General features: G+C 64.7%; 101 protein-coding genes, 1 tRNA gene and 2 pseudogenes (1 of these 104 cut by a window edge). 59 read left to right on the forward strand and 45 right to left on the reverse strand.

Features of this window, described 5'->3' with window-relative positions; translation table 11 throughout:
- Positions 1-160: 160 nt before the first annotated feature.
- Together QDT69_RS06170 and QDT69_RS06175 are read left to right on the forward strand one after the other, a co-directional pair.
- The gene (locus tag QDT69_RS06170; RefSeq protein WP_279705747.1) at positions 161-907 is read left to right on the forward strand and encodes a DUF2497 domain-containing protein; all 747 of its coding nucleotides are present in this window, start codon (positions 161-163) and stop codon (positions 905-907) included.
- A 134-nt stretch (positions 908-1,041) separates the two neighbouring features.
- On the forward strand, positions 1,042-3,909 hold the full coding sequence (locus QDT69_RS06175) for a valine--tRNA ligase (RefSeq protein ID WP_279705748.1): 2,868 nt from the start codon (positions 1,042-1,044) through the stop codon (positions 3,907-3,909).
- A 30-nt stretch (positions 3,910-3,939) separates the two neighbouring features.
- Here QDT69_RS06175 and QDT69_RS06180 read toward each other — a convergent pair whose 3' ends face one another.
- A complete protein-coding gene (locus tag QDT69_RS06180; protein WP_279705749.1) occupies positions 3,940-4,545 on the reverse strand; it encodes a DNA-3-methyladenine glycosylase in 606 nt (201 codons plus the stop codon).
- Between the two features lie 132 nt (positions 4,546-4,677).
- On the opposite strand from QDT69_RS06180, the gene lipA reads away from it, so the two are divergent.
- From lipA to QDT69_RS06195, 3 genes are all read left to right on the forward strand, one after another.
- Positions 4,678-5,637, forward strand: coding sequence for a lipoyl synthase (gene lipA, locus QDT69_RS06185; protein ID WP_279705750.1), 960 nt, complete (start codon positions 4,678-4,680; stop codon positions 5,635-5,637).
- A 90-nt stretch (positions 5,638-5,727) separates the two neighbouring features.
- Entirely contained in the window at positions 5,728-6,267 is a 540-nt protein-coding gene (locus QDT69_RS06190) for a DNA topology modulation protein (RefSeq protein WP_279705751.1), read from the forward strand.
- Positions 6,267-6,734 (forward strand): type II toxin-antitoxin system RatA family toxin, encoded by a 468-nt coding sequence (locus QDT69_RS06195; RefSeq protein WP_279705752.1) that lies wholly within the window; start codon positions 6,267-6,269, stop codon positions 6,732-6,734. Before QDT69_RS06190 ends, QDT69_RS06195 begins: the two co-directional genes overlap by 1 nt.
- 86 nt (positions 6,735-6,820) lie before the next feature.
- Here QDT69_RS06195 and QDT69_RS06200 read toward each other — a convergent pair whose 3' ends face one another.
- From QDT69_RS06200 to QDT69_RS06210, 3 genes are all read right to left on the reverse strand, one after another.
- On the reverse strand, positions 6,821-7,225 hold the full coding sequence (locus tag QDT69_RS06200) for a BA14K family protein (protein WP_279705753.1): 405 nt from the start codon (positions 7,223-7,225) through the stop codon (positions 6,821-6,823).
- Between the two features lie 173 nt (positions 7,226-7,398).
- Complete coding sequence (locus QDT69_RS06205) at positions 7,399-7,998, reverse strand: CinA family protein (protein WP_029084148.1); 600 nt, start codon at positions 7,996-7,998, stop codon at positions 7,399-7,401.
- A gap of 1 nt (position 7,999) precedes the next feature.
- Positions 8,000-9,196 (reverse strand): bifunctional 2-C-methyl-D-erythritol 4-phosphate cytidylyltransferase/2-C-methyl-D-erythritol 2,4-cyclodiphosphate synthase, encoded by a 1,197-nt coding sequence (locus tag QDT69_RS06210; protein WP_279705754.1) that lies wholly within the window; start codon positions 9,194-9,196, stop codon positions 8,000-8,002.
- Between the two features lie 288 nt (positions 9,197-9,484).
- Here QDT69_RS06210 and dusB point away from each other — a divergent pair, with 288 nt between their 5' ends.
- From dusB to mgtE, 8 genes are all read left to right on the forward strand, one after another.
- Positions 9,485-10,486 carry a tRNA dihydrouridine synthase DusB gene (dusB, locus tag QDT69_RS06215; RefSeq protein WP_279706177.1) on the forward strand — a complete coding sequence of 334 codons (1,002 nt, stop codon included), beginning with the start codon at positions 9,485-9,487 and terminating at the stop codon, positions 10,484-10,486.
- Positions 10,483-11,658, forward strand: coding sequence for a nitrogen regulation protein NR(II) (locus tag QDT69_RS06220; protein ID WP_163151507.1), 1,176 nt, complete (start codon positions 10,483-10,485; stop codon positions 11,656-11,658). The genes dusB and QDT69_RS06220 overlap by 4 nt, the downstream gene beginning before the upstream one ends.
- A gap of 9 nt (positions 11,659-11,667) precedes the next feature.
- Positions 11,668-13,110, forward strand: coding sequence for a nitrogen regulation protein NR(I) (gene ntrC / locus QDT69_RS06225; RefSeq protein ID WP_050419700.1), 1,443 nt, complete (start codon positions 11,668-11,670; stop codon positions 13,108-13,110).
- A 269-nt stretch (positions 13,111-13,379) separates the two neighbouring features.
- A complete protein-coding gene (locus QDT69_RS06230; protein WP_279705755.1) occupies positions 13,380-15,815 on the forward strand; it encodes a PAS domain-containing sensor histidine kinase in 2,436 nt (811 codons plus the stop codon).
- 17 nt (positions 15,816-15,832) lie between these two features.
- A complete protein-coding gene (locus QDT69_RS06235) occupies positions 15,833-17,203 on the forward strand; it encodes a sigma-54 dependent transcriptional regulator (protein WP_050419702.1) in 1,371 nt (456 codons plus the stop codon).
- Between the two features lie 385 nt (positions 17,204-17,588).
- Positions 17,589-17,837 (forward strand): RNA chaperone Hfq, encoded by a 249-nt coding sequence (hfq, locus tag QDT69_RS06240; protein WP_006020546.1) that lies wholly within the window; start codon positions 17,589-17,591, stop codon positions 17,835-17,837.
- Positions 17,838-17,848: 11 nt separating this feature from the next.
- Complete coding sequence (hflX, locus tag QDT69_RS06245; RefSeq protein WP_279705757.1) at positions 17,849-19,243, forward strand: GTPase HflX; 1,395 nt, start codon at positions 17,849-17,851, stop codon at positions 19,241-19,243.
- A gap of 173 nt (positions 19,244-19,416) precedes the next feature.
- On the forward strand, positions 19,417-20,763 hold the full coding sequence (gene mgtE / locus QDT69_RS06250; RefSeq protein WP_279705758.1) for a magnesium transporter: 1,347 nt from the start codon (positions 19,417-19,419) through the stop codon (positions 20,761-20,763).
- A 181-nt stretch (positions 20,764-20,944) separates the two neighbouring features.
- Here the strand turns inward: mgtE and mazG are convergent, their stop codons facing one another.
- A complete protein-coding gene (gene mazG / locus QDT69_RS06255; protein WP_279705759.1) occupies positions 20,945-21,790 on the reverse strand; it encodes a nucleoside triphosphate pyrophosphohydrolase in 846 nt (281 codons plus the stop codon).
- A 129-nt stretch (positions 21,791-21,919) separates the two neighbouring features.
- Here mazG and queC point away from each other — a divergent pair, with 129 nt between their 5' ends.
- Entirely contained in the window at positions 21,920-22,636 is a 717-nt protein-coding gene (gene queC, locus QDT69_RS06260) for a 7-cyano-7-deazaguanine synthase QueC (RefSeq protein WP_279705760.1), read from the forward strand.
- 18 nt (positions 22,637-22,654) lie between these two features.
- Here the strand turns inward: queC and QDT69_RS06265 are convergent, their stop codons facing one another.
- Positions 22,655-23,872, reverse strand: a complete 1,218-nt coding sequence (locus QDT69_RS06265) for an MFS transporter (protein ID WP_279705761.1) — start codon at positions 23,870-23,872, stop codon at positions 22,655-22,657.
- A 125-nt stretch (positions 23,873-23,997) separates the two neighbouring features.
- Between QDT69_RS06265 and QDT69_RS06270 the strand changes: the two genes are divergently transcribed.
- The gene (locus tag QDT69_RS06270; protein WP_279706178.1) at positions 23,998-24,570 is read left to right on the forward strand and encodes an Ada metal-binding domain-containing protein; all 573 of its coding nucleotides are present in this window, start codon (positions 23,998-24,000) and stop codon (positions 24,568-24,570) included.
- Between the two features lie 318 nt (positions 24,571-24,888).
- Here the strand turns inward: QDT69_RS06270 and QDT69_RS06275 are convergent, their stop codons facing one another.
- From QDT69_RS06275 to nthA, 3 genes are read right to left on the reverse strand one after another with little or no spacing between them, the layout of a single operon-like run.
- Complete coding sequence (locus tag QDT69_RS06275; RefSeq protein ID WP_279705762.1) at positions 24,889-25,266, reverse strand: nitrile hydratase accessory protein; 378 nt, start codon at positions 25,264-25,266, stop codon at positions 24,889-24,891.
- Positions 25,266-25,925 (reverse strand): nitrile hydratase subunit beta, encoded by a 660-nt coding sequence (gene nthB / locus QDT69_RS06280; RefSeq protein WP_279705763.1) that lies wholly within the window; start codon positions 25,923-25,925, stop codon positions 25,266-25,268. Before nthB ends, QDT69_RS06275 begins: the two co-directional genes overlap by 1 nt.
- A complete protein-coding gene (gene nthA, locus QDT69_RS06285) occupies positions 25,922-26,551 on the reverse strand; it encodes a nitrile hydratase subunit alpha (RefSeq protein ID WP_279705764.1) in 630 nt (209 codons plus the stop codon). The genes nthB and nthA overlap by 4 nt, the downstream gene beginning before the upstream one ends.
- 74 nt (positions 26,552-26,625) lie before the next feature.
- Here nthA and QDT69_RS06290 point away from each other — a divergent pair.
- The 8 genes and pseudogenes from QDT69_RS06290 (at position 26,626) to QDT69_RS06325 (ending at position 37,768) form a co-directional block, all read left to right on the forward strand.
- Positions 26,626-27,431 (forward strand): annotated as a pseudogene (locus tag QDT69_RS06290) (enoyl-CoA hydratase/isomerase family protein).
- Between the two features lie 175 nt (positions 27,432-27,606).
- A complete protein-coding gene (locus QDT69_RS06295; RefSeq protein ID WP_279705765.1) occupies positions 27,607-28,398 on the forward strand; it encodes a 4'-phosphopantetheinyl transferase superfamily protein in 792 nt (263 codons plus the stop codon).
- Positions 28,399-28,500: 102 nt separating this feature from the next.
- Positions 28,501-29,499: a thioesterase domain-containing protein gene (locus tag QDT69_RS06300; protein WP_279705766.1), complete on the forward strand. Its 999-nt coding sequence runs from the start codon at positions 28,501-28,503 to the stop codon at positions 29,497-29,499.
- A gap of 52 nt (positions 29,500-29,551) precedes the next feature.
- Positions 29,552-31,519, forward strand: a complete 1,968-nt coding sequence (locus QDT69_RS06305; protein ID WP_279705767.1) for a non-ribosomal peptide synthetase — start codon at positions 29,552-29,554, stop codon at positions 31,517-31,519.
- A 47-nt stretch (positions 31,520-31,566) separates the two neighbouring features.
- On the forward strand, positions 31,567-32,757 hold the full coding sequence (locus tag QDT69_RS06310) for an acyl-CoA dehydrogenase family protein (protein ID WP_279705768.1): 1,191 nt from the start codon (positions 31,567-31,569) through the stop codon (positions 32,755-32,757).
- A gap of 392 nt (positions 32,758-33,149) precedes the next feature.
- On the forward strand, positions 33,150-34,169 hold the full coding sequence (locus QDT69_RS06315; RefSeq protein ID WP_146985874.1) for a TRAP transporter substrate-binding protein: 1,020 nt from the start codon (positions 33,150-33,152) through the stop codon (positions 34,167-34,169).
- 37 nt (positions 34,170-34,206) lie between these two features.
- Complete coding sequence (locus QDT69_RS06320) at positions 34,207-36,093, forward strand: TRAP transporter large permease subunit (RefSeq protein ID WP_279705769.1); 1,887 nt, start codon at positions 34,207-34,209, stop codon at positions 36,091-36,093.
- 25 nt (positions 36,094-36,118) lie between these two features.
- Entirely contained in the window at positions 36,119-37,768 is a 1,650-nt protein-coding gene (locus tag QDT69_RS06325; protein WP_279705770.1) for an acyl-CoA synthetase, read from the forward strand.
- A 10-nt stretch (positions 37,769-37,778) separates the two neighbouring features.
- On the opposite strand, the gene QDT69_RS06330 is transcribed toward QDT69_RS06325, so the two are convergent.
- From QDT69_RS06330 to QDT69_RS06365, 8 genes are all read right to left on the reverse strand, one after another.
- Complete coding sequence (locus QDT69_RS06330; RefSeq protein WP_279705771.1) at positions 37,779-38,246, reverse strand: MarR family transcriptional regulator; 468 nt, start codon at positions 38,244-38,246, stop codon at positions 37,779-37,781.
- Positions 38,227-38,985 (reverse strand): nitroreductase family protein, encoded by a 759-nt coding sequence (locus QDT69_RS06335; RefSeq protein WP_279705772.1) that lies wholly within the window; start codon positions 38,983-38,985, stop codon positions 38,227-38,229. The genes QDT69_RS06330 and QDT69_RS06335 overlap by 20 nt, the downstream gene beginning before the upstream one ends.
- Positions 38,986-39,139: 154 nt before the next feature.
- Positions 39,140-39,946, reverse strand: a complete 807-nt coding sequence (locus tag QDT69_RS06340; RefSeq protein WP_279705773.1) for an MBL fold metallo-hydrolase — start codon at positions 39,944-39,946, stop codon at positions 39,140-39,142.
- Complete coding sequence (locus QDT69_RS06345; RefSeq protein ID WP_279706179.1) at positions 39,943-40,734, reverse strand: TatD family hydrolase; 792 nt, start codon at positions 40,732-40,734, stop codon at positions 39,943-39,945. Before QDT69_RS06345 ends, QDT69_RS06340 begins: the two co-directional genes overlap by 4 nt.
- A 14-nt stretch (positions 40,735-40,748) precedes the next feature.
- Positions 40,749-42,731, reverse strand: coding sequence for a methionine--tRNA ligase (gene metG, locus QDT69_RS06350; protein WP_279705774.1), 1,983 nt, complete (start codon positions 42,729-42,731; stop codon positions 40,749-40,751).
- Between the two features lie 89 nt (positions 42,732-42,820).
- Positions 42,821-43,861 carry a DNA polymerase III subunit delta' gene (locus QDT69_RS06355; protein ID WP_279705775.1) on the reverse strand — a complete coding sequence of 347 codons (1,041 nt, stop codon included), beginning with the start codon at positions 43,859-43,861 and terminating at the stop codon, positions 42,821-42,823.
- Positions 43,858-44,544 carry a dTMP kinase gene (gene tmk / locus QDT69_RS06360; RefSeq protein ID WP_279705776.1) on the reverse strand — a complete coding sequence of 229 codons (687 nt, stop codon included), beginning with the start codon at positions 44,542-44,544 and terminating at the stop codon, positions 43,858-43,860. The genes QDT69_RS06355 and tmk overlap by 4 nt, the downstream gene beginning before the upstream one ends.
- A gap of 1 nt (position 44,545) precedes the next feature.
- The gene (locus QDT69_RS06365; RefSeq protein ID WP_279705777.1) at positions 44,546-45,805 is read right to left on the reverse strand and encodes a D-alanyl-D-alanine carboxypeptidase; all 1,260 of its coding nucleotides are present in this window, start codon (positions 45,803-45,805) and stop codon (positions 44,546-44,548) included.
- 175 nt (positions 45,806-45,980) lie between these two features.
- Between QDT69_RS06365 and QDT69_RS06370 the strand changes: the two genes are divergently transcribed.
- Positions 45,981-46,916: an alpha/beta hydrolase gene (locus tag QDT69_RS06370; protein WP_279705778.1), complete on the forward strand. Its 936-nt coding sequence runs from the start codon at positions 45,981-45,983 to the stop codon at positions 46,914-46,916.
- 34 nt (positions 46,917-46,950) lie between these two features.
- On the opposite strand, the gene QDT69_RS06375 is transcribed toward QDT69_RS06370, so the two are convergent.
- Positions 46,951-47,859 (reverse strand): septal ring lytic transglycosylase RlpA family protein, encoded by a 909-nt coding sequence (locus QDT69_RS06375; protein ID WP_279705779.1) that lies wholly within the window; start codon positions 47,857-47,859, stop codon positions 46,951-46,953.
- Positions 47,860-48,736: 877 nt separating this feature from the next.
- Between QDT69_RS06375 and QDT69_RS06380 the strand changes: the two genes are divergently transcribed.
- Positions 48,737-49,171, forward strand: coding sequence for an NUDIX domain-containing protein (locus tag QDT69_RS06380; RefSeq protein WP_279705780.1), 435 nt, complete (start codon positions 48,737-48,739; stop codon positions 49,169-49,171).
- Here QDT69_RS06380 and QDT69_RS06385 read toward each other — a convergent pair.
- On the reverse strand, positions 49,164-49,631 hold the full coding sequence (locus QDT69_RS06385; protein WP_279705781.1) for a low molecular weight phosphatase family protein: 468 nt from the start codon (positions 49,629-49,631) through the stop codon (positions 49,164-49,166). The two genes, QDT69_RS06380 and QDT69_RS06385, sit on opposite strands and share 8 nt — an antisense overlap.
- A gap of 194 nt (positions 49,632-49,825) precedes the next feature.
- Between QDT69_RS06385 and QDT69_RS06390 the strand changes: the two genes are divergently transcribed.
- Both QDT69_RS06390 and QDT69_RS06395 read left to right on the forward strand, forming a co-directional pair.
- Positions 49,826-49,915: transfer RNA gene (locus QDT69_RS06390), tRNA-Ser, on the forward strand.
- 113 nt (positions 49,916-50,028) lie between these two features.
- Positions 50,029-50,316 carry a DUF5658 family protein gene (locus QDT69_RS06395; RefSeq protein ID WP_244484942.1) on the forward strand — a complete coding sequence of 96 codons (288 nt, stop codon included), beginning with the start codon at positions 50,029-50,031 and terminating at the stop codon, positions 50,314-50,316.
- 126 nt (positions 50,317-50,442) lie between these two features.
- On the opposite strand, the gene QDT69_RS06400 is transcribed toward QDT69_RS06395, so the two are convergent.
- Entirely contained in the window at positions 50,443-51,363 is a 921-nt protein-coding gene (locus QDT69_RS06400; protein WP_279705782.1) for an alpha/beta fold hydrolase, read from the reverse strand.
- A gap of 163 nt (positions 51,364-51,526) precedes the next feature.
- Between QDT69_RS06400 and QDT69_RS06405 the strand changes: the two genes are divergently transcribed.
- Positions 51,527-51,967 carry a helix-turn-helix domain-containing protein gene (locus tag QDT69_RS06405; protein WP_279706180.1) on the forward strand — a complete coding sequence of 147 codons (441 nt, stop codon included), beginning with the start codon at positions 51,527-51,529 and terminating at the stop codon, positions 51,965-51,967.
- Between the two features lie 87 nt (positions 51,968-52,054).
- Positions 52,055-52,222 carry a hypothetical protein gene (locus QDT69_RS06410; RefSeq protein ID WP_167351835.1) on the forward strand — a complete coding sequence of 56 codons (168 nt, stop codon included), beginning with the start codon at positions 52,055-52,057 and terminating at the stop codon, positions 52,220-52,222.
- Positions 52,223-52,234: 12 nt separating this feature from the next.
- Here the strand turns inward: QDT69_RS06410 and QDT69_RS06415 are convergent.
- Positions 52,235-53,052: pseudogene (locus QDT69_RS06415) on the reverse strand (aminoglycoside phosphotransferase family protein).
- A 196-nt stretch (positions 53,053-53,248) separates the two neighbouring features.
- On the opposite strand from QDT69_RS06415, the gene QDT69_RS06420 reads away from it, so the two are divergent.
- Complete coding sequence (locus tag QDT69_RS06420; RefSeq protein WP_021081918.1) at positions 53,249-53,506, forward strand: hypothetical protein; 258 nt, start codon at positions 53,249-53,251, stop codon at positions 53,504-53,506.
- Between the two features lie 48 nt (positions 53,507-53,554).
- Here the strand turns inward: QDT69_RS06420 and QDT69_RS06425 are convergent, their stop codons facing one another.
- The 7 genes from QDT69_RS06425 to QDT69_RS06455 all read right to left on the reverse strand — a co-directional run bounded on the left by QDT69_RS06425 (position 53,555) and on the right by QDT69_RS06455 (position 66,461).
- Positions 53,555-54,898 (reverse strand): sorbosone dehydrogenase family protein, encoded by a 1,344-nt coding sequence (locus QDT69_RS06425; RefSeq protein WP_279705783.1) that lies wholly within the window; start codon positions 54,896-54,898, stop codon positions 53,555-53,557.
- A gap of 81 nt (positions 54,899-54,979) precedes the next feature.
- Positions 54,980-56,593: a DHA2 family efflux MFS transporter permease subunit gene (locus QDT69_RS06430; protein WP_279705784.1), complete on the reverse strand. Its 1,614-nt coding sequence runs from the start codon at positions 56,591-56,593 to the stop codon at positions 54,980-54,982.
- The gene (locus tag QDT69_RS06435) at positions 56,590-57,747 is read right to left on the reverse strand and encodes an HlyD family secretion protein (RefSeq protein ID WP_279705785.1); all 1,158 of its coding nucleotides are present in this window, start codon (positions 57,745-57,747) and stop codon (positions 56,590-56,592) included. The genes QDT69_RS06430 and QDT69_RS06435 overlap by 4 nt, the downstream gene beginning before the upstream one ends.
- 83 nt (positions 57,748-57,830) lie before the next feature.
- Complete coding sequence (locus tag QDT69_RS06440; RefSeq protein WP_279706181.1) at positions 57,831-59,327, reverse strand: HWE histidine kinase domain-containing protein; 1,497 nt, start codon at positions 59,325-59,327, stop codon at positions 57,831-57,833.
- A 16-nt stretch (positions 59,328-59,343) separates the two neighbouring features.
- Complete coding sequence (locus QDT69_RS06445; protein ID WP_279706182.1) at positions 59,344-65,523, reverse strand: HAMP domain-containing protein; 6,180 nt, start codon at positions 65,521-65,523, stop codon at positions 59,344-59,346.
- Positions 65,524-65,821: 298 nt separating this feature from the next.
- The gene (locus QDT69_RS06450; protein ID WP_279705786.1) at positions 65,822-66,004 is read right to left on the reverse strand and encodes a hypothetical protein; all 183 of its coding nucleotides are present in this window, start codon (positions 66,002-66,004) and stop codon (positions 65,822-65,824) included.
- Positions 66,005-66,170: 166 nt separating this feature from the next.
- Positions 66,171-66,461 carry a hypothetical protein gene (locus QDT69_RS06455; protein WP_279705787.1) on the reverse strand — a complete coding sequence of 97 codons (291 nt, stop codon included), beginning with the start codon at positions 66,459-66,461 and terminating at the stop codon, positions 66,171-66,173.
- A gap of 121 nt (positions 66,462-66,582) precedes the next feature.
- On the opposite strand from QDT69_RS06455, the gene QDT69_RS06460 reads away from it, so the two are divergent.
- A complete protein-coding gene (locus tag QDT69_RS06460; protein ID WP_279705788.1) occupies positions 66,583-66,777 on the forward strand; it encodes a DUF3072 domain-containing protein in 195 nt (64 codons plus the stop codon).
- A gap of 105 nt (positions 66,778-66,882) precedes the next feature.
- Positions 66,883-67,137 (forward strand): hypothetical protein, encoded by a 255-nt coding sequence (locus tag QDT69_RS06465; RefSeq protein ID WP_279705789.1) that lies wholly within the window; start codon positions 66,883-66,885, stop codon positions 67,135-67,137.
- 159 nt (positions 67,138-67,296) lie between these two features.
- On the opposite strand, the gene QDT69_RS06470 is transcribed toward QDT69_RS06465, so the two are convergent.
- Complete coding sequence (locus QDT69_RS06470) at positions 67,297-67,554, reverse strand: hypothetical protein (RefSeq protein WP_074127113.1); 258 nt, start codon at positions 67,552-67,554, stop codon at positions 67,297-67,299.
- Between the two features lie 112 nt (positions 67,555-67,666).
- Between QDT69_RS06470 and QDT69_RS06475 the strand changes: the two genes are divergently transcribed.
- Complete coding sequence (locus tag QDT69_RS06475) at positions 67,667-69,736, forward strand: ATP-dependent helicase (protein WP_279705790.1); 2,070 nt, start codon at positions 67,667-67,669, stop codon at positions 69,734-69,736.
- A 232-nt stretch (positions 69,737-69,968) separates the two neighbouring features.
- On the opposite strand, the gene QDT69_RS06480 is transcribed toward QDT69_RS06475, so the two are convergent.
- Positions 69,969-70,220: a PilZ domain-containing protein gene (locus tag QDT69_RS06480; RefSeq protein ID WP_279705791.1), complete on the reverse strand. Its 252-nt coding sequence runs from the start codon at positions 70,218-70,220 to the stop codon at positions 69,969-69,971.
- 267 nt (positions 70,221-70,487) lie between these two features.
- On the opposite strand from QDT69_RS06480, the gene QDT69_RS06485 reads away from it, so the two are divergent.
- The 3 genes from QDT69_RS06485 to QDT69_RS06495 are packed head-to-tail and all read left to right on the forward strand — an operon-like array spanning position 70,488 to position 73,519.
- Complete coding sequence (locus QDT69_RS06485) at positions 70,488-71,894, forward strand: MFS transporter (RefSeq protein WP_279705792.1); 1,407 nt, start codon at positions 70,488-70,490, stop codon at positions 71,892-71,894.
- An 11-nt stretch (positions 71,895-71,905) separates the two neighbouring features.
- Positions 71,906-73,093 (forward strand): acyl-CoA dehydrogenase family protein, encoded by a 1,188-nt coding sequence (locus QDT69_RS06490; RefSeq protein WP_279705793.1) that lies wholly within the window; start codon positions 71,906-71,908, stop codon positions 73,091-73,093.
- A 24-nt stretch (positions 73,094-73,117) separates the two neighbouring features.
- Positions 73,118-73,519, forward strand: a complete 402-nt coding sequence (locus QDT69_RS06495) for a VOC family protein (RefSeq protein ID WP_279705794.1) — start codon at positions 73,118-73,120, stop codon at positions 73,517-73,519.
- A gap of 290 nt (positions 73,520-73,809) precedes the next feature.
- Here QDT69_RS06495 and QDT69_RS06500 read toward each other — a convergent pair whose 3' ends face one another.
- Positions 73,810-74,469, reverse strand: a complete 660-nt coding sequence (locus QDT69_RS06500; RefSeq protein WP_279706183.1) for a Spy/CpxP family protein refolding chaperone — start codon at positions 74,467-74,469, stop codon at positions 73,810-73,812.
- Positions 74,470-75,011: 542 nt separating this feature from the next.
- On the opposite strand from QDT69_RS06500, the gene QDT69_RS06505 reads away from it, so the two are divergent.
- The 7 genes from QDT69_RS06505 to QDT69_RS06535 all read left to right on the forward strand — a co-directional run bounded on the left by QDT69_RS06505 (position 75,012) and on the right by QDT69_RS06535 (position 82,720).
- The gene (locus tag QDT69_RS06505) at positions 75,012-76,352 is read left to right on the forward strand and encodes an extracellular solute-binding protein (RefSeq protein ID WP_279705795.1); all 1,341 of its coding nucleotides are present in this window, start codon (positions 75,012-75,014) and stop codon (positions 76,350-76,352) included.
- A gap of 116 nt (positions 76,353-76,468) precedes the next feature.
- Positions 76,469-77,407 carry a sugar ABC transporter permease gene (locus QDT69_RS06510; protein ID WP_279705796.1) on the forward strand — a complete coding sequence of 313 codons (939 nt, stop codon included), beginning with the start codon at positions 76,469-76,471 and terminating at the stop codon, positions 77,405-77,407.
- Positions 77,407-78,318 carry a carbohydrate ABC transporter permease gene (locus tag QDT69_RS06515; RefSeq protein WP_279705797.1) on the forward strand — a complete coding sequence of 304 codons (912 nt, stop codon included), beginning with the start codon at positions 77,407-77,409 and terminating at the stop codon, positions 78,316-78,318. Before QDT69_RS06510 ends, QDT69_RS06515 begins: the two co-directional genes overlap by 1 nt.
- Positions 78,319-78,339: 21 nt before the next feature.
- A complete protein-coding gene (gene ugpC, locus QDT69_RS06520) occupies positions 78,340-79,440 on the forward strand; it encodes a sn-glycerol-3-phosphate ABC transporter ATP-binding protein UgpC (protein ID WP_050423684.1) in 1,101 nt (366 codons plus the stop codon).
- A gap of 29 nt (positions 79,441-79,469) precedes the next feature.
- A complete protein-coding gene (locus QDT69_RS06525) occupies positions 79,470-80,459 on the forward strand; it encodes a hydroxyacid dehydrogenase (protein ID WP_279705798.1) in 990 nt (329 codons plus the stop codon).
- Between the two features lie 68 nt (positions 80,460-80,527).
- A complete protein-coding gene (locus tag QDT69_RS06530) occupies positions 80,528-81,952 on the forward strand; it encodes an amidase (protein WP_279705799.1) in 1,425 nt (474 codons plus the stop codon).
- A 102-nt stretch (positions 81,953-82,054) separates the two neighbouring features.
- Entirely contained in the window at positions 82,055-82,720 is a 666-nt protein-coding gene (locus tag QDT69_RS06535) for a hypothetical protein (protein WP_279705800.1), read from the forward strand.
- Here the strand turns inward: QDT69_RS06535 and QDT69_RS06540 are convergent.
- On the reverse strand, positions 82,717-83,241 hold the full coding sequence (locus QDT69_RS06540) for a DUF1993 domain-containing protein (protein ID WP_279705801.1): 525 nt from the start codon (positions 83,239-83,241) through the stop codon (positions 82,717-82,719). The two genes, QDT69_RS06535 and QDT69_RS06540, sit on opposite strands and share 4 nt — an antisense overlap.
- 86 nt (positions 83,242-83,327) lie before the next feature.
- Here QDT69_RS06540 and QDT69_RS06545 point away from each other — a divergent pair, with 86 nt between their 5' ends.
- The gene (locus tag QDT69_RS06545; RefSeq protein ID WP_279705802.1) at positions 83,328-84,101 is read left to right on the forward strand and encodes a transporter substrate-binding domain-containing protein; all 774 of its coding nucleotides are present in this window, start codon (positions 83,328-83,330) and stop codon (positions 84,099-84,101) included.
- Positions 84,102-84,284: 183 nt separating this feature from the next.
- Positions 84,285-85,088, forward strand: coding sequence for a DUF2147 domain-containing protein (locus tag QDT69_RS06550; protein ID WP_279705803.1), 804 nt, complete (start codon positions 84,285-84,287; stop codon positions 85,086-85,088).
- 147 nt (positions 85,089-85,235) lie between these two features.
- On the opposite strand, the gene QDT69_RS06555 is transcribed toward QDT69_RS06550, so the two are convergent.
- Positions 85,236-85,640: a cupin domain-containing protein gene (locus QDT69_RS06555; RefSeq protein ID WP_146985948.1), complete on the reverse strand. Its 405-nt coding sequence runs from the start codon at positions 85,638-85,640 to the stop codon at positions 85,236-85,238.
- Between the two features lie 23 nt (positions 85,641-85,663).
- Positions 85,664-86,362: a ribonuclease activity regulator RraA gene (locus QDT69_RS06560; RefSeq protein ID WP_050406652.1), complete on the reverse strand. Its 699-nt coding sequence runs from the start codon at positions 86,360-86,362 to the stop codon at positions 85,664-85,666.
- Between the two features lie 214 nt (positions 86,363-86,576).
- Between QDT69_RS06560 and pxpB the strand changes: the two genes are divergently transcribed.
- From pxpB to QDT69_RS06580, 4 genes are all read left to right on the forward strand, one after another.
- The gene (gene pxpB / locus QDT69_RS06565) at positions 86,577-87,308 is read left to right on the forward strand and encodes a 5-oxoprolinase subunit PxpB (RefSeq protein ID WP_279706184.1); all 732 of its coding nucleotides are present in this window, start codon (positions 86,577-86,579) and stop codon (positions 87,306-87,308) included.
- A complete protein-coding gene (locus QDT69_RS06570; protein WP_279705804.1) occupies positions 87,305-88,339 on the forward strand; it encodes a biotin-dependent carboxyltransferase family protein in 1,035 nt (344 codons plus the stop codon). The genes pxpB and QDT69_RS06570 overlap by 4 nt, the downstream gene beginning before the upstream one ends.
- Before the next feature lie 85 nt (positions 88,340-88,424).
- Positions 88,425-89,198, forward strand: a complete 774-nt coding sequence (locus tag QDT69_RS06575; RefSeq protein WP_279705805.1) for a LamB/YcsF family protein — start codon at positions 88,425-88,427, stop codon at positions 89,196-89,198.
- A 149-nt stretch (positions 89,199-89,347) separates the two neighbouring features.
- The gene (locus QDT69_RS06580; RefSeq protein WP_279705806.1) at positions 89,348-89,758 is read left to right on the forward strand and encodes a hypothetical protein; all 411 of its coding nucleotides are present in this window, start codon (positions 89,348-89,350) and stop codon (positions 89,756-89,758) included.
- A gap of 74 nt (positions 89,759-89,832) precedes the next feature.
- Here QDT69_RS06580 and QDT69_RS06585 read toward each other — a convergent pair whose 3' ends face one another.
- From QDT69_RS06585 to QDT69_RS06595, 3 genes are all read right to left on the reverse strand, one after another.
- On the reverse strand, positions 89,833-89,985 hold the full coding sequence (locus QDT69_RS06585; RefSeq protein ID WP_229197411.1) for a hypothetical protein: 153 nt from the start codon (positions 89,983-89,985) through the stop codon (positions 89,833-89,835).
- A gap of 255 nt (positions 89,986-90,240) precedes the next feature.
- Entirely contained in the window at positions 90,241-91,398 is a 1,158-nt protein-coding gene (locus QDT69_RS06590) for a CmpA/NrtA family ABC transporter substrate-binding protein (RefSeq protein WP_279705809.1), read from the reverse strand.
- Entirely contained in the window at positions 91,395-91,985 is a 591-nt protein-coding gene (locus QDT69_RS06595; protein WP_028332037.1) for an ANTAR domain-containing protein, read from the reverse strand. Before QDT69_RS06595 ends, QDT69_RS06590 begins: the two co-directional genes overlap by 4 nt.
- A 262-nt stretch (positions 91,986-92,247) precedes the next feature.
- On the opposite strand from QDT69_RS06595, the gene QDT69_RS06600 reads away from it, so the two are divergent.
- From QDT69_RS06600 to QDT69_RS06610, 3 genes are all read left to right on the forward strand, one after another.
- Positions 92,248-92,484 (forward strand): hypothetical protein, encoded by a 237-nt coding sequence (locus tag QDT69_RS06600; protein WP_279705812.1) that lies wholly within the window; start codon positions 92,248-92,250, stop codon positions 92,482-92,484.
- Positions 92,485-92,745: 261 nt separating this feature from the next.
- Positions 92,746-94,065 carry a 30S ribosomal protein S12 methylthiotransferase RimO gene (gene rimO, locus QDT69_RS06605; RefSeq protein ID WP_279705813.1) on the forward strand — a complete coding sequence of 440 codons (1,320 nt, stop codon included), beginning with the start codon at positions 92,746-92,748 and terminating at the stop codon, positions 94,063-94,065.
- Between the two features lie 239 nt (positions 94,066-94,304).
- Positions 94,305-95,501, forward strand: coding sequence for an acetylornithine transaminase (locus QDT69_RS06610; protein WP_279705814.1), 1,197 nt, complete (start codon positions 94,305-94,307; stop codon positions 95,499-95,501).
- A gap of 115 nt (positions 95,502-95,616) precedes the next feature.
- Here the strand turns inward: QDT69_RS06610 and QDT69_RS06615 are convergent, their stop codons facing one another.
- From QDT69_RS06615 to pcsA, 3 genes are all read right to left on the reverse strand, one after another.
- On the reverse strand, positions 95,617-96,591 hold the full coding sequence (locus QDT69_RS06615; protein ID WP_279705815.1) for a quinone oxidoreductase: 975 nt from the start codon (positions 96,589-96,591) through the stop codon (positions 95,617-95,619).
- Positions 96,592-96,674: 83 nt separating this feature from the next.
- The gene (locus tag QDT69_RS06620; protein WP_279705816.1) at positions 96,675-97,400 is read right to left on the reverse strand and encodes a TerC family protein; all 726 of its coding nucleotides are present in this window, start codon (positions 97,398-97,400) and stop codon (positions 96,675-96,677) included.
- Complete coding sequence (gene pcsA / locus QDT69_RS06625; RefSeq protein WP_146983952.1) at positions 97,397-98,125, reverse strand: phosphatidylcholine synthase; 729 nt, start codon at positions 98,123-98,125, stop codon at positions 97,397-97,399. Before pcsA ends, QDT69_RS06620 begins: the two co-directional genes overlap by 4 nt.
- A 133-nt stretch (positions 98,126-98,258) precedes the next feature.
- On the opposite strand from pcsA, the gene QDT69_RS06630 reads away from it, so the two are divergent.
- On the forward strand, positions 98,259-99,443 hold the full coding sequence (locus QDT69_RS06630) for a UbiH/UbiF family hydroxylase (RefSeq protein ID WP_279705817.1): 1,185 nt from the start codon (positions 98,259-98,261) through the stop codon (positions 99,441-99,443).
- Between the two features lie 68 nt (positions 99,444-99,511).
- Here QDT69_RS06630 and QDT69_RS06635 read toward each other — a convergent pair whose 3' ends face one another.
- Positions 99,512-100,465, reverse strand: a complete 954-nt coding sequence (locus tag QDT69_RS06635; protein WP_279705818.1) for an AEC family transporter — start codon at positions 100,463-100,465, stop codon at positions 99,512-99,514.
- A gap of 121 nt (positions 100,466-100,586) precedes the next feature.
- Here QDT69_RS06635 and hspQ point away from each other — a divergent pair, with 121 nt between their 5' ends.
- The gene (hspQ, locus tag QDT69_RS06640) at positions 100,587-100,919 is read left to right on the forward strand and encodes a heat shock protein HspQ (RefSeq protein WP_050406639.1); all 333 of its coding nucleotides are present in this window, start codon (positions 100,587-100,589) and stop codon (positions 100,917-100,919) included.
- Positions 100,920-100,935: 16 nt separating this feature from the next.
- On the opposite strand, the gene QDT69_RS06645 is transcribed toward hspQ, so the two are convergent.
- Positions 100,936-102,222, reverse strand: coding sequence for an MFS transporter (locus QDT69_RS06645; RefSeq protein WP_279705819.1), 1,287 nt, complete (start codon positions 102,220-102,222; stop codon positions 100,936-100,938).
- Positions 102,223-102,555: 333 nt separating this feature from the next.
- The gene (locus tag QDT69_RS06650) at positions 102,556-103,392 is read right to left on the reverse strand and encodes an invasion associated locus B family protein (protein ID WP_279705820.1); all 837 of its coding nucleotides are present in this window, start codon (positions 103,390-103,392) and stop codon (positions 102,556-102,558) included.
- 383 nt (positions 103,393-103,775) lie between these two features.
- On the opposite strand from QDT69_RS06650, the gene QDT69_RS06655 reads away from it, so the two are divergent.
- From QDT69_RS06655 to QDT69_RS06675, 5 genes are all read left to right on the forward strand, one after another.
- On the forward strand, positions 103,776-105,512 hold the full coding sequence (locus QDT69_RS06655; RefSeq protein ID WP_279706185.1) for an extracellular solute-binding protein: 1,737 nt from the start codon (positions 103,776-103,778) through the stop codon (positions 105,510-105,512).
- A gap of 52 nt (positions 105,513-105,564) precedes the next feature.
- Positions 105,565-107,118: an AMP-binding protein gene (locus QDT69_RS06660; RefSeq protein WP_279705821.1), complete on the forward strand. Its 1,554-nt coding sequence runs from the start codon at positions 105,565-105,567 to the stop codon at positions 107,116-107,118.
- Between the two features lie 106 nt (positions 107,119-107,224).
- Positions 107,225-108,451 (forward strand): GGDEF domain-containing protein, encoded by a 1,227-nt coding sequence (locus QDT69_RS06665; protein ID WP_279705822.1) that lies wholly within the window; start codon positions 107,225-107,227, stop codon positions 108,449-108,451.
- Between the two features lie 880 nt (positions 108,452-109,331).
- Complete coding sequence (locus QDT69_RS06670; protein ID WP_279705823.1) at positions 109,332-109,550, forward strand: hypothetical protein; 219 nt, start codon at positions 109,332-109,334, stop codon at positions 109,548-109,550.
- Between the two features lie 224 nt (positions 109,551-109,774).
- Positions 109,775-110,602, forward strand: coding sequence for a hypothetical protein (locus QDT69_RS06675; RefSeq protein ID WP_279705824.1), 828 nt, complete (start codon positions 109,775-109,777; stop codon positions 110,600-110,602).
- Between the two features lie 244 nt (positions 110,603-110,846).
- Here QDT69_RS06675 and QDT69_RS06680 read toward each other — a convergent pair whose 3' ends face one another.
- The gene (locus QDT69_RS06680) at positions 110,847-112,511 is read right to left on the reverse strand and encodes a caspase family protein (RefSeq protein WP_279705825.1); all 1,665 of its coding nucleotides are present in this window, start codon (positions 112,509-112,511) and stop codon (positions 110,847-110,849) included.
- Positions 112,512-112,820: 309 nt separating this feature from the next.
- Positions 112,821-113,743 carry the end of a transcription-repair coupling factor gene (gene mfd, locus QDT69_RS06685; protein WP_279705826.1) on the reverse strand. It continues 2,596 nt past the right edge of the window, so the window shows 923 of its 3,519 coding nt (coding positions 2,597-3,519); its start codon lies off the right edge, out of view; it ends in the stop codon at positions 112,821-112,823.

Genomic DNA, 113,743 nt, shown 5'->3' on the forward strand with positions numbered 1-113,743 from the left:
GATCACGCTGCATTGGGCGACACGAGGCTTGCAGGATGGCCTCGGGCGGGCGTGATCTGGGGACAAGTCGGGCGAGAGCAATGAAAATCTCCGCCCGCATCATCGGAACCGGCGAATCCCCTCGGGCTTGATGTAAAATAGTTTCGATGTGGAGTCGGAGATGACGCAACCTGCGAAGGTCCAAGAACCCTCGATGGAGGAGATCCTGGCGTCGATCCGTCGCATCATTGCCGACGACGAAGCGAAGCCGGGTGCGGCCGAGAAGCCGGCGGCTGCTGCGCCACCGCCGCCTCCTAAGGCCGAGCCTGCGCCGCCACCTGCAGCGAAGCCGGCGATGAAGAGCCCGCCGCCTGCAGCGCCTCCGGCTGCAAAGGCCGCGGCGCCCGCGCCGAAATCACCGGCGCCGGCGCCAGCTGCCGCCGCCAGCAACAGCCAGGACGACATCGATTCACTCCTGGCCAGCCTGGACGAGGCGACGCCCGCGGCCGAGATCAGGCCGTCGCCGCAGCCCGAGGCCGACGTGTTCGAGCTCACCGACGACATGGCGCTGCCGGAGCCGGCCCCCGCGCCATCGTTCCGCAAGGTCGAGCCGCAGGACGACGTCGAATTCACGGAGGCCCGCACCCGCGTGCCTGCTCAGGAATCCGTTCGAGAGCCGGTCCGAGAACCGCCGGCGATCGAAACCGCGCCGATGCAGCAGATCATCTCGGGAACCACGATGCGGGCGGTCGAATCCGCCTTCAACTCGCTGGCCAACACCGTGCTGAGCAACAATGCTCGGACGCTGGAGGATCTGGTCAAGGAGATGCTGCGGCCGATGCTGAAGTCCTGGCTGGACGACAATCTGCCGGGCCTGGTCGAGCGGATCGTCAAGGCCGAGATCGAGCGGGTATCTCGCGGTCGATAGCCGGCCCCGCAAGGGCTTGGCAGCCCCCATTCCGTCCCCAAATGCCCAAAACGCCGTTTTGACGCGCCAGTCCGGTTGACTTGGTGCGCTCCGGCGGCTTTCTAACCTTTCCCCATGGTCCACAGCGCATTGTCATGATCGAGAAAAACTACCAGCCCGCCGATATCGAGCACCGCATGGCCCGGATCTGGGAGGAGAGCGGTGCGTTCAAGGCCGGCCGGCCCGAGCGCAAGGACGCCGCGCCCTTCACCATCGTGATCCCGCCGCCGAACGTGACCGGCTCGCTGCACATGGGCCACGCGCTCAACAACACGCTGCAGGACATCCTGTGCCGCTTCGAGCGGATGCGCGGCCGCGACGTGCTGTGGCAGCCTGGCACGGACCATGCCGGCATCGCCACCCAGATGGTGGTCGAGCGCCAGCTGATGGAACGGCAGGAGCCGGGCCGGCGCGATATCGGCCGCGCCAAGTTCCTCGAGCGGGTCTGGCAGTGGAAGGCCGAGAGCGGCGGCACCATCGTCAACCAGCTCAAGCGGCTCGGCGCGTCCTGCGACTGGTCGCGCGAGCGCTTCACCATGGACGAGGGCCCGTCGCGCGCCGTCGTCAAGGTGTTCGTCGAGCTGCATCGCGATGGCCTGATCTACAAGGACAAGCGCCTCGTCAATTGGGACCCGAAGCTGCTCACCGCGATCTCCGATCTCGAGGTGCAGCAGGTCGAGGTCAAAGGCCATCTCTGGTATCTGCGCTATCCGATCGAGGGCCGCAGCTTCAGCCCGGATGATCCGAAGTCGTTCATCGTGGTCGCGACGACGCGTCCCGAGACGATGCTGGGCGACACCGCGGTCGCGGTGCATCCGGACGACGAGCGCTACACCGACCTGGTCGGCCAGCACGTCATCCTGCCGCTGGTCGGGCGCAAGATTCCGATCGTCGCCGACGACTATTCCGATCCGGAGAAGGGCTCGGGCGCCGTCAAGGTGACGCCGGCGCACGACTTCAACGACTTCGAGATCGGCAAGCGCCACGGCCTGCCGCAGATCAGCGTGCTCGATCAGGAGGGCTGTCTCAGCCTCTCCGACAACGAGGACTATCTGCGCGGCCTGCCGATGGGCTCCGACGAGTTCGCCGCCGAGTTCGACAAGATCGAACGCTTCGCCGCGCGCAAGAAGATCGTCGCAAGGCTGGAGGAGTTCGGCTTCCTCGAGCGGATCGAGCCCAATACCCACATGGTGCCGCATGGCGACCGCTCCGGCGTCGTGATCGAGCCGTATTTGACCGACCAATGGTATGTCGACGCCAAGACGCTGGCGCAGCCGGCGATGGCGGCGGTGCGCTCGGGCGAAACCACGTTCGTGCCGAAGAACTGGGAAAAGACCTATTTCGAATGGATGGAGAACATCCAGCCTTGGTGCATCTCGCGCCAGCTCTGGTGGGGCCATCAAATTCCGGCCTGGTACGGCCCGGACGGCAAGGTGTTCGTCGCCGAGACTGAGGAAGAGGCGGTCGGCAACGCGCTCGGCTATTACGTCGAGCAGGAGGTCATCACGCCGGAGCAGGGCCATGACATGGCCACCGACCCCGCCAAGCGCGAGGGCTTCATCACGCGCGATGAGGACGTGCTCGACACTTGGTTCTCGTCGGCGCTGTGGCCGTTCTCGACGCTGGGCTGGCCGGACGACACGCCGGAGGTCGCGCGCTACTACCCGACCAACACGCTGGTCACCGGCTTCGACATCATCTTCTTCTGGGTCGCCCGCATGATGATGATGGGCCTGCATTTCATGAAGCAGGCGCCGTTCTCGACCGTCTACATCCACCGTCTCGTCCGCGACGAGAAGGGTGCCAAGATGTCGAAGTCGAAAGGCAACGTCATCGATCCGCTCGGCGTGATCGACGAATACGGCGCCGACGCGCTGCGCTTCGCGCTGACCCGCGAGGCGGCGCAGGGCCACGACATCCGCCTGTCGCCGCATCTGGTCGAGACCAACCGCAACTTCGCGACCAAGTTCTGGAACGCCTGCCGCTTCGCGGAGATGAACGAGTGCGCCAAGCCGGACGGTTTCGATCCGAAGGCCGCCAAGGAAACACTGAACCGCTGGATCGCGCACGAGACCTCGCGCGTCACCCGCGAGGTGACGGAGACGATCGAGGATCATCGCTTCAACGATGCAGCCGGCGCGATCTACCGTTTCGTCTGGAACGTGTTCTGCGACTGGTATCTCGAGCTCGCCAAGCCGGTGCTGATGGGCGAGGAGGGCGCGGCCAAGGCCGAGACCCGCGCCATGATCGCCTGGGCGCGTGACGAGATCCTCAAGCTGCTGCACCCGTTCATGCCCTTCATCACCGAGGAGCTGTGGGCCGTGACCGCAAAGCGCGACGGCCTGCTGGTGCTGGCCTCCTGGCCGCGCAAGTCGGGCGTCACTGGCGAGCAGCTGGCGGCGATCGCGACCGCAGGGCCAATGGTCGACCCGATCATTCCCCCGGTCATTGCCGCGCTCGACGCGGACGAGTTCAGCGATCCCGCCGCTGAGGCCGAGATCGGCTGGGTGGTCGATCTCGTCACTGCGATGCGGTCGGTGAAGGCGGAGATGAATATCCCGCCGTCGACGCTGACGCCGCTGGTGATCGTGACGACATCTGACGAGACGCGCGATCGCGCACAGCGCTGGAACGACACCATTAAGCGTCTCGCGCGCTTGTCGGAGATCTCGTTCGCGGACGCTGCGCCGGAAGGCGCCATGCAGCTTTTGGTGCGCGGCGAGGTCGTGGCACTTCCGCTGAAGGGCGTGATCGATCTCGCGGCCGAACGGGCGCGGCTGGAGAAGGAGCTCGGCAAGGCCGACGCCGACATCAAGCGGGTCGACGCCAAACTCTCCAACGAGAAGTTCGTCGCCAACGCGCCGGAAGAACTCGTCGAGGAAGAGAAGGAAAAGCGCGCGGCGGCTCAGGAGCGCCGGGCCAAGATCCTCGAGGCGATCGAGCGGCTGAAGAAGGCGTCGTAGCGGACGCCGCGATAGGAGACGTCTTGGCGCTCAGAACCGCTTGCTGAGGAATTTCGATCCTCTCAAGCCGTAGCGCCAGGGGAGCTCGACGGCCTTGGTGATGCCGATCCGGATTCCGGTGACGATGTCGGGTTTCTCCAGCCGAGCATGCAGCGCGATCGGCGGCCGGTCGAGCGGCAATTCGCTGTGCGCGATGGTGATGCCCATCGCCTCGCACAGCTTGCCCGGCCCAGAGCACAATGCGCGCTCGTCCTCCAGCCCGCGCCGCCGGCGCATCGCGGCGAGCCCATGGGTCGGCTCGATCGCACGGATCAGGACGGCGCTGGCCGAGCCCGCTTCCTCGCACACGAAGTTGACGCACCAGTGGATGCCGTAGGAGCGGTAGACATAGGAGAACCCCGGCGGGCCGAACATCACCTGATTGCGCGGGGTCGGGCCATTGAACGAGTGGGCCGCCGGCTCGGTGTGATGGTAGGCCTCGACCTCGGTGATGATGCCGCCGACGCCGCCGACCAGGAAGGTCGCACCGATCAGGTCGGGCGCGACCTCATGGACGCTGCGATCGAAGAATGCGCGTTTCAGGGCCTTGCCGAGGCGCGGCGCGGTCGCACGGGTGAAGCGAGGATTTTGAGCCATTTTGAGGTGGGAATCGGCATGGAACGGACCGCAACACTGCCAATATCTGGGCTGATCTGCTAGGGTCGCAGCGCGGGTTGCGAGCCGCGCCAACACCGATTAGCTATGGTTTCTCGCGACTTGCAGGCACCTATGGTCACCATCGTCGACACCATCTCCACCACTCAGCTCCGCCCCCGTCACCCCGAAAAGGTGAACCGGCCGGATGCCGTGTCGCCGCCGAAGCCGGACTGGATCCGGGTTCGCGCGCCGAACACGCGCGGCTATGCGGATACGCGCCGGATCGTGAAGGAGAACGGCCTCGTCACGGTGTGCGAGGAGGCAGGCTGCCCCAATATCGGTGAGTGCTGGGACAAGAAGCACGCCACCTTCATGATCATGGGCGACACCTGCACGCGCGCCTGCGCGTTCTGCAACGTCAAGACCGGCATGCCTGGCGCGCTTGAGGCGAGCGAGCCGGAATACGTCGCGGAGGCCACCGCCAAGCTCGGGCTCAACCATGTCGTTGTGACCTCGGTCGATCGCGACGATCTAGCCGACGGCGGCGCCGAGCATTTTGCCCAGACGATCCACGCCATCCGCGCGCGCTGCCCGAGCACCACGATCGAGATCTTGACGCCGGACTTCCTGCGCAAGGACGGCGCGCTCGAGCGCGTGGTCGCGGCGAAACCCGACGTCTTCAACCACAATCTGGAAACCGTGCCCTCGCGCTATCTGACGGTCCGTCCGGGCGCGCGCTATTTCCATTCGATCCGGCTGCTGCAGCGGGTCAAGGAGATGGACCCGACCATCTTCACCAAGTCGGGCATCATGGTCGGCCTCGGCGAGGAGCGGCACGAGGTGCTGCAGGTGATGGACGATCTGCGCTCGGCAGAAGTCGATTTCCTGACCATCGGCCAGTATCTGCAGCCGACGCGCAAGCATCACGCCGTGATGCGATACGTGACCCCTGACGAATTCGCGGGCTACGAGCGCGTTGCCTATACCAAGGGTTTTCTGATGGTGTCGGCGAGTCCGCTGACGCGCTCGTCGCATCATGCCGGCGAGGATTTTGCGAAACTGCAGGCGGCACGCACGGCACGTGGCCGCTAGATTTTGATTGAGAGCGGGAAGCCGGCGCCATCATGCGCCGTTGCCGGATCGAGCCCTGATCGAGCCTTGACCGAACCTTGGACGGGACCAATGCAGCGCGTTCTGGTGATGGGATCGTCGGGATCCGGCAAGTCGACCTTTGCGCGGCGGCTGTCCGCCCTGACAGGCATCCCGACCGTGTCGATCGACGCGCTGTTCTGGAAGCCGGGCTGGGTCGAGTCCGACAAGGACGAATTCAACCGCCGCATGACCGCAGCGGCGCGAGAGCCGCGCTGGATCATGGATGGGAACTACACCAAGAGTGGTGCGGGTGAGTTGCGCAAAGAACTCTCCGATACGATCATCTGGTTCGACCTGCCGCGATCGACCTGCATGCTCGGAATCCTCGGCCGCATTGCCGCGAGCTATGGCCAGGTGCGGCCGGAGATGGCGGAAGGCTGCCCGGAGAAGATCGATCTGGAATTCTTCCGCTACGTCTGGACCTATCGCAGGCAACAGCGGCCGAAGCTGATCGAATATTTTTCAGGACTGCGTGCCGATCAATCGCTGGTCTGCTTTACCAACCGAGGGCAGGCCGACGACTATCTGAACAACCTCGCACTCCCGCCAAACCGTGCGAGTATCCACTGATGCCACGATTCTCCAGCAAGCGGCGGGTCCGCCACACCGCACCTCAAATGTTCGATCTGGTCGCCGACGTCGAGCGCTATCCGGAATTCGTGCCGCTGTGCCAGGCGCTCAAGATCCGCCAGCGGACGCCGAAGGACGACGGCACCGAGGTCGTGGTCGCCGACATGACGGTCTCCTTCAAGCTGGTGCGGGAGACCTTCACCAGCAAGGTGACGCTCGACCGGCCCAACCTGAAGATCCTGGTCGAATATCTCCGCGGCCCGTTCAGCAATCTGGAGAACCGCTGGAGCTTCGAGCCGAAGTCGGAGACCGAATGCGATGTCGGCTTCTTCCTGAACTACGAATTCAAGAGCAGGATGCTCGCGATGCTGATGGGCTCGATGTTCGACGCCGCTTTCGGGCGGTTTGCCCACGCGTTCGAGAAGCGCGCCGACCAGGTCTACGGCAAGCCGGCGATCTCGACCTAGCGAAGCCGTCTCGTCTTCCTCCCGAAACGGAAATGCCCGGCACAGGGCCGGGCATGACGTATGACGTGTATGCGCGTTCGCCGCCGTTAAGGGCAGGAACGCCGCACGCCGCCGGAGGCGATGTAGGTGCCGGAAGCCGGGTCGTAGGAGCGGAAGCGCTGCGAGCAATAGGCGTCGTTGTTGGCCTTGGCCTGGCTCGCCGCGATGGCGCCGCCGATGATTGCGCCGGCCGCAAGCCCACCGATGACCGCAGCGCCGTTTCCGCCACCGTGGTGATGGTGGTGGTATCCGCCACGGTAGCCGTATCCACCCCGATGGCCGTAACGCGGGCCGCCGTGCCAGTGGCGATACTGCACGTGCTCGACGGAGGTAGGCTGGTCCTGCAAGCGGGCGGCGGGCGCGAGCGGCGCGGCAAACGAAGGGACAACAGTCGACAGCGTCATGGCGCCGGCGGTGATTGCGGCCACGACCAAAGTTCCCAACTTCATCATTTTCTCCTTGTTGTGGGATTTTGCTGTTCGAAGAACAGTTGAAACAGCAGAGTTGGATCAGGAGAAAACGGCGAGGTGACATCAACGTTCCACCTGAGGTGGGCGGCACTGGGTCGCAGTTGACTCGAAGGTATCGCCGAGGACGTCGCTTGTGCGAACAGACTTGGGTAGGCCTAACCGCGCGGCGGCCGCCGACGTTTCGCGGCGTGGCTCCGCGGCGAACGGGCCACCCTCGGCCGCAAGCGGCTGGCGGTCTCACGGCGCGGCTTGGCGGCCTGTGGCGGGCGCGCGAGTTCCATCAACATGCGCAGCGCTTCGACCACCGAACGTTGCCGCACCGTGCTGCGGCCGATCGCGCCGAAGCGCTGCTCGCGATGCAGGATGCGGCCGTCGCGCGCGGCAACGGCAAAATGCACGAGGCCCACCGGCTTGCCCGGGGTCGCACCGCCAGGGCCCGCGATCCCGGTGATCGAGACCGCAAGGTCGACACCGGCCTTTTCCAGCGCGCCGATCGCCATCGCGGTCGCGGTTTCTTTGCTCACGGCGCCGAACGTCTCCAGCGTTGCCGCCTTGACGCCGAGCATCACCCGCTTGGCCTCGTTCGAATAGGTGACGAAGCCGCGATCGATCACGTCGGACGAGCCGGGGATGTCGGTGAGCGCACCTGCGACCAGACCACCGGTGCAGGATTCGGCGGTCGCGATGGTCAGCTTGCGCATCCGGCACAGGTCGAGCAGCGAGCGGGAGAGGGCACGAGCGTCGCTGCCGCCCATGTCAGGCACTCCAGCTCTTGTCGTCCCAAGGAAGACGGATCGTCGCGCTCGCGGTTGCTGCGATGCCTTCCTCGCGGCCGGTGAAGCCGAGCCGCTCGCTGGTGGTCGCCTTGACCGCGACGCGCGAGATGTGGACGCCGGAGATCTCCGCGATCTTCGCGCGCATGGTGTCGCGCAGCGGACCGATCTTCGGCCGCTCGCAGATCATCGTCACCTCGAGATTGGCGATCCGTCCGCCGCGCGCGGTGACGCGCTCGACGGCATATTTGAGGAACTGGTCGGAGGAGGCGCCCTTCCACTTGGCATCGCTCGGCGGGAAATGCGAGCCGATGTCACCGTCGGCCAGCGCTCCGAGGATGGCGTCGACCAGCGCATGCAGCCCGACATCGCCGTCGGAATGGGCCAAAAATCCCTTGGTGTGCGGCACGCGCACGCCGCAGATCATGACATGGTCGCCGTCACCAAAGGCATGCACGTCGTAGCCGGTGCCGGTCCTGATGTCGCCGAGCTGGCTTGCGAGCCGCGCTTCCTCGCGCACGAAGTCTTCGGGTGTGGTGAGTTTCATGTTGGCAGCATCGCCTTCAAACGTCGCAACGGTCAATCCCGCCCATTCAGCAAGCGCGGCATCGTCGGTGAAATCGCTGCGGCCCTCGCGCGCAGCGCGACGATGCGCCTCCAATATTACGTCGAAACGAAACGCCTGTGGCGTCTGCGCGATCCGCAGGCGCGCGCGCTCCGGCGTCGCCTCGACGTCGCCGGTATCGCCGGTGAGCTTGATCGTATCGGTGACGGGAATCACGGGGATCGCTGCGCCGGTCCGTCCGGCCGCCGCGATCGCGCGTGAGATGACGGCTGCGGTGACGAAGGGGCGTGCGGCATCGTGGATCAGCACGATGTCCGGCTTCTCGCCGGCAAGCGCCTCGAGCCCGGCATGGACCGAGGCCTGCCGGGTTGCGCCGCCCGGCGTTGGCGGCTGATGGCGCAGGCCTGCGACTGCTTCGTCGAACAGCGCGGCATCGTCAGGATTGACCACCGGCTGCACCGCAAAGACATCCGGATGTCCGGAGAACGCCTCCATGGCGCGATAGATCACCGTCTGTCCGCCGATCGTTCGGTATTGCTTCGGACCGCCTGCGCCGGCGCGCAGTCCACGGCCGGCTGCGACAAGGATGGCTGCGGTACGCTCAGACTTCGGCATTTTGAACCAGTGACAGACGAATCGGGGATGAGGGGGATGGCGGGGATCGCCCGCCGCGCACAGCCCTTAGCATGACCGCTGCGCAAAAACAGAGCGTTTGCCGCTGACTGTGGGAAAAGCAGATTTTGTTGCAGTGCACTTGCGTCGGTGATAGAAATGTCTAAACCGTAGGCATGAACCTTGACTGCACAAGAATTGTGCGCAGAATAGACGATGTCAGCTGCAATGGCGTGGCTGCAAAACGACGAGACGGCTGTGACCGGCGTGCAAAGTACTTCTCGTAACCCATTGAAGATAGGCGATATTGCTGTCGCCAACCGGGTTCTCCTCGCGCCCATGTCCGGCATCACCGACGCGCCCTTCCGGCGACTCGCTGCCACTTTGGGCGCCGGCCTGGTGGTCTCCGAGATGACTGCCAGCGACGATCTGGTGAACGGCAAGCCGATGTCGAAGCTGCGTTGTGAGGCAGCCGGGATCGGGCCGCATGTGGTCCAGCTTGCCGGCTGCGAGACGCACTGGATGGCGGAGGGCGCGCGGATCGCCGAGGGCGCCGGCGCCGACATCATCGATATCAACATGGGCTGCCCGGCACGGCACGTCACCGGCGGCCAGTCCGGCTCGGCGCTTATGCGCGACCTCGACCATGCGGTCGCGCTGATCGATGCGACTATCGCCGCGGTCAAGGTTCCGGTGACGCTGAAGATGCGGCTCGGCTGGGACGATCGCTCGCTCAATTCGCCGGAACTGGCGCGCCGCGCCGAGGCATCAGGCGTCCAGATGATCACCGTGCATGGCCGCACCCGCTGCCAGTTCTACAAGGGCGAGGCGAACTGGAACGCGGTACGTCCGGTCAAGGATGCCGTCTCGATCCCGGTCGTGGTCAATGGCGACATTACGTCATTCGACAAGGCCGTCGGCGCGCTTGAGAAGTCGGGCGCCGACGCCGTCATGATCGGGCGCGGCGCCCAGGGGCAGCCCTGGCTGCCCGGCCAGATCGGCCGCCGGCTCGAGACTGGGGTCGCCGAGGCCGCGCCGTCGCTCGCCGAGCAGCTCAAGCATGTTCGCGCGCTCTATGACGAGGTGTGCAGCCACTATGGCCTGCGCATTGGGCTCAAGCATGCGCGCAAGCATCTCGGCTGGGCGCTGGAGACCGCCGCGGCCTACAGCTGCGCGCCGGTGGCAACCTTGAAGACCTGGCGGCAGGCGATCCTGACCTCGGAGGAGCCGTCCAGCGTGCATCGCGCGCTCGAGGACGCTTACGACGATTTTGCCTGGAGTGCTGCCGCATGACGTCAGCCATGGAATTCCGCCGGCCCGTGCCGACCGACGGTGAGGCCATCCTCAACGCGCTGCCCAATCCGGTGCTGCTGGTCGCACCCGACGGCCGGATCGTCGATGCCAACATCGCCGCCGAATCCTTCTTCGAGATCTCGACCCAGTTCCTGCGCCGGCAGTCGCTGAAGGAGCTGGTGCCGTTCGGCAGCCCGCTGCTGGCGCTGATCGAGCAGGTGCGCGCGAGCGGCTCGCCGGTCAACGAATACAAGGTTGATCTCGGCACGCCGCGGATCGGCGGCGATCGCCAGGTCGATCTGCACGTCGCGCCGCTGACCGAGCGGCCCGGCCACATCGTGGTGATGCTGCAGGAGCGCACCATCGCCGACAAGATGGACCGCCAGCTCACCCATCGCAGCGCGGCGCGCTCGGTGATCGCGCTGGCCGCAATGCTCGCCCATGAGATCAAGAACCCGCTGTCGGGCATCCGAGGTGCCGCGCAGCTGCTGGAGCAGCAGGCGTCCTCCGAGGACCGGCTGCTGACGCGGCTGATCTGCGACGAGGCGGACCGCATCGTGACGCTGGTCGACCGCATGGAGGTGTTCGGCGACGACCGCCCGGTGGCGCGCGGTCCGGTCAACATCCATTCCGTGCTCGACCACGTGAAGCGGCTCGCGCAATCCGGCTTCGCCCGCAACGTCCGCTTCATCGAGGACTACGATCCGTCGCTGCCGCCGGTGCTCGCCAACCAGGACCAGCTGATCCAGGTGTTCCTCAACCTCGTGAAGAACGCGGCCGAAGCGGTCGCCGATCTCGGCACCGATGCGGAGATCCACCTCACCACGGCGTTCCGGCCGGGCGTGCGGCTGTCGGTGCCCGGCAAGAAATCGCGGGTCTCGCTGCCGCTGGAATTCTGCGTCAAGGACAACGGCTCGGGCGTGCCGGAAGACCTGCTGCCGAACCTGTTCGATCCCTTCGTCACCACCAAGCAGACCGGAAGCGGGCTCGGCCTCGCCCTGGTCGCCAAGATCGTCGGCGATCACGGCGGCATCATCGAATGCGAGTCGCAGCCGCGCAAAACCACTTTCCGCGTGCTGATGCCGATGTACAGCGCCGCCAAGCAACACGACCATAGCAACCGCGATGACGTTCCGGGTACGTCCTCGCCTGCCTCTCAGGATGCACGATGAGGAACACCAATGCCTGCAGGTAGCATACTTGTCGCTGACGACGACACAGCCATCCGGACCGTCCTGAACCAGGCGCTCTCCCGCGCCGGCTACGAGGTGCGCTTGACCGGCAACGCCGCCACGCTGTGGCGCTGGGTCAGCCAGGGCGAGGGCGATCTCGTCATCACCGACGTGGTGATGCCGGACGAGAACGCGTTCGATCTGTTGCCGCGGATCAAGAAGATGCGGCCGAACCTGCCGGTCATCGTGATGAGCGCGCAGAACACGTTCATGACCGCGATTCGCGCCTCCGAGCGCGGCGCCTACGAATATCTGCCGAAGCCGTTCGACCTGAAGGAGCTGATCACCATCGTCGGCCGCGCGCTGGCCGAGCCGAAGGAGCGGGTCTCCAGTCCCGCCGACGACGGCGAGTTCGACTCGATCCCGCTGGTCGGCCGCTCGCCGGCGATGCAGGAAATCTACCGCGTGCTAGCGCGGCTGATGCAGACCGATCTCACCGTGATGATCTCCGGCGAGTCCGGCACCGGCAAGGAGCTCGTCGCCCGAGCGCTGCACGACTACGGCCGGCGCCGCAACGGCCCGTTCGTCGCGGTCAACATGGCGGCGATCCCGCGCGACTTGATCGAGTCGGAATTGTTCGGCCATGAGCGCGGCGCGTTCACCGGCGCCAACACCCGGGCCTCCGGCCGCTTCGAGCAGGCCGAGGGCGGCACGCTGTTCCTCGACGAAATCGGCGACATGCCGATGGAGGCGCAGACCCGTCTGCTCCGTGTGCTGCAGCAGGGCGAATACACCACCGTCGGCGGCCGCACCCCGATCAAGACCGACGTGCGCATCGTCGCGGCCTCCAACAAGGACCTGCGCATCCTGATCCAGCAGGGCCTGTTCCGCGAGGATCTGTTCTTCCGCCTCAACGTGGTGCCGCTGCGGCTGCCGCCGCTGCGCGAGCGCATCGAGGATCTGCCCGACCTGATCCGGCACTTCTTCTCGCTCGCCGAGAAAGACGGGCTGCCGCCGAAGAAGCTCGACGCCCAGGCGCTGGAGCGGCTCAAGCAGCACCGCTGGCCGGGCAACGTCCGCGAGCTGGAGAACCTCGCTCGGCGGCTCGCAGCGCTCTATCCGCAGGACGTCATCACGTCCTCGGTCATTGATGGCGAACTGGCGCCGCCCGCGGTCACCTCGGGCAGCACCGCGACCGTCGGCGTCGACAATCTCGGCGGCGCGGTCGAGGCCTATCTGTCCTCGCACTTCTCCGGCTTCCCGAACGGCGTGCCGCCGCCGGGCCTCTACCACCGCATCCTCAAGGAGATCGAGATCCCCTTGTTGACCGCCGCGCTGGCGGCGACCCGCGGCAACCAGATCCGGGCCGCCGATCTGCTCGGACTGAACCGCAATACGCTGCGCAAGAAGATCCGCGACCTCGATATCCAGGTCTACCGGAGCGGCGGGTAGGGCGTTTTCGAGCAAGGCGCACGCCGGTTCGTGTGAAGAAAAACGCGACGGAACAAAGGGCTCGAGCTTCGGTTCTGTCTTGATCAGACGCGAAGCTCCGGCGAATCCGGACGGCGCGGTTACCGTTATTGAGTAGTCACAAATGGTTTTGAGGACACGGCGCCGCACCGCGGTTTGCGCCGCGGAAATGTCGCAATTCGGCAACATTGTGATATGATTGCATCAGTTCGCAATTCCCGCGGGCGATCGCACTCAGCTCAATTGCCGGTATGACCAGCGCAGAGACAACCGCTTCAACGATCCACGCGCCGCCGGCCGAGCCCCATGCAGAGGCGCGGGGCTTTCCGCTGCGCCGCTGGCTGGCGCCGTTCGCCGTAGCCATCGCACTGCTGTCCGCCTTCCTGACCTTCGTGGTACTGACCGGCCTGACCCCGATCGAGCCGACGCCCGAGGTGGTCCGCTCCTTCCTGATGATCAATGCCGGCTCGATCCTGCTCTTGGTCGGCATCATCGTCCGCGAAGTCTGGCAGATGGTGCAGGCAAGGCGCCGCGGCCGGGCGGCGGCACGGCTGCATGTGCAGATCGTCGGCCTGTTCTCTGTCATCGCCGTGCTGCCCGCCGTGCTGGTGTCGATCGTCGCCAATGTCACCATCGAGCGCGGCCTCGACCGGCTGTTCTCGGGCCCCACCAAGCAGGTGATCCAGAACTCGCTGACCATCGCCAGCGCCTACATGCAAGAGCATGCGCAGCTCATCAACGGCGACACGCTGGCGATGGCCAACGACCTCGCCCATGCCCGGCCGCTCTATGACCAGGATCGCATGTCGTTCCTGCAGCTCCTGACCGCCGGCGCCGCGGCGCGCAATCTGCCGGTCGCGGTGCTGATGGACAAGGACGGCCACATCGTCGCGAGCGCAGAGACCGGCAGCCGCCTGAACTACGAACCGCCGCCGCCGGACATCCTCAAGGACGTCAACGAAACCGAGCCGAAGATCTCGGTCTTCCCGGAAAACTACGTCGCCTCCGTGGTCCGCCTGCGGGCCTATGACGACATGTTCCTGTACGTGGCGCGGCTGCTCGATCCGGCTGTTGTCGCCCAACTCAAGCAGACCCAGACCAGCGCCGCCGAATATGCCCAGGTCGAGACTCAGAGGCTCGGTGTCCAGGTGGCGTTCGCGCTGATGTTCGCGGTGATCGCTCTGACCATCCTGATGGCCTCGGTGCTGATCGGCCTCAACTTCGCCAACGGGCTGGTGTCGCCGATCCGCCACCTGATGGGCGCGGCGAGCGAGGTCTCGACCGGCAATCTCAATGTCCAGGTGCCGGTCAACAAGTCGGAGAGCGACCTCGCGCTGCTCGGCGAGATATTCAACAAGATGACCCGGGAGCTGCGCACCCAGCGCAACGAGCTGGTCGATGCCAGCGAGACCATCGACAGCCGCCGCCGCTTCATCGAAGCAGTACTGTCGTCGGCCAGCGCCGGCATCATCGGGGTCGACGCGTCGGGCACGGTCGGCGTCCTCAACCGCTCGGCGGAAAAGCTGATCGGGCACGCCGAGTCGGAGACATTAGGCCATCCGCTCTCGGACGTGCTGCCCGAGCTCGACGAGATGATGAAGACCGCGCGCGAGGGGACGCAGCGCCTGGTGCAGGGGCAGGTCACGATCCTGCGCGACGGCCATGAGCGCAATCTGTCGGTCCGCGTCTCGGCCGAGCAGACCAGCCAGTCCCGCGACAGCTACATCATCACGCTCGACGACATCACCGAATTGGTCTCCGCGCAGCGCACCTCGGCGTGGGGCGACGTCGCCCGCCGCATCGCGCACGAGATCAAGAACCCGCTGACCCCGATCCAGCTCTCGGCTGAGCGCATCCGCCGCAAGTTCGGCAAGACCATCACCGAGGAAAAGGACAAGTCGATCTTCGAGCAGTGCACCGACACCATCGTGCGCCAGGTCGATGACATCAGGCGCATGGTCGACGAGTTCTCGCGCTTTGCGCGGATGCCGAAGCCCGTGATGGAAGGCGAGGACGTCGCCGACGTGGTGCGCCAGGCGGTGTTCCTGATGAAGGTCGCGCATCCCGATCTCGCCATCGAGGCCGACATCAAGCAGTCGCCGCTGCCGGCGCAGTTCGACCGCCGGCTGATCTCGCAGGCGCTGACCAACATCATCAAGAATGCGACCGAGGCGATCGAGCAGGTGCCGCCCGAGGAACTCGGCAAGGGACGCATCGACGTCGTGGCCCAGCGCGAGGGTGACGACATCCTGATCGACGTCGTCGACAACGGTATCGGCCTGCCCAAGGTCGCACGCGCGCGGCTGCTCGAGCCCTATGTCACGACGCGGGCGAAGGGCACCGGCCTTGGACTTGCGATCGTCGGTCGCGTTCTGGAGGACCATGGCGGCCGCATCGAGCTCAAGGACGCATCCGATTTCCGCGAGGGCCAGCGCGGCGCCTGGATGCGGCTGCGCTTTTCCGTCACCGGCCAGCCGGCCAAGCCGGAGAGCAAGGACCAAAAGCCGGACGCGAAACCGGCATCAAACGACCCCGACAGTGAAAAAAATCCGCCGGAAGAGCCGACCAACGGCCCGGCACAGGCGACCAACAATGAACCAAAAATCCAAGAAGCAAATAGCCAAGAGCCAAATGCGCAAGAGCCAAGAAGCCAAGAGCCAAAAATCAAAGCCGCGACGGGCGACTGACAAGGCAGGTGTAACCCATGGCAAGTGACATTCTGATTGTCGACGACGAAGCTGACATTCGTGACCTCGTCGCGGGTATCCTGGACGATGAGGGCTTCTCCACGCGCACCGCGCGCGACAGCGATTCGGCGCTGGCCGAAATCGCGAACCGCCGCCCGAACCTGATCTTCCTCGACATCTGGCTGCAGGGCTCCAAGCTCGACGGCCTGCAACTGCTCGAGCAGATCAAGAAGGACAATGCCGATCTGCCGGTCGTCATGATCTCCGGCCACGGCAACATCGAGACCGCGGTCGCCGCGATCAAGCGCGGCGCCTATGACTTCATCGAGAAGCCGTTCAAGTCGGACCGGCTGATCCTGGTCGCAACCCGCGCGCTGGAGACCTCGCGGCTGAAGCGCGAGGTGAAGGAGCTCAAGCAGCTGGCGCCTGCGGCGAGCGTGCTGACCGGCCGCTCGGCCTGCATGAACCAGCTGCGTCAGACCATCGACCGCGCCGCCAAGGCCAACAGCCGTATCCTGATCGTAGGTCCCTCCGGCGCCGGCAAGGAGCTCGCTGCACGCACGCTGCACCATGCGTCGGGTCGCGCCGAAGGGCCGTTCGTGGTGATCAATGCGGCCGCAATCACGCCGGAGCGCATGGAGATCGAGCTGTTCGGCATCGAGGGATCGAACGGCGAGCAGCAGCGCAAGGCCGGCGCGCTCGAGGAAGCGCATGGCGGTACGCTGTTCATCGACGAGATCGCGGACATGCCGCGCGAGACCCAGAACAAGATCCTACGCGTGCTGGTCGATCAGACCTTCCAGCGCCAGGGCGGCACCAGCAAGGTGCATGTCGACGTCCGCATCATCTCCTCGACCGCACGCAATCTCGAGGAGGAGATCGCCGGCGGGCGTTTCCGCGAAGACCTCTATCATCGCCTCTCGGTGGTGCCGATCCGGGTGCCGCCGCTGTCGGAGCGCCGCGAGGACATTCCCGAGCTGATCGACTATTTCATGGACCAGATCTCGGCGGCCACCGGCCTGCCGAAGCGGCAAATCGGGCAAGACGCGATGGCCGTGCTGCAGTCCCATGTCTGGCCCGGCAACGTCCGCCAGCTCCGCAACAACGTCGAACGCGTGATGATCCTGGCAGGCGGCGGCCCGGAAGCGATCATCACTGCCGACATGCTGCCGCAGGACGTCGGCTCGATGGTGCCGGCGATGCCGACCTCCAACAATGGCGAACACATCATGGGCCTGCCGCTGCGCGAGGCCCGCGAGGTGTTCGAGCGCGACTATCTGATCGCCCAGATCAGCCGCTTCTCCGGCAATATCTCGCGCACCGCGGAGTTCGTCGGCATGGAGCGCTCGGCGCTGCATCGCAAGCTGAAGGCGCTCGGGGTCGGCTGACCCCGCGCCCCGGGCCGGCAACCGCAGGCGACTAGGAGTGCAGGCGACTTGGCGTTAAGCCTCGGCGATCACCCGCCGGGGCGGGGGGACCAGCTCGGGGCCGGGTGGGCCGGTAAGCAAGGCGAGGGTGGTACCGGCACAACCGGGGATTTATCCACTCTCCACGAGAATATTCGTCTCTTTCTTCGCCCTTTCTTAGAATTGCCACCGTGTTCCTACCGACTGCACCGCGAACCGGCTTGCCTAAAAACCGCGCGTGGCCTCTAATCCTACCGCTACGCCTGCCAGAGGGGGATCTCAGGGCAGGTGGGCAGCCGGAGGAGGCTCCGTGAGAGAGCCGCAACCGGTTCAATAAAAAGAAGCACAAGCTTGCGGGACAAAAACAATGGCGGCAGACCGCGCACAAAATCTACAAGACACCTTCCTTAATCACGTTCGTAAAACCAAGACGCCACTGACGATATTTCTGGTCAACGGAGTAAAGCTGCAGGGCATTGTCACATGGTTCGACAATTTCTGTTTGCTGCTGCGGCGCGACGGTCACTCGCAGCTTGTCTACAAGCATGCGATCTCGACCATCATGCCCGGAGCCCCGATTCAGCTGTTCGAAGGTGGTGAGGACGCACCGGCTTGAGAGTGAACTGATTGGAACCCTTCAATCGTGAAGGGGGCGCCGACCGGACCAAGTCTAGGCCCGGGTCGGCGGGGAACGGCAGCAGCGGGCGGGTGATCGTCATCGGCCCGTACCTGCGCGTGCGCCGTGGCGACGGCGACGCGCAAACGGAGTCCTCTGTCCGCGACTATGAAGCCCGGATCGAGGAGGCCGCCGGCCTTGCCGGAGCGATCGACCTCACCGTGGTGGAATCCGTCATCGCGCCGATCAGCCAGATTCGGCCCGCGACCTATCTCGGCAAAGGCAAGGTCGAGGAGATCAACGGCCTCGTCGCCAGCAACCACGTCGAGCTCGTGGTGATGGATTGCGCGCTGTCGCCGATCCAGCAACGCAACCTCGAGAAGGCCTGGAGCACCAAGGTGCTCGACCGCACCGGTTTGATTCTGGAAATCTTCGGCCGCCGCGCCAAGACCAAGGAAGGTGCGCTGCAGGTCGAGCTTGCCCATCTCAACTACCAGCGCAGCCGCCTGGTGCGGTCCTGGACCCATCTCGAGCGTCAGCGCGGCGGCTTCGGCTTCATGGGCGGCCCCGGCGAAACCCAGATCGAGGCCGACCGCCGCCTGATCTCCGAGCGCATCACCAAGCTCGAGGGCGAATTGAAGAAGGTGCAGGCGACGCGGCGGCTGCATCGCGCTGGCCGCCAGCGCGTGCCGTACCGCGTGGTGGCGCTGGTCGGCTACACCAATGCCGGCAAATCGACCCTGTTCAACCGCCTGACCCGGGCCGACGTGCAGGCCGCCGACATGCTGTTTGCGACGCTGGATCCGACGCTGCGCGCGCTCAACCTGCCGCATGGCGGCAAGGCGATGCTGTCGGACACGGTCGGCTTCATTTCCAATCTGCCGACCCAGCTGGTGGCCGCGTTCCGCGCCACGCTGGAGGAGGTGCTGGAAGCTGACATCATCCTGCATGTCCGCGACATCTCGCATGAAGATGCCGAGGCACAGGAGCGCGACGTCGAGGGCGTGCTGCGTCAGCTCGGCATCGATCCCGACGCCGACGGCGGCCAGCGCATCATCGAGGTCTGGAACAAGATCGACCGCTTCGATCCCGAGGAGCGGGACAATCTGCGCAACATCGCTGCGCGCCGGCCGCCGGAGCGGCCTTGCTTCCTGGTCTCGGCCGTGACCGGCGAGGGGATCGACGCACTGTTGTCAGCGATTGAGGATCGCCTCGCGGCCAAGCGCATGACGCTGCAGCTCTCGATCGACGCCTCCGACGGCGCCGGCATCAGCTGGCTGCATCGCAACGCCGAGGTCCTGCACAAGGAGCTCCACGGCGAGCGCTTTGACATGACGGTGCGGGTCGACGAGACCAAGCGCGACATCGTGGTGAGCCGGTTCGCCGCCGTGCCGCACGGGGCGTAAGGCTCCGGCACCGCGCGCCGCAATCCGCCGAAATATGACGGCGCCGTGACTTGGCCTCACTCGACCACACCCTGCGACGTGCCGCCGCACTTTCTGTTTGAAATCTGCGTCGCCTTGGTTCATTGCGCTCCAGAACGCAAAGGCGAGGGCGATCGATGCAAGATTCCGAAACCATGACCAAAGAGACGCTCAGCCCGAACGGGGACCTCGCCCATGCGCGGGCGCCCGAGATCGTCGATGCGCTGAACGCCCGGGAGCCGGTGGATGCGGCAAAACTGCTGCAAGCGCTGCCGGCGGAGAAGGCGATCGAGGTGCTCGACCTGCCCGGGCTCGACAACACCTGCGAGATCCTGGCCGAGCTGCCGCAGGACACCGCGGTGTCGCTGCTCTCAGGCGTCTCCGACGACCGCGCCGCCGACATTTTCAAGGAACTGGTCGAGCCGCTGCGCACCACACTGCTGAACGGGCTCAATCCGGAGACCCGCAGCGTCATCTCGGGGCTGCTGGCCTATCCCGAGCGCAGCGCCGGCAGCATCATGACGACCGAGTTCGTCAGCGTGCCCTCGAATTGGACCATCGCCGAGGTCCTGCACCACATCCGGATGGTCGAGCGCACCCGCGAGACCGTGTACTCGATCTTCGTGATCGACCCGGTCAAGAAGACACTGATCCAGGCCGTGCCGCTGCGCCGCCTGATCTCGGCCGATCCGCACGCCAATGTGCTGACTGCTGCGCCGGCGCGAAAGCCGCTGATGATCGCGCCCGAGGCCGACCGCATGGAGGCGGCGCGGCTGATCTCGCGCTACGATCTGCTTGCGGTCGCGGTCGTAGACGGTCCCGGCCACATCCTCGGCATCGTCACGGTGGACGACGTTATCGACGCCATCGTCGAGGAATCGACCGAGGACGCCCAGAAGTTCGGCGGCATGGAAGCGATCGACGAGCCGTACTTGCGGATCGGTTTCGGCGAGATGATCAAGAAGCGCGCCGGCTGGCTGTGCGCGCTGTTCCTGTCGGAAATGCTGACCGCGACCGCGATGCAGTCGTACCAGAGCGAGCTTGAGAAGGCGATCGTGCTGACGCTGTTCATCCCGCTGATCATGAGCTCCGGCGGCAACTCCGGTTCGCAGGCGACCTCGCTTTTGATCCGCTCGCTGGCGCTTCACGAGGTGCGGCTGCGCGACTGGTGGCGTGTCGCCGTGCGCGAGCTGCCGACCGGTATCGTGCTCGGCTCCATCCTCGGCCTGATCGGTATTGTCAGGATCACGCTCTGGCAGACGATGGGTCTGTTCGACTACGGCCCGCATTGGGTGCTGGTTGCCGCGACCGTCGCCGCTGCGCTGATCGGCATCGTCACCTTCGGCTCGCTCTGCGGCTCGATGCTGCCGTTCATCCTCAAGCGCATCGGCTTCGATCCGGCCAGCGCCTCCGCGCCGTTTGTCGCGACGTTGGTCGACGTGACCGGCCTCGTGATCTATTTCGGCGTAGCCGCGGTGATCCTGCGCGGGACGTTGTTGTGAGGTGAGGGGGCTGCGCTTTCTTTCTTTTGGGCGCAGCTCCATCGGCACACTCAATGTCGTCCCTGCGAAAGCGGGGACCCATAACCACCGGCCCGCATTGCTGAGCACGGCGGAAGTTCACCTTCACGACGGCATCTGGCTGTGAATCACCCGGTACCAGCACCGTCACCCAATCGATAGATCACGCAGTATGGGTCCCTGCTTTCGCAGGGACGACAGCGGTCTTCGCCTCGTTCCACAACGCGTCCATCTCCTCCAGCGTCGCGCCCTCCAGCGAACGCCCCTTCGCCGCCAGCGCCTCCTCGATATAGGCGAACCGGCACTCGAACTTGGCGTTGGTCGCGCGCAGCGCGGTTTCCGGATCGGCGTCGACGTGGCGGGCGAGGTTGACCAGCGCGAACATCAGGTCGCCGGTCTCCTCGGCGACCTCCTGCTTGTCGTTGCGGTCGAGCGCAGCCTCGATCTCGTCGGCCTCCTCGCGGATCTTGGCGAGCACCGCGCGCGGATCGTTCCAGTCGAAGCCGACGGTGGAGGCCTTGCGCTGCAATTCCATCGCTCGGGTCAAGGCAGGCAGGCCGGCCTTCACGCTAGCCAGCAGGGATTTGTGCGCGGTGTCCTCCGGCGGCCGGCGCGCCGCGCGCTCGGCCTTCTCCTCGGCCTTGATGCGTTCCCAAGCGCTCTTGACGCCGGCGGGCTGGATATTGCCGTCCTGGTCAGCAAATACATGCGGATGACGGCGGATCATCTTCCTCGTGATCGCCTCGACCACATCGCCAAACGCGAACGCGTTCTGCTCCTCTGCCAAGCGGGCGTGATAGACCACCTGCAGCAGCAGATCGCCGAGCTCCTCGCGCAGATCGTCGAGGTCGCCGCGCGTGATCGCATCCGCAACCTCATAGGCTTCCTCGATGGTGTAGGGTGCGATGGTCTCGAAATTCTGAATGAGATCCCATGGGCAGCCGGTCACCGGCGTGCGCAGCGCGGCCATGATCTCGATCAGGCGGGAAATGTCGCGGGAAGGGGTCATGGGACACCGGACTGTGAAGGGTAGACGCGTTATGCCAAATCGGCCCAGCCGATCCCAGAAGAACGCGCCAGAATCACGGCGCTGTCCACCGATTGGCCTCGGGCGCCGTCAGGTGCTAAATCGCGTTCCATGACCGATCAGAACACTTCCGACACCGCGCTGGTGCTGTTTTCCGGTGGCCAGGATTCCACCACCTGCCTGGCCTGGGCCTTATCGCGGTTTGCGCGCGTCGAGATGCTCGGCTTTTCCTACGGCCAGCGCCACGCCGTCGAGCTCGATTGCCGCGACCGGCTGCTGGCCGGGATCAAGCAGATGCGGCCGGACTGGTCGGCGAAGCTCGGCGACAGCCACACGCTTGCGATCCCGACGCTGTCTGATATCTCGGACACCGCGCTGACCCGCGACGTCGCCATCGAAATGGGCGCGGACGGGTTGCCCAACACCTTCGTGCCCGGCCGCAACCTCGTGTTCCTCACCTTCGCCGCGGCGCTGGCCTATCGGCGCGGCATCCGCCACATCATCGGCGGCATGTGCGAGACCGATTATTCCGGCTATCCGGATTGCCGCGACGAGACCATCAAGGCGCTGCAGTCCGCGCTCAACCTCGGCATGGCCAAGGACTTCGAGCTGCACACACCGCTAATGTGGCTCGACAAGGCCGCGACCTGGCGGCTCGCGCACGATCTCGGCGGGGCAGGGCTGGTCGATCTGATCCGCGAGCACTCGCACACCTGCTATCTCGGCGAACGCGGTGCCCAGCACGATTGGGGCTATGGCTGCGGCGAATGCCCGGCCTGCGCCCTGCGCGCCAAGGGCTGGCGGGAATATGTCGCGCAGGGCGATTAGCCGCTCGCAAGTCTTGGCTCAGGCCGGTCCGCGTCGGCCGGCAAGGACGATGAGTGCGGCGAGCACCTGCGCGGCCGCAGCCACAACGAAGGCTGCTGTGTAGTCTGCCGTAACGTCGCGGATCGTACCGAGAATGGCCGGAGCAAAGGCGAAGACAGCCTGATTGATCGCGACTACCAGCGCCACCACCGTACCGACATTCTGTCCGTGGAACTCCTTCTGCGCGATGAAGGTTGGCAGCGGAGCGACATTCCCAACGCCGAGGCCGAACAGCGCGCAGCCGATCAGGAGGACGAGATGGGTGTCGGCAACGCACAGCAGGCCGACACCAACACTCTGGACGAGAAAGTTGATGCTCGCGGCTCCACGCCGGTCGCGGTCTCCCAGCAGCCAGCCGAGCAGCGTTCGGCCTGCAATCGCAGCAATCGTGGTGAAGCTCATGATCGCGGCAGCCCGGCCTGCGCCGAAGACAGGCGACAGCCGAGCCAGCAGGTGGGAGAGCACCCCGACCTGGGCAAAGAGCGCCAAGGCAAAGGCGGCCGACAAGGTCGCGAATTCCGGTGTTCGCATGAGCACGGCGCGCGGCAGCCGCTTCTCCGCAGCCGCAGCCGCCTGCGTGGCTTCGAGTGGACGCCCATCCGGCATGAGGCCGAGATCGCGGGGAGACAGCCCCAAATAGCGTTGTGCAAGCAGACTGACCACGAGAACAATGGTGCTGCCGAGGCAAAGCGCGGTGGCAGGGAAGCCGATGCTCGCGATGAGCGTGACAAAGAGGGGAGTAAAGACGACGCCCCCGATACTGGCGCCATTGAAGGCAAGATTGATCGCCTTCGGCCGATCGCGGTCGAACCACGGTGCGATCATCGCGTTGAGCGCTGCGCCGCTCGTCATGGCCCAACCGCTGCCGGAGATCACGGCCGCAGGAGCAAGTTGCCAGGGCGCTGATGCCATCGACCATGCGACTAGGCCGGTCGCGGTCAGGATTGCGCCAGCGATCGTGGCGCGGACGATACCCAATGCCCCGTGCAATTCAGGCAGGAATGCCACGATGCAAGCGCCGACGACAAAGTGCAGGGTGACGGCTGCCGAAATCACCGCGATCGGCCACCCCGTCGACTGATGCAGCGTTTGCAGGAAGACGCCTGGACCGTAGAAGCCGATGCCCCAGGCAAAGACCGCGACCACGAACGCGGTCCATGCGACGGACCAGCCGGCAAAGCGTGTCTGCGGGTTCATGTATGCACCGTGGTTCGTCAGCGATGACTACCGCTTGGTGGCGGCAGATCGATGCCTTATCATCGGCCGGCGAATGGGACTCGCCGGATTCGGACGCGGTCGTCCCGCGGGCCCGGAGGACGTTCATGCTTGATGCAGATGAATGTGAGCGGGCACGGGTCGGAAGGGATCATCGTTATGACGGCCGCTTCTTCTCCGGCGTCAGGACGACGAAGATTTACTGCCGGCCAGTGTGCCCTGTTCGTCCCGCCAAGGCCGCAAATGTAAAATTCTATCCGTCGGCGGCGGCAGCCGAGGCTGCAGGTTTCCGCCCGTGTCTTCGGTGCCGGCCCGAAGCTGCACCGTTTTCGCCGGCATGGAACGGGACACGTACAACCGTCGAACGCGCGCTTCGCCTGATCAAGAACGGATTCCTCGACCACGGCAATGTCGGCGATCTTTCGGACAGGCTCGGGATCGGACCGCGGCACCTGAACAGGCTGTTTCAAGAACATCTCGGCGCAAGCCCGCTACAAGTTGCACAGACCACGCGCGTTCAGCGCGCCAAACGGCTGCTCGACGATACCGATCTATCGATGATCGACGTCGCCGAGCAGGCCGGCTTCCGCAGTCTCCGGCGGTTCAATGCAGTCTTTGCAGACATCTATCGACGGCCGCCGTCGCATGTCAGACGCATCAGGCACTTGATGCGGCGGTGACGTGGGGCGGATCTGCGGCTCTATGGATTCCGGGCTCATCGCTTCGCGATGCCCCGGAATGACGGAGGGGTGGCGGCAAAATACAAAGCTTGGCCAAAACATGTCGCGAGAACGTGGATGTTTGGCTCACAGCCCGTGCAACACATTCAGTGTCGTCCCTGCGAAAGCAGAGGACCCATAACCACCGATCTTTTTGTTGAGCTATGCTGGAACGGCCAGTTCCATTCACTACGCCTGCTACGGAGTATGGGTCCCTGCGTTCGCAGGGACGACGGCTGCGAGTGTGGCGCGACCCAGTCAAATGACGGAAGAGGGCCGCTACTCGAAATCCTTCGCCGTCAGCTCGATCGGCTGGCCGTGCGGGGTGCGATCGGCAGCGTGGTCCCAGGCGTCGCGGTAGCGGTGCAGGGTCTCCGTTGTGGTGACGCCCTTGGCGGCGACGAGGTGCTCGAGCGTCGCCAGCCAATGCTGGTAATAGGTCTCGCCGGTGTCGGGATCGCCGGCGGCCTGCGCGCGCTTGATCTGATCGGCGAGGGCGGCCGCCCATTCGGGCCAGGTGAACACGCCGCGATCATGCAGCGTCAAGGCCATGGCGAACGCCTGCGCCTCCCACGGTGCGCGGAACACCGGACCGTCCTGATCGCGGGGAATGCTGGACACGGCGCTGGTCGCGCGCGCAGCGGCTCCGGCATCCATCAGATGGCCTCCAGATACGGCTCGAACGCGTCGATCGAAACCTTGATGGTCGGATCGGAATCCGGTCCCCACAATTCGCGTCCGTCGAACACGACGGTGTACAGCCATTGCGGATGTTCGCCGGCGTCGTTCGCCGCGGTATCGGGGAAAACGTGACAGCCATGATCGCGCTCGACCACGCCGACATGACCACGCACATAGCGCGGCAGCCGCGTGTGCGTGGCCGGATGGATGTTCTTCGCCCGCACCCGATCGCCGGCCTTGAATTTCGCAGCGGCCGGCGCGGCACGTCCGAACTTGCCGCGCACCATGATGCGCTCGATATCGGCGGTCGAGAATTTGCCGTGCTTGAGCGCTTTCGCCGGCGCGACGGAATGTCCGGCAGCGACGTCGTCCTTGGAGATATAGCCCTTGTCGAGCAGCAGCGCCTCCAGCCCGAGCAGCCATTTCCTGTAATAGGAGCTCGACAGATAAACCTGCGGGGGCAGGGTCTCGCGGTAGAAGCGCGAGGCGTCGATGTTGAATGCGCCGGCCGCGCCCATCGCGCGGACCATCGCGAGCACCCGCGATTCCCATTCCTCATGGAACATCGGCTCATTCAGCTCGGGCTCGACCTTGCCGAACCCGTCCATGCCGCCCATGTCGTGGACGCCGTTCACGACGGTGCTCCCGGCGTTCTCGGGAAGCCGGTGCCGATCATGGAATCGCGCGTCACGAGCTCGGTGAGTTGTTCCTCGCTCCAGCCCTCGGTGCCTGCGGGCCGCATCGGCAGCACCAGGAAACGCGTCTCAGCCGTGGAGTCCCAGACCCGGATTTCCGTTTCCTTCGGCAGGCTGACGCCGAAATCGGCGAGCACGCCGCGCGGATCCTTGACCGCCCGCGAGCGGTACGGCGAGGCCTTGTACCAGACCGGCGGCAGGCCGAGCATTTCCCAGGGGTAACAGGAGCAGAGCGTGCAGACGACCATGTTGTGACGGCCGGGCGTGTTCTCGATCGCGACCAGATGGTCTCCGACGCGGCTGACATGGCCGAGGGTGCCGACCGCCTTGCTGGCGTCCTCGAGCAGCGCCTTCTTGAAGGCGGAATCGGTCCAGGCCTTGGCGACGACCTTGGCGCCGTTATGCGGACCGATCTTGGTCTCGTAGGCCTGCACGATGGCGTCGAGCGCTGCAGCCTCGACATAGCCTTTCTCGGTCAGGATCGATTCCAGCGCGCGGACGCGCAGTTCGGTCTCCGACAGTTCGGAATGGTCGTGATCGTGGTGGTGGTGATCATGTTCGCTCATGCCTACAGAATAGGCGAAATCGCCGTGTTATGTCGAGGCAAGCAATACACAACAATGCGAGCTGGGAGGTATGCGTGGTTGACTATGTGACGATCGAAAAAGGCCTCGGGCCGGAGGGGCGCATCGCCGTGGTGCGGTTCGACCGCGGCGACGGTATCAACGCGCTGTCGCCGCAGGCGTTGCGGCAGCTGACTGACGCGGCGCGCAGCTTCGAGGACGATGGCGACACCTCGGTGGTGGTGCTGACTGGTGGCGCCAAATCGTTCAGTGCCGGCTTCGACCTCAAGGATGCCGAAGGGCGTTCGCGCGCGACCATGGATATGGGCGCGCCGCGCCGCCACCTGAAGCTCGGGCCGCGGCTGACGCGCACCTGGCAGGAGATGGAGCAGGTCACGATCGGCGCCATCGAAGGTTTCTGTGTCGGGGGCGGCGTGGCGCTCGCGGTGGCGTTGGATTTCCGGGTGATGGCGCGCGATGCGCATATGCGGGTGCCGGAGATCGCGCTCGGCATGAACATGAGCTGGCAGAGCGTGCCGCGCATGCTGCACCTGATGGGCCCGGCGCGGACCAAGCAGGCGGTGATCCTGCCGACGACCGGATCTCGGCCGACGAGGCCTATCAATGGGGCCTGGTGGAGCAGGTGGCCGATTCCGGCAAATCGTACGAGGCCGCGATGGCGCTCGCGGCCAAGGTCGCGGCCCAGCCGCCGATTTCGGTCGCGATGACCAAGCTGACGGTCAACCGGCTGGCGCATGCGCTCGACGATCTCGCAAGCCACATGGATCTCGACCAGTTCGCGCTGGCGAGCCTGACCGACGACCATAAGGAAGGCGTTGCGGCGTTCCTCGGACGGCGCAAGCCGCGCTTCAGGGGGCGCTAAACACGGATTATGGCCGTGAGGGGTAGCCCGTCCATACATCCAAATAGCCACCCGCCGCTCCTTGCTTTCGTGTCTTCCCGATCGCTTAATCGACGAAATCTGCACGAACGGCGCGGCTGTTCGTCGAAAGCCATTGGCTTGCGCGTGAGCGCGCTCTCGCGATCGGAATGCACGTATGACGTCTGACCGCCGCCCCGAGCCCGACTTTTGCCAAGCTTCCGTCGCGGGCAGGGGCGATCGCGACGGCGCATCGGGTGTGGGCCGGGGAACAGCGTCGCGCAGTCTGAGCTCCTTCGACGAAACCGTCGAGCTGAGACCGGGGATGATCGCGCCAGTTCTCGAGAATGACGGTTTAGAGGTCCTGGCATTCGCGCTCGATGCGGAGCCGGACATCATTCGCGTCATGGATATCGGCCTGAACGACGAGGAACGCCGGCGCGCCGAGCGGGTGAGGCTGGAGAGGGACCGCCGCCGCTTTGTTGTTGGACGCGGCCAGTTGCGCCGGGTCCTCGCTTCCAAACTGGGAATTTCGCCGTCCGACATCGAACTGGAATATGGACCGCTTGGCAAACCCTATTTGTCGCACCGCATGCCCGCGCGCGACCTGCGTTTCAGCTTCTCCCGGTCCGGCGATGTGGCGGTCGTCGCCCTCTCGACGAGGCAAGAGGTCGGCGTGGACATCGAGGCGGTCCTCCCTGTGCCCGAAGCGGACGACATCGCAGCGCTCTGTTTTTCCGCCTCCGAGGGCGCGTCCTACGCCGCCCTTGGCGCGGAAGACCGCCTGGAAGGCTTCTTCCGGCGCTGGACGCAGTTGGAAGCTATCTCCAAGGCCTTGGGGTGCGGCTTGGGACAGTCCATGTCCTGGAATGAAAGGGATTGGGTTGTCCGAAGATTCATACCTCGAAGTGGGTATATCGGGTGCGTGGTCATCCCGAACTGGCAATCGCGCGATGTCACTACGCATTGAACGAGCAGGCTCATCGAAGTCCATTAGACTGCACGGGCGCTCATTCGTGCCGCACTTCGCTCCCGCACATGGCGGTCGCAGACGAGAACACGGGCCAGCCCCATGTCAGCGCAGTTGATACAGTTTTCCGAGCTCCTCGCAGCCCTCGCGGTCAGGGACGTCAGGCTCTGGGTGGAGGGCGACCGGCTGCGGTGCAACGCGCCGGCTGGCGCACTCACGTCAGAGCTTCGCGACCAGTTGCAGGACCGGAAAAGCGAGATCATCGCGTTTCTGAACATGGCCGCGGCGGCCGCGCGACAGCCCGCAATCATTCCCCTGCAGTCTGGCGGAACACGTACGCCGATTTACGCCGTCCCCGGGCATGTCGGGGCGCCGTTCACATTCTCGGACCTGTCGAAGCATCTGGGCAGCGATCAGCCATTCTACGCACTGCAACCGACCGGCTACGATGGGCAGAGCGAGCCGATGGACCGCGTCGAAGATATCGCCGAGTATTTCGCCCGCCAGATCGTCGAGTATCAGCCCAACGGTCCGTACATCATCGCCGGATATTGCTCCGGCGCTCCAACTGCTTTCGAACTCGCGAAAATCCTGGGACGCCGCGGAGCTGAGGTCCCATGCGTCGCGCTCTTTGGCCCTCTTCACCCGACCACCTATCAGGAACTGCCGCGTCTGCTTTATTTCTCCGCCAGGAACAGACGCGAAGCTATCCAGCGCGAGATGGCGAAGCGGCCGACGTTCGGCGCTCGTCTGCAATATTTCGGCAGCCGTCTCCGCGGTCTCGTGACCCTCGTTCGGAAGGACAAGGAGCCGATCGCGACAGACCTGGTGCTGGCGAGCAGAGCCCGGCTCAAATCCACGGCGATCACCGCTTTTCGGCAGTACGTTCCTGCTCCGTATTTGGGGCGGGTATGCATATTCCTTCCGAACAAGGCCTGGCTGCGATCGGGGGCGGGGCCGCGCCGATGGCTTCGTGCGGTGCCTCATGCCGAATTTTTTTTCGGGCCCGAGGGCTGTCACGCGGACTCCATGCTGGAAGAACCTGACGTGTCTGCGATCGCAGCGCTTTATCGCCAGGCAACCCAGGAGCCGAGCGACTGACGCAATTTCACTGCTGCAATTTGATTGTTGATTGCTTGATGGAGCGTGGTTCATGAATGAAGTCCTGCCCATTGTGGAGGAGGGCGTAGCGCTTCCCCTGCTGAACAGTGTCGATCATCAAACGCTGGTTGTCGCGTACAACGCCACGGCGGCAAGCTACCCGTCGGACCGAACGATCATCGATCTGTTTCGCGACCGGGTGACGCGTAGCCCGGACGCTGAAGCGATCCGCTTCGGCGATGTCATGCTGACGTACCGGCAGCTCGACGGACGCTCCAATCAGATGGCCGCGCATTTGAGCGCGATCGGCTTAGGGCCGGGTCGGATTGCCGTTGTATTCATGGAGCATTCCATTGAGGTCGTCGTCGCGATCCTGGGCGTCCTGAAATCCGGCGCAGCCTATGTGCCGGTGGACGCGGCAACGCCGAAGGGGCGCATCGCAACGATCCTGACGGATATTTCCGACGGAACCGACGGGCTGGCGCCAGTCGTGATCACGCAGGCGCGCCTGGAATCCGCCATTTCCGCCGATCTTGCCGAGATTGTCGTGCTCGACGCCGATTTCGCTGCGATTGCGCGTCAACCGGACTCTGCCCGGCCATCCGCTGCCACGCCGGACGGCACCGCCTATATCATCTTCACCTCTGGCTCGACCGGCACACCCAAGGGCGTCGAGATCGCGCACCGGAGCCTGGTGAACTACATCTGGTGGGCCGCCCAGGTCTACAGTTCCGGCGAACGTCTGGCCTGGCCTCTGTTCTCATCTCTGGCTTTCGACCTGACCGTCACGACGCTGTTCACGCCCCTCATCACCGGTGGCCGCATCGTGGTCTATCTCGGTGATCCCGGCGTGCAGAGTATGGTCGTGCTCAAGGTCATCGACGACAATGCCGTCGACATCATGAAGCTGACGCCGGCGCATCTGGCGATGATACGCGACCGCAATCTTGAAACCACACGCCTGCGGAAATTCATCGTGGGCGGTGAGGACTTCAAGACCGAACTGGCACGCGACATCACGAAAGCGATCCCGCATCCGGTCGAAATCTACAACGAATACGGGCCAACCGAAGCCACGGTGGGCTGCATGATTCACCGTTTCGACATCGATCGGGATCAAGCGGGATCGGTCCCGATCGGCGTTCCGGCCGCCAATGCCGGAATCTACGTCCTCAGCGAAGCCTATCAGCCTACCGGTCCCGGCATCATCGGTGAGATGTTCATTGCCGGCGACGGCCTCGCGAAGGGCTATTTCAACCGACCTGACCTGACCGACGACCGTTTCCGCACGGCCATAGATCCTCGAGACGGGTTCACGAATCTGCGGCTGTACAAGACGGGCGATCTTGCCCGCTGGACTCCTGAAGGGCGCCTGGAATTTCTCGGCCGTGCAGATCATCAGGTGAAGGTCGGTGGTGCGCGTGTCGAGCTCGGCGAGATCGAAGCGCGGCTTCTCAAGCACCCGCAGGTGCAGGAATGCGCGGTCACCGTCATCGAACCGTCCGCGGCCGGAGGCGGCTTGACTCGACTTGCAGCCTACTATGTGTCGCCAGACGCTCTGACCGTGGCGGACCTGCGCGCCTTTCTGGCCGAAGAGCTGTTGGAGTCGATGATTCCGACGCACTATGTCTGCCTTGAGCGGATGCCGCTCACCTCCAACGGCAAGGTCGACCGGACCGCGCTGCCCGAGCCGACGGCAGAAAACAACCGGTCTGCGCAGGAATTCACCGCTCCCGCGACGGAGACCGAAAAGACGCTGGCCGCGTTGTGGTGCGATCTGCTGAAGATCAAGTCGATCGGACGTCGCGACAATTTTTTCGAACTGGGCGGCGAGTCGCTGCTGGTGGTGCGGGCGGTAGCGCGGATGCGAAAGGCCTTCGGCGTCGACGTGCAGATTCGCAACCTGTTTGAGCGCCCGACACTGTCCGAATTGGCGGAAGTGATCGACGGCATGCGTTGGGTGGCCCATTCCGAAGCCGCTTCTGCATCGGAGGGACCGAGAGAGGAAATCGAACTGTAGCGTGGCGGCACGCTCCCAATCCGGACGGAAACATTTGCGTTGGACTGATGGCAGAGCGCACGAACATGATGGACAAAGCTTTGGGACCGGCGCGAGGACCGGGGCTGCCCTGGACGGCGGCGGAATATGAGCTGCTGCGGGATCAGGTCCGCCGGTTCGTCGAGGAGGAGATCAAGCCTTGCGCGGATAGCTGGGAAGAGCAGGGGTTCATTCCCCGTCCGGTCCTGCGCCGCATGGGCGAACTCGGTTTCTTCGGTATCCGTTACCCCGGCGGGTATGGCGGGGCCGAGATGGACGCGGTCGCGTCGACGGTTTTCGCCGAGGAGCTTGGGCGCTCGACCTATGGCGGAGTCGCCGACGCGATGCTGGTCCAGGCCGAGATGGCGTCCGTGTATGTCTTTCATGACGGGACCAGAGCCCAGCGGGCCCGCTGGATGCCGGGCATCATCCGCGGCGAGGTGATCACCGCGGTTGCCATCACGGAACCGGATGCCGGCTCGGATGTGAAGGCCATCCGCACGCGCGCGCTCCGGGAGGGTGACTCCTACATCCTCGATGGCACCAAGCTCTACATCACGAACGGCGTCCACGCAGATCTCTACTGCGTCGCGGCCAAGACTAATCCCTCGGCGGGAAGCAACGGTATCACGATGTTCCTGGTCGAGAAAGGCACGCCCGGCTTCAGCGTCGGCCGTGTGCTCGACAAGCAGGGCTGGCGCTCCTCAGACACGGCGGAACTCGTCTTCGACGGTTGCCGGGTGCCCGCCGAGAACGTGCTCGGCGCGGAGGGGCAGGGCTTCTACTCTATCATGCGCAACTTCCAGAACGAGCGCCTCGTCCTCGCCGCCATGGCGATCGGAATGGCCGAGGCGGCGATCGAGATGACCCTCGCCCATGTGAAGGCTCGCCGCGCATTCGGGGGCGTCCTGTGGGACTTGCAGGCGATCCGTCAACGCCTCGCGATGCTTGCCGCGAAGGTCGAGGCAAACCGCGAGTTTCTCTATGCTACCGCGTGGCGCATGGCGGCGGACGACGATTGCATCCGTGAGATCTCGATGTTGAAAGCCATATGCGCCGAACTCGTCAACGAGGTCGCGTATGCCTGCGTCCAGTTCCACGGCGCTATGGGCGTCATGCGCGAGAGCCCCATCGAGCGCATCGCACGTGACGCGCGCGTCCTGCCCATTGCCGGCGGCGCAACGGAGGTGATGCTGGAAGTGGTCGCCTCGATGTCGTGACCCGCACGCGGCCGTCGGGTCGCGGAGGGTGTCCAGCAACGACGCCTGATCCAGCGCGGCATCACCCCAGACACCACCGGCCCAATCCGTAATTCGCATAAGGTATATTATGGAATATTTATATCTACAATTAGATCAGATATTTAGTGGGAAATCTTCGCACCCGACCGCAGCCAGGCGTCTGTCCTGACCGATCCCGGCTAGCGGTCCAGCCCGTGCGGATCGCACAGCGATCCACGCGCACGCGTCTCGTCAGAAAGCCGATATTGCCGCGGCGTACGGACGCTGCAATAAGCCCCAGCTGTGCAGAGATCGCTGGTGACCCCGCGGCATCAGGTCCGTATAGGATGGCATCTCAGAACAACAACAAGCCTCTCGAGGGAGCAACACCAATGAGCTTTTCACGACGCACGCTGCTGAAGGTCTCCGCCGCTTCCGCCGTCCTGGGCGGGATTGGCGCGCCGTATGTCGCGCGCGCGCAGTCGGCCGAGTTCTCCTACAAGTTCGCCAACAACCTGCCGGAGTCGCACCCGTTCGTGGCGCGCGCCCGGGAGATGGCCGCGGCGATCAAGACCGAGACCAACGGCCGGTTTGACCTGCAGGTGTTCCCGAACAGCCAGCTCGGTTCCGATACGGACATGCTGAGCCAGGTGCGCTCCGGCGGCGTCGAGTTCTTCACGCTGTCCGGCCTGATCCTAGCGACCCTGGTGCCGGCGGCCTCAATCAACGGCATCGGTTTCGCATTCCCGGATTATCCCACGGTCTGGAAGGCCATGGACGGCGAGCTCGGCGCCTATGTGCGCGGCGAGATCAACAAGGCCGGCCTCGAGGTGATGGACAAGATCTGGGACAACGGCTTCCGCCAGACCACGTCGTCGACCAAGCCGATCAACGGTCCTGACGATCTCAAGGGCTTCAAGATCCGCGTGCCCGTGTCGCCGCTGTGGACCTCGATGTTCAAGGCGTTCGATGCGTCGCCCGCCTCGATCAATTTCAGCGAGGTCTATTCGGCGCTGCAGACCAAGATCGTCGAGGGCCAGGAAAACCCGCTGGCGTTGATCTCTGCCGCGAAGCTCTACGAGGTGCAGAAGTACTGCTCGCTGACCAACCACATGTGGGATGGCTTCTGGTTCCTGATGAACCGCCGGGCCTGGGCGGCGCTGCCCGATGATATCAAGACCATCGTCGCCAAGAACGTCAACGCGGCGGCCGTCAAGGAGCGCGAGGACACCGAGAAGCTGAACGCTACCGTGAAGCAGGAGCTGACCGGCAAGGGCCTTGTGTTCAACCAGCCCGAGGTCGGGCCGTTCCGCGACAAGCTCCGTACCGCCGGCTTCTACGCCGAGTGGAAGGGCAAGTACGGCGAGAAGGCCTGGGACCTGCTCGAGAAGTCCGTCGGCAAACTGTCCTGATCGATCAGGCGGGAGGCTCGCCAGCGGGAGATTTGCTATGGCTCATGTCGAGATGGCGCCGGCCGTGGCCGGCGAGGCGGCGTCACAGCCCCCTCGCCGACGCTCTGTTCTCGGTTCCATCGAGGCGGCACTCGGATGGCTGGTCGAGATCCCGGCGGCGATCCTCGTCGTCGCCGAGGTCGTGATCCTGTTCGCCGGCGTGGTGTCGCGTTACGTGCTGCATGCGCCGCTGATCTGGTCCGACGAACTGGCGTCGATCCTGTTCCTGTGGCTTGCGATGCTCGGATCGGCGGTGGCGTTCCGCCGCGGCGAGCACATGCGGATGACGGCGCTGGTCGCCAGCGCCGGGCCGCGGCTGTGGGCCTATCTCGACGTGGTCGCGACCTGCGCCGCGCTTGCGTTCCTGATCCTGATCGTACGGCCGGCCTACGAATACGCCTACGAGGAAAGCTTCATCACGACGCCGGCGCTGCAGATCTCCAATACCTGGCGCGCGGCGGCGCTGCCGGTCGGCACCTGCCTGATGGCGCTGTTCGCGCTGCTGCGGCTGGCGCGGGTCGGCAGTTTCAAGACCTTCCTGCTGGCCGCGCTGACCGTGGTCGCGTTGATCGGCGTGTTCTGGCTGGCGCAGCCGCTGCTGCGACCGCTCGGCAACCTCAACCTGATCATCTTCTTCGTCGGCGTGGTCGGCTTCTGCGTGTTCGCAGGCGTTCCGATCGGATTCGCCTTCGGCATGGCGATCTTCGGCTATCTGGCGCTGACCACGCACACGCCGCTGATGGTGCTGGTCGGCCGGATGGACGAGGGCATGAGCCATCTGATCCTGCTGTCGGTGCCGCTGTTCGTGTTCCTTGGCCTGCTGATTGAGATGACCGGCATGGCGCGCGCGATGGTAGCGTTCCTGGCGAGCCTGCTCGGGCACGTCCGCGGCGGCCTGCACTATGTGCTGGTCGGCGCGATGTACCTGGTGTCAGGCATTTCCGGGTCGAAGGCCGCCGACATGGCCGCCGTTGCGCCCGTGCTGTTCCCGGAGATGAAGCAGCGCGGCGCCAAGCCGGGCGATCTGGTCGCCCTGCTCGCCGCCACCGGCGCCCAGACCGAAACCATTCCGCCGAGCCTGGTGCTGATCACGATCGGTTCGGTTACCGGCGTCTCGATCTCGGCGCTGTTCACCGGCGGCCTGCTACCGGGCGTCGTGCTGGCGATCACGCTGTCGGGGCTGGTGTGGTGGCGTTACCGCGGTGAGAACCTCAGCCATGTCCAGCGCGCCACGCGAAGCGAGATCGGCAAGGCCTTCATCTACGCCCTGCCCGCATTGGCGCTGCCCTTCGTGATCCGCTACGCGGTGGTCGAAGGCATCGCCACCGCCACCGAGGTGTCGACCATCGGCATCGTCTACGCCTTCGTCATCGGCCTCCTGATCTACCGCAAGTTCAACTGGCGGCGCCTCGTGCCGATGCTGATCGACACGGCGTGCCTGTCGGGCGCGATCCTGTTCATCATCGGCACTGCGACCGGCATGGCCTGGGGCCTGACCCAGTCAGGCTTCTCACGGGCGCTCGCAGCGGCGATGACCGGGCTGCCCGGCGGTTCGGCGACCTTCATCGCGGTCTCGATCCTGGCCTTCGTGATCCTCGGCAGCGTGCTCGAGGGCATTCCGGCGATCGTGCTGTTCGGCCCGCTGCTGTTTCCGATTGCGCACCAGGTCGGCGTCCACGAGGTGCACTACGCCATGATCATCATCCTGGCGATGGGCATCGGACTGTTCGCGCCGCCGTTCGGCGTCGGTTATTATGCCGCCTGCGCCATCGGGCGCGTCGATCCGGCCGAGGGTATCCGGCCGATCTGGGGCTACATGCTGGCGCTGTTGATCGGCCTGATCATCGTCGCCATCTTCCCCTGGATATCGATCGGTTTCCTTTAAAGCACCTTGCGGATGGGATAGAGCCATGAGTGCAGCTCAAAACCAGTACTCGATCGGGCTCGACAAGACGCCCGCCAATTACGTACCGCTGACACCGCTGAGCTTCCTGGCGCGCTCGGCCGCGGTCTATCCCGACCACCTCAGCGCGGTCTATGAGGGCCGCAGCTTCACCTGGAGCGACACCTACGAGCGCTGCAAGCGGTTTGCGTCCTATCTTGCGGGCCATGGCATCGGCCATGGCGATACGGTCGCGGCGATGCTGCCGAACATCCCGGCGATGAACGAGCTGCACTTCGCGGTGCCGATGACCGGCGCGGTGCTCAATGCCTTGAACATCCGCCTCGATGCGGCGTCGATCGCATTCCAGCTCGACCATGGCGGCGCGAAGATCATCCTGGTCGATCCCGAATTCTCTGGTGTGATCGCGGAAGCCCTGCCCCTGATGATGGGCCCAAAGCCGTTCGTGATCGACGTCGACGATGCCGCGTTCGCCGGCGGCAAGCGGATCGGCGAGATCGAGTATGAGGCCGCGGTCGCGCAAGGTGATGCCTCTTTCGTGGAGCGGCCGCCTGCCGACGAATGGGATGCGATCGCGCTGAGCTATACCTCCGGCACGACGGGCAATCCGAAGGGCGTGGTGACCCATCACCGCGGCGCGTATCTGAACGCCGTCAGCAATATCCTCGCCGGCAATCTCGGCCAGCATCCGGTCTATCTCTGGACGCTGCCGATGTTCCACTGCAACGGCTGGTGCTTCCCCTGGACCATCGCGGCGACCGCCGGCGTCAATGTCTGCTTGCGCAAGGTCGATCCCGCCAAGATCTTCGAGCTGATCCCGAAGCACGGCGTCACCCACATGTGCGGCGCGCCGATCGTCTACAACACGCTGATCAATGCGCCCGATGCGCCGAAGGGCGGCAAGGCCAAGCCGGTCGTCGGCCTGATCGCCGGCGCGGCGCCGCCGGTTGCGGTGCTCGAGGGCGCCGAGCGCATCGGCGTCAAGCTGACCCACGTCTATGGGCTGACCGAGGTCTATGGCCCTGCCTCGGTCTGCGCCGAGCAGCCCGGCTGGGACGAGCTGTCGGCCGATGCGCGGGCGCAGCTGAAGCGGCGTCAGGGCGTGTCGTATCCATTGCAGGAAGGCGTCACGGTGCTCGATCCCGAGACGATGCGCGAGGTGCCACGCGACGGTGAGACCATCGGCGAGGTCATGTTCCGCGGCAACATCGTGATGAAGGGCTATCTGAAGAACGAGAAGGCGACGCAGGAAGCCTTTGCCGGCGGCTGGTTTCACACCGGCGATCTCGGCGTGCTCGACGAGTACGGCTACGTCATCATCAAGGACCGCTCCAAGGACATCATCATCTCCGGCGGCGAGAACGTCTCCTCGGTCGAGGTCGAGGACATCCTCTACAAGCACCCGGCCGTGCTGTTCGCGGCTGTTGTCGCCAAGCCCGATCCGAAATGGGGCGAAGTGCCCTGCGCCTTCATCGAGCTGAAGGACGGCGCCAAGGCGACCGAGACCGAGATCATCGCCTATTGCCGCGAGCACATGTCGGGCTTCAAGACGCCGAAGTCAGTGGTGTTCGGCGTGATCCCGAAGACCTCGACGGGCAAGATCCAGAAGTTTCTGCTGCGCAACGCGGTCGGATCGGCCAAGGCGATCTCGGCGTAAGCTGCGTCGCTCAGCCCTCCGCGAGGCGGCTGAGCAACTCGTACAGCAGTCCCCTCTCGTCGGCCTTGAGCGGCGCCAGCGTCGTCGCGGTGCATTCGGTCTCGATCGGGATCAACTGCTCGACCAGCGCTGTGCCGGCCGCGGTCAGATCAATCAGGATCAGCCGCTTGTCGGTCGGGTCGCGCCGCGTCGCGACCAGCCGCCGCTTCTTCAGCCGCAGCACGACGTCGCGGATATTGGCGGGCTCCATAGCGACCAGCCGGCCGAGCAGGTTCTGCGACAGCGCTCCGCGCTCGTAGAGCCGGGCCAGCGTCGCGTATTGCGGAGCCGTCAGATCGTAGGAGCCGATCCGCTCGACCAGGTTAGACGAGGCGCGCTGATAGGCCTTGCGCAGCAGGAATCCGACCTGATCCTCCAGCCGGTAGTCCGGCGCAAGGCGCCGGACCGGCGCCTCTGCCTTAGTCGACGTTCTCGGCATCGCGGTACATCACCTTGTGGCGCGTGGTCGAAACCCATTCGTCTATGTCGGCCTCGGTCATGAAGTGATGATCATCGAACCTGTTCCAGTTGCTGATCTCAGCCAGGCTCTTCTTCCAGCGTTTGTAAGGCGGCTTGGCCGGCGGACCGAAGCACATGATGTCGAGCACGGACAATTCTTCGGGGATGCCGAGCAGCGGCTTCATCGCTTGCTGGGCCTTCTCCTGCCCGATCGCGGTCACCCACCAGACGTTATAGCCAAGCGCCGCGGCCGCGAGATGCGCCGACATCGTCGCCGCCGCCACGCTCTGCAGCAGGATGCGCTCGGCATTCTCCTTGTACATCTTGTCGAGCTCGGAGCCGTCGTTGAGCACGGGAAATGCCTTGACCCAGCGGAAGTCGCTGGCGACCACGATGAAGCCCGGCGCCGACGCGAGGCCGCGATAGTCGGGCGTCGGAAACTTCATCTTGAGCCGGGCGCGGGCGACCTGCTCCTCGCGGAAATACTCGGTGATCCTGTTCTTCAGGTCCTGGTCGGTGACGGCAATGAAGTGCCAGGGCTGCGCATTGGCGCCCGACGGCGCGTGCCGCGCCGCTTCCAGGATCAAGTCGTAATGTTCCGGCGGCATCAAATAACTGGAGTCGAACGCCCGGGTCGTCAGGCGGTTCTTCACGACGTCCATCAGCGCGTCATATCGCGTGCGGTCGGTGTAATCCTGCACTGCCACAGCTTCCGCCATCGAGGCCTCCCGATATTGTTATGATCATAACGATATCGAATGCGCGCAAAAGGTCAATGCCCGGCTGCGATGAGGCGCGGTCAGCAAAGGCGCGTGGAAGCACGCGCCCGCGTCGACGCGCGACGTCCGGCCAACCCAGGGATGATTGAGGTCTTCAGCCCGCCCGGTCGAGCGTCAGCCGCATGCCGTCATAGGCCGGGATCACGCCGGCCGGCAGGCTCTGCCGCAACACCTCGTAGTCGAGGTCGGAATGCATGTTGGTGATCACGGCGCGCTTCGGCTTGAAACGCTCGATCCATGACAGCGCGTCCGCAACGCTGAAATGGCTGGGATGCGGCGCATAGCGCAAGCCGTCGACGATCCAGAGGTCGAGGCCTTTCAGTGCCGGCCAGCTCTCCTCGGGAATGTCGTGCAGATCGGGCGTGTAAGCGGCATCGCCGATGCGGTAGCCGAGCGCCGGAATCCGGCCGTGTTGCACCAGGAAGGCGTCGAGCTTCAGCGGACCGCCCTTCCCTGTGACGGTGTGGCTCTCGCCGGCCTCGATCGAGTGCCGGGTCAGGATCGGCGGATAGTCGCTCCCTTCAGGCGAGATGAAGCAATAGGAGAACCGCGCCATGATGTCCTTGGCGGTCGACTGGTTGAAGTAGACCGGGATGCGGCGGCGCTGGTGCAGGACGACCGAGCGCAGATCGTCAATGCCATGGGTCTGGTCTGCGTGCTCATGCGTCAGGAACACCGCGTCGATATGCTCGACATTGGAATCGATCAACTGCTCGCGGAGGTCGGGCGCGGTATCGATCACGACCCGCGTGGTGCCGTGCTCCATGGTGCGCTCGGCCATGATCGAGCAGCGGCGGCGGCGGTTTTTTGGATTGTTCGGATCACAGGCGCCCCAGCCGAGCGCCGGGCGCGGCACGCCGGCAGATGAGCCGCAGCCCAGAATTGTCAGTGTCAGCGTCATGCAGCAACCTTCGGCGCCGGCACCTTGGAGAACAGCCGGAAGAAGTTTTCGGTGGTCTGCCGCGAGATCTCCTCCAGGGAGACGCCGCGCGTTTCGGCAAGCACCTTGGCGACCTCGACGACGTAGGACGGCTCATTGCGCTTGCCGCGGAATTTTCCGGGCGCAAGATACGGAGCGTCGGTCTCGACCATGATGCGGTCGGCCGGCAACTCCGCGGCCAGCGCGCGCAGGGCGTCTGACTTCTTGAAGGTCAGGATGCCCGTGAACGAGATCGACAGCCCGAGCGCGATCGCCTTCATCGCGAGTTCGCGCCCGCCGGTGTAGCAATGCAGCACGGCCTTGAACGGCCCCTTCGCGACTTCGTCCTCCAGGATGCGACCGCAATCCTCGTCGGCCTCCCTGGTGTGGATGACGAGCGGCAGGCCGGTTTCGCGCGCAGCAGCAATATGCGCGCGAAAGCCGCGCTCCTGGGCTTCTCGCGAACCGTGCTCGTAGAAATAGTCGAGCCCGGCCTCGCCGAGCGCGACGACCTTCGGGTGCTTGGTCAGCTCGATCAGTTCGCTCGCCGGGATGCCGTCCTCTTCATCGGCATGATGCGGATGAGTGCCGACCGAACAATAGATGTCGGGGAAGCGCTCCGTGATCGCAAGCAGGCCGCCGAGCCGCTTCACGCGGGTCGAGATCGTGACCATGCGGCCGACCCCGGCCGCCTCGGCGCGCCCGACGATCCCGTCGAGATCGTCGGCGAAGTCAGGAAAATCGAGATGGCAGTGACTGTCGACCAGCATGAATTTCGAACCGCTCACTCGGTCTTGGGTTCCACGTAGCGCGGAAACACGCCGACAGGCGCCGGCAGCGTCGTGCCCGGCCTGATCCGCTCCGCGATCGCCGTGAAGTTGCGGGCGTCCGCTGCTATGCCGAGGCTGTCGAGCATCTTGGCGCAGGACTCCGGCATCACGGCCTGCGCCATGATCGCGATCTGCCGCACGACTTCGGCGGTGACATAGAGCACGGTCTTCTGGCGCGCCGGATCGGTCTTCGCCAGCGCCCACGGCGCCTCGCCGGCAAAATAGCGGTTGGCTTCGGCGACCACGGCCCAGACCGTGTTGAGCCATTGATGGATCTGCTGTGCCGCCATCGCGGTGCGCGACGTCTCCAGCATGGCGTCGGCCTGCGCCAGGATCGCCTTGTCATTGTCGCTGAACTCGCCGGGCTCCGGCAACACGCCGCCGAGTTGCTTGGCGATCATCGACAGCGAACGCTGCGCCAGATTGCCGAAATCATTGGCAAGGTCGGCGTTGATGCGCGCGACGATGGCCTCGTGGTTGTAGTTGCCGTCCTGGCCGAACGGCACCTCGCGCAGGAAAAAGTAGCGCACCTGGTCGACGCCGTACTGGTTGGCCAGATTGAAGGGATCGACCACGTTGCCGACCGACTTCGACATCTTCTCGCCCCTGTTGAACAGGAAGCCGTGCGCATAGACCCGCTTCTGCAGGGGAATGCCGGCCGACATCAGGAAGGCCGGCCAGTACACCGCATGGAAGCGGATGATGTCTTTGCCAATGATGTGCACGTCCGCCGGCCAGTAGCGCCAGTGCTTGTCGCTCTCGTCGGGATAGCCGACGCCGGTGATGTAGTTGGTCAGCGCGTCGACCCAGACATACATCACGTGCTCGGGATCGTTGGGGACCTTGACGCCCCAGTCGAACGTGGTGCGCGAGATCGAGAGATCCTTCAGCCCGCCGCGCACGAAGCTCATGACCTCGTTGCGACGGGAATCCGGACCGATGAAATCGGGCTGGGATTCATAGAGGTGCAACAGCCTGTCCTGGTAGGCCGAGAGCCTGAAGAAATAGCTCTTCTCCTCGACCCACTCGACCGGCGTGCCCTGCGGGCCGCGGCGGACATTGTCCTCGCCGACCGTGGTCTCATCCTCGGCGTAGTAGGCCTCGTCGCGCACCGAGTACCAACCGGCATAGGTGTCGATATAGATGTCGCCATTGTCCTGCATGCGGCGCCAGATTTCCTGCACCGACTTGTGGTGGGCAGGTTCCGAGGTCCGGATGAAGCGGTCGAAGGAGACGTTGAGGCGCTCGTCCATCTCCTTGAAGCGCGCGGCATTGCGGGTCGCGAGATCGAACGGCGTCATCCCCTCGCCCTGCGCGGTCTGGATCATCTTCTGGCCGTGCTCGTCGGTGCCGGTCAGGAAGAACACGTCCTTGCCATCGAGCCGCTGGAAGCGCGCCAGCGCATCGGTCGCAATCGCCTCATAGGCGTGGCCGATATGCGGCTGGCCGTTCGGATAAGCGATCGCGGTCGTGATGTAGTAGACATTGCCGCGATCCGCGGCGGGCGCCGAAACGGATGTGGATGCGGGAGCCGTCGCTGCAGCCTTGGATTGCTTCGGCGCACGGACCGTTGCTGCCCTCGGCGCCTTCTCGGTAGCCGGAGGCTTCGGAGCTGCGGGCTTCTTTGCGGCTGGCGCAACAGCAGCTGCGGCTGCCTTCGTCGGCGCAGCCTTGGCGGCTTTTGCGAGAGCCTTAGCTGTTTTCTTAGCCATCTTCTTCGCAGCCTTCTTGACGGCCTTTTTTGCGACCTTCTTGGTCGCCGATTTCTTGGCGCCCTTGGCTCCCGTCTTGGTGGCCTTCTTCACCTTCTTGGTGACGCGCCCACCCTTCTTGGCCGCGCGCGATTTCGCCGCAGACTTCTTCTTGGTCGCGCGAGCGGGCGATGCCTTCTTCGTCTTCTTGGCCTTCTTCGACGATGTCTTCTTAGCGGTCGCCACCACGGAATCCTTTGCAGATCGAAACGAGATTGTCGGGAGTGTTGTCAGACAGAGATATTGTCAGACAGATGTGTTTTGAGATTTGGCGTCTATCGGGTCGCGTCCGCGAGCATCGAAAACACCGAGAATACCAGCGGCTTGCGCTCCAGATTGTAGGCTTCGGTATCGCGCGCGGCGCGGACGATCTTTTCCCATACCTCCGCCAGCCGTGCAAGGCGCGGCAGATTGGCATTGGCGTCGCCGGTTCGCATGCGCTCGCTCATCCAGCGATCGATGCCGTCGATGAAAGCGGCGAGCGCGACGCGGTCGCTGGTGCCGAGCGCATCGCCCAGCGCATGCAGTTCGCGCGGATCGACGCTCGGAAGCGTCGCGAGCAGCGCGGCCGTGCGCTGCTGCAGTTTCAGCGCGTCGCCGCCGAGCAGCGACAGTGCCCGCCCGACGCTGCCCTCTGATGCCGCCGCGGCTTCAGCCAGTGCCGGATCATCAGCTGCGATGTCGGTTGCGGCCGCGGCTGCTCGCAGCACGTCGCCCGTCTCCAGCGGCCGCAGCAGCAATTTGCGGCAGCGGGACAGGATCGTCGGCAGCACCCGCGACGGCGCGTGGCTCACCAGCAGGAACAACGACTGCTGCGGCGGCTCCTCGAGGATTTTCAGGAGCGCGTTCGCGGCATTGGGATTGAGCTCGTCGACGGTGTCGACGATGCAGACGCGCCAGCCGTCGACAGCGGCCGTCGAGCCGAAGAACGAGATCGTCTCGCGCGTCTCGTCGACCGTGATCACCGTGCGCATCACGCCGCGGTCGTTGAGGCCGCGCTCCAGCACCAGCAGACCGCCATGGGCGCCCGCCGTGATCTGCCGCGCCACCGGATCGGACGGATCGACCCGCAGCGTCGGCGCCGCCTGGACCTGGGACGATTTCGGATTGCGGAACGCCAGCACGAACCGCGCCATGCGGTAGGCCATTGTCGCTTTGCCGATCCCCTGCGCGCCGCCGATCAGCCAGGCATGCGGAATCCGCCCGCTGCGATAGGCATCGAGCAAGGCGGTCTCCGCCTCGCGATGCCCGAACAGATCGGGCGTTTCGCGCGGATGGCGAGCGGTGCTCTCCTGTTCGACCTTGCGCGCGCTCATGCGGGATTGTCCGCCGTGAGCGTTGCGCGCAGATGCTCGCGCAGCGCGGCCCATATCGTCGCCGTGACCGTGTCCGGATCCGCCGTAGCGTCGATCAGCACGCAGCGCTCCGGTTCTTCCGCCGCGATCCGGCGATAGGCGTCGCGCAAATCCTGATGGAACTTGATGCCCTCGGCCTCGAAGCGATCGGCCGAAGCGTTGCCGCGGCGCGCCGCGGCACGCTGCAACCCGACCTCGACCGGTACGTCGAGGATGAATGTTAGATCGGGCTTGAGATCGCCGATGGTGACGCGCTGCATCGCGTTGACGAGTTCGGGCGACACCTGCCCGAGCTGGCCCTGATAGGCGCGCGTGGAATCGAAGAAGCGATCGCACAGCACCCAGATGCCCTGGTTGAGCGCCGGCAGGATCACGGTGCGGACGTGGTCGTCGCGCGCGGCGGCAAACAGCAGCGTCTCGGCTTCCGGCCCCAGCAGCTTGCCCATTCCCGACAGCACGAGGTGACGGATGATCTCCGCGCCCGGCGAGCCGCCGGGCTCGCGGGTCACGATGGCGCGCAGCTTCGCGGTATCGAGCCGTTCGGCGAGCTTGCGGATCTGGGTCGATTTCCCCGACCCCTCGCCGCCTTCAAAGGTGATGAACCGACCGCGCAAGCTCGGCCGCTGGACTTCTGCTTCCGCCATGTCAGAGCTTCTCGACCCCTGCGCGGAACATTCCGATGACGAGCTCCTGGGCGCCGTCGAGCGCACGGCGCATCGTCGATCCCGTACCGACGGCATCCGCCGCATAGACAGGAGTCTCCATCGCGACGTTGGCTCCGCGCCAGACCCGGACGACGCCGATCTGCTGGCCGGCGGTGATCGGTGCCTTGACCGGGCCGCTGTAGATCACGCGGGCCAGCAGCTTGTCGTTGCCGTTCTTCGACACCATCACCGTGATCGGATCGGGGCTGACCAGCTTGACCGAACGGGTCTCGCCGCCGAACACCCGGGCGTAGCCGACCGGCTGGTTGGCCGCGATCAGAACCCGGGTCTCGAAGCTGCGGAAGCCCCATTCCAGCATCTTCTTGGCCTCGGTCGCGCGATCCTCCGAATCCTCAAGTCCGTTGATGACGACGATCAGCCGCGTGTCGTTCTGGACGGCCGAACCGACCATGCCGTAGCCGCCCTCCTTGGTGTAGCCGGTCTTCAACCCGTCGGCGCCGGGCAAGGCGTTCAGCAGCGGATTGCGGTTCTGCTGGCGGATCTTGTTCCAGGTGAATTCCTTCTCGCCGAACAGCTTGTACCTGTCCGGGTAGGTCAGGATGATGTGGCGGGCCAGCACCGCGAGTTCACGCACCGTCATCTTGTTGGTCGGGTCCGGCAGCCCGTTGGAATTGCCGAAGGTCGACTTGGTCATGCCGAGCTCGCGGGCGCGCTTGGTCATGAAGTCGGTTGCGAACGTATGCTCGTTGCCGGCGATGCCCTCAGCGAGCGCGATGCAGGCGTCGTTGCCGCTCGGGATGATCGCACCGTGCAGGAGGTCGTCGACCGAGACCTTGCTGTTGATGGCAGCGAACATCGTCGAGGTACCGGACGGCGCCCCGCCCCGCCGCCAGGCGTTCTCGCTGATCCGGTACTCGTCGGTGAGCTTGATGTCGCCCTTCTTGATGGCGTCGAACACCACCTCGGCCGTCATCAGCTTCATCATGCTGGAGGGCGCACGCAGCTCGTCGGCGTTCTTCTCGAACAGCACACTGCCCGAGGAGGCCTCGACCAGGATCGCGGTCGGCGCGTCGCCGTCGAAGCCGGCGTCTTCCTTCTTGGCGCCCTGGACACTGTTGTTGGCGGCATAGACCACCCCGCCGCAGCCGATCGCCGCCACGACCGCCGCTGCGATCACGCCACGCCAGCAACGCCCGGCGCGAGCTAGCAACGTGCGGGGAACTGCGGTTGGGGCTGCCATCGGCGATGTCCTGAAAGACTGCGTTCTAACAGCTGGAAGTATCGCAAACAACTGAGGTTTCGCCGCTTGTACACGGCCGGCTGGATTGCCGGCTGCGCTGAACGCCCGTATCCTTGTCAGTAATCCCTGGAACCAGCTAACGACAACAGAACCGGCAAACAAGGCGGAAACGCGAATGTCATCCTCCCGCACCATTTCCGCCAACGGCATCGACATGTTCGTGCGCGAAGCCGGGCAAGGCCCGCTGGTCGTGCTCTGCCACGGCTGGCCGGAACTGTCCTATTCCTGGCGACTCCAGATCGCAGCGCTGGCCGCGGCAGGCTTCCGGGTGGCGGCGCCCGATATGCGCGGCTTCGGCCGGACCGCCGCGCCAGCCGACGTCGGTGCCTACACGATCTTCGATACCGTCGGCGACATGGTCGCGCTGGTGGCTGCGCTCGGCGAGAAGAAGGCTGTCATCGTCGGTCACGATTGGGGGGCGCCGGTGGCCTGGCACGCGGCCCTGTTTCGGCCCGACGTTTTCACGAAGGTCGCCGGCCTCAGCGTGCCGCCGCCGTTCCGCGGCCGTGGACGTCCGCTGGAAACCCTGCGCGAGAGCGGCATCACCAATTTCTATTGGCAGTACTTCCAGCCGCCCGGCGTCGCGGAGGCCGAATTCGAGCGCGACATCGCCCACACCATGCGCCTGGTGCTCGGGCGCGGCGTCTCTGATCCGAGCTCGATGTTCGTCGACGAAGCCAAAGGCTTCCTCGGCAAGCTGCCGGCCGGAATGCCGCTGCCGGCCTGGATCACCGAGGCAGACATCGCCGAATTCGCCGAGGGCTACCGGCAGTCCGGCTTCCGCGGCGGCCTGAACTGGTACCGCAATCTAGACCGCAATTGGGAGCTGACCGCGCCCTGGCAGGACGCGCAAATCCAACAGCCCTCACTGTTCATCGCCGGCTCGAACGATTCTGTCATTACCGGGCTGATCGGCGCCAAGCGGGTTGCGGACATGGAGCGCGTGCTGCCGAACCTCAAGCAGAAGCTGATCATCGAGGGCGCCGGCCACTGGATCCAGCAGGAGCGCCCCGACGAGGTCAATGCGGCGCTGATCGCGTTTCTGAAATGATCAGGCCAAGGGCCTGATTCGCAACGATTTGACTCTAGTAGAGCCCGCGTCCGCTCAGCACTTCGGCGGGGCCACGCGCGTCGATCGGCACATAGGCCGCGGCCGGGCTCGGGGCTGCCGCATAGCGCGGGTCGCTCTCATAGGAGACTTCGCGCGGATTGTTCGCGACACGGCGGTGCGAGCGGCTTGAGGCCGACATCTCGGAGGTCGCGCTGACCGAGGCATAGTCGGCCTGGGTGTTGCCGAGGCTGTAGGGCCGTCCCTCCGGCAGCGGAACATCGCCGCGGAGCCGACCGGACGAGGACGACATCTCGGGGACGAACGGCCGTGCAGAGGCGACGCGGACCATCGACGGTGACGGCGCCGGCGTGCCGGTGCGCAAGGTCGCCATCAGCTGGCGGTCGTCGGAGCCCTCGAGCGGTGCTCGGCCGACATATTCGACACGGACGCGAGCCACGCCATTTCCTTTGAAATCAAGTAGTTCGGCGGCCTTGTTCGAGACGTCTATGAGGCGGTTGCCGTGGTACGGGCCGCGGTCATTGACGCGGACGACGAGCGATTTGCCGTTGCTCAGATTGGTGACCCGCGCGTAGCTCGGCATCGGCAGCGTTGGATGGGCGGCCGTCAGCGAGCCCATGTCGAACACCTCGCCGTTGGCGGTCAGGCGGCCATGGAAATCATCGCCGTACCAGGACGCCATGCCCTCGGCGCGGTAGTTCTCGTTCTCCTCCGGCACATAGGTGCGGCCGGCAACGACATAGGGCTTGCCGATGCGGTAGGTGCCGCCGCCCTTCGGCACGGGGTCGCCCAACGCGACGACGCGCGGGCTCGACGACACGCCGTATTTCGGGTCGACCCGGCTGGCGAACTTGTTGGACGAGGCACAATTGGCGAGGACGAGGCACGTCGCCGCCGCGACGGCTCCGCGCGCCGTCCGGATCATCGAATCTGGCCGTCTAGTCCCCATCTGCCCCAAGTACCATTCTGCCGGTCCCACGCCCACTTCGCGGCGTCGGGATCATTTTCTTCACGATGCGGCCCACCTCCGCACCAGAGCTTGACGATATCGCAACCGGAACACGGCGGAAATGGGGAGAGCCTTAACCCTATGGCACTTTGGTAAACCGCCTGTTGCGCCTCCTCAGTTGTTCTACGGAGCTTCAGTCGCCCAAAACGCCCTCGCCTGTCCCGCCATCAGACACACTGTTGCAGCAAATCATCAGTGGGTCGGCATCTTGAATTCCAACAATTGAATCTTTTTGACTGTGCAAGGCTGCAATCGTTTTCTCTTCCGCGTGGGGCGCAAAGGAAGTTTGCGATGATCGAGACGGTTACAGCGGTGATGGGCCTGGTGAGTGCGGCGATCTTCTTGGCGCACGCCGTGGAAGGCTATCGGTACCGGGCCTGACAGTCCGTTGAAGGCGGAAAGACGCGTCACCTCTTTCCAGGAGAGAATGTTCGGAAAGCTTTAATCAATTCGGATGAGCATCGGTTGAAAGCAGGTGTATCATGCGTAATCACGATTTGGTCTCCGACGGATTTCTAACCCTCACTGCGGCAAGCCTCGTGCTGCTGTGCTCGAGCCTGCTGGCCTTCGCTTTCGGCTGAAGATGTAATGCGTGGGGCGCCATCTGCGCCCATGCGACAGGCCGACCACCTTCACCTCATCCCTCGCCGATCCGACGTCGGCATCAGCGCGAAGTCCTGATGTACTTGGCCAGGCACACAAAGCGGCGACCTGATTCGCAGGCCAACTGCGCCGTCTTCTCCCAGCCCCAGTCCTGACGCACCCTCCACCTTCCCAGCGAGAGGATTGACGAATGACCGGCGCGGTAAGAGAGGGAACGTCTGCACTCCTCGTCAGCACGGACGGCCGGTTGCTCATGCAACTGCGCGATGACCTTCCGCACGTTTCCGATCCCGGCAAGATCAGCCTGTTTGGCGGACGGCGGGAGGGCACCGAGACCTTCCTGGAATGCGTCGTTCGCGAGATCCATGAGGAGATCGGCCATTACGTGCCGCCCGAGCGTTTTGAGCTGATCGGGAGTTATTCCGGACCGGATCCTTCGACACCGGGTGGCGCCCTTCGTGGCGAGGTGTTCCTCGCTCGGGACGTGCCGATCGACCAGTTGAGGGTCACCGAAGGCCGCCTTGAGATCGTCGCGGTCGAGGACCTCGAACGTCTCAGCGGCATGCTCGCACGGCCGGCGGAGTATGCGCTGGCGATCTTCCTGAAGCGCGAACCGGCTACCTGAGTGACGAAACCAGCCCGCGCACGAGATCGTCGATCATTGGCAGCGCGTCCGCGGGATGGGCAACGTCGATATCGTGCACGTGCCAATAGGTCACCCTGCCGGCAACCTCAGGGAACCGCCGCTCGATGAGCGGACGATGCTCGGCCTCCTTGAGCGCGATCACGAGGTCCGCGCCGTCGAAATCAGCCAACGAACATGGCTGCGGATAGCGCGTTGCGCCTTCCGGAACGATGCCGCTGGCGCGGAGACGATCATCCGCAAACACCGACATGGCTCCGACATTGTCGGGCGAGCCGCGTTCGGCTGCGCCTCTGGACGATGCGTGCCACGGCAGGCTTTCGGCTCTTGCAAGATGATTGAACAGCTCTTCCGCGTATCGACTGCGATAGTAATTGCCGGTGCAAAGGAACAGGACGCGCTTCATGGGTTCATGATGGCCAACGTCGGCCTCGGCGGTCAACCGCGTTGCATTCAACTGCACATGATCCGCGGCGCGGCTCGTTGACGCCGGCAAAGCCAAGGCCGGCCTTTTCGATCAAATCAGGGCCTTTTTCAATGTGCATACCGGCAAACGACCAATTGGCGCCCGGTTGCACAGGCAGGTTCGCGTTGCGTTCGGCCGCGCCCTACGCTATGGGCCTGATCAGCTCAGACGGAAGGGTGGCCGAGTGGTTTAAGGCACCGGTCTTGAAAACCGGCGTGCCCGCAAGGGTACCGTGGGTTCGAATCCCACCCCTTCCGCCATGCATACCGCCTCCGCAAAGCGGCCTCGTTGCGATCCCTTGCCGAACCAACATTTAACGAATCGGCTGGAATATTGGGGTCATTGCCCGTTCGGCGCCCAGCGAGAGGTTGAGATGAATTGGGTCAAGGCATTGCTGCTGCTGTCCGTACTGCTTCTTGGATGTGCCGACCTCGCCACCACCAACAGGATCTTGGAGCTCGGGTTCGGCGAGGCGAACCCGTTCATGCAGATGGCCCAGGCCTGGTTCGGTGTCTGGTGGCTGATCCCTAAACTGGGCTTGACCTATCTCGTCATCGCGCTGCTCTGGCGCAGCGAAAACCTTTTCAGGATTGCGCTTGTCGTGGCGTTCTGCTCAACGCCCGTCATCAACAACCTCGTCATCCTCGCCGGCGCAAGCTGAACCACGACGCGCCGTTTGCGCTGGCGATGCGATCATCCTGCTCGTTGGCGTGAGCGGGCATGATCCAATCAATGCTCCATATCTCGGTCGCCTGAACTAACTCCCGTTGTCTTGCCGGGCGTGCCGTCAGGTCTGCGCGATGAACTCGGCGATCAAGCCGGTGATTTCCTGCGGCGCATCCTCGAAGCAGTAATGCCCGACGCCGGCAAGGCGCCTCACCGGCGCCGCCGGGAAGATCGCGGAAAACAGCGGCAGGAAATGGTCTGCATGCAACGTGCGGTCCGCTTCGCCCCAGATCGCCAGCGCCGGCTTACTGCGGATCGCGCGATCGGCGGCGGGAGTCGGCGCCTCGAATTTGTGCGCCCCGGTCGCAAATCCCTTGGCCCATCCGATCGCACCGAGGCAGTCAGCCGGGCGCGCGAAAGGTGAGCCGTAGGCGGCAAGCCAGGCGTCGGTGATGACGGCGTTGTTTTCGAACCCGTTGAGTTTCAGCGTGCTCAGGATGTTGAAGCCGAGTTGGCCGAGAACCGGCTCGAGTTCACCGTTCGCCTCAGCAATTGCGATCCATTGAAACCAGGGCGAGACCTTCGCGTTCGCGGTGACGCGCGCGAACAGATCGCTCTGCCCGAACGGCGTCGGCCCGTTGGCCGAGATGATCCGGCGGATTCGATCCGGATGGCGTGCCGCGAGCCCCATGCCGACTGGCCCGCCGAAATCGTGCATGACAAGGGTGATGCCAGTGAGGTCGAGCGCTTGAACCAGGGCTTCGAGATTGTCGACGTGGTCCTGCAGCCAATAGCTGCGCTGGGCGGGCGTCGCGCTTTTGCCAAAACCCATGTGATCCGGGACGACCACCCGGTGCGCCGCGGACAGGACCGGCACGAGGTGGCGGAACAGATAACCCCAGGTCGGTTCGCCATGCAGGCAAAGCACCACCTCGCCGTGCCGCGGGCCTTCATCGACATAGTGCATCCGGAAGCCTGGAGCCGCGCTGAAGTGCGGCGTGAAGGGAAAGGTGCCGTCGAACGTCGCATCAGGCTGAATCATGGCTGGCCTCGGATGGTTTTAATTTGAAACCATCCTGTAGTCCTTGAGGTTTTACTTTGCAACCGATATATCGAGTCCTTGATCGGGCGGTCTTTCGGGCCGCGCCGCGATGAAGAGCGTCAGGCGGATCACGATGGCCAAGCGAGTGAGCCACAGGGACTCGATGTGCGGGGTGGCCCGGCCGCTCGATGCGATCGGCGACTGGTGGTCGTTGTTGATCGTCCGCGACGCGTTCGACGGGCTGCGCCGGTTCGGCGAGTTTCAGAGGAGCCTCGGGCTTGCCAAGAACATCCTCTCTGCCCGGCTCCGCAATCTGCTGGCGCACGGCATCATGGAGACCGTGCCCGCGGCGGACGGCAGCCCCTACCAGGAATATGTGCTGACCGAAAAGGGACGCGGCCTGTTCCCGCTCCTCGTCGCGCTCCGGCAGTGGGGCGAAGATTTCTTCTTCGAGCCCGAGGAGGCGCATGTGCTCCTGGTCGATCGAAAAAGCGGGTTGCCGGTGCGGCGACTCGAACTGCGCGCGCAGGACGGACGCGTCGTCGGAGCAGAAGATACGATGGTGCGGCTGCCGCAGGCTTCCGCCGGGAAAGGCATCGCGTGAGGCGCGCATGCGCCGCGTGGACACCGTCATCAGCAACTGGATCTTAACCCTCCTTGCCGCAGCATCGGCTGCGTGGAGGTTCGACCAATGCAGACATTCCGGATTTCGCTGAGCGATGGGACGCGGCAATTCCACACGGCGATTCAGGCGCCGGATCCCGCCTCCGCGCGCATCAAGGCCGCCTACTTCTTCGATATATCGAAGTGGCGGATCCTGAGCGTGTCGCTGACCGGAGCCAGTGTCGCGGCGGCGTAGTGGCTGCGTGCCTTACGCCATCCGGTCGAGCTCGGCGGCCGCAAGTCGTGCGATCGCAAGGTCGATCTCGGCGAGCGGATCCTCATCGCCGAGGAACCACGCTGCCGACAAGCCTGTCCAGGCGATGATCCATGACAGCAGGCGCCGGCGATCCAGCTTCGCTGCTTCCACGACGATGTCGAGACGCCGCGCAAAGCGGCCGGGTTCGGTTGCGACCGGCCGTGTCGGGTCGGCAAGATCGGGGTTGGTGAAGATGTTGGCGAAGTCGAAGCCGCGTTCGCCGACGAGATGCTTGGGATCGGTCGCGAGCCAGCCACGCGTGCCGAAGTCGAGCACATTGTCATGGTGCAGGTCGCCATGCAGCACCACGATTTCGCGCTGATCGCCGAGCAGCGCTTCGGCGATGTCGGCAGATCGGTTCAGGATGCCGCCGTGCGCCCTCGCCGCGGGCCACAACTCGCGGAACCAGTCTTTGAGTGGCGTCAGGTCCGGCCGCGGTTTCGCTCTCGGGGCGTGCATCCGGTCGGCCGTTGCACAGAGAATTCGGCAGGCCTCATCGTCGCGGCCGGTTCGCGCCGTGTCGCTCAGCGAAGCCGAACCCATCGCCCGTTCGAGCAGGAGCGCCTCGTCGTCATGGGCAAGGACCCGCGCCGCGCCGTCCCCATCCCACCACGCCATGACGATGCCGCCGAGACGTTCATCCGGTTCGTGTGACAATTTGAGCATCGCCGGTTCGCCGTGCCGCCGCACCGGCAGCAACCGTGCGGCGTGGGCACGATCGGGGCGCCGTCGGGGACAAGGCTCCAGGCCGAGAGATAGGGTTCGAACATCCAGGCAGGTTGGGTGGTGAAGGGCGTGACCGTCGTTCTAGTCATTGCCGGCGCGCGCTGTCATGCTGGTTCCCTGCGGCGCATCGTGGCAGGGCCGCTCCAACCGGTTCCGCGCTGCCCTGCCCATGTTGGCTGATGACAGCCCCCACCCATCTCGCGCTACAATGTCGTAGCCGGTGTGACGGAGGGTGTGGCGATGCCGCGAAAGGGAATTACCGGACACGACGAGTGGGTGGTCACCGAGGCCCTGGCAACGGCGCTGGTTGCGCTCGAGCAGTTGCCGTCGAAGCACCAGCCCCGCGCGCATATGGAGGATGTCCGGAAGATTCTGACCGCGCGATGCGAGGCCGGCGCCGTCACGCTGCATCTTGCGCAGGCCAAGTGCCGGTTGTTTCCCGATACCAATCCGCTGACCATCTATGAGGAATACGGCCTCAAGGATGGACTGGGGTAACGGCCGCCGCGTTGCCGGCCTGACCGGCCCTACTAGAAGAGCGAACGGCTACTCATGGCTGATGCGCCAGATCGTGCCGTTGCCGTCCTCAGAGACCAGCAGTGCGCCGTCGCGCGCCACCGTCACACCGACCGGTCGGCCCCAGACCTCATTGTCGCCGATGACAAAGCCGGTGACGAAATCCTCGTACTCGCCGGTTGGCACGCCGTCCTTCAGCCTGATGCGAATGACCTTGTAGCCGGTGCGCTTCGACCGATTCCACGAGCCGTGCTCAGCCGCGAAACCATCGCCGCGATACTCGGCCGGAAAGCTGCTGCCGGTGTAGAAGGTCAACCCGAGCGAGGCCGAGTGCGCCTGCAACAGCACGTCGGGGACAGTCACCTTGTCCTTGAGGTCGGGCCGTGCGCCGGCATGCGCGGGGTCTTCGTTGGCGCCGATATAGTACCAGGGCCAGCCGTAGAACGCGCCCTCGCGGATCCGCGTCACATAGTCGGGCACGAGGTTGTCGCCGCGGCCGTCGCGCTCATTGGTCGAACACCACGGCGTGCCGCTGCCGGGCTGGATTGCTAACCCCACGCAGTTGCGGATCCCGGTGGCGAACAGTTTCTGGTTCTTGCCGTCGGAATCGAAGGCAAGGACAGCGGCGCGATCGGTTTCCGATCCCCAGGCCGCGCCAAGCGCGTGAGCGCGACTCCAGACCTCGATGCCACCAGGAGGCTGGCCGAGCCCCTCGCCTGCATTGCCGGCAGAGCCGACCGATACCAGCATGCGCTTGTCGTCGAGCGTGAATACGATGTCACGCGTCGAATGGCCGTAGCCGTGAGGAAGATTTGCGACAATGGTCTCAGGCTTTTCCGACGCCTTGAGGTCGCCGTTGCGGTAGGCAAAGCGCACGACGCTGTCCGTGTTGGCCACATAGAGCCATTGCGGATTTTCGCCGCTCGGGAAGAACGCGATGCCGAACGGCCGGTTCAGTCCGGTTGCGTAGACCTCATTGGTCGCAGCCTTGGTGGCGCCGTCGGCGCTGCGTAGCACACGGATGCGGCCAGGGCCGGTTTCCGCGACAAAGATGTCGCCGTTGGGCGCGGTCCGGATGATCCGCGGTCCGCTCAGCCCGCTGGCAAACAGCTCGATCTTGAACCCTGCCGGCACCTGCGGCATCGCTGAAGGAGGTCGCTGCACGACGCGCGATGAATTGCTGCTGGAGGCCGTTGCGCCCGGCTTGGGCAGGTCCTGCTGTGTGATCAGACGCACCGTGCCTGGTCTGTCGCGCTGCCAGTCGCCGTACGCCTCCGTGCCTTTCAGGACCGGCTCGGCTGTCGTCCCGGTGATGCCGATCGCTGCGAGGATGACGACCGACAGGGTGGTGCCAACAAGTTTAATCCTGGACATATGCTTCTCGCGCTCGTTCCCTTGAGTCATAGCGCGCTTCGATCGCCAGCTGCGTTCACAATGTCGTCTGCCGTCAAGTCCTTAATGTCCCTTGGGCGGCGCCGTCAGATCGACCGGCTTGATAATCAACGCGAGCGGGATCATCACAAGGCCAATGATCGAGAGCAGCCAGAACACGTCGATATAGGCGAGAAGATCGACCTGCCGTTGCAGGGTCTGGCCGACCCATGCGATCGCCTGCGACGCCGCGTCCGACGCATTCGATCCCTGCGACTGGAAGTAGCGCGTCATCGTGTCGATGGTCTGCTGATATCCGAGATCGGACGGCGCGGCATGCTCGATCAGCCGGCTCTGGTGAAATTGCTGGCGTTGCGCCAGCGCCGTCTGGGCCAGCGCGACGCCCATCGATCCGCCGACGTTGCGCGCGACATTGATCAGCGCCGAGGCCTGGTTGGTCTTGTCCGGCGGCACGCCATCGTAGGACGCCGTCGTGACCGGCAGGAACAGGAATGGAAGTCCCGCGGAGAGGAAGATGCGCGCCAGCGCGGCGTAGCCATAGGTGATGTCGCCGTTCAGCCCGGTCAGATGCCACATCGAGAACGCGACGATGCAACCGCCGAGCGCAATCAGGTATTTCGGCTGGACGCGGCTGACGAGGTTGCCGACCACCGGCATCAGGATCAGCGTGACGATGCCGCCGGGTGACAGCGCGAGCCCCGCAAGCAGTGCGGTATAGTTCAGCTCGGTCTGCAGCAATTGCGGTATCAGCTGCGTCGACGAGATGAGGATCGCACCGGTGCACAGCATCACCAGGAAGCACGATCCGAACTGACGCCGCCCCAGCAGGCGAAGGTCGACGATCGGGTCCTCACGCGTCAGCTCCCAGGGGATCAGGGCGATCAGGCAGACCGCCGAAGCCAGCGCGAAGCCGATGATCATGTCGGACCCGAACCAGTCCTTGCGCTGGCCTTCGTCGAGCACGAATTCAAGCGAGCCGAGCCCGATCGCGACCAACACAAAACCGATGTAGTCAACGCGCAGCCCGTCCTTGAGCAATTTCCTGCGCTCCTCCTCGGCGCCGGACGGCTCCTTGACCAGCGTCCCGACCAAGAACAGCGAAAGCAAGCCCATCGGCACATTGATCAGGAATATCCAGTGCCAGGTGTAGGTATCGGTGATCCAGCCGCCGAGCGTCGGGCCGATCACGGGGGCAACCACAACAGCGACGCCATAGATCGCGAACGCCTGGCCACGCTTGGCCGGCGGAAACGAGTCGGCAAGAATCGCCTGCTCGCTCGTTGCCATCCCGCCGCCGCCAAGGCCCTGGATGATCCGGAACAGGACCAGCGCTTCCAGGCTCCAGGCAAAGCCGCACAACAGTGAGGCGAATGCGAACGTCGCGACACAGATCATGTAGAACCGCTTGCGGCCTATCACGGTCGACAGCCAGCCGGAGATCGACAGCACGATGGCGTTGGCGACGAGATAGCTGGTGATGATATAGGTGCTCTCGTCGATGCCGACCGCGAGGCCTCCCGCGATATGGCGCAAGGCGACGTTGGCGATCGTGGTGTCGAGCACTTCCATGAACGTCGCGATCGAGACGACGAAGGCAATCAGATAGGGATTGTGTCCGCCGGCCGCCGACCGCTCCGGCGACCACGCCGCGCCGCCGCCTGCAGCGACGTCGCTCATCGCACCCTGGTCCAGGGCACGACCGACATGCCCGGCCCGACCGGCACATCCGCCGGCCAGCTGTCGACCACGATCTTCACGGGAACGCGCTGCACGACCTTGACGAAATTGCCGGTCGCATTCTCGGCCGGCAGCAGGCTGAACGCGGTGCCCGAGCCCGGCTGAACCGAAGCCACGTGGCCCGTGAGCTTGCGGTCCGGGTAGGCATCGATCCTGATCTCGACCGGCTGCCCCGGACGCATGTCGGTGAGTTGCGTTTCCTTGTAGTTGGCGGTGATCCAGACCTCGTCAGGCACCAGCATCATGACGCTCTGTGCCGGCGCGACAAAGGTACCGACGGCGCCGCTCAGTTTGACGACGCGTCCGGACTGCGCCGCGGCGATGCGGGTGTATTGCAGGTTCAGCTTGGCTTGATCGAGCTGCGTCTGCGCCTGCTCCAGCGATGCCTTGCTGCTCTTGAGCTGCGCCTCGAGCGTCCTGACGCCGAGCTCGGCCGCGGTCACCGCCGTTCTCGCGCGGCTCGCATTGGCCTGTTGGGCGTCGAGATCCGAGCGTGTCTGCTGCTGGCGCTGGACGGTGCCCGCCCCCTTCTCGACGAGGTCTTGCGCGCGGGCGGCCTCCTGCTCGGCAAATTTCAATTGTGCTTCAGCCTGTTGCGCCTGCGCCCTGGCTTCCTTGATCTGCTCCTGCTGGCTGTCGATCTGCGCTTGCACGTTGGCGATGTTGGCCTCGGCGACCGCGACCTGAGCGCTGGCCTGATCGACCGCGATCTTGTAGTCGCGCTCGTCGATCCTTGCGAGGAGATCGCCGGCATTGACGTGCTGGTTGTCGGTGACGGGGACCTCGACGACATAGCCGCCGACCTTCGCTGCCACGGCAAAGCTGCGCGCGGCCACAAAGGCGTCATCGGTCGATTCATAGTGACGGATATTGAGCCAATAGTTCACGCCACCGACGAGCGCGATCAGGAACAGGCAGGCGCCGGCGATCGCGAGTATCCAGTGCTCGCGCAGCCGGTCGCGCATCGACGGCTTGCGCTCGGTCTCCTGCTGCGGTGAGGACATGTGGTCCGGCCGCGAGTTTTGCTCTGGGGCGCGCTCAGGCTGCCGCGGTTCCTCCACGGACGGCCCGCGCTCTCGGGTTTGGGCATCCACGGCAGCACCTCAGGCCACGAACGGGAGCGATGTCCCCCGACAACCGCAGCGTCAGGCGCTTGGTTCCTGTTTCGCGAGATGCACTACACGGCGCTGGAACTGACCATCGGCTTGCGCTCGGCCGCCGCCGACAGGTCGCGGAAGGCCGCCGCTTCGCCAACTGGCGCCTTGAGCGGAACTGTGAGCCGGCAAATCAGGCCCTCGGCGCGCCAATCGAAGTCGGCCCGTCCGCCGAGCTGGGTCTCGATGCTGGCGATGACGCTTCTGGTGCCGAAACCCTTCTGCTTCGGCTTGGTCACCGGAGGCCCGCCGGATTCCACCCAGGCCAGGATCAGCGTCTCGTCCTGCACCTCCCAGGTGATCGCGAGCCGGCCTGGTAGCACCGAGAGGCTGCCGTATTTGGCGGAGTTGGTGACGAGCTCGTGCAGCGCCAGCGCCAGCGTTTGCGCGGTCGCGGGCTGCAACTGCACCTCCGCGCCCTCGATCTGAATCTGCCCGGCTTCGGAATAAGGCGCGATCTCCTCGGTCACCAGCCGGCGGATCTCGGCGCCCTGCCAGCTCGACAGCGACAGCACGGTGTGAACGCGCGCCAGCGCCGTGATGCGGCCCTCGACCGCGCGCACATAGGCGGTGACGTTTTGCGCGCGCGTCAGCCGCACGATCGATTGCGCCAGCGCGAGCGCGTTCTTGGCGCGGTGGTCGACCTCACGGGTCAACAGGCTCTGCCGTTCCTCGGCCTTCTTGCGATCGGTGATGTCGACGGTGACGCCGCTCACCCGCACCACCCTGCCGTTCCTGTCGCTGGTGGCCGCGGCCGTGCCGACGCACCAGCGCACCTCGCCGTCCGGCCGCATGACGCGGAATTCGGCTTCATAGGACGTCTGTCCCTTGCCGAATCCGGCCCAGGCTTGCCGCAGCTCCTCGACATCGTCAGGGTGAAACAGCTGCTGGATGTTGTCGGAGGTCAGTGAGAAGGATTTCGGGTCGACGCCGAAGATCTTGTATTGCCCCTCGTCCCACATCCAGTCGCCATTGACCCAATCCCAGTCCCACGAGCCCATCTTGCCCGCGGCAATCGCCATGCTGCGGCGTGCCTCGCTCTCGACCAGCCGGGTGGTCGACTGCTCGAGCTCGGCGGTGCGCGCACGCACGCGGTCCTCGAGCTCGGCATTGAGACGTTCGAGCTGCCGTGTCTTGCGGTAGAGCTCGGCGAACACGCGGATTTTTGCGCGCAGCACTTCCGGCACGACGGGCACCGGAACGTAGTCGACTGCACCCATCTCATAGCCGCGCAGCCGGTCGATGTCGCTGACCTGGATCGCCGAGATGAAGATCATCGCAGTCTTCTGGAAACGCGGATGCTCGCGGATCATCGCCGCGAGTTCGAAGCCGTCGAGCTCGGGCATGCAGACGTCGACCAGGATGACTGCGACTTCGTTCTTGAGCAGGAACTCGAGCGCCTCGCGGCCCGACGAGGCCGCGACCAGCGTTTCGCCGAGCTCCTTCAGGATGACCTCATAGGCCAATAGCTTGGCCGGTTGGTCATCGACCAGAAGGATGTTTACCTTTTCATGGTCCATCATGTTCGATCGCCGATCAGCGATGCAACCACATGCGGATCGCCAGCAGCAGTTGCTCTGTGTTCACGGGTTTCGCCAGATAGTCGGATGCGCCTGCTTCCAGGCATTTCTCACGGTCACCTTTCATCGCCTTCGCAGTCAGCGCGATGATCGGCAGCCGCGCAAAGGCGGGGTTTTGCCGGATGGCGCCGATGGTCTGGTAACCGTCCATCTGCGGCATCATGATGTCCATCAGCACGATGGCGATCTTCGGATTGGATTCGACCAGCGATATCGCCTCGTGACCGGTTGTCGCAGTCAACACCTTCATACCTCGCCGCTCAAGCACACTCGACAGCGCGAAGATGTTGCGGGCGTCGTCGTCGACCAGCAGCGCGGTCTTGCCAATAAGATCCTCATCGGAACTATTGAGCTTCTCCAGCATCCTCTGTTTTTCGACGGGCAATTCCGTGATCACACGGTGCAGGAATAGTGACGTTTCGTCGAGCAGACGCTCCGGTGACTCCACACCCTTGACGACGATGCTGCGCGCCATCGTGTGCAGTTCCGCATCCTCTTCAGCCGAGAGTTCCCTGCCGGTAAACACCACAACGGGAATATTGGAGAGCGCATCGTCTTTGCGGATCTGATCCAGCACCTCGAACCCGCTCATGTCGGGCAGCCGCAGATCGAGCACGACGCAATCACACGGATTTTCGCGCAGCGTCGAGAGCGCCCCTGCCCCGGTCCCGCTGGTCACGATCTCGATATCCTCGTGCCCGAGCAACTCGGTGATGCTGAGCTGCTCCGCCGCATTGTCCTCGACGATCAAGAGGCGTTTGCGACGCGGTCTGGCGTATTCCTTGATCTGCGACAGCGCCGCGCTGACGCCTTCGGTCGTCGTTGGCTTGTTGACGAAAGAGAAGGCGCCGCGTGCCAATGCGTGCTGCCGATCCTCGTCGAGCGTGATGATCTGGACTGGAATGTGCCGGGTCAGCGGATTGTGCTTGAGCTGGCTCAGCACGGTCCAGCCCAGCATGTCGGGCAGGAAGACGTCGAGCGAGACCGCGCTCGGCTGGAATTGCTTGGCGAGATCGAGCGCCTCGGCGCCGCGGCTTGCGACCAGCACCTTGAAGCCCTTGTCGCGCGCGAGGTCGATCAGCACCCGCGCGTAATGCGGGTCGTCCTCGACGATCAGCAGGATGGTGTCGCCGGGCTCGAGCTCGAGCCGGTCATCCGGCAGTTGCTCGATCACGCGCTCCTGCACGCCTGTCGCCTGCAACGATGGCGCCGGCGAGTGCGGCATCGGCAGCGGTGCCTGCGGGCGCAACGCCACGGACGGTCCGGCGTATTTCAGCGGCAGATAGAGTATGAACGTCGAGCCCTTGCCAGGCGCGCTGCGCAGATGGATCTCGCCGCCGAGCAGGCTCGCCAGCTCACGGCTGATGGCAAGGCCAAGACCAGTGCCGCCGTATTTGCGGCTGGTGCCGGCATCGGCCTGCTGGAACGCCTCGAAGATCAGCTTCTGCTTGTCCTGGGGAATGCCGATGCCGGTATCCGACACCTCGAACGCAACGACGGCGGGCGCGGCGTTCAGGATCGGATGCTCGGCGCTCCAGCCGCCGAGCGCGGCCGACACTGTCAGGCTGACGCCGCCGTCAGCGGTGAACTTGAACGCATTCGAGAGCAGGTTCTTCAGCACCTGCTGCAGCCGCTTGGAGTCGGTGACCATGCTGCGCGCGAGGTTGGTGTCGACATCGATGCTGAAGGAAAGATGCCGGTTCTCCGCTTCATGCCGGAACGGCCGTCCAACCGTTTCAAGCAGGCTCGAGGTGAGAATTTCCTCGGCATCGACCGTCACCGTACCGGATTCGATCTTGGACAGATCGAGGATGTCGCTGATCAGGTTCAACAGGTCGGTCCCGGCGCCGTGAATGGTGCGGGCGAACTCGACCTGCTTGCCGGTCAGATTGCCGTCGGGATTCTCTGTGAGCTGCTGGCCCAGGATCAGGATCGAGTTCAGCGGCGTCCGCAACTCGTGCGACATGTTGGCGAGGAATTCGGACTTGTATTTCGAGGTCAGCGACAGCTCGGTCGCCTTCTCTTCCAGCGCGCGCCGCGCCTGCTCGATTTCCTGGTTCTTGCGCTCGACGTCGACATTGCGTTCGGCGAGCTGTTGGGCCTTCTGCTCGAGCTGGTCGTTGGTCTGCTGCAATTCCTTCTGCTGGGTCTGCAATTCACCGGCGAGCTGTTGCGACTGTTTCAGCAGCGCCTCGGTCTGCATCGTCGCCTCGATGCTGTTGAGCACGATGCCGATGCTGTCGGTGAGCTGTTCGAGGAAGGTGATCTGCGAGGTCGTGAATGACGAGATCGAGGACAGCTCGATGACGGCCTTGACCTGGTTCTCGAACAGCACCGGGAACACGACGAGGTTCTTCGGCATGATCCGCATCAAGGCCGAATTGATCGGTACCGCATCGCCGGGAATGTCCGAGACCAGGCGCTGGCGCTTGTCGAGTGCGCACTGGCCGATCAGGCCCTCGCCGAACTGGACGATCTGCGGATGCGGATTGCTGCTGTCGCTGGCATAGGCCGACAGGAGCCGCAGCTGCGCATTCTCGGGATTATCGACCTGGTAGATCACGCCCATATGCGCGTTGATCAGCGGCGCAAGCTCGGTCAGCAGCAGGCGGCCGACGGTCGCGAGATCGCGCTGGCCCTGCAACATGTTGGTGAAGCGCGCCAGATTGGTCTTCAGCCAGTCCTGCTCGGTGTTGCGCTCCGTCGTGAGACGGAGGTTGCCGATCATCGTGTTGATGTTGTCCTTGAGCTCGGCGACCTCGCCGCGCACGTCGACCTGGATCGACCGCGTCAGGTCGCCCTTGGTCACCGCGGTCGCGACTTCCGCGATCGCGCGCACCTGGGAGGTCAGGTTGGCCGCGAGCAAATTGACGTTGCCGGTGAGGTCCTTCCAGGTGCCGGCGGTGCCGGGCACGTTGGCCTGACCGCCGAGCCGTCCCTCGACGCCGACTTCGCGCGCCACGCTGGTGACCTGTTCGGCAAAGGTCGCAAGCGTTTCCGTCATGTTGTTGATGGTGTCGGCGAGCGCAGCCACCTCGCCCTTAGACTTCACCGTGAGATTTTGCTTCAGGTCGCCGTTGGCGACCGCGGTCACCACCTTGACGATGCCGCGCACCTGCTCGGTCAGGTTCGCCGCCATGACGTTGACGGTGTCGGTGAGGTCCTTCCAGGTGCCGGCGACGCCGCGCACCTCGGCTTGGCCGCCGAGCTTGCCTTCGGTGCCGACTTCGCGCGCGACGCGCGTCACCTCGCCGGCGAAGGCGTTGAGCTGGTCGACCATCGTGTTGATGGTGTTCTTCAGCTCGAGGATTTCGCCCTTCACGTCGACCGTGATCTTGCGCGACAGGTCGCCGCGCGCCACGGCCGTCGTCACTTCGGCGATGTTGCGGACCTGGGTAGTCAGGTTCGCGGCCAAGAGATTGACGTTGTCGGTGAGGTCCTTCCAGGTCCCGCCGACGCCGGGCACCACGGCCTGGCCGCCCAGCCGTCCCTCGGTGCCGACTTCGCGCGCCACGCGCGTCACTTCGGCGGCGAACGAGCGCAGCTGCTCGACCATCGTGTTCAGGGTGTCCTTGAGCAGCAGGATCTCGCCGCGCACGTCCACGGTGATCTTCTTCGACAGGTCGCCGCCGGCGATCGCGCTCGCCACCTCGGCGATGTTGCGGACCTGCGCGGTGAGGTTCGACGCCATGAAGTTGACGTTGTCGGTGAGGTCCTTCCAGGTGCCGGCGACGCCGGGCACTTCGGCCTGACCGCCGAGCTTGCCTTCGGTACCAACCTCGCGCGCCACGCGCGTCACCTCGCCGGCAAAGCCGTTGAGCTGATCCACCATCGTGTTGATGGTGTTCTTCAGCTCGAGGATTTCGCCCTTCACGTCAACCGTGATCTTGCGCGACAGGTCGCCGCGCGCCACCGCGGTCGTCACTTCGGCGATGTTGCGGACCTGCGCCGTCAGGTTGCCGGCCATCGAGTTGACGTTGTCGGTCAGGTCCTTCCAGGTGCCGGCGACGCCGGGCACGTTGGCCTGGCCGCCGAGGCTGCCGTCGGTGCCGACCTCGCGCGCCACGCGGGTCACCTCGCCGGCGAAGCGGTTGAGCTGGTCGACCATCGTGTTCAGCGTTTCCTTCAACTGAAGGATCTCGCCGCGGACGTCGACCGTGATCTTGCGCGACAGGTCGCCGCCGGCGATCGCGGTTGCGACTTCGGCGATGTTGCGGACCTGCGCCGTCAGGTTGCCGGCCATCGAGTTGACGCTGTCGGTCAGATCCTTCCAGGTGCCGGCAACGCCGGGCACTTCGGCCTGGCCGCCGAGCTTGCCGTCGGTGCCGACCTCGCGCGCCACGCGCGTCACTTCGCCTGCGAAGGCGTTGAGCTGGTCCACCATCGTGTTCAGCGTTTCCTTCAGCTGAAGGATTTCGCCCGACACGTTCACCGTGATCTTCTTCGACAGGTCGCCCTTCGCGACCGCCGTCGCGACCTCTGCGATGTTGCGGACCTGCGCGGTCAGGTTCGAGGCCATCGAGTTGACGCTGTCGGTCAGGTCTTTCCAGGTGCCGGCAACGCCGCGCACCTCGGCCTGGCCGCCGAGCTTGCCTTCGGTACCGACCTCGCGCGCCACGCGCGTCACCTCGCCCGCGAAGGCGTTGAGCTGATCCACCATCGTGTTGATGGTGTCCTTCAGCTCGAGAATTTCACCGCGCACGTCCACCGTGATCTTCTTCGACAGGTCGCCGTTGGCGACCGCGGTGGTGACCCCGGCGATATTGCGGACCTGGGCGGTCAGGTTCGAGGCCATGAAGTTGACGTTGTCGGTCAAATCCTTCCAGGTGCCTGCGACGCCGAGCACGTTGGCCTGGCCGCCGAGCTTGCCTTCGGTGCCGACCTCGCGCGCAACGCGCGTCACTTCGGACGCGAAGGCGTTGAGCTGGTCGACCATGGTGTTGAGCGTTTCCTTCAGCTGAAGGATCTCGCCCGACACGTTCACCGTAATCTTCTTCGACAGGTCGCCGCCGGCGATCGCGGTCGCGACGTCGGCGATGTTGCGGACCTGCGCGGTCAGGTTCGACGCCATGAAGTTGACGTTGTCGGTCAGATCCTTCCAGGTGCCGGCGACGCCGGGCACCTGGGCCTGGCCGCCGAGCTTGCCCTCGGTGCCGACCTCGCGCGCCACGCGCGTCACTTCCGACGCAAACGAGTTGAGCTGGTCCACCATCGTGTTGATGGTGTCCTTCAGCTCGAGGATTTCGCCGCTGACGTCGACCGTGATCTTGCGCGACAGGTCGCCGCGCGCCACGGCCGTGGTCACGTTGGCGATGTTGCGGACCTGTGCAGTCAGATTGCCGCACATCGCGTTCACGGAGTCGGTGAGGTCCTTCCAGGTACCGGCAACGCCCGGCACGATCGCCTGGCCGCCGAGCTTGCCGTCGGTACCGACTTCGCGCGCCACGCGCGTCACTTCCGATGCGAATGAACGCAGCTGATCGACCATCGTGTTGATGGCCTCCTTCAGCTGCAGGATCTCGCCGCGAACGTCGACCGTGATCTTCTTGGACAAGTCGCCGTTGGCGACCGCGATCGTCACCTCGGCGATGTTGCGGACCTGGCCGGTCAAATTGTTGGCCATCGAGTTGACGCTCTCGGTCAGGTCCTTCCAGACGCCGGTCACTTCCGGTACCTGGGCCTGGCCACCGAGCTTGCCTTCGGTGCCGACTTCGCGGGCGACGCGCGTCACCTCCGAGGTGAACACCGAGAGCTGCTTGATCATCGTGTTGACGATGTTCGCCGACTGCAGGAATTCACCGCGCAGCGGCCTGCCCTCGACGTCGAGTTGCACGGTCTGCAGCAGATCGCCCTGCGCCACCGCGGCGACCGCGCGGGTGACTTCGCGGGTCGGCCACAAGAGATCGTCGATCAGCGTGTTGACCGAACTTTCCATGTCGGCCCACGCGCCACTGGCGAGGCCGAAATTGACGCGCTGGCGGGTCTGTCCTTCGCGGCCGACGACCTGCCCGACGCGTGCCAATTGCTGCGCCATGCGCTCGTTGGCGGCGGCGATTTCGTTAAAGGCGTCTGCGATCTTGCCGTCGATGCCGAGATAATCGCCACGCATCCGCACCGAGAAGTCGCCGCCGCGCATCGCCTGCAGCGACTGCAGCAGATCGTGCGAGGAATCGAGACTTCCATTCGATGATTGGGCGCGGCGTGTATCAGCACGGGGACGAGGCGGAGAACCGAGATCGGTCATGGAATTTCCCCTACGCGCTGGCTACGAATCCGGGGACTCGGAAAAGCCAGTGTGACCATAAGAATGACTGCCTTGGATCTATTCAAGCGGGAAAACGCCAAAACCACGATTTGTGACGCAAACCGAGTGGCTTAATGGTGAATGGAACCAAAAGTTCCAAAGACGAATGAAACTTTTTCGCGAAACGTTGCTAGCGATCCGCCGGCCAGGTTCGCCGCACCAATTGCACGCGCTCGATGCGGCTGCATTGCTCGCAGCGATACTGAAGAATGTCCCTGCCCTCGCTGCCAGGAGAGCTGCTCTCGAGCCGCATCGTCCTGACGCAGCTGATGCAGGAGATCAGCGTCAGCAGCGGGCTGCGATCGTCATTCATCGATGCCCGCGGTGGTGCGGTCGGATCGGCGATCATGGCGCTGGGCGATGCTATGGTGTTGGCTCTCACCACAAGAAAATGCCGATCCTGCGGCTCGGGTTCCGACCCGGAAACCCGATTTAGGCTCAAGGCGGCGTGTCGGCCCTGGTTCAGCCGAGCCGCCGGATCACACCCTGGTGTTACTGAGGCCCGGTTTGGGCTTGGCCTGCTTGGTCTTCTCCGCCTTGGCCTTGTCAGCCTTGGCCTTGTCAGTCTTGGCCATTGCAATCGGGCGATCCGCATAGCTTCGGCTGAGCCGCTCGCGAACGGTCGGGAGGCGCTCACCGCCACCAGCGGCCTTCCATCGGCCGATCAGCTCGGTGACTTCGGCGCGCATCGCCATCAGCCGGTAGGACGCTTCGCTGCAATCCAGGTCGCGATTGACCTGGTCCCGGATCGACGCTTCGATCAAGGTCATCTCAGCCCGCAAAGTGCTGATCCTGCGACGAATTTCATTGATCTTGTTGTCCATGTCTTGTTAGAACAAAAATAGAACATATTGTCAAGTCACGATCCGGCAAGCGAGGTGGATGATGAGCATGGCAGCGGTGAAGTTTGGCGGGGTTGCGGACCGGCTGGGCGGGCTGATGTCCCGCGCCCAGGCGCTGCGGTTGAGGAGCCTGGCCGAGGAGGCCTACCAGCCGAACCAATACGCGCGCGACCTGACGTCAGAGGAAGCCGAACGGCGCATCGATGCCCTGCGGGCGGAGATTGCGCTGGCGGACTCGTTCTAACCCCCGGCGAGCCGGACACTCCCTTAAGGCTTTGATAGAGCGGCGCAGCTAGGTCTGTTCTGTTATGGCTGCTTGGCCGCTGCATGACCTTTGGGGGAGCCTTTCGTGCTGGAGCTGGAGAAGCGGTCGCCGCTTGCGTTCCCGATCACGCTGAAAGACGGGCGAATACTCGCGACGATTGGCGATGCCGCGGACTATCTGTCAGCGCTGAACGCCGATCAGCGCGAGCGCGGCTATTGGAAGACGGCTATCTTGATGTTCAACAACGCGATGCGCGAACCCAGCTATCTGAGGATCGCAACGATCAACATGCGCTCTGCCCTTGTGTATGACCGCCTCATCGACGACGTCGGCCCCTGATTGTGGCGCAGCAGCTACAGCCGAATCGGCGGTGGTTGCGTAGGGCCGTCTTCGTTATGGCCGCAAACAAGGTAACGGCGGTACACGCGACGGCCGGGCGCAATGCATTTCGGCCGCACTCTCGGGCCGCCTCGGAGGGCCAAGGCGGCCCATTTCTTTTCAAAGCAACTTTGCGCGGACGAACAACGTCCGCAGCGCGTTGGTCGCTTGCACCGTCAGCATCGCGTTCCCTGCCGCGCGCTCCAGCGCAACCAGCGCTTCGTCATGCAGGGAGCGGAACTCCATCCATTCGACGGCGCTGAGATTGCTGATGAAGCGGTAGGCCTGGCCGACGGTCGCGAGCGTCACCGTCTCGCCGTTCAGCCGCACCTGGAATATCGCCTTCAGCGGCGTATCGGATTTGGAAACGTCACCCATGGCGGGGTTGTGCTCCGCGCCGCGTTAATGTCAATCTAATTTCTCTGCGCCCGCGCAGGTCCGCCTGCCTCACTGAATCGCATTGTCTGTTAGCGTTTCGTGGGGGTGATTCGTGCCTGATCTTGACAACACAGCCTATCTCGATGCGCTCAATTCCGAGCAGCGCCGCGCCGTCGAGCACGGCGTCGGCAAGGATTGCATCGTCGGCGCGCCATTGCTGGTGATCGCCGGCGCGGGCTCCGGCAAGACCAACACGCTCGCCCATCGCGTCGCGCATCTGATCGTCGCCGGCGCCGATCCGCGCCGCATCCTGTTGATGACCTTTTCGCGGCGCGCCGCCGCCGAGATGGCAGGCCGCGTCGAACGCATTGCACGGCGCGTGCTCGGCGACCGCGCCTCCGTCATGACTGATGCGCTGAATTGGGCCGGCACGTTCCATGGCGTCGGCGCGCGGCTGCTCCGCGAATTCGCCGAGCGCATCGCCCTCGACCCGGCCTTCACGATCCATGACCGTGAGGACTCCGCCGACCTGATCAACCTGGTCCGCCATGACCTCGGCTTCTCCCGCACCGAAAGCCGGTTCCCGACCAAAGGCACCTGCCTTGCGATCTATTCGCGCTGCGTGAATTCGGAGATGCCGATCGAAGCCGTGCTCGGCCAGTTCTTCCCATGGTGCTCCGGCTGGGCCGGCGAGCTGAAGCAATTGTTTGCGGCCTATGTCGAAGCCAAGCAGCGGCAGAACGTGCTCGATTACGACGACCTCCTGCTCTACTGGGCGCAGATGGTGACCGACCCGGCGCTGGCCGAAGAGATCGGCGGCCGCTTCGACCATGTGATGGTCGACGAATATCAGGACACCAACCGCCTGCAATCTTCCATCCTGCTCGCGCTCAAGCCGGCAGGACGCGGGCTCACCGTGGTTGGCGACGACGCGCAGTCGATCTATTCGTTCCGTGCCGCGACGGTGCGCAACATCCTGGACTTCCCGGCGCAGTTCAACCCGGCCGCCGAGATCGTCACCCTCGATCGCAACTATCGCTCGACCCAGCCGATCCTGTCGGCCGCCAATGGCGTGATCTCGCTCGCCAAGGAACGCTTCACCAAGAACCTGTGGACCGACCGGACCTCGACCCGCAAGCCGCAGCTGGTCACGATCCGCGACGAGGCCGATCAGGCCCGCTACATCGTCGAGCAGGTGCTTGCCAACCGCGAGGAAGGCACCCTGCTGAAGCACCAGGCGGTGCTGTTCCGCACCTCCTCGCACAGCGGACCGCTCGAGGTCGAGCTGACCCGCCGCAACATTCCGTTCGTGAAGTTCGGCGGCCTCAAATTCCTCGATGCCGCGCACGTCAAGGACATGCTGGCGCTGCTGCGCTTCGCGGCCAATCCGCGCGACCGGGTCGCCGGCTTTCGCATCCTGCATCTGTTGCCCGGCGTCGGGCCGGCCTCGGCGCAGCGTGTGCTCGACCACATGGCCGAGGCCGCCGATCCGATTGCGGCGCTTGTCGCGCTGCCGGCCCCGCCCCGCGCCGGCGCCGACTGGTGGCTGTTCGTCGAGGCGATCGAGAATTTGCGCTACTCGGAATGGCCCGTCGACATCGAGCGCGCGCGCCTGTGGTACGAGCCCCATCTCGATCGCATCCATGAGGACAGCGAAGTCCGCCGCGCCGACCTCATCCAGCTCGAACAGATCGCGGCCGGCTATCCGTCGCGCGAGCGCTTCCTCACCGAGCTCACGCTCGATCCGCCCGACGCGACCAGCGACCAGGCCGGCGTGCCGCTGCTCGACGAGGATTACCTGATCCTGTCGACCATCCATTCCGCCAAGGGACAGGAGTGGAAGTCCGTTTACGTGCTCAACGTCGTCGACGGCTGCATGCCCTCCGACCTCGGCGCCGGCACCTCGGCCGAGCTCGAGGAGGAGCGCCGCCTGCTCTATGTCGCGATGACCCGCGCCAAGGACGATTTGCATCTCATGGTGCCGCAGCGCTTCTTCGTCCACGGCCAGGCCGCCAAGGGCGACCGCCATATGTACGCCTCTCGCACCCGCTTCATCCCGGAACGGCTGCTGCCGATGTTCGAGCGAACCACTTGGCCGCGCGCCGCAGCCGCGCAAGCCTCCTCCGCCAGCCGCGCGCCGCCGATCGACATCGGCGCCCGGATGCGCGGCATGTGGCGCTGACGAAAATCCTGGCCACGGCCGGAACGAAGCCGCCAACGCTGCGTTGAGGCAGAGTTCGTAATCGGCAAACGACCATCCCCGACGGCTTCGGCGCGGTGCTCCGCGCGGGAGCCGTCTTTTTGTTGCGCCGCGTCAATTCACGCAGGAAACAGCGCAACCGGGTGGTCGAAGCCCTTCAGGGTAAGATCGGAACCGGCCGCCGTGATCATGTCGCGCTGGGAGATTGCCGCACTCAGGCGGTCGTCACGAAACTCACTCCAATCCGCGTCTTCTTGCTCCAGATCACTTGGCACTCATGGACCACCGAAGCGTCGCGGGCCATGACCAGGCGGAATCGGTGCGGGACGAAGGCCGGATTCTCGACCTCGATAGCCGCCCCTTCCGGAGATATGTTCACGATCGTGCAATGCATGACCGAACCGCCCGACGAGACATAGCCGGGTTCGTTGACTTCGGTTCGCGGATGCCTGCGCTTTTCGTCCACCCGGACTGCCTCCCCCACTCTCTTCACGTGAACGTGGGCGATCGGCATTGCAGGAGTCAACGGCTGGCGCGGCTCACATCAGGCTTTCGCACCACGATTTGTGCGCAGCACTAAGCCGAATTGCGTATCGCCTCCGCGCAGATGAGCCCCGCGTCGGCGCGGGCTTGCCGTTCGCGACGGCGCGAGGATAGCCTTATCTGATGGGCGATGCGCTGGCGCGACGCAGGCTCCCAACAACAATGAACAGGCGCCATGGGGAGACGCGCCATGTTCGAGATTCTCGATCGCCGGACGACTCTGACCGGCAACCAGATCAAGATCCTTGCGGCGGCCATCATCGGCGATGCGCTGGAATTCTTCGATTACTTCCTGATCGGCTTTGTGCTCGCCTTCCTGATCGGGCCATGGAAACTCACCTTCGGCCAGTCGGCCACCGTGCTGATGAGTTCCGGCATCGGCGCGATCATCGGCGCCTATCTCTGGGGCTGGCTCGCCGACCGGGTCGGGCGGCGCATCGTCTTCATCGGCACGGTGCTGAATTTCTCGATCGCGACCGGTCTCCTTTACTTCACGCCCGACAATGGCTGGGTCTATCTCGCGATCCTGCGCTTCTTCGTCGGCACCGGTGTCGGCGGCCTCTATTGCGTCGACCTGCCGCTGGTGCAGGAGTTCATGCCCTCGCACAAGCGCGGCTGGGTCGGCGGGCTCGTCACCTGCGTGATCCCGCTCGGCGTCGGCCTCGGCGCGGTGCTGGGCGCGATCATGGGCACCGATCAGTGGCGGCTGTTGTTTGCGATCGGCGTGCTGCCGGCGATCCTGGTTCTGTTGGTCCGGCTCTGGGTTCCGGAATCGCCGCGCTGGCTGTGCCGACAGGGACGCTATGACGAGGCCCGCAAGTCGCTGGCCTGGGCCCTACAGGTGCCGCCGTCGGAACTGCCATTGCCGAGCGCGGCCGACGCCGGCCCGATCGTCACGACCAGCTGGTTCGACCTGTTCAAATATCCGCGCAGCCTGGTCGTCTCCTGGCTCGGCAATGCCGGCGCGCAGACCGGTGTCTACGGCATCACACTGTGGGCGCCCGCCCTGTTCGTGCTGCTACTGAAGGTCACGCCGCAGGAGGCCGCCAAGATGATGATCCTGCTCAGCGTCACCGGCTTCGTCGGCCGCATCTCGTTTTCTTATTTCTCGGAGTTGCTGGGACGGCGCGTGGCCGGCGGCTTGCTCGGCTTCGGCGCCGGCGCGCTGACCATCGTTGCCGGCTATCACTACGACGCGGCGCTGTTCGGCATGTCGGCGTTCTGGCTGCTGCTTGGCGCTGCCTTCTTCTTCGCCGACGGCGGCTTTGCGATCGTGGGGCCCTATGCGGCGGAGGTCTGGCCGTCGCATCTGCGCACCACGGGCATGGGATCGGCCTACGGCTTTGGCGGCATCGGCAAGATCATCGGGCCGGTCGGCCTCGCATTGATCGTCGGCTCGAACAACTACCTCAAGCCGGACGTGCCGCTGACCCAGATCCCGACCGCCTTCGTCTATCTCGGCTGCTGGTTCCTGATGGCGGGCGCCGTCTATCTGTTCTTTGGGCTGGAGACGCGGGGCAAGTCGATCGAGCAGATCGACAAGGAGCTCAACGCGACGGCTGATGTCGCGGCCTCCGCAACGATCCGGCGCGCCTGAGGGAGGCGGACATGGACACGACTTCTGCGGATCTCGCCGGCGATCGTGACGTGATCGCCCGTGCCGAGGCGATCAGGGACGCGGTTGCGGCCGCCGCCGACGAGATCGAAACGACCCGCCGCCTGCCGCCCGATCTGCTCGACCGGCTGCATGAGGCGCAGCTGTTCCGCCTGCTGCTGCCCCGTTCAACCCACGGGATCGAGACCGATCCCGTCACCTTCTTCCATACCATCGAGACCATCGCCAAGGCCGATGCCTCGACGGCGTGGTGCCTGAGCCAGGCCGGCGGCTGCGCGATGTCGGCGGCCTATCTCGACCTGCCGGTCGCACGGGAGATGTTCACCGATCCGCGTGCCGTGCTGGCCTGGGGCCCCGGCCCGAAGGTCAAGGCGATCGAATGCGAGGGGGGCTACCGCGTCACCGGTGTCTGGTCGTTCGCGTCGGGCGGGCGGCACGCCACCTGGCTCGGCGCGCACTGCCCGGTCTATGCCGCGGACGGCTCGCCGCGCCGCGACGCCAATGGCGAACAGGTCGAACGCACCATGCTGGTGCGGACCGAGGACGTCCAATGGACCGACATCTGGAACACGGTCGGGCTGCGCGGTACCGCCAGCGACCAGTTCGCGCTCAACGACTTCTTCGTCCGCGCGGACCATTCGATCACCCGCGAATTCGACCGCGAATGCCGCGAGGATGGTCCGCTGTACCGGATGAGCAACCACACCTGCTACCAGGTCGGGTTCGCCGGGGTTGCCTGCGGCATTGCCCGCAGCGCGCTGGACAATTTCGTCGACGTCGCCCGCAACAAGGTGCCGCGCGGCATGAAGAAGACGCTGCGCGACAATGCCGTGGTGCAATCCGGCCTAGCCCAGGCCGAGGTCAATCTGCGCGCCGCCCGCGCCTTCCTGCTGCAATCGACGGCAGACATCTGGAAGGACCTGGTGGCCGGCCACAGCATTACGGTCGCGCAGCGCATGACGATCCGGATGGCGGCGACGCACGCCATTCATAAGGCGCGCGAGGCCGTCGACTTCGCCTACAACACGGCCGGCGCCACCGCGATCTTCGACGGCCATCCGCTGGAACGGCGTTTCCGCGACATTCATACCGTGACGCAGCAACTGCAGGGCCGCTTCAGCCATTTCGAGACGGTCGGCGCCTGGATGCTGGGCGTCGATGCTGATCTCAGCTTCGTCTAATCTGAATTCTCAAGGAGAAGAACCATGCCGTTGGGCGGACTGCAGCATTACACCATCGAACCGCAGGATTTGGAGAAGACCAAGGCGTTCTATTGCGATGTGCTCGGGCTCGAGAATGGCGATCGTCCGCCGCTCGATTTCCCCGGCTACTGGCTCTATTCCGGCGGCCAGGCCACTGTCCATTTAATGGGCACCCGCAAGCCGCGCGACGGCATCGTCGTGCGGGGCACCGAGAAAAAATATGAAGACACCGGGCGGCTCGACCATATTGCCTTCGCTGCCACCGACGTCGACGCCGTGCGCAAGCGCCTGCAGGCGAAGAACGTCAGCTTCCGTGAGCAGATCGTGCCGCGCACCGGCGACACCCAGATCTTCCTCTACGATCCCGACGGCGTCGGCGTGGAGCTGAACTTCCCCAAGAGCTAAACCGAAAAGGGCTGAACCGAAAAGAGCTGAAGCAGCCTTCGCCGGATTGCCTTGCTCAACAAATGGCCGACGCAACCGTCGGCCATTTATTTCCCATCGCGAAATCGGTTCCCGACAAGGCCCAGACTCGGCCATCACTCGGGCGTGATCCGGTCGGTTTTTCTTCAACATTGAATGACGAATTAACCGGGCCGCGCCGCTGCGGCAGAATAGCCGGGTGCTGCGCCTTTAACCTACCCCAGGGCTTGGTGGCCCGGCTATTCGTCCCCACTTCGGGGGCGAAAAAGTGCTCAGTCGAGCCCGCGCTCGTGGCTGAGGCGGACCATTTCATTGATGAAGATTTGTTTCTGCTTGTCGTCGAGACTGGCATAAAGCGGCTCGGCGGCATCGGCGACGCCGCGCTGATCGACCGCGCGATCATTGAGGAACTGGGCCTCGTTGCGCATTTGCTCGATGATGTCGTCGGGCGGATCGCGCTGCGCGCGTGCAATGCGCAGGTTGAGCCGGTCGGCGCCATTGTGCCCGAGATAGTGCATCGCACTGTTGAAGCCGGCCCAGTTCTTCTCTTGCTCCGGCGTCAGGTTGAGTTCCTTCTTGATCCGCTCGATGTTGGCGTCGCTATTGGCGACGATCTGTTCGGCCGTGAGCTGCGGTGCGCCGGCCTGGGTCAGCACGGTCGGCGCTTGCTTGGCGACCTTGTCCTTGGCGGCGGCCTTGGCCGATTTGGCGGCCTTGGCGCCCTGCTTGTCACCGGACGCGGGAGCCTGTGCGTTCTTGCCGTTGCCGGCATTCGGGTTGCCGTTGTTGCCGGTCAACACCCCGGTCACGCCGGTCACAACCCCGACGACGCCGCCGATCGCTCCGCCCAGAACCCCGCCAACTGGTCCGGCAGCCTTGTTGCCTTCGCGGGCGCCCTGCTCGACACCCTGCACGATCTGCGCATCGACCATATGGGGCACGGCAAGCAGCGTGACGGTGGCGGCCCCAACCGCGGCGCACAATTTCCATCGTGCTCGCAGCTTCGCTACCGGGATGAGCATGGTCGGGTCTCCGTGATCGATGATGGATTGCAGAATGGAAGCGGGGGTAGGCTCGACGAATCCGACTTTATCGTCTCCGCCTTCGGCAAGTCTATCGGTCGGGCTGGGCATCAACATGACGGAACACGGATCGGTCGGGCTTGACCGGAAAGCTGCGGCTCAACCGCGCACCGTCCGCGATCACGGCCGCGCCAACCTTCGGGTGCGTCGCAGCATGATTGCAAGAACCGCCGCAAACCGCCGGCAATGGCAGTGATGCGATGATGCTGCCTCCGATTTGACCACAACGTTAGTACTACGTGGCACAGGCATCTCGTTTCTCGACAGCCGCCGGCAATTCTGTTCTGATCGGTGTGAACGAAATCCCGCGACGTCGCGCGAACGCGACGCACAAAAACAACAACGGGATTCAAAAAAGTCTTTTGTCCGTCGGCTACCAGGGAGGGAATGCCATGTCACGGAAGAAGCTTTCGCGCCGAGAATTCGTTGCAGCGACAGCGCTGTCATCGGCGGCGCTCATCACAGCCCCCTACGTGCGTGGCGCCTACGCAGCCGGCAAGCTCTCGATGGGCTTCTGGGATCACTGGGTGCCGGGCGCGAACAGCGCCTCCACCGAGCTCGTCAATGAATGGGCCGCCAAGGAAAAGGTCGAGGTTCAGCTCGACTACATCACCAGCCAGGGCAACAAGAACATCGTCACCATCGCCGCCGAGGCGCAGGCGAAATCCGGTCACGATATCTTCCAGATGCCGACATGGTGGCCGCAGGCCAATGCCGAGCTGCTCGAGCCGGTCAACGACATCATGGACCCGCTGATCAAGCTGAACGGCGAGGTCAACGGCACGGTGAAGTATCTGGGCCAGGCCGACGGCAAATGGCTCGGTGTTCCCGCCAGCGTCGGCAGCCAGATCAAGGGCCCCTGCTCGCGCATCGACCTGATGAAGAAATACGCCAACATCGACGTCCAGGAGATGTACCCGGCTGGAAGCCCGCCGAAAGCGGATAACTGGACCCTCGACACATTCCTCAAGGCGGCCGAAGCCTGCCACAAGGCCGGCTTCCCGTTCGGCATCGGTCTCGGCGAGACCAGCGACAGTGTCGACACCGCCGGCGCGATCTTCCAGTCGTTCGGCGCGCAGCTGGTCGATGCCAAGGGCAACCTCACGGTCAAGACCGACGCGGTGCGCCAGTCGCTCGACTACTACAAGAAGCTGCTCGCCTTCCTGCCGCCCGATGTCTCCGCATGGGACGATGCCTCCAACAACAAGTGGCTGGTGGCGGGCAAGGGCGCGATGATCATGAACCCGCCGAGCGCCTGGGCGGTCGCCAAGCGCGATGCCCCGCAGGTCGCGGAGCAATGCTGGACGCACGGCTTCCCGGCCGGACCCAAGGGACGCTTCGCGCCCTATCTGCCGTTCTTCTGGTCGATCTGGTCGTTCTCGAAGAACAAGGAGGCGGCCAAGAGCCTGCTGTCGTTCCTGTCGCAACCCGCATCGATCGAGAAGATGGTGGTCGCGAGCGGCGGCTACGATCTGCCGGCCTACGAAAAGCTCACGACGCTGAAGGTCTGGGAAGAGATCGGACCGCCGAAGGGCACGCTCTATCACTACCCGAACCCCTATAAGCACCAGACGCTATCGATCGCGGCCTCGCCCGCGCCGCCCAAGGTCGCCCAGCAGATCTACTTCCAGGCCACGCTGACCAAGATGTGCCTGCGGTACCACCAGGGTGAGGCCATGGAAAAGACGCTTGCCTGGGCCGAGGGCGAGTGTGAAGGCTTCATGCGAAGCTGACGACAGGCGAGCTCTCGCGCGACCGCCTTTGGTGCTGGCCGCGCGAGCTCTCGTCTCTACTTCCCGGCCGCCGAACCGGCGAGCTGTGCAACCAACCCGCGCGAGGGACCTGCGTTATGGTTGATGTCGCATTCCAGCCCAACCGCACGGCGGCGGCCCAGTCAGGGCGACGGCGTGTCGGCCTGCGCAACGCGCTGCGGCGCAAATCAATGTCGGCGTTCCTGATGACGCTGCCGTTGATCCTCCTGATCGCGATCCTGGTGATCTATCCGGCGATCTATTCGCTACATCTGGCGACGCTGAACAAGGCGATGACGAAGTTTGTCGGCTTCGGCAATTTCGAGTTCCTGTTCAAGCGCGAAACCTTCTGGCTGGTGGTCAAGCAATCCTGCATTTTCGCGATCTCCGCGGTGATCTTCAAGGCGCTGATCGGTTTCATCGTCGCGCACTTCGTGCACAACGTGCCCGCCAACAAGCAACGCAAGTGGCGCGGCATGCTGCTTGTGCCGTGGGTGATCCCGCCGGCAATGAGCACGCTGGCCTGGCTGTGGCTGTTCGACCCGTCCTACAGCGCCTTCAACTACACGCTGTCCTTCTTCGGCATCGGTCCGATCCCGTGGACCGGGGATGCGATGTGGGCGCGCTTCTCGGTGATCCTGGTCAACGTCTGGTACGGCGCGCCGTTCTTCATGATCATGTATCTGGCGGCGCTGAAATCGGTGCCCGAGCAGCTCTATGAGGCGGCCGCGATCGACGGCGCCAATTGGTGGCAGCGGATCTGGTACGTGACGCTCCCGATGATGCGCAACATCATCGCGATCACGACGCTGTTCTCGCTGATCGTGACGTTCGCCAATTTCGACATCGTGCGCATCCTGACCGCGGGCGGACCGCTCGACCACACCCACATCTTCGCGACATGGGCGTTCCGCGTCGGCATCGAGGGCAGCGATATTCCGCTCGGCGCCAGCGTCTCGCTGTTCATGGTGCCGATCCTCGCGATCGCGGCGATCTTCATCCTGCGCGATATCACCAAACGCGGGAACGAAGCCTGATGAGCACGGTGACGATCGACAAGTCGGGACCGACCCGCAAGGTCAAGTACGGCAGCATGAGCCGCGACCGGACCTGGGCACTGCGCTGGTCTTATTTCTTCCTGACGCTGTTCGCGATCTTCTCGCTGACGCCACCATTCTACATGCTGATCACTTCGCTGAAGGGCAGCGCGGAGATATCGGCGGCGACCAATCCGTGGTGGGTGCACCAACCCACGCTCGAGAATTACGTCCAGCTGCTGACCTCGAACCAGTTCCTGCGCTTCTTCTGGAATTCGGCCTGGGTCTCGATCATCGTGGTCACCATCACGATGCTGATCAGCGTGCCGGCCGCCTTTGCGCTGGCGCGGATGAAATTCTGGGGCTCGGCGACGCTCGCGACCGGCGTGTTCCTCACCTACCTCATCCCGGACAGCCTGTTGTTCATCCCGCTGTTCAAGATGTTCGCGGTGTTCGGCGACTGGACCGGCATCCAGCTCGTCAATCGCTGGTACGTGCTGCTGTTCATCTATCCGACGCTGACGGTGCCATTCTGCACCTGGATCATGATCGGGTATTTCGCCTCGATCCCGAAAGAGCTGGACGAAGCCGCGATCATCGACGGCGCGAGCTGGTTCCAGACGCTGACCCGGATCTTCATCCCGGTCGCACTGCCCGGCCTGATCGCGGCGACGATCTTCGCCTTCACGGTCTCCTGGGCCCAGTTCCTCTATCCCCTGGTGTTCACCACCTCGACGGATCAGCTCGTGCTGCCGGTCGGCATCATCACCACCCTGATCAAGGGTGACGTCTTCAACTGGGGACAGATCATGACCGGCGCCCTGCTCGGCGCCGCGCCGCCGCTGATCATCTACGCCTTCCTGATGGACTACTACATTGCCGGCCTGACTGCCGGTGCGACAAAGGGTTGAACGCGACAAGGGTAGGAATTCATGGCCGACGTGAGTTTGCGCAAGGTGGTGAAGCGTTACGACGAGGTCGAGGCGGTGCGCGGCATCGACCTCGATATCGCCGACCACGAGTTCGTGGTGCTGGTCGGGCCGAGCGGCTGCGGCAAGTCGACGACGCTACGGATGATCGCCGGCCTCGAAGACATTTCCGACGGCGACATCATGATCGGCGGCGACGTCGTCAACGACGTGCCGCCGAAGGACCGCGACATCGCGATGGTGTTCCAGAACTATGCGCTGTATCCGCACATGACCGTCGCCGAGAACATGTCGTTCGGGCTGCGGCTCAAGAACTACCCCAAGGCCGAGATCAAGAGCCGGGTCACGGAAGCCGCCCGGATGCTCGACATCACCGACCTGATCGACCGCAAGCCCAAGCAGCTCTCCGGCGGCCAGCGCCAGCGCGTTGCGATGGGACGCGCCATCGTGCGCAATCCGAAGGTGTTCCTGTTCGACGAGCCGCTGTCCAATCTCGACGCCAAGCTACGCGTGCAGATGCGGATCGAGATCAAGAAGGTGCATCAGAAGGTCCGCACCACGACCGTCTATGTTACCCACGATCAGGTCGAAGCGATGACGCTGGCAGATCGCGTCGTGGTGATGAACCACGGCAGGATCGAGCAGATCGGCACGCCCAACGAGCTCTATCACAAGCCCGCGACCCGCTTCGTCGCAAGCTTCATCGGCTCGCCGGCGATGAACTTCGTGCCATGCCGGCTCGAGGACGTCGGCGGCAAGCTCAACGTGCGGCTGACCGACCGCCTCGCCTTCGCGCTGCCGCCCGCGCGCGCCGCCCGCTACCAGGCCCTCTCCCGCACCGACAGACTGCTGCTCGGCATCCGGCCCGAGCACGTCATGGAGGCGCGGCCGCATGCCGAGCCCGGCGTCGAGCCGTTCGACGCGGTGCTCGACGTCACCGAGCCGATGGGCATGGAGACCCTGGTCTATTTCACGCTCGAGGGCAGTCAGGTCTGCGGCCGGGTCAGCCCCAATGCGGGCGCGCAAGATGGCAGCCCGCTCCGATTGGCTGTGGACCTCAACAATATGCATTTGCTAAACGAGGTGACCGGCGCCGTCCTTTGACGGCGCACAAGAAACCTCAAGGGCAGGAAATGGCCACCAACAAGAAGAAGATCTTCATCACCCAGACTCTGTCTCCGGGGGCGCGGGTCCTCCTCAACGAGCGGGACGACGTCGAACTCATCGAATTTCCCAACCTGATCTCGGCCAAGGACTTCCAGGCGATGCTGGAGCAGCACGCGCCGGTCCATGGCGTGGCGCTCGGCGCGACCCGCTTCGGCGAGGCTGAGCTCGAGGCCTCCAAGGGCATGCTGGTGGTGACCCGGATCGGCGTCGGTTACGACGCCGTCGACGTGCCCGCGCTGTCGGCCCGCAAGGTGCCGCTGATGGTCGCAGGCACCGCGAACTCGCCGTCGGTCGCAGAGCATGCCTTGTTCATGATGCTGACGCTGGCCAAGCGCGCGCAGGAAATGCACGCGATGGTGAAAGACGGCACCTGGGCGAGCCGGCTCGGCGTGCTGCCGTTCGACCTCTACGGCAAGACGGTCCTGATCGTCGGCTTTGGCCGCATCGGCACCCGCACAGCCAAGCGTTGCCTTGCGATGGAAATGAACGTGCTGGTCTACGACCCGTACAAGCCCGCCAGCGAGATCACTGCGGCCGGCTGCGAGGCGGTGCCGAGCCTCGAGGCGGCGCTGCCGCGGGCGGATTTCGTCACGATCCATTGCCCGAAGTCGCCCGAGACCGTCGGCCTGTTCAACGCTGCGCGGATCAGGCTGATGAAGCCGACCGCGTATCTCATCAACACGGCCCGCGGCGGCATCGTGGACGAGAAGGCGCTGCACGACGCGCTGGTGTCGGGCAAGCTCGCCGGCGCAGGCCTCGACGTGTTCGAGGTCGAGCCTCCGCCGGTCGGCCAGCCGCTGCACGCCCTGCCGAATGTGATCATGGCACCGCATGTCGCCGGCGTGACCGTCGAGGCCGTCGATCGCATGAGCGAACAGACCGCGCGCAATATCCTGAGCGTGCTGGACGGCAATCCGCTGCGCCAGAACGTGATCAACCAGGACGTGCTCGGCTGAGCTTTCATCGATCCTCGTTCACGCCGCGGCCGATCCGCATGATCGGCCCGGCGATGCGGAGCACCTAAATGGCCTTCAAGGAATTCGGCAACTCCGATGCGGTCGGTCTCGCCGAGCTGGTCCGCAACAAGGACGTGACGCCGAAGGAGTTGCTCGACGAGGCGATCGCGCGCACCGCCGCGATCGACCCCAAGATCAACGCCGTTGTCGTCAAGCATTACGACTACGCCGAGCGCCAGATCGCCAAGGGCCTGCCTGACGGCCCGTTCACCGGCGTGCCGTTCCTGCTGAAGGACCTTGATCTGCTCGCGGGCACCCGCACCACGTCGGGCGCCAGCCTGCTGAAAGACTTCGTCGCAGACCACAACGGGACGCTGACACAGCGCTTCCTCGATGCGGGTCTTGCGATCTTCGGCAAGAGCGCGAGCCCGGAATTCGGTCTGATGCCGACGACGGAATCCCGTCTGTTCGGCCCGACCCGCAATCCCTGGAATCTCGAGCATTCCTCCGGCGGCTCGTCCGGCGGCGCCGGGGCTGCGGTCGCGGCGCGTATCCTGCCCGTCGCGCATGCCAGCGACGGCGGCGGCTCGATCCGAATTCCAGCCTCCGCCTGCGGTGTGTTCGGCATGAAGCCGACGCGCGCCCGCAACCCCTGCGGTCCCGACCGCGGCGAAGGCTGGGGCGGCTTCTCGGTCGGCCATGTGCTCAGCATCAGCGTGCGCGACAGCGCGGTCATGATGGATGCGATCCATGGTCCGGAGCCGTCGAGCCTCTACGTCGCGCCGCCGCCGGAGCGGCCGTTCTCGCAGGAAGTCGGCCGCGACCCTGGTCAGCTACGCATCAGCTTCACCGACAAGTCGCCCTACGGCGATGCCATTGATCCGGAGATATCAGCGGCGGTCCGCGACGTTGCCAAGCTGCTGGCTGGCCTTGGTCATCATGTCGAGGAGCGCGCGCCACAGCTTGCGGCCGATCCCGCCGCGCTCATGACCACGATCGTCGGCGGCAACACGGCGCTGACCATCCGCTTGCTCGAGCAGCGGGTCGGGCGCACCCTGACGTCGGACGATGTCGAGCGCCTGACGCTCGCGAGCGGCCAGAACTCGGCCAAGATGGTCCCGGCCGATTATGTCGCCGCGCAGCTTGCGGCATTCCAGGTCTCGCGCGGGCTTGCGACCTTCTTCGAGGGCTGCGACGTCTTCCTCAGCCCGACCCTGTGTGCGCCGCCGCTCCGCCTCGGCGAGTTGAACACCATGTCCGAGGATCTGAGCCACATCGCGCCGGCGCTGCGCCGCTACATGCCGGGCACCTCGATGTTCAACATGTCCGGGCAGCCGGCGATGTCGGTGCCGCTGGCCTGGAACAAGGCAGGGCTGCCGCTCGGTATGATGTTCGCGGCCAAGCTCGGCGAGGAAGGACTGCTGTTCCGCCTCGCCGGCCAGCTCGAGCAGGTCCGTCCCTGGAAGGACCGCCGTCCGCCGGTTTGCGCCTAGCGCTATCAAGCGAAGCGCCTAGCTGACAAAGGATAGTCAGATCAGGTAGATAGGAAGGGCGTCGGCGCGATTCCGCCGGCGTCGTGCCTGGGAGACCGAACCGTGAGCGACCCGACCGACAATGCGCTTGCCGCGATCGCGAGCATTCTCGATCAGACCAAGACACCTCCCGAGAAGGCCACGTCGCCCGACAAGACGGCGGACAAAGCATCCGAGCCGACTGAGGGTCCGCCGGTCTCCATCGCGATGCCGCCGCCCCTGCCCTCGTCGGTCGAAGTCGTTACCGTCGAGACCGTATCCATCAAGACCGTGACCATCGAGGCCGCGCCCGCCGAACCGGCGGCCGTCGAGCCGGCACCAACCGAGGAGCCCGCGCCGATCGAACAGGCTCAGCCGGTCGCGCCGGCTGAGCCGAGTGAGCCCGAGCTGAGTGAACCCGAGCCGAGCGCGCCGGAGCCGGAGCCGGAGCCGATCCAGCCGCCTCAACCGATCGAGGCCAATGGCTATTCCAAGTCCGGCCCGGGCCCGATGGCCGCGCTACGCTTCCGCTGGACGGTGCGCCAGGACGGCGCCCAGTACTATGTCGACGAGACCGTCGGCGAAGGATCGGCCCCTCTGGTCAACGGCCCCATGGACCGGGACGCCGCGATCAAATTCGTCGACGATCGCGAGGCCGAAGCGCGGCGGCGCTTCGAGCATTTCAAGCACGAGATCGCCAGCCGCACCGCTGCCGCCCTGCGGATGAGCCGGGACAGCAACGAGGCCTAACCCTGCGGCGGCCTCGGCGGTCCGAGAAAGTCCTTCTTCGCGAGATCGACGCCGGCATGGCGCAGGATGTCGTAGGCAGTTGCGATATGGAAGAAGAACTGCGGAACGCTGAAGGTCAGGATCAGGGACTTGCCGGTGAATGGCCTGGTCGCGCCGCTGCGGAACGTGAAGACGACATCCCTGTCGGCGGCGGCGTCGATCACCTCCCGTGGCAGGCCCTGCGCAAAATCAATCGTGGCGGCTATCCGCGCTTTCAACTCCGCAATGTCCGGCTCCGCCTCTGCGAAGGCGAGCGGCGCGCGCCCCGCCAGCAACGCGCAGCTCAGCACGACGTGCCGGTTCGCCTCCCCGATCTGCTGGCGAAGGCTGTACATGTTCGGCGCGAGCCGCATTCCGAGCAACACGTCGGGATCGAACTTGCGCGCCCTGCTGTGCGCCTCGGCATGATCGAGCAGCGCGGAAAGATTGCGCAGATACGGCAGATAGACGCCGACGGATGCTTCATGGAGCGAGATGGTCACTTTTGCCCTCGCGATGCTGGCTCGATCGCTTCATCTGGTCTAAATGCTCCGCAATGACATGTCATCGGAATTGACGGAGACGTTTGATGTTTCGCGCGCTGGCCGGCCTCACTCTCGCTTTGCTTCTTTCCGCCGCACATGCGCAGCAGGCGCCATCCCGGCTCGATGAGATCGTCAAGCGCGGCACGCTGCGCGTCGGGATGACCGGCGACTACCTGCCCTTCACGGCGCTCGACAAGGAGACCAAGGCGTTTCGCGGCTTCGACGTTGACATGGCGCAATCGCTCGGCAAGGCGCTGGGCGTCAAAGTCGAGTTCGTGCCGACATCGTGGCCGCAAATGACCAGGGATTTCGAGGCCGACAATTTCGACATCGCGATGGGCGGCGTCTCCATCACCTTCGACCGGCAGAAGAAGGGCCTGTTCTCGACCCCGATCATGCACGAGGGCAAGACGCCGATCGCGCGCTGCGCCGACAAAGGCAAGTTTGAGACGCTCGCCGAGATCGACAAGCCGGGCACCCGCGTCATCGTCAATCCCGGCGGCACCAATGAGCGCTTTGCGCGCGCCAATGTGAAGACCGCCGATATCCGCGTCTTCAACGACAACACCAAGATCTTCGACGAGATCGCCAAGGGCGATGCCGACCTGATGATGACCGACGCGTCCGAGACGCGCTATCAGCAGAAGCTGCATCCCGGCGTGCTCTGCGCCGTGCATCCCGACAAGCCGTTCGACTTCGCGGAAAAGGCCTACTGGATGCAACGCGACGTCGCCTTGAAGGCGTTCGTCGACCAGTGGCTTCACATCACGCACGAAGACGGCAGCTATGCGAAGATCTACGCCGCATGGTTCGAATAGCCTGCGGCATCAGACCCGCGTGCCCAAAAATTGATGCGCTCGGCCTGAAACCGAACCGCGATCCAATGCTTTGAACCAAAGCTCTCAGGACTCGACTCATGTTTTGACCGTGATCTGGGGCACGTTCAACGAGGCGGCTACCAAATAGCCTTGCGAACGGGATTCCCTGCACTGGAGATCGAGATGAAGAAGCTTCTGGCGATCGCCACGCTTGTGCTGGCGAGTACAGTGACAGCGCAGGCACAATACACGTTCGATTACGGCGGCCGCACCATCCGCATCGATCCGGACCGTGGAACGGTTTCCATTCCCGGCGTCTACGACAATACCGGCCGCAGCTCCAAGCGCGCCACGCACAAAGACGCCGAGCAGAAGCGCGAGAGCGCTCCGAAGGACGCCAGGACGGATTCTCCGTCTCCGCCCGTCACGCCACCCACGGCCACTGCATCACCCTCTCCGGCTGCGGTTGATCACGCCGCTGCCCCGGCGGCGCCGGCAGCCGCAACGGCAGAGCCCGCGAACACGAGCGTCGCGCCGCCGCCGGCTACAGCGGCGACCGCACCGCCACCACCACCGGCGCCACCTGCTGTGCAGCAAAGCGCAGCGCCGGCGGCCAGTCCCATCCCACCGCAAACGGTCGGCGCCGCATCACCTGCACCCAAGCCTGCAGCGAACCCCGTGCAGGCAGCCAACTCGCCGCTCGGCGTCTGGCTGACCGAGGAAAAGGAAGGCAAGGTCCGCATCGAGCAATGCGGCGCCAATCTCTGCGGTTACTCGGTCGACAAGAAATCGAACGCCAATGGCGAACAGGTTCTGATCAACATGAAACCCGGCAAGGACAAGTGGAGCGGCCGCATCTTCGATCCGAACAGCGGCAGCACCTACGATTCCACCATCGCGCTGAAGAGCCCCGACACCCTGCGCGTGGAGGGCTGCGCGTTCGGCGGCATGTTCTGCGGCGGCCAGACCTGGACGCGGGTGAATTGATCTCCTGTAGCCCGGATGAAGCGCAGCGAAACCCGGGGACCTTGCCGCGGGAAAGATCGCCCCGGATTGCGCTTCGCTCCATCCGAGCTACGAAAGCAAAAGCCCCGCTCACGAGCGGGGCTTTCTGTCTTGGCGGGCAACGACGGCTTAGCCGACCTTGCCGTTGTATTCCTCGTCGGTGACGTGCTCCATCCAGGTCGAGTAGACGCCGTCGAGTGCCTCCTGCATGGCGATGTGGGTCATGCTGTTGTCGGGCGACGCGCCGTGCCAGTGCTTCTCGTTCGGCGGAATCCAGACCACGTCGCCGGGGCGGATCTCCCGGATCGGCCCGCCCTTGGCCTGCACGCGGCCGATGCCCGAGATCACGTAAAGCGTCTGCCCGAGCGGATGGGTGTGCCAGGCGGTGCGGGCACCGGGCTCAAACGACACCCGCGAGGCGTTCAGCCGGGCCGGTGCCGGCGCCATGTTGATCGGGTCCTGCAGCACGCTGCCGGTGAAATTCTCCTTCGGCGCGCGGCGGGTCGGCCGCGAGCCGGAAACGTGGATATCCATGGGGTTACCTCCCTCTCTTGACGCTATTTCTTGCTCGCGGCGTAGCGCGCCTTGGTCTCGGCATTCATCGGGTACAGGCCTGGCAGCTGGGCGCCGTTGTTCACCTCGTTGACGATCCAGGCTTCCATCCGTTCCTGCTCCGGCCCTTCGGCCAGCACGTGATCGAGGAATGCCTGCGGGATCAGCACCGCGCCGTCCTGGTCCGCCACCACCACGTCGTTCGGAAACACGGCAACGCCGCCGCAGCCGATCGGTTCACCCCAGCCGACGAAGGTCAGACCCGCGACCGACGGCGGCGCGGCATAGCCGTCGCACCACACCGGCAGGCCGGTGCCGAGCACGCCCTCGACGTCACGCACCACGCCGTCGGTGATCAGCGCCGTCACCCCGCGCTTGACCATGCGCGCGCAAAGGATGTCGCCGAAAATGCCGGCATCGGTGATGCCCATGGCATCGACCACGGCGATGCAGCCCGCCGGCATCGCCTCGATCGCAGTGCGGGTCGAGATCGGCGACGACCAGGATTCCGGCGTCGCCAGATCCTCGCGGGCCGGCACGAAGCGCAGCGTGAAGGCCGGTCCGACCAGCCGCTTCTGTCCGGGCTTCAAGGGCTTGGTGCCGCGCATCCAAATGTTGCGCAGGCCCTTCTTGAGCAGGACCGTGGTGATGGTGGCGGTGGACACGTGCGACAGCGTCGCGATCGCCTCAGTGGACAGTGACATCTCGAAAGCTTGCTCCGATGGGAGGAAAAGACCGGCGCATGTTGCCGGGCAAAGGCCGTGCGTCAAGGGCTGCGCGAAAATGCTGCGATCAGCCAAATTTATCGCCGGCATGCCGATTAATTTATTGAAGTTGCTGCATCATTTTGCACGAAGCGAATTCCGTTTTGAACCGAAACACGCTAGCTTGATGGCCACCGAAGTCCGCTTGATCCAGATGGCCGAACCCTTAAGTCCTCCCCGCCTTTTGCCGAGTGGCGATGCCGCCATCACGGTGGAATTCAGCCGCACCATCGATGACGCCGCCAACCGGCGGGTGCTTGCGCTCGACCGCCTGATAGCAGCCGAGCCGATCGCCGGGATCACCGAGACCGTGCCAACCTACCGGTCGCTGCTGGTGCATTACGATCCCGTGCAAATCAACTTTGATGCACTCGGCGAGCAGATTCTGGCGCGCGCCGCCAAGGCGCTGCCGTCGGAGACCGGAACACGGCGCTGGCGCATCCCGGTCACCTACGGCGGCGAGCACGGCATCGATCTCGAGGATGTCGCGAAGACACTCAACACCACGCCCGATGAAATCGTCGCCCGCCACGTCGCCGGCGACTATCGCGTCGCCATGATCGGCTTCACGCCGGGCTGGTCCTATCTGAGCGGGCTCCAGACATTCCTGCACATGCCCCGCCGCAAGGACCCGCGGCTGCTGACCCCGGCCGGAACCATCTCGATCGGCGGCATCCAGACCGGCGTGCAGTGCCTCGCCGGCCCGAGCGGCTGGCACCTGCTCGGCCGCACCCCGGTGCGAACCTATCAATTGCATCGCGATCCGACTTTCCTGCTGGAGCCCGGCGATGCCATCACCTTCACGGCGATCGACGCCAAGACCTTTGCCGAACAGGACCGCGCCGCCGAGGCCGGCGCATTCGTCGCCGAACTGGTGACGCCATGAGCAAGCTCGTCGTCACCTCGATCGGACCGGCAAGCTCGGTGCAGGACGGCGGGCGACCGGGCTCGCAGCGCTATGGCCTGGTGCCGAGTGGTGCGATGGACCGGCTTTCGCTGGCGGCCGCCAACACGCTGGTCGGAAATGACCTGTTCGCCGCCGCGGTCGAGATCGGCCCGTTCGGCGCCTCCTTCACTGCGCGTGGCGGCGCGGTGCGCGTCGGGCTCGCCGGCGCATCGCGCAATGCGGATATCGGCGGCCGGCCGATCGCGTTCGACAGTTCGGCGACACTCGTCGAAGGCGAGACGCTCAATCTCGGCTTCGCGCGCGACGGCTCATTCAGCTATCTCGCGATCGAGCACGGCATCGAAGGCGAGCCGATGTTCGGCAGCCTCGCGGTCAACGCCCGCGCCGGGCTCGGCAGTCCCTACCCGCGGCCGCTGCAAAGCGGCGACGAGTTGAAGACGCAGGCCGCGAGCAGCGCCGCCGAGCGCCGCATCGAATTGCCTGTCCCCGCCGACGCGCCGATCCGCATCGTGTTCGGCCCGCAGGACGACGAGTTCGCCGAAGACAACAAGAAGCTGTTCATCGACAGCGAGTGGAAGATCTCGGCCACCAGCGACCGCATGGGCTACCGGCTCGAAGGCCCCGTCATCAGACACCTCGACGGCCACAACATCGTCTCCGACGGCACCGTGACCGGCAGCATCCAGGTGCCCGGCAACGGCCAGCCGATCGTGCTGATGCCGGACCGCGGCACCAGCGGCGGCTATCCGAAGATCGCGACCGTGATCACGGCCGACTTCGGCCGCTTCGCGCAGATCTCGGCCGGCCGGCCGTTCCGTTTCAAGGCGGTGACGATGGCGGAAGCGCAGGCCGAAGCGATCAAGTTCCACGCGTTGCTGCATTCCCTGCCCGATCGCCTTCGCGGCATCGAGGATCTTGGCCTCAACATCGAAGCGCTGCGTGATGCGAATGTCGCGGGTCAGGCCGTCAGCGCCGTCGATGTGACGACCTGGCAGGTTGCGGTACCCTAGAGCATCGTCCGGAAAAGTGCGAAGCGGTTTCCGACAAGACGATGCTCAAACAAGAGAGCCACCAACAACAAACGGATCGATCGTCATGACCAAAACTGTCGACCTTAATTGCGATCTCGGCGAAAGCTTTGGCCCCTGGGAAATGGGCAATGATGCGGCGATGATCGAGCTTGCGACCTCGGTCAACGTCGCCTGCGGCTTTCATGCCGGCGATGCAGATATCATGCGCAAGACGGTCGAGCTCGCGAAGGCGCGCGGTGTCAGCGTCGGCGCCCATCCCGGCTATCGCGACCTGCATGGTTTTGGCCGCCGTCCGATGCCGGGGCTGACATCCTCGGAGATCGAGAACCTGATCGCCTACCAGATCGGCGCCTTGCAGGCGATCGCGACCGCGGCCGGCCACAAGGTCACCCATGTGAAGGCGCATGGCGCGATTTCCAACGTCGCCTGCGAGGACGACATGACCGCGCGGGCGATCGCCAATGCGATCAAGGCCGTCGATCCGAGCCTCGTGTTCGTGGTGCTCGCAAACTCGAAGCTGGTGCGCGCCGGCGAAGCCGCGAACTTACGGATGGCGCATGAGGTGTTTGCCGACCGCGCCTATGAGGACGACGGCAATCTGGTGTCGCGCAAGAAGCCCGGTGCGGTGCTGCACGATCCCAAGGCGATCGCCGAGCGCGTGGTGCGGATGGTGCAGGATGGCGCGGTCGTTTCGGTCACCGGCAAGGTGATCAAGATGCAGACCGACACGGTCTGCATCCACGGCGACACGCATGGCGCCGTCGAGATCGCGCGCGATCTGCGCGCAGCGCTGAAGCAGGCGGGCATCACGGTTGCGCCGTTCAAGACCGCGCATTGAGCCGCGCGCGTATCGATTCGGGAGGGCCGGCCATCGCGCCGGCCCTTTAGATTCCGTTAAGAGTCTTCTTAAACCCAAACTTGCCGTTTGGTTGGTAGGTGCAGCTTCCGAGCCTTTGATTGTCCTCTCAGGAAATTGGGTACCAAAGCATGTTCCGCACCAGCCTCTCCCTCACCATTGCCGCGGTTGCCACCGCCGCCTTCACCAGCGCGGCCTCCGCCCGCTGCTACAGCTGCTATACGCCGCCGCCCCAGCCCTGCACGACCTGCTATCAGGTGCAGACGGTGCCGCCGCAATATCGCACGGTGCAGGAAACCGTGATGGTGGCCCCGGGCCGCGTCGTCGCGCATCGCACGCCAGCGCAGTATCGCACGGTGATGGTGCCGAAGACCGTGATGGTCGCGCCCGAAGGCGTCGCCTATGAGCGGATCGCGCCGCAATACGCCACGCAGGAGCGCACCGAAATGGTCTCGCCGGGCTATTCCTACTACGCGCCGGTTCAGCAGACCTGCAACACCTGCGGCGGCTACGGATACGGATACGGTTACGGCCGCTACTGAGCGACCCGTATCCAGCCAACACAAAGCCGCCGCCTGAGGACATCAGACGGCGGCTTTTGAATTTTCCGAAGGTCTCAGAACGGGTGGACGGACAGCGTGCCGAACACGATGGCCGCGATCACGGCAAAGGCGCTGTAGAGCGCCGCGGTCTGAATTCCGGTCCCGGACTTCCTTGAAATTTGTCGCGCGTAAAAGTGCAGGCGGGCTTCCGCCGATAGCTCGCGCATGGTCGATCTCCAACGCCCCATTCTCGGGCATATGGAATATCGTTCGCGCCGCAATTCAAGCGGGTGGGAAAAATAGCGACGCTGCCGCCTTCAGGAACACGGTTCCGAGAGGAATATTCCTCCTCGAGCGCAGGCTCGAGAATCTTATTCGTTGCAATTCGAGGCGTCGGGAACCCGCGCCAGTCCCGCACCAATCGAAAATATCGAAAACAACCCCATGCAAAGGTGCCGGTGGCGGCGGCCGCTGCGCCGCGCTCAGGGCTTCCAACGCCCGATCTTGAATGCAGCCAGATGGCCCGGAACGTCGCTGGGGTCGAACGGCGGACCGGCGAACGCGCCGATGGCACTGGAGGTGCCAGCTGGGCGCCCCGACGCGGCGTCGTAGAGGTCGGGCCTGAACACAGCCATGGCGGCCTTCAGCGCCTCCGGCCGATATGGCGTCTGGCCCCAGCGCACCATCTGGGCGTACAGCCAGGCCGCCTGCCCGGGGTCCGGCCGCGCCGCTGCCTCGCGCCCGACCAGCAGATAGCGGTTGCTTTCACGCATGGTGCCGTCCGGCGAGATCTTCAGCCGACCATCGAGCGTGCGCTGGATGACGCCGGCGTCGACGCCGAGCCGCTCGGGCTGCGCCAGCATCCGCGCCACCTCGCCCCGGTTCTCGGGTTGCTCGATGAACTCGGCGGCGCGCAGATGCGCGCGCACCAGTGACGCGACGGTGCCGGGATGCTTCTCCGACCAGGCCTGGCGCACCGCCAGCACCTTCTCCACCGCACTGAGCAGGATGTCGGAGACGAAATGCAGGATGTGGCCGACGCCGAGATCGACCGCGATCGAATTCCAGGGCGCGCCGACGCAGAACGCGTCGACGTGCCCGTTGGCGAGACTGTCCACCATGTAGGGCGGCGGCAGCACCACGAGCTGGACGTCCTCGTCGGGGTCGACGCCGCCGGCCGCCATCCAGAACCGCAATTGATAATTGTGGGTCGAGAACGGGAAGGTCATGCCGAAGGTCAGCGGCTCAGCCCCGCTCTTGCGCCGCTTTACGACCACCCGCGCAAGCGCCTGTGCGGTCGCCATTGGATCGAAACGATCGCCGTCGATCTCTTCCATCAGCGCGGCATGCAGCGCCGGCGACACCGTGATGGCGTTGCCGTTGAGCCCAAGATTGAACGGCGCTGTGATCGGCACCTTGACGTGGCCAAGCCCGAGGTGTGATGCGATCGCGACCGGCGCCAGCAGATGCGCCGCATCGAACAGGCCGATGTTGAGCTTGTCGCGGACGTTCGACCACGACACTTCCCGCACCAGCGTGACGTCGAGGCCTTCGGCTGCGGCAAATCCCTTGTCGACCGCGACGATCAATGCGGCTGCGTCCACCAACGGAATGAACCCGACGTGCAGGGGTGTGGTCATTTCAGGAGCTCCGACGCCGTCAGGATCGATTGCGCGATCTCGCCGATCTTCTTTTTCTCGCGCATCGCGGTCGAGCGCATCAGCACATAGGCCTCCTCCTCGGTCAGCCCCTTCACCTTCATCAGGATGCCCTTGGCGCGGTCGATCACCTTGCGCTCCTCCAGCGCATGCTTAGTGCGGTCGAGCTCGTCCTGCAATTTGGCAAAGGCATTGAAGCGCGACACGCAGAGATCGAGGATCGGCTTCATGCGCTCCTTCTTGAGGCCGTCGACGATGTAGGCCGAGACGCCCGCTTCGACCGACGCCTGGATCGAGGCGGCGTCGCTCTGGTCCACGAACATCGCGATCGGCCGGCGCACCGCGCGGCTCACCTGGAACATTTGTTCCAGCACGTCGCGGCTGGGGTTCTCGAGGTCGATGACGATGATCTCGGGATCGAGCGCATAGATCCGCGAGAGCAGGCTCTGCATCTCGCTGATATGGACCACGTCGGTGTAGCCGGCCTCCCGAAGCCCCTCCTCCAGGATGGCCGCACGGATCGGGCTCTCGTCGACAATGACGATCTTGGGAGACGATTCAGCGCTCATCGACATCTGTTAAGGCCCAGCAGCAACCATCCATATCACGCCGGGAGCGCCCGGAAAGGGTTGTAATTCTCGGCAATTGGGACTAGCCCCTGCCGATCAATCAGGCAGATTCAGAGATGCAGGAGGCCACCGCGCTGAAAGTGAGGTTTGTGTCCTTGGGTGGTCCTTAGACAACGACTGTAAACTTCTGAGCCACCCGCTCCCAAAGAAAGTCTGTCCTGAGGCGGCTGTCATCTGGAATGTCAACTCGTCAGTCTCGGCAATGATCTGCAAGAACGACATGTTCGCCCCAATGCTCGTCGCGTGTCCGGTATTCATCCCGGCCTGGCACGCTTTCCTCAACGAGTGGAAAGATGGCTACGAAGAACTGCCATACTATTTGGCGTTTGGAGATTTAGCGTACCATCTCGTCGAGCAGCTGGACGCCGGCGCGCCCCAAAATTTCGAAGCGGTATTTGAAGTGGTTGAGCAATGGCATTGCAATGGAGACCCTACGTAAAGGAAGCGGCCACGATTGGTCTGCTTGAGGGAATTCAGAACGTCGCTCTGAAAAGAGGTATCAACCCGAGAAGGTTCGAATTCTGGCTGAAACCCGAGTCAAAACGCTGGTGGGATAGGCTAAATCGCTTCTGGAACGGCGAAGATGTCCTCTCGGACGATTGACCGTCCGTTTCGCATCAGCAGATGTTGAATTTTTCCATCAGATCAATTACTTCGATCACCAATCCGAACAATTCAGACGTAGGCTCCAGGCGACCACATGGAAAGAGCGCCCCATATTTCGTTCGTCAGTCTCGGCTGCCCCAAGGCGCTGGTCGATTCCGAACGCATCATCACCCGGCTTCGCGCGGAGGGCTATGAGCTCGCGCGCAAGCACGACGGTGCCGACATCGTCATCGTCAACACCTGCGGCTTCCTCGACAGTGCCAAGCAGGAGTCGCTGGCCGCGATCGGCGAGGCTATGGCCGAGAACGGCAAGGTCATCGTCACCGGCTGCATGGGCGCCGAACCGGAGCAGATCGAGGCCGCCTACCCCGGCGTGCTCTCGATCACGGGACCGCAGCAATATGAGAGCGTGCTGGACGCCGTGCACCGCGCGCTGCCGCCGGCGCACAATCCGCACCTCGACCTGGTGCCGCCGCAGGGCGTCAAGCTGACGCCGCGGCACTACGCCTATCTGAAGATATCCGAGGGCTGCAACAACCGCTGCAGCTTCTGCATCATCCCGAAGCTGCGTGGCGATCTGGTGTCGCGACCGGCCAATGACGTGCTGCGCGAGGCCGAGAGACTGGTGAAGGCCGGCGTCAAGGAATTGCTGGTGATCTCGCAGGACACCTCAGCCTATGGCGTCGACCTGAAATATGCCGAGAGCCCGTGGCAGGATCGCAGTGTCCGCGCCAAGTTCTACGACCTCGCCAAGGAGCTCGGCGAGCTCGGCGCCTGGGTGCGTCTGCAATATGTCTACCCCTACCCGCATGTCGACGAGGTCATCGGCCTGATGACCGAGGGCAAGGTGCTGCCCTATCTCGACATCCCGTTCCAGCATGCAAGCCCCGACGTGCTGCGCGCGATGAAGCGCCCGGCGGCGCAGGAGAAGACGCTGGGGCGGATCCAGAAGTGGCGCGAGCAGTGCCCCGAGTTGACGCTGCGCTCGACCTTCATCGTCGGCTTCCCCGGCGAGACCGATGCCGATTTCGCCTATCTGCTCGACTGGCTCGATGAAGCCGGGATCGACCGCCTCGGCTGCTTCAAATACGAGCCGGTCGCCGGCGCCACGTCGAATGCGATTCCCAATGCCGTGCCGGACGAGGTCAAGCAGGAGCGCTGGAACGCGCTGATGGCGCGGCAGCAGAAGATTTCCGCGCGCCGCCTGAAGCGCAAGGTCGGCACCCGCCAGCAGGTGATCATCGACGAGGTCGGCCCGACGGTCGCAAAAGGCCGGTCAAAGGCCGATGCACCGGAGATCGACGGCGCCGTCTACCTCACCAGCCGCCGCCCGCTGAAGGTCGGCGAGATCGTCACTGCGAAGATCGAGCGCGCCGACGAATACGACCTGCACGGCAGCGTCGCGGGGTTCTGACGCTTGACACGATCTGGCGTTCGGCTGTATGGCCCTGCGCCATGAAGCTGAACCGGACCCACCGCCGCGCCATCTGCCGTCGTCGCACCCGCGACGATGCTGGGCTGCGCCGTGTCCGACGCCATCGCTGATTAGCTGATATCAGCCAAGGTTTTCGAGAAGGCCGCGCCCGCAAAGCGCGGCCTTCTTGTTTATCGGCCCGTCCCCCAATCCCCGCACCGACCCCAGAGGAGATCGATATGACCAACGCCGCCCATCCGTTCGACGCGCTGATGGACATCACCGCCCGCCCCGAGGTCGTGTTCGTGCGCGGCGCCGGCTCATATCTGTGGGACGCCAACCGCAACCGCTATCTCGATTTCGTGCAGGGCTGGGCCGTCAATCCGCTCGGCCACTCGCCGGTCATCGTGGCCGACGCGCTGGCCGCGCAGGCCAGGCGGCTGCTCACGCCGAGCCCGGCCTTCTACAACGAGCAGAGCTTGAAGCTTGCAAAGCTGCTGGTCGACAACAGCTGCTTCGATCAGGTGTTCTTCGCCAATTCAGGCGCCGAGGCCAATGAAGGCGCGATCAAGCTCGCGCGGAAATTCGGCGCCAAGTACAAGAATGGCGCGCACGAGATCATCACCTTCGAAGGCGGCTTCCACGGCCGGACGCTCGCGACCATGTCGGCCTCGGGCAAGAAGGCATTCGAGCCGCTGTTCGAGCCGAAGGTCTCGGGCTTCCGCAAAGCCAGGCTGAACGACATCGAGTCGGTGCGGCAGCTGATCAATTCGTCAACGGTCGCGGTCATGCTCGAACCGATCCAGGGCGAAGCCGGCGTCTGGCCGGCGACCGACGCGTTCCTCCGAGAGTTGCGGGCGCTGACCCAGCAGCGCGGCCTGCTCTTGATCGTCGACGAGATCCAGACCGGCATGGGCCGGACCGGAAAATTGTTCGGCTATGAGCATGCCGGGATCGCGCCCGACATCATGACGCTCGGCAAGGGCATCGGCGGCGGCGTGCCGCTCGCAGCGCTGCTCGCGACCGAGCATGCCTCCTGCTTCGATCACGGCGATCAGGGCGGCACCTTCAACGGCAATCCGCTGATGTGCGCCGCCGGGCTTGTCGTGCTCGATCAGATCGGCAAACCCGATTTCCTGAAGTCGGTTGTCGACACCGGGCTGCTGCTCGAGCGCGAATTGCAGCGGCTGTCGGCGCGGCACGGGCTCGGCGAGATCAGGGGCCGCGGCCTCCTGCTCGCGCTCGATCTCAAGATGCCGATCGGCGCCGCCGTCGTCGCGGAGGCATTCGCGGCCGGCGTGCTGGTCAACTCGCCGCAGCCGGACACGCTCCGCTTCATGCCGGCGCTCAACGTCACGCGGGAGGAGATTTCCTCGATGATTGACTGCCTAGATACCGTGCTGACCAAGGTCGGCGCCGCAAGGCGGGTGGCGTAACTATCGCCCTGTCATTCCGGGGCGATGCGCAGCATCGAACCCGGAATCTCGAGGTTCCCCGGTGCGCAATTGCGCACCTGAGGTTCACGCTTCGCGTGCCCCGGAATGACGATCTCTACGGCCTGAGAATCGCCGCACCGGTGGTCGCCCGGCTCTCCAGGTCGACGTGCGCCTTTGCGGCATCCTTCAGCGCATAGGCGTGGTTGATCGGCACGTGCAGCTTGCCGTTGATCACCGCGGCGAACAGCGTGTCGGCGCCTTCGAGCAGCTCCTTGCGGGTGCCGACATAGTCGTTGAGCTTGGGCCGCGTCGCAAACAGCGAACCGTGGTTGTTGAGCTCGGCGAGCGGGAACGGCGGCACCGGACCCGACGCATTGCCGAACGAGACGAACAGGCCGCGCGGCCGCAGGCACGACAGCGATCCCGGGAACGTGGTCTTGCCGACGCCGTCATAGACGACGTCGCAGAGCTCGCCGCGGCTGATCTGCTTGACGCGTTCAACGAAGTTTTCCTCGTTGTAGAGGATGACATGATCACAACCATTGGCGAGCGCGAGATCGGCCTTCGCCTTCGAGCCGACGGTGCCGATGACATGCGCGCCGAGCGCCCGCGCCCACTGGCAGGCCAGCAGTCCGATGCCGCCGGCTGCGGCGTGGATCAGCACCCGATGGCCCTGCTCGACCTTGAAGGTCTTGTGCAGGAGATACCAGACCGTGAGCCCCTTGAGCATCAGCACGGCGCCCTGCTCGTAGGTGATGTGGTCGGGCAGCTTGACCAGCTTGTCGGCCGGGATGACGCGCTCGGAGGCGTAGCCGCCGAGGTTGTAGTAGTAGGCGACGCGATCGCCGGGATGGAAATTGGTCACTCCGGGCCCCACGGCCAGGACCTCGCCCGCGGCCTCGTTGCCGGCGATGAACGGCAGGCCGGGCGCCTTGTAGAGGCCGGTGCGGAAATAGACGTCGATGAAGTTCAGGCCGACGGCGTGCTGGCGGATCCGGACCTCGCCGTTCCCCGGCGGGCCGACCTCGACCTCCTCATAGGTCAGGACTTCCGGGCCCCCAACCTTGTGCACCCGCACAGCCTTGGTCATGTCGTCGCTCCCCTCAGAAAACTCGCGTCAAGCGAGCGAATGCCATCGGGCCCGCCTTGTCAACCAAGCAGCCCGGAACCGGCCTAGCCGGCCACCTTCTTGCGGTTGCGCTTGGCCATGACGTTGAACGCCTCGACCGCCGCCGAGAACGCGATCGCGAAATAGATGTAGCCGCGCGGGATGTGGAATTTGAATCCGTCGGCGACCAGCGCCACGCCGATCAGCACCAGGAAGGCCAGCGCCAGCATCTTGGTGGTCGGATGCTCCGCCACGAACCGCGCCACCGGTCCGGACGAGAGGTACATGATCGCGCAGGCGATCACCACCGCCGCGATCATGATCTCGATGTCCTGCGCCATGCCGATCGCGGTGATGATCGAGTCCAGCGAGAACACCAGGTCGATGATGATGATCTGCACGATCACCCAGAAGAACGCACTGGCGCTCGGCTTGTCGTCGGCCTCCGCCTCGCGCGCCTCGACCTCGCCGTGAATCTCGTGGGTTGCCTTGGCGATCAGGAACAGGCCGCCGCCGATCAGGATGATGTCGCGCCAGGACAGCGCGACGTCCCTGATTGATATCACGGGCTGCGTCAACCCGATCAGCCAGACCAGGATCGACAGCAAGAGGATGCGGAACACCAGCGCCAGCAGCAGGCCGATCTGCCGCGCGCGTTTGGCCTGCGCCGGTGGAATCCGCGACACGATCACCGAGAGGAAGATGACGTTGTCGATGCCGAGCACGATCTCGAGCGCAGTCAGGGTCAACAGCGCAGCCCAGGCTTCCGGGCTGGTGATCAATTGCATCATGCTCTGAAGGCTTTCATCCTGCGGATCACCGTGTCGCTGCCGACGATGTAGACGGCGATGGCGCAGAGACCGAAGGTGATCGGGGCTCCGACCACGAAATCGTTGGCGAGGGTGTACGCGCCGAGCAGCGCCCAGGCGCCGAGCAGCCACAGCGTCAGCCAGCGCAGCCGCACCACCCGGAACGGGTGCAGCACATGGAACGGTGCGAAGGTCAGCACGATCAGCAGCGCGACCACGATCGTCGACAGCACCGGCGGCAGATGCAGCAGGAACAGATAGAACGCCGCCGCATTCCACAGCGCCGGGAAGCCGCGGAAATGGTTGTCGTCGGCCTTCATGCGGCGGTCGGCGAAATACAGCGCGCTGGAGACCACGATGCCGATGCCGAGGATCGGCGCGGCCAGCGGCAGCAGCATGCCGCTCGCGGTGATCGCATAGGCCGGCACGAACACATAGGTGACGAAATCAACCACCAGGTCGAGCACCTCGCCCGACCAGTTCGGCTGCAGCCGCACCACGTCGAGCCGGCGCGCCAGCGGGCCGTCGATCCCGTCGATGATCAGCGCGACCCCGAGCCAGGCGAACATGTTGGCCCAGTGCTCGCGCACCGCCTCCAGCATCGCCAGCAGCGCGACCCCGGCGCCCAGCGCCGTGAAAATATGAACGGAGAATGCGGCGGTCCGCATCCGTTCTGGCAACGCATCCGGCTGGCTCGAGTGCTCCATCGGCCGAAGTGCTATCAGGAATCGGCCACCTTTGCATATGCAGTCTTGCGGCGTTCCGCCGCGCAAAGCGTTGGAAACTCTTGGTGGTTACCGATGGCTTGAAAATCGGGCCAAGCATGTCAAATGTCCTGATATGACCGACAGCTCGCAGGATTATGACGTTATCGTAATAGGCGGCGGCCCGGCCGGATTGACGGCTGCGATTGCCCTCGCCGATGTCGGCGCCCGGACCGCGCTCCTGGCGCGCCGCGCGCCCTATGCCGACAACCGCACCACCGCGCTGCTCGGCGCCTCAACCGACATCCTGGAGCGGCTCGACGTCTGGCGGCGCTGCAGCGACGGGGCGGCCGCGCTCAAGACCATGCGCCTCGTCGACGACACCGGCCGGCTGATCCGCGCGCCGGAGGTGCGGTTCAATTCCGACGAGATCGGCCGCGAGCAGTTCGGCTTCAACATCGACAATCGCTCGCTGGTCGCAGCACTCGAGGACCGCGCCGGCGAGATGGCCGCGCTGACGCGGTTCGACGATGAGGCCGCCTCGGTGCAGCCGGATGAAGCAGGGATCACCGTGGTGACGCGGCAGGGCCCGTCACTGCGCGCCCGGCTCGTGGTCGGCGCCGACGGGCGCAATTCATTGTCGCGCGAGGCCGCCGGCATCGAGGTGACGAGCCACGCGCTCGGGCAGTCCGCCCTCACCTTCAACATCACCCATACCAGGCCGCACCAGAACATCTCGACCGAGTTTCATACCGAGCACGGCCCCTGCGTGTTCGTGCCGCTCGCCGGCAACCGCAGCAGCGTGGTCTGGGTGTCAGCGCCCAAGGAGGCCGAGCGGCTCAAGGCGCTCAGCGACGAGGAATTGTCCGTCGCGGCGGAGCGGCAGTCGCATTCGATCCTCGGCCGCGTCGAGGTGCAGCCCGGCCGCAACGTGTTTCCGCTCGCGATCGAGCGGCCCCGGCAGTTTGCAAGAGACCGGATCGCGCTGGTCGGGGAATCCGCCCATGTGCTGCCGCCGATCGGCGCGCAGGGCCTCAATATGGGGCTGCGCGATGCCGCCGATATCGCCGAGATCACGGGCCAGGCGATCGGCCGCGGCGAGGATCCCGGCGCACCAAGCGTGCTGGCACGCTACCAGTCGGCGCGGCGCCCCGATGTGGCCAGCCGGACCTGGGCGATCGACATCGCCAACCGCTCGCTGCTGAGCGATTTCCTCGGCGTGCAGACCGCGCGCGCCGCCGGCCTGCACCTGCTCGGCGCCTTCGGCCCGCTGCGGCGGCTGGCGATGCGCGAGGGCCTTGCGCCGTCATGGCGGCGGTGACCAAAGCGTTTTCGAGCGAAGTGGGTACCGGTTCGCGTTAAGAAAACGCGTCAACTAAGAATCGCCTCTTAAGGAAACACCAGCCGTCCGCTCTGGATGAACCACATCACGCTGGTCAGCGTGACCACCGAGGCGAAGGTGCCGATCAAGACCGCGACCGACGCTGGCTCGATCCAGGTCTCGTTCTGCCGCGCGATCACGAACACGTTCAGCGCCGGCGGCAGCGAGGCCATCAGCACCGCGGTCGCCGCCCAGGGCTGCGCGAACGGGCCGAACAGCAGCATCAGTCCGAATGCCAGCAGCGGGTGGATCAGGAGCTTGATCGCAACCACGCCCGGCACCTCCCACGGCACCCGCTCGAACGGCCGCAGCGCCACGGTGACGCCGAGCGCGAACAGCGCCATCGGTGCTGCGGCGTTCTGCAGGAACTGGATGGTGCGGTCGAGCGCCGTCGGCAGCGGGATGTGAAACGCGGCGACCAGCGCGCCGAACACCGCCGACATGATCAGCGGGTTCTGCACGATCTGCCGCAGCACCACGCCGAGCGCGTGCAGCAGCGAGGGATGGTCGCGATCGGTGAGTTCGATCAGGAGCGGCACGATCGAGAACAGGAAAATGCTGTCGCAGCAGAAGATCAGCGCGGTCGGCGCGGCCGCCTTGGCGCCGAGCACGGCGAGCGCAAGGCCGGGGCCCATATAGCCGATGTTGCCGTAGGCGCCCGACAGGCCGGCGAGCGTCGCCTCACGCAGCGTCAGGCGTCCCAACAGCTTGGCTGCGACCATCGCCAGGAAGAACGCGATCACGGTTCCGAGCGTGGTCGCGATCAGGAATGGCGGGTTGTTCAGCTCCGCAAACGGCGTCTTGGACATGATCCCGAACAGCAGCGCCGGCAACGAAACGTAAAGCAGGAAGAAATTCATCCAGGCGAGCCCGCTCTCGGGCAAACCCTTGGCTTTTCCGCACGCATAACCGATGAAGATCAAGCCGAAATACGGCAACGCCAGATTGAGGATATCGATCATTCTGAATGTAGTTTCTCGGCCGGATTTCGGGTCGTTTTTGCAGGTCTGGAATCGGTAAACCAGGGGTTAATTCGAAGCTTAGCCCCTAGCATCGGCCACAATGTTGGTCTATCGACGAACCATGATCAAAGCGCGCACCGCCAAGTTTCAGATCGGGCAGATCGTCCGTCACCGGGTGTTCTCCTTCCGGGGCGTGATTTTTGATATCGACCCGGAGTTCAACAACACCGAGGAATGGTGGCTGTCGATCCCCGAGGACATGCGGCCGCACAAGGACCAGCCGTTCTATCACCTGCTCGCGGAAAACTCGGAGACCGAGTACGTCGCCTATGTCTCGGAGCAGAACCTGTTGCCCGATGATTCCGGCGAGCCGATCCGGCACTCGCAGGTCGCCGAGATCTTCATCAAGGACAAGTCGGGCGGCTACCGTCCGCGCAATCCCTCGCTGAACTGACATTTGGCGCGGGCGCTCACACGCCCTCGCGCCTGGCCAACACCACCGCAATCGCCCAGACGGCAAAACCCGCCAGCGCCAGTCCGGCGCCGACGAGCCCGGTCGACGTCCAGCCGTAGCCGGCCGCAACCGCCATGCCGCCGAGCCACGGCCCCAGCGCATTGGCGACGTTGAAGGCGGAGTGGTTGAGCGCCGCAGCAAGGCTCTGCGCCTCGCCCGCGACATCCATCAGGCGGGTCTGCAGCACGGTCGCGAGCGCTCCGCCGAGCCCGATCAGGAACACGTCGGCGCTCAGCGTCCAGAAGTTCGCCGCCGCCAGCGGATACAGCGCCAGCGTCGCCGCCGACCACAGCAACAGCCCGCCCGCGGTCGCCATCAGCGCGCGATCGGCAAAGCGCGGCACGATGATGTTACCGGCGGTGAGGCCGGCCCCGAACACGCATAGCGTGACCGGCACCAGCGCCGGCGAGGTGTGCGTCACCGCCAGCATGGTCGATGCGAGATAGGTGTAGACCGAGAACAGCCCCCCGAAGCCGATGGCGCCGATCGCCAGCGTCAGCCAGACATGCTTGCGCCCGAGCGCGGACAGCTCGCGCAACGGACTCGCTTCGCTGTTGGCGACGTCCCGCGGCGCGAAGATCAGCACCAGGATGGCGGTGAGCAGCGCAAGACCGGCAACGATCGCGAACGCCCAGCGCCAGCCGATCGCCTGCCCCACCCCGTTGGCAAGCGGCACGCCGATCGTCGTCGCGATGGTGAGGCCGAGCAGGACGCGGCCGACCGCGGCCGTGCGTTTATCCATCGGCACCAGCGAGGCCGCGACCAGCATGGCGATGCCGAAATACGCGCCATGCGGCAGCCCGGCGAGGAAGCGCAGCGCCAGCATGGTGTGATAGTCGGGCGCGAGCCCCGAGAGGCCGTTCATCAGCGCGAAGAAGCCCATCAGCGCGATCAGCAGATTCCGCCGCGTCATGCGCGCCGACAGCACGGCGATGACAGGCGCGCCGACCACGACGCCGAGCGCGTAGGCGCTGATCGCATGACCGGCCTGTGGCTCACTGACATGTAGATCGTGCGCGAAGAACGGCAGCAGGCTCATGGTCGCGAATTCGGCGATGCCGATTGCAAAGCCGCCCATCGCCAGCGCGAGGTGGACGATGCCCGGATGAAAGGCGCCGGGGACGTTGTCCTGATTGACGCGATCACCCGCATCGGCCGAAGGGCGGCCGGCCGGCTGCGGCAAATGCTCGCTTCTAGGCCGGGCGACCGGCTCTCGCCGCTGCGTGTTGATTTGCTGGGACATTCCGGCGACTTCCATGACAGCGAACGGCGGCCAGGGTTCGCGGGAGAACCGCGCGCACATTCGCGCGTCGACGGCGCGCGTTGCGCGCCTTCGTCTGGCCTCCCGTGACGGATTTATGATTGTGCTTCGACGCCCGAGGACTTCTCCGGACAAGGCAACGGTGATGCGGCTTGGCGCGAGCGATTTGCCTTGCGCAACCATCGCACACGAGCTGCGCAATCACCAGCGCGGCAGGCTGCCATCAGCCAGTCCGTATCGCATGACAAAAAAAGGCGCCCTTCCGGGCGCCTTTTGAGTTGCGATGATCTCGCGATGTCGTGAACGCTTGAGCGCTTACTTGGCTGCGGGATTGGCCGGAGCCGGCGTCGCACCAGCAGCGCCGGCGCCTTCCAGCTTCTTGCGCTGCTCTTCGGCGCGCTTCTGCAACTCTTCCTGCAGCTTCTTCGAGTTTTCCTCGAACACCTTCGGGTCGGTCGGCGGGCCGTCGAAGGCCTTGGCGAATTCGGTGTTGAGCGGCAGCGGCAGCGTCAGCGGCGCGCCGTTCGAATTGATCGCCTGAACAACGAGGTTCTGGCCCTTCTTCATGTTGGCGATCAGTTCGGGCGTTGCTTCATAGTCGGACATGCAGCCGTTCTGGAAGCAGATCACGTAGGGCGCCTGCTGCGGCGGGTTGTTGTCGACGATGATGCGGGTGCCGTGCACGAGTTGCATGCCGAGCGGCAGCGTGACGCGCAGGATCTTCTTCGGCTCGCCTTCCGGCTCGATGATCACGGCGGCGATGACCGGCTGGCCCGACTCGATGCGGCCGTCCTTGCCGGTGAAGCAAACCTGTTTGGCGTTGGCTTCCTGACCCTTCAGGCAGAACTTGGTCCAGGGGGCGTAGATGAGCTGGATCTGCTGATCCTGGGCCGGCTGCTGGGCGGCCGCAGCGGGCGCCTGACCTGCGGCCGGTGCTTGGGCCGCTGGTGCCTGGGCCGGAGCCGGCGCGGCCTTCGGAGCTGCCTTGGGTGCCGCCTTGGGCGCAGCCTTCGGTGCCGCAGGCGCCGGCGCTGCCGGCTGCTGGGCCTGAGCGGCAGGAACCAGGAGCGCTGCAGAGAATGCCGTCGCCGCCATCAGGGCAACAATTCGCCCATGCGGCCGGACCGGGGCGGCCAAGATACGGAAATTCATTGCGGAAAACCCTTTCTGAACGGCAGCGCCCGAAACCGCTGCAGGCGCCGACACATAGCCGTTTGGGCGGCTGTCTCCTAGTCAATTGAGGCGGATACGTGACAGGCGTTCCCGCCTTCGAATTGCACGCCTTCAATACAGCGGCGCGCGGAAAGATCAATGCCGACAAGCGCATTTGCGCGTATGTGACGACGAGTTTCGGCGGCCTGTGATAAACCTCGGCCGTGACGTTTCGCGAATCAAATCCGGCGCCTCACGCACCTGTTCCCGGGCACGGTTGGCGCGCCGCATTGGCCGCCATCTGGCTCGCCTTGGTATTCGTCCCGGCACTGCTGACCGGCGCACCTGCCCCGGCGGTTGCCGCCGAGAGCCACGCGATCGCGATGCATGGGGCGCCGGCGCTGCCTGCCGATTTCACCCATTTGCCCTATGCCAATCCGGACGCTCCCAAGGGCGGCCGCCTGGTCCTGAGCCCACGGGAAGGCACCTTTGACAGCCTCAATCCCCTGGTTGTTCGGGGCCTCGCCGTGCAGCAGCTCCGGGGCTACGCCTATGAGCGCGGCTATGTCTACGAAAGTCTGCTGGTGCGGAACAATGACGAGCCGTTCACGCTCTATGGCCTGCTCGCCCGCAGCATCGAGACCGACGACGCCAGAAGTTATGTGACATTCCATATCGATCCTCGGGCGCGCTTCTCCGACGGGCACGAGGTCACGGCCGACGACGTGGTGTTCTCGCTCGAATTGCTGCGCGACCACGGCCGTCCGCTGCATCACCAATATTATTCGAAAGTCGCAAAGACCGAGGTGCTCGACCCGCTGACGGTGCGGTTCGATTTTGGCGGCGTCGCGGATCGCGAGTTGCCGATGATCCTCGGCTTGATGCCGATCCTGCCGCGCCATGCCACCGACGTCGCCAAATTCGAGGAGACCACTTTGGCGCCGCCGATCGGCTCCGGCCCGTATCGCGTGACGGCGGTCAAGCCCGGCACCAGCGTGACCTTCACCCGCAATCCCGATTACTGGGGCCGTGACCTGCCGGCGAACCGCGGCTTCTGGAATTTTGACGAGATCAGGCTCGACTACTACCGCGACGCCAACGGCCAGTTCGAGGCGTTCAAGCGCGGCCTCTATGACTTCAGGACCGAGCCCGAACCGCTGCGCTGGCACGATGGCTACGATTTCTCCGCGGCGAAAAACGGCGAGGTGATCCGCGAGGCCATCAAGATCGGCACGCCGCAACCGTCTGAATTCCTGGTGTTCAACACCAGGCGGCCGAAATTTGCCGACGTCAGGGTGCGGCAGGCCCTGCTGTTGCTGTTCGATTTCGAATGGATCAACCGCAATTACTATTTCGGGCTCTATTCGCGCTCGGGCGGCTATTTCGCCGGCTCGGAGCTGTCCGCCTATGGCCGCCCCGCCGATGATCGCGAGCGCGAACTGCTGAAGCCATATCTGTCGCACATCCCGCCCGACATCCTCGAGGGCCGCTATCGCCTCCCGATCACCGACGGCTCAGGACGCGACCGCACCATCCTGCGCAACGCGCTCGCGCTGCTGTCGGAGGCGGGCTACGCGCTTGACGGCACGGTGCTGAAGCAGCGCGCGACCGGAACGCCGCTCCGGATCGAGATCCTGGTGACGGCACGCGAGCATGAGCGGATCGCCCTCGCCTACCAGCGCGACCTGAAGCGCGCCGGCATCGACGCCGCTGTGCGGGTGGTCGACGCGGTGCAGTTCGAGCAGCGCCGGGTCGCCTATGACTATGACATGATCCCCATTCGCTGGGACCAGTCGCTGTCGCCGGGCAACGAGCAGTGGTTCTACTGGGGCAGCCAGGCCGCGGATATGCCGGGCACGCGCAACTACATGGGTGCCAAGGATCCCGCCATCGACGCCACGATCGCCGCGCTGCTGGCGGCGCGGGAGCGGCCGGCCTTCGTCTCGGCGGTGCGGGCGCTGGACCGGGCCCTGACCTCGGGCTTCTACGCTATCCCCCTATTTAACTTGGGAGAGCAATGGATCGCGCGGTGGAATCGGATAGAACGGCCTTCGACCACGGCGTTGACGGGCTACCTGCCGGAGACTTGGTGGCAGAAGCCCGGCGCGCAATCAAAGTGATCTGCCAAGTTAACTGCAATGTGAACTGCCGGGTGATGCGGACCGACGCGGCATGACCTGGTCCGATCGAAGCGATGCAACCGACGTTGAACCTGTGAACCAGTCGATCACCTCGCCCACGCTCGATACGCTGTTCAAGCGCACGTTGGCGCGGCAGCCCGAGGCGCTGGCGCTGGTCGACCCGCTCAACAAGCAGCGCATCACCGGACAGACCCGCAAGCGCCTGACCTACACGCAGGCCGACCGCGCGATCTCGGCAATCGCGGCCCATTTCGTCGAGATCGGATTGCCGGCCAATACGGTGATCGCGGTTCAGCTGCCCTCAACGATCGAGTTCGCGCTGACGGTGCTCGCCGCCCACCGGGTCGGCCTCGTGGTGGTGCCGATGCCGCTGCTGTGGCGGCAGGCCGAGCTGACGTCCGTACTCAACCGCACCGCGGCGCGGGCGATCGTGACCTGCAGCAAGATCGATGGCGTCTCCTACGCCGACATCGCCATGAACGCCGCGGCGGAAGCCTTCTCGATCCGCCATGTCTGCGGCTTCGGCGCCGATCTGCCCGAAGGCATGTCGTCGCTCGACGAGGCGATCCTGCAGGACTCCCGGACCACGCGCCGCATGATCGAGGACGGCCGCAAGCCGGCGCTGATCTCCTTCGACGTCACCAGCGACGGCTTCCGTCCGGTGCCGCGCGCGCATTTCGGCCTGATCGCCGGCGGGCTCGCGATGTCGCTGGAGAGCGACCTCGCGCAAGGCGCGACCATCATGTCGGCGTTCGCACCGATGTCGTTTGCCGGCATCTGCTCGTCGCTGGTGACCTGGTTGCTGTCGGGCGGAACGCTCGTCATGCATCACCCGTTCGACGAGGAGACGTTCGAAGCCCAGTTCAATGATCACGCCTGCGACACGTTGATCGCGCCGGCGCAGCTCGCACTGCGGCTCGACGAGCAAGGCCTGTCGGAACGGCTGCCCACCCTGCGCAACGTGATCGGCCTCTGGCGGACGCCGGAGCAGGTTGCCTCCAGTGCGCACTGGACCTCGCGGCGGGTGACCATGACCGACGTCTACCTGTTCGGCGAGGCCGGGCTGTTCGGCGCCCGCCGCAATGCCGAGGACGGATCGCCGGCGCCGATCAAACCGGGCCCGCACAGCGCGCCGCGCGAAGCCCCCGGCGCATCGATCGCCGGCGAGATCCTGCTGACCCCGAAGGGCACGCTCGGCCTGCGCGGGCCGATGGTGCCGGTCGCGGCCTATGCGCCGCCACCACCTCCGGGCGACAGCCTGATCGCGCCGCCGCCGCGCGATTACGTCGACACCGAATACGCCGCCCGGCTCGACCGCGTAACCGGCGCCGTCAACATCACCGCCCCGCCGTCGGGCGTCATGACGGTCGGCGGCTACCGCTTCCTTGCCCAGGAGCTGCAGGAATGGTCGCGCCGGCTCGGCCAAGGCGCGCTGTTGACGGCTTTGCCGGACCGCCTCAGCGGCCACCGGCTCGCCGGACGGGCGCAGGACAATGCGCGGGCCCGCGACGCCCTGACAGAACTTGGGCTTAACCCATTGATGGTCGAGGCATTTCGCGACCGTAACGGCACCGGAACGCCTTAAGATCTTATCATTGCGTTAGTCTTAGCATTGTGTTGACGCCGCATTAAGCCATGCCAACTAGCATCGCAGCCGTTGCTGTTCTTAAGCATTGGTTTCGAGCGTTCGAATGTCTCAACAAGGTCCGGTCCTCATCGTCTCGGCGTCGGCAAAGCCGCCGTTCGCCGCGGTCCTCGATGAGACCAAGCTGTTTCCGGTCGTCGTCACCGACTGGAACGAGGTCGGGCGCGCCATCGAGCAGGTCAAGCCGGCGGCGATCATCGCGGCCGCCGAGGGCGTCGACTTCGTCACCCTGTCGGGCTTGGCCAAGCGCGCCGCCGCCCGCGCGCCCTATCTGCCGCTAATAGCGGTCGATCCCGCGACCACCCTGCCCGACACCGTGATCGCGTTCTTCCAGCACAAAGGCATGCCGGATCGCCTGGTGGCCCGGCTCAACGCGTCCTTACGGGTTCGCGCGCTGCACGCGACCGTGATGCGCCGCCTGGTACCTCCGGCGCCGCTCGCAATGTCCGATATCGATCCGGTCGGAGAGGCCACGGCGCTGCTGATCGGCCGTGGCGGCGCCTACCCGGCGCTGTCGGTCGCGCTCGGCGAACGCGCTGGCGTGGTTGGCGCGCTCAGCATCGAGGCGGCCGCCAAGCATCTCTCCAACCGTGACATCGACGGCATCGTGCTGGCCGAGGGATTCACGCCGCGCGTGATGGATGCGTTCCTGACGGTGTTGACCGAGGATGTTCGCTTCCGTCCGTTGCCCGTGATCGTCGCATCCGGCGACCTGACGCCGCGCTACGAGCTGCCCAATCTCGAGATCGTCACAGCCGGGCCGACCCGTGTTGCCGACATGGCGTTGCCGATGATCCGGCAGCATGCCTTCGAGGCGCGGCTCGGGCGCATGCTCAAGGCGATCGACGCCAAGGGCCTGATCGATCCCCGCACCGGCCTGCTCACCAAGGCCGCGTTCGAACGCGACTTCGCAACCGCCGTCTATCACACCGCCGAGCGCGGCGGCGCGCTCTCGGTGGCGCGCTTCACCTTCGACAACGCGCAACCGCGTGCGCAATTCGACGGCGCGCGGATCATCAGCCGGCTGATGCGCCAGGCCGATTTCGGCGCGGTGTATGACGACCGCTCGCTGGTCGTGGCGTTCGCCGGCACCGACCTGCGCAACGCGCAGGCGATCACGCGGCGATTGGCGAGCGTGATGCGCCACACCCAGAACGGCCGCCGCGACGTCAGGGCCGAGCCGACGGTCAGCGTCGCCACGCTGCTCCCCAGTGATTCCGCGATGTCCCTGCTGGGGCGGCTGTTCGGGACGCCGGAGCGGGCGGCGTCGTAACAAGCAATGCGCCGCATTATAAGGTCGCAAATCTTTCGAGTGTCGTCAGCAAATCACCGGGGAATCAGTAACGGCGGCTTTGCGCGTGCCCGGGTGAACACTGGTCGTAGCCCAGCATCGGAAGCAAACGGACTTGGATAGACGTTCCGCGGGTCACAGAGCTGGCAACCGTTTGGCCCCCAGGGCTGCGTGGCCGCCGCACCGCACAGCGGCAGCGCCATGCGGGCCGCAACAGCTGGCGGAACAGCCTGTTGACCGCCCTCGCAGTAGTATGCAACCGCAGTCTTGCTCGCCGATAGTGCAAGCAACGCTGCGATGAACAGAGTTCTCATGCTCGCCTCCAAGCTCTTCGGACCCGATCAGCAGAAAAGCAATTTGAGAATAGTTCGGGCCCGCGCAGCCGTATAGTCGCTCGTCGAGCCCGCCGGTGCGCCCCCGCTCGCAGACCCTGACCCCGTCCGGCCACACGGAAATAGACGCACCGCCGCCTGCGGCTCACCCGCCGGCACGCGGCGATTGGCGAGCGTGATGCGCAGCACCCGGAACCGTCGCCGCGACATGCGCGCGGAGCCCGCCGTTAGCGTCGCAATGCTCATGCCGGGTGACTCCGCTCAGTCGCTGCTGGGACGTTTGTTCGGGACGCCGAAGCGCGCGGCGCCGTAAACTGCGCGAGCCCCGCGAGCCAATACCAGCAAAATCAAAAGATTACCGGCGCTTACGAGAGCACGTCGCTCAATGCAGCCGCAGCACAGGGTTTTGCGGTACGTTCACCAGAACGGCCGCCGAATTGCTTGACTGTGAATAGCCTGCAAAACCTCGAATCTCCGCCGTTGCGCGAGAGCGATCATGCGAAGTTGGCCCGACAACTAAGGGTGATTCGATGAGTGACAATTTCAGTTGGGCGGACAAAGATTGCGTGGTCGTGCCGTCCCAAGACGCGATCGCAGTCTATGCAAACGCTAACAACGACCTCGTCATACGTCGTGAGCGGACGTGGGACGAGGATGAGGACACGTTCATCGTCATTTCTCGTCGGTACACCCGAACTGTGATAGAGGCCATGGAACGGGTGCTCAAGGAGACCGCTACGCCAGCTTGATCAAGAAGACCGCTGGTTCGGGCCAGCGGGCCTCGTGAGAGTTACAGGGCCAGCTACGAGCATAATCGAGACGATTTATGTTCACCCGCACGAAGCAGCTGGCGCACTACATTGCGAAGCGTCATCCAGGTATTCTGAAATGAAGCCATTCATCAATTGCTCTGGCATGGTCAGCGAAGAGATCGCAGCCGAATTTCGTGAACGGCGGCCGGAGGGCTTGTCCGATGATTGATCCAGTGACCGCCGGTGCTGGTGCAGCGGCCAGCCTCCTAGCTTTAGACCCAGTGAAAAGACTTCTAGGACCAACAGCGGACTTCTTGGGCGCAGAGCTGGCTGCATACACCAAACGCCGTTGGTCCCACGCCGAGAAAGTTATCGAACTCGCCGCCGAACACGTACCAGAACCAGACGGAAAATCGGTTCCGCCGAGGGTTCTACTTGCCGCCTTAGACGAGGGCTCAAAGATTGAAAGCGAAATTGGTCATCGATATTTCGCAGGTGTGCTCGCCTCATCGCGGAGCGAAAGTGGAGAAGATGATAGCGGCGTAGTGTTTACGTCTATGCTTTCGACGATGTCATCCGAGCAGATGAAATTGCATTGCGCGCTATACACAGCGCTACACATGCAGTGGGCGGGCTCGGAGAGGAATTTAGGGGACGGAGACGGGCGCGGCAGGACGAAGACAGCTATTAAAATAGATGTGTTTCTTCGGATGTTCGGCGGTGGGACCAGGTTCGCTGCTCAAATCGAAACCGGAATGTTTAGCCTCTATCAAAACGGTCTAATTGATAACTTCCGTTATTTTGAAACCGGAGCCGTATCAGGACAGGTTTTTCACTATCTCAGCTTCACTCCAACCGTCTTAGGCTGTCAGCTTTTCTTGGCTGCCATTGGACAAAACAGACCCAAAGCATCCGACATTATAAGCGGCCAGATCACGTTTAAGCCTATGGTTGACCTTTCTAGGAATGAAGTTTTCGATGCATCTGCAATCCAAGAATTCGATCCGAGCCAACATCAGGCGCCACTCGGACCCATTCCCCCGAACTGACACCCATCATTGTGCGCCGTGCCCAACGTTCTCATCGCACGCGTGATGGTGGGCACGCTTTGCTTTGCCCACCATACGAACTACGAACCGGCAATGGCGTTGATAGTCCGGTGAACTTCTACGCCGCCTTCTTGCTTTCCGCGAGATTGGCCAGCTGCCGCAGGCTCTCGGTGGTGCCGGCCGCCGGAAAACGGCTACAGTTGCAATCGCGGTCACCAGGCGTTGCGGCCCGTGTCCCCACTTTTCAGCACCAGGCCCATCTGCAGCCGACGAAGCGGTAGTAGTAGATTCTGCGGACGTGATGGCCGCCGGACGAGCGTCGCGGCCCACTCGCATTCAGCTGCTTTGGCACGTTTGGGTCCTGGCTGCCCGGATCGACCTGGACAGCCCTGCGCCGCAGCTCGGCGGCCTTGGCGGCATCGGGCGCACCGAGTAATCCCCGCTCCTGCATGACGGCGAGGTATTTGAGAGAAAATCCATCGTTGAGATCGGCCGCCTGCTGAAAATATTGCGCGGCCGTAGAGTAGTCGCGCGGCGTTCCCTTGCCGTAGAAGTACATCAAGCCGGTCTGGGCGAGGGCGAAAGGATTACCCGCCTCGATTGCCTTCTGATAGAGCTCGAGTGCTCTCGCCTCATCCTTCTTGACGAAATTGCCGTTGGAATACATCGCGCCGAGATTGCTGATCGCGCCCGGCTCTCCCGCTGCGGCCGCCTTGCTGAACAGCTCGAATGCCCGCGGCATGTCTTTGACGACCCCGCGCCCCGTCGCAAAATAGACCCCGAGCTTGCCTTGCGCCGGTGCGTAACCGGCATCCGCAGCTTTGGTCAGATAGCGTTGCGCCGCCAGGTAGTTTTTCGTTCCGCCATAGGCGAGGCCGAGTAGGAATTCGAGCCGTGGCTGATCGGGATTGGCGCGCACCGCCGCCTCGCAGATCGGGACCGCGGCCGCAAAATCATGCGTGTTGTCGATCTTCAGCTGTTCCGGACTGGCGAACGGCGGCGCAGGCGCGGCCGCGCGCTCGCATTCGCTGTCGAGGCCGCCGGCGCCACTCTGCGGCGTTGGGGATGTGGGTGGCATCGCCTGCGGCGCAGCTGCGGCAACCTGCTCAGCACCGCCAGCTGCCGCTTGGGGCGCAGCAGCCGGTTGCGTCGACGTCGAGGGCGCTGAGCCGCCGTCAACCTGCGACGGCGGAGCGGCCAGATAGACGTCACCGACCAGAGAGGAACTGTCCCAGGGCGTCTGCTTCTGATCGGTTGCCGCGAGCACGTCGCCGCGAACCCTGGACAGCATCTGGCGCACTTCGATGCCGGGTGTCGCGATATGTTTCAGGAGCGCGGATGTGAATGGCGAATTTCGCCCGGCACCGTCGAGCGCAACGTTGTTCGGCTGCGTCGAATAGACGATCAGCGACCCCTGCCCGCTGGCGTCGACGCGGCCGAGCCCGCGACTTGGCGCCGCGCGGCTGCCGCGCGCGAGCTTCTCCAGAAAGGGATTGTTGCGGCAGGCGTCGAGGATGATGATGTTGGCCCGCCCCGTCCCCTCCATCTCCTGCTGGATATCGGCCAGGTTCACGGTGTTGAAGCGCACATCCGCCGGCGTTTCGATCTTCGCGTCGATCGGGACCAGATAGTTTTCACCGTTCATCTGCAGGCCGTGACCTGCGTAGAAGAACAATGCGACGTCGGCACCGCTCAGCCGCGCGGAAAAATCGCGCACCGCGTTGGCCATGGCATCGCGGGTTCCGTCGCGCGCTTCGATCACGTTGAAGCCCATGCCACGCAAAGCCGTCGCGAGATCGGCTGCGTCATTGGCGGGATTATCGAGGACGGGAACGGCCCGATACTTGCTGTTGCCAAGCACCAGCGCCAGGCGCGTGCCAGCGAAGGCCTCGATCGGCAGAACGGTCAACGCAAGGCAAAGCCCGATGAAAAGCAACCGGCAATGGAGGTGATGCATCGTGCTTGCTTGCGGCTTTCAGTACCGACTGCGAACGACCTTGAGATGCAAATCATACCGGCAACACCCATCCCAGTCAAAACCCTGATCCAACACGACGTTGTGTTGAGACCAAAGGCGCTCGAAGAAGACCGCTGCCGTGTGCACGGAACCGCGCACAGCGTCGTGCCGTTCACTTGCGACAAGATCAGTGAGCGAAGTGTGATCCCCGCCCACCCGCGTCAGACGTGAGCCGACCCGGATAGCGCCGCGAGCGAAGTTTCACGCCGCCTTCTTGCTCTCCGCGAGGTTGGCGAGCTGGCGCAAAATCTCTGTCGTGCCGGCGAGCCGCTCTTCCGGCGTATCCCAGTCCTGGAAGAACACCACCTTCATGTCCGGCCGCACCTTGGCGGCCTGGCCGTGCTGACGGATGAAGGTCACCAGCCGCTCCGGATGCGCAAAGCTGTTGTCGCGGAATGCGATCACGGCGCCCTTCGGGCCGGCATCGACCTTGCCGACATTGGCCCGGCGGCAATAGGCCTTGATCGCCGCGACCTTGAACAGATAGCGCACCTCGTCCGGCAGCACGCCGAAGCGGTCGCGCATCTCGGCCGCGAAGGCGTCGATGTCCTCGTCGGTGTCGAGATCGGCAAGCCGGCGATAGAGCGACAGCCGCACGCTGAGATCGTTGACGTAGTCTTCGGGGATCAGCACCGGCATGCCGATCGTGATCTGCGGCGACCAGCGGTCGGCGGCAGGCTCGGCAACGCCGGCCTTGAGATTGACGATCGCCTCCTCCAGCATCGACTGGTACAGCTCGAAGCCGACTTCCTTGATGTGGCCGGACTGCTCCTCGCCGAGCAGATTGCCGGCGCCGCGGATGTCGAGGTCGTGCGAGGCGAGCTGGAAGCCTGCGCCGAGCGTCTCCAGCGATTGCAGAACCTTGAGCCGACGCTCCGCCTGCGCGGTGATCTTCTGCTGCGCCGGCAGTGTGAACAGCGCATAGGCGCGCAGCTTGGAGCGGCCGACGCGGCCGCGCAGCTGATAGAGCTGGGCAAGGCCGAACATGTCGGCACGATGCACGATCAGCGTGTTGGCATTTGGAATGTCGAGACCGGACTCGACGATCGTGGTCGACAGCAGGATGTCGTATTTGCCGTCATAGAACGCGGACATGATGTCCTCGATCACGGTCGGCGGCATCT

It is taken from the genome of Bradyrhizobium sp. CER78 (assembly GCF_029846235.1).
In the GTDB taxonomy this organism is placed as follows: domain Bacteria; phylum Pseudomonadota; class Alphaproteobacteria; order Rhizobiales; family Xanthobacteraceae; genus Bradyrhizobium.

What these genes read in the sequence shown, in the direction of transcription:
- QDT69_RS06170 (WP_279705747.1), top strand. Translation starts at nt 161, where the DNA reads ATGACGCAACCTGCGAAGGTCCAAGAACCCTCGATGGAGGAGATCCTG.
- QDT69_RS06175 (WP_279705748.1), top strand. Translation starts at nt 1,042, where the DNA reads ATGATCGAGAAAAACTACCAGCCCGCCGATATCGAGCACCGCATGGCC.
- QDT69_RS06180 (WP_279705749.1), bottom strand. Translation starts at nt 4,545, where the DNA reads ATGGCTCAAAATCCTCGCTTCACCCGTGCGACCGCGCCGCGCCTCGGC.
- lipA (WP_279705750.1), top strand. Translation starts at nt 4,678, where the DNA reads ATGGTCACCATCGTCGACACCATCTCCACCACTCAGCTCCGCCCCCGT.
- QDT69_RS06190 (WP_279705751.1), top strand. Translation starts at nt 5,728, where the DNA reads ATGCAGCGCGTTCTGGTGATGGGATCGTCGGGATCCGGCAAGTCGACC.
- QDT69_RS06195 (WP_279705752.1), top strand. Translation starts at nt 6,267, where the DNA reads ATGCCACGATTCTCCAGCAAGCGGCGGGTCCGCCACACCGCACCTCAA.
- QDT69_RS06200 (WP_279705753.1), bottom strand. Translation starts at nt 7,225, where the DNA reads ATGATGAAGTTGGGAACTTTGGTCGTGGCCGCAATCACCGCCGGCGCC.
- QDT69_RS06205 (WP_029084148.1), bottom strand. Translation starts at nt 7,998, where the DNA reads ATGGGCGGCAGCGACGCTCGTGCCCTCTCCCGCTCGCTGCTCGACCTG.
- QDT69_RS06210 (WP_279705754.1), bottom strand. Translation starts at nt 9,196, where the DNA reads ATGCCGAAGTCTGAGCGTACCGCAGCCATCCTTGTCGCAGCCGGCCGT.
- QDT69_RS06220 (WP_163151507.1), top strand. Translation starts at nt 10,483, where the DNA reads ATGACGTCAGCCATGGAATTCCGCCGGCCCGTGCCGACCGACGGTGAG.
- ntrC (WP_050419700.1), top strand. Translation starts at nt 11,668, where the DNA reads ATGCCTGCAGGTAGCATACTTGTCGCTGACGACGACACAGCCATCCGG.
- QDT69_RS06230 (WP_279705755.1), top strand. Translation starts at nt 13,380, where the DNA reads ATGACCAGCGCAGAGACAACCGCTTCAACGATCCACGCGCCGCCGGCC.
- QDT69_RS06235 (WP_050419702.1), top strand. Translation starts at nt 15,833, where the DNA reads ATGGCAAGTGACATTCTGATTGTCGACGACGAAGCTGACATTCGTGAC.
- hfq (WP_006020546.1), top strand. Translation starts at nt 17,589, where the DNA reads ATGGCGGCAGACCGCGCACAAAATCTACAAGACACCTTCCTTAATCAC.
- mgtE (WP_279705758.1), top strand. Translation starts at nt 19,417, where the DNA reads ATGACCAAAGAGACGCTCAGCCCGAACGGGGACCTCGCCCATGCGCGG.
- mazG (WP_279705759.1), bottom strand. Translation starts at nt 21,790, where the DNA reads ATGACCCCTTCCCGCGACATTTCCCGCCTGATCGAGATCATGGCCGCG.
- queC (WP_279705760.1), top strand. Translation starts at nt 21,920, where the DNA reads ATGACCGATCAGAACACTTCCGACACCGCGCTGGTGCTGTTTTCCGGT.
- QDT69_RS06265 (WP_279705761.1), bottom strand. Translation starts at nt 23,872, where the DNA reads ATGAACCCGCAGACACGCTTTGCCGGCTGGTCCGTCGCATGGACCGCG.
- QDT69_RS06270 (WP_279706178.1), top strand. Translation starts at nt 23,998, where the DNA reads ATGCTTGATGCAGATGAATGTGAGCGGGCACGGGTCGGAAGGGATCAT.
- QDT69_RS06275 (WP_279705762.1), bottom strand. Translation starts at nt 25,266, where the DNA reads ATGGATGCCGGAGCCGCTGCGCGCGCGACCAGCGCCGTGTCCAGCATT.
- nthA (WP_279705764.1), bottom strand. Translation starts at nt 26,551, where the DNA reads ATGAGCGAACATGATCACCACCACCACGATCACGACCATTCCGAACTG.
- QDT69_RS06295 (WP_279705765.1), top strand. Translation starts at nt 27,607, where the DNA reads ATGACGTCTGACCGCCGCCCCGAGCCCGACTTTTGCCAAGCTTCCGTC.
- QDT69_RS06300 (WP_279705766.1), top strand. Translation starts at nt 28,501, where the DNA reads ATGTCAGCGCAGTTGATACAGTTTTCCGAGCTCCTCGCAGCCCTCGCG.
- QDT69_RS06305 (WP_279705767.1), top strand. Translation starts at nt 29,552, where the DNA reads ATGAATGAAGTCCTGCCCATTGTGGAGGAGGGCGTAGCGCTTCCCCTG.
- QDT69_RS06310 (WP_279705768.1), top strand. Translation starts at nt 31,567, where the DNA reads ATGGCAGAGCGCACGAACATGATGGACAAAGCTTTGGGACCGGCGCGA.
- QDT69_RS06315 (WP_146985874.1), top strand. Translation starts at nt 33,150, where the DNA reads ATGAGCTTTTCACGACGCACGCTGCTGAAGGTCTCCGCCGCTTCCGCC.
- QDT69_RS06320 (WP_279705769.1), top strand. Translation starts at nt 34,207, where the DNA reads ATGGCTCATGTCGAGATGGCGCCGGCCGTGGCCGGCGAGGCGGCGTCA.
- QDT69_RS06325 (WP_279705770.1), top strand. Translation starts at nt 36,119, where the DNA reads ATGAGTGCAGCTCAAAACCAGTACTCGATCGGGCTCGACAAGACGCCC.
- QDT69_RS06330 (WP_279705771.1), bottom strand. Translation starts at nt 38,246, where the DNA reads ATGCCGAGAACGTCGACTAAGGCAGAGGCGCCGGTCCGGCGCCTTGCG.
- QDT69_RS06335 (WP_279705772.1), bottom strand. Translation starts at nt 38,985, where the DNA reads ATGGCGGAAGCTGTGGCAGTGCAGGATTACACCGACCGCACGCGATAT.
- QDT69_RS06340 (WP_279705773.1), bottom strand. Translation starts at nt 39,946, where the DNA reads ATGACGCTGACACTGACAATTCTGGGCTGCGGCTCATCTGCCGGCGTG.
- QDT69_RS06345 (WP_279706179.1), bottom strand. Translation starts at nt 40,734, where the DNA reads ATGCTGGTCGACAGTCACTGCCATCTCGATTTTCCTGACTTCGCCGAC.
- QDT69_RS06355 (WP_279705775.1), bottom strand. Translation starts at nt 43,861, where the DNA reads ATGAGCGCGCGCAAGGTCGAACAGGAGAGCACCGCTCGCCATCCGCGC.
- tmk (WP_279705776.1), bottom strand. Translation starts at nt 44,544, where the DNA reads ATGGCGGAAGCAGAAGTCCAGCGGCCGAGCTTGCGCGGTCGGTTCATC.
- QDT69_RS06365 (WP_279705777.1), bottom strand. Translation starts at nt 45,805, where the DNA reads ATGGCAGCCCCAACCGCAGTTCCCCGCACGTTGCTAGCTCGCGCCGGG.
- QDT69_RS06370 (WP_279705778.1), top strand. Translation starts at nt 45,981, where the DNA reads ATGTCATCCTCCCGCACCATTTCCGCCAACGGCATCGACATGTTCGTG.
- QDT69_RS06375 (WP_279705779.1), bottom strand. Translation starts at nt 47,859, where the DNA reads ATGATCCGGACGGCGCGCGGAGCCGTCGCGGCGGCGACGTGCCTCGTC.
- QDT69_RS06380 (WP_279705780.1), top strand. Translation starts at nt 48,737, where the DNA reads ATGACCGGCGCGGTAAGAGAGGGAACGTCTGCACTCCTCGTCAGCACG.
- QDT69_RS06395 (WP_244484942.1), top strand. Translation starts at nt 50,029, where the DNA reads ATGAATTGGGTCAAGGCATTGCTGCTGCTGTCCGTACTGCTTCTTGGA.
- QDT69_RS06400 (WP_279705782.1), bottom strand. Translation starts at nt 51,363, where the DNA reads ATGATTCAGCCTGATGCGACGTTCGACGGCACCTTTCCCTTCACGCCG.
- QDT69_RS06405 (WP_279706180.1), top strand. Translation starts at nt 51,527, where the DNA reads ATGTGCGGGGTGGCCCGGCCGCTCGATGCGATCGGCGACTGGTGGTCG.
- QDT69_RS06410 (WP_167351835.1), top strand. Translation starts at nt 52,055, where the DNA reads ATGCAGACATTCCGGATTTCGCTGAGCGATGGGACGCGGCAATTCCAC.
- QDT69_RS06420 (WP_021081918.1), top strand. Translation starts at nt 53,249, where the DNA reads ATGCCGCGAAAGGGAATTACCGGACACGACGAGTGGGTGGTCACCGAG.
- QDT69_RS06425 (WP_279705783.1), bottom strand. Translation starts at nt 54,898, where the DNA reads ATGTCCAGGATTAAACTTGTTGGCACCACCCTGTCGGTCGTCATCCTC.
- QDT69_RS06430 (WP_279705784.1), bottom strand. Translation starts at nt 56,593, where the DNA reads ATGAGCGACGTCGCTGCAGGCGGCGGCGCGGCGTGGTCGCCGGAGCGG.
- QDT69_RS06440 (WP_279706181.1), bottom strand. Translation starts at nt 59,327, where the DNA reads ATGGACCATGAAAAGGTAAACATCCTTCTGGTCGATGACCAACCGGCC.
- QDT69_RS06445 (WP_279706182.1), bottom strand. Translation starts at nt 65,523, where the DNA reads ATGCGCGGCGGCGACTTCTCGGTGCGGATGCGTGGCGATTATCTCGGC.
- QDT69_RS06450 (WP_279705786.1), bottom strand. Translation starts at nt 66,004, where the DNA reads ATGAATGACGATCGCAGCCCGCTGCTGACGCTGATCTCCTGCATCAGC.
- QDT69_RS06455 (WP_279705787.1), bottom strand. Translation starts at nt 66,461, where the DNA reads ATGACCTTGATCGAAGCGTCGATCCGGGACCAGGTCAATCGCGACCTG.
- QDT69_RS06460 (WP_279705788.1), top strand. Translation starts at nt 66,583, where the DNA reads ATGGCAGCGGTGAAGTTTGGCGGGGTTGCGGACCGGCTGGGCGGGCTG.
- QDT69_RS06470 (WP_074127113.1), bottom strand. Translation starts at nt 67,554, where the DNA reads ATGGGTGACGTTTCCAAATCCGATACGCCGCTGAAGGCGATATTCCAG.
- QDT69_RS06485 (WP_279705792.1), top strand. Translation starts at nt 70,488, where the DNA reads ATGTTCGAGATTCTCGATCGCCGGACGACTCTGACCGGCAACCAGATC.
- QDT69_RS06490 (WP_279705793.1), top strand. Translation starts at nt 71,906, where the DNA reads ATGGACACGACTTCTGCGGATCTCGCCGGCGATCGTGACGTGATCGCC.
- QDT69_RS06495 (WP_279705794.1), top strand. Translation starts at nt 73,118, where the DNA reads ATGCCGTTGGGCGGACTGCAGCATTACACCATCGAACCGCAGGATTTG.
- QDT69_RS06500 (WP_279706183.1), bottom strand. Translation starts at nt 74,469, where the DNA reads ATGGTCGATGCGCAGATCGTGCAGGGTGTCGAGCAGGGCGCCCGCGAA.
- QDT69_RS06505 (WP_279705795.1), top strand. Translation starts at nt 75,012, where the DNA reads ATGTCACGGAAGAAGCTTTCGCGCCGAGAATTCGTTGCAGCGACAGCG.
- QDT69_RS06510 (WP_279705796.1), top strand. Translation starts at nt 76,469, where the DNA reads ATGGTTGATGTCGCATTCCAGCCCAACCGCACGGCGGCGGCCCAGTCA.
- QDT69_RS06515 (WP_279705797.1), top strand. Translation starts at nt 77,407, where the DNA reads ATGAGCACGGTGACGATCGACAAGTCGGGACCGACCCGCAAGGTCAAG.
- ugpC (WP_050423684.1), top strand. Translation starts at nt 78,340, where the DNA reads ATGGCCGACGTGAGTTTGCGCAAGGTGGTGAAGCGTTACGACGAGGTC.
- QDT69_RS06525 (WP_279705798.1), top strand. Translation starts at nt 79,470, where the DNA reads ATGGCCACCAACAAGAAGAAGATCTTCATCACCCAGACTCTGTCTCCG.
- QDT69_RS06530 (WP_279705799.1), top strand. Translation starts at nt 80,528, where the DNA reads ATGGCCTTCAAGGAATTCGGCAACTCCGATGCGGTCGGTCTCGCCGAG.
- QDT69_RS06545 (WP_279705802.1), top strand. Translation starts at nt 83,328, where the DNA reads ATGTTTCGCGCGCTGGCCGGCCTCACTCTCGCTTTGCTTCTTTCCGCC.
- QDT69_RS06550 (WP_279705803.1), top strand. Translation starts at nt 84,285, where the DNA reads ATGAAGAAGCTTCTGGCGATCGCCACGCTTGTGCTGGCGAGTACAGTG.
- QDT69_RS06555 (WP_146985948.1), bottom strand. Translation starts at nt 85,640, where the DNA reads ATGGATATCCACGTTTCCGGCTCGCGGCCGACCCGCCGCGCGCCGAAG.
- QDT69_RS06560 (WP_050406652.1), bottom strand. Translation starts at nt 86,362, where the DNA reads ATGTCACTGTCCACTGAGGCGATCGCGACGCTGTCGCACGTGTCCACC.
- pxpB (WP_279706184.1), top strand. Translation starts at nt 86,577, where the DNA reads ATGGCCGAACCCTTAAGTCCTCCCCGCCTTTTGCCGAGTGGCGATGCC.
- QDT69_RS06570 (WP_279705804.1), top strand. Translation starts at nt 87,305, where the DNA reads ATGAGCAAGCTCGTCGTCACCTCGATCGGACCGGCAAGCTCGGTGCAG.
- QDT69_RS06575 (WP_279705805.1), top strand. Translation starts at nt 88,425, where the DNA reads ATGACCAAAACTGTCGACCTTAATTGCGATCTCGGCGAAAGCTTTGGC.
- QDT69_RS06580 (WP_279705806.1), top strand. Translation starts at nt 89,348, where the DNA reads ATGTTCCGCACCAGCCTCTCCCTCACCATTGCCGCGGTTGCCACCGCC.
- QDT69_RS06585 (WP_229197411.1), bottom strand. Translation starts at nt 89,985, where the DNA reads ATGCGCGAGCTATCGGCGGAAGCCCGCCTGCACTTTTACGCGCGACAA.
- QDT69_RS06590 (WP_279705809.1), bottom strand. Translation starts at nt 91,398, where the DNA reads ATGACCACACCCCTGCACGTCGGGTTCATTCCGTTGGTGGACGCAGCC.
- QDT69_RS06595 (WP_028332037.1), bottom strand. Translation starts at nt 91,985, where the DNA reads ATGAGCGCTGAATCGTCTCCCAAGATCGTCATTGTCGACGAGAGCCCG.
- QDT69_RS06600 (WP_279705812.1), top strand. Translation starts at nt 92,248, where the DNA reads ATGATCTGCAAGAACGACATGTTCGCCCCAATGCTCGTCGCGTGTCCG.
- rimO (WP_279705813.1), top strand. Translation starts at nt 92,746, where the DNA reads ATGGAAAGAGCGCCCCATATTTCGTTCGTCAGTCTCGGCTGCCCCAAG.
- QDT69_RS06610 (WP_279705814.1), top strand. Translation starts at nt 94,305, where the DNA reads ATGACCAACGCCGCCCATCCGTTCGACGCGCTGATGGACATCACCGCC.
- QDT69_RS06615 (WP_279705815.1), bottom strand. Translation starts at nt 96,591, where the DNA reads ATGACCAAGGCTGTGCGGGTGCACAAGGTTGGGGGCCCGGAAGTCCTG.
- QDT69_RS06620 (WP_279705816.1), bottom strand. Translation starts at nt 97,400, where the DNA reads ATGATGCAATTGATCACCAGCCCGGAAGCCTGGGCTGCGCTGTTGACC.
- pcsA (WP_146983952.1), bottom strand. Translation starts at nt 98,125, where the DNA reads ATGGAGCACTCGAGCCAGCCGGATGCGTTGCCAGAACGGATGCGGACC.
- QDT69_RS06630 (WP_279705817.1), top strand. Translation starts at nt 98,259, where the DNA reads ATGACCGACAGCTCGCAGGATTATGACGTTATCGTAATAGGCGGCGGC.
- QDT69_RS06635 (WP_279705818.1), bottom strand. Translation starts at nt 100,465, where the DNA reads ATGATCGATATCCTCAATCTGGCGTTGCCGTATTTCGGCTTGATCTTC.
- hspQ (WP_050406639.1), top strand. Translation starts at nt 100,587, where the DNA reads ATGATCAAAGCGCGCACCGCCAAGTTTCAGATCGGGCAGATCGTCCGT.
- QDT69_RS06645 (WP_279705819.1), bottom strand. Translation starts at nt 102,222, where the DNA reads ATGTCCCAGCAAATCAACACGCAGCGGCGAGAGCCGGTCGCCCGGCCT.
- QDT69_RS06650 (WP_279705820.1), bottom strand. Translation starts at nt 103,392, where the DNA reads ATGAATTTCCGTATCTTGGCCGCCCCGGTCCGGCCGCATGGGCGAATT.
- QDT69_RS06655 (WP_279706185.1), top strand. Translation starts at nt 103,776, where the DNA reads ATGCATGGGGCGCCGGCGCTGCCTGCCGATTTCACCCATTTGCCCTAT.
- QDT69_RS06660 (WP_279705821.1), top strand. Translation starts at nt 105,565, where the DNA reads ATGACCTGGTCCGATCGAAGCGATGCAACCGACGTTGAACCTGTGAAC.
- QDT69_RS06665 (WP_279705822.1), top strand. Translation starts at nt 107,225, where the DNA reads ATGTCTCAACAAGGTCCGGTCCTCATCGTCTCGGCGTCGGCAAAGCCG.
- QDT69_RS06670 (WP_279705823.1), top strand. Translation starts at nt 109,332, where the DNA reads ATGAGTGACAATTTCAGTTGGGCGGACAAAGATTGCGTGGTCGTGCCG.
- QDT69_RS06675 (WP_279705824.1), top strand. Translation starts at nt 109,775, where the DNA reads ATGATTGATCCAGTGACCGCCGGTGCTGGTGCAGCGGCCAGCCTCCTA.